Genomic DNA, 111,033 nt, shown 5'->3' with positions numbered 1-111,033 from the left:
ACGCCGTCGGGCGGCTCGACCCGGAAGCGCACGCCGCGCGGGATCACCGCGATTTCCTGCGGCTCGACTTCGAGCACGCCCAGCTCGGTCGCCAGGATCAGGCGGCCGTGCTGCGGCACGATCAGCAGTTCGCCGTCGGCGTCGTAGAAGAAGCGTCCGTCCATCGAGCGATTGGCCGCGTACACATGCACGCCGACGCCGTGCTGGGACAGCGGCGAGCCGTTGCCGGCCATGGTGTAGAGGCCGTCGACGAAGTCGACCGGCGTGTCCGGCATCGGCAGCGGGTCCCAACGCAGCTGGTCGGGCGAGACCGGGCCGTGTTCGAAATCGTTGTGCAACTGCGCCTGCGGATACGCAGCGAACGTGCCGTGCATGGCCGAGGGGCGGATCCGGTACAGCCAGCTGCGCCGGTTCTCGCCGCGCGGGGCGGTGAAAGCGGTGCCCGACAGCTGTTCGGCGTAGAGGCCGTAGGCGACCTGCTGCGGCGAGTTCTGGCCCTGCGGCAGCACGCCGGTGTAGACCTCGGTCGCGAACTCGTTGCCGAAGCCGCTCATGTAGCCGCGCGCGGCCACCCGTTGCGCATCGCGCTCGGGCATCGAAATCACGTTGTCGCTGTCGTTGGCGGCGGTGTTCATACGGGCTCGCTGGGCTATTGGGTGCGCGGCTGAAATCTTCGGGCGATCAGGCCAGATTACGCTGGGTCGCCCGCTCGATGATCAGCGCCAACTCGGTCGCGAGCTCCAATATCCGCGCCGTGTCCGCGCGCAGCACCGCAATCGCGTGCAGCTCTTCGCTGTAATGCTGACCGAGCAGCAGCAGCTCGTAGCCGCCGTTGTCTTTGGCACGCTGGATCAACTGCTGATCCAGCCAGACGAAATACTCGTCCGGCAGGAAATAGCGACCACCTTCGTGCAAGGGATAGTCCGGCAGCGGATCGGCGAAGAAATCGCTGATCCGCTCATGCACTTCGTCGATCTTGTCGCCGACCGCGGTGAAATCGTTGAGCTTGAATATGATCGCGGTCTGCATCAATTCTTCGGACGTGGGCTCGTACAGCCAGTCCAGGTCCGGATCGTCCGCCGCGTCATCGATGGCGGCGACGGTCGATTCCAGCTCCTCCGGCTCGAGCTCGCGGGACGTCAGCAGATCGACGAGTTCCTTCAGCATGGCGATTCCTTCGCGGCGCTCGCCTATTACAGCACGCCGCGGCGCATCTGGTCGCGCTCGATGCTCTCGAACAGGGCCTGGAAATTGCCTTCGCCGAAACCTTCGTTGCCCTTGCGCTGGATGATCTCGAAGAAGATCGGGCCGATCGCGTTCTGGGTGAAGATCTGCAGCAGCTTGCGCTGGTGGGTTTCCGGGTCGGCGTCGATCAGGATCTTGTTCCTGGCCAGGCGCGGCACGTCTTCGCCGTGGTTGGGCACTCGCTGGTCGATCACGTCGAAGTAGGTGTCCGGCGTGTCCAGGAACGCGACGCCCTGCGCGCGCATCGCTTCGACCGTCTCGTAGATGTTGTCGGTGAAGCAGGCGATGTGCTGGATGCCTTCGCCGTGGTAGGCGTCGAGGTATTCGTTGATCTGCGACTTGGGATCGCTGGACTCGTTGAGCGGAATGCGCACCACGCCGTCCGGCGCGGTCATCGCCTTGGACACCAGGCCGGTCTTGGCGCCCTTGATGTCGAAGTAGCGAATCTCGCGGAAGTTGAACAGACGCTCGTAGTAGTCCGACCACTTCTGCATGTTGCCGAAGTAGAGGTTGTGGGTGAGGTGGTCGATGAAGGTCAGGCCGAACCCGGCCGGGTTCTGCGGCGCGCCCTGCACCGGCAGGTAGTCCTCGTACATGCTGCCCTTGTCGCCGTAGCGGTCGACCAGGTACAGCATGCAGTCGCCGATGCCCTTGACCACCGGCGCGTCGACCGCGCGGGTGTCGGCCTTGTCGACGATCGCTTCGCCGCCGTTGCCGAGCACGGCCTCCAGCACGCTCGCGCCGGGCTGCTTGAAGCGGATCGCGAAGCCGCAGGCGCAGGGGCCGTGGGCCTTGGCGAAGTCGGCGGCGAAGCTGTCCGGGTCCTCGTTGACTAGGAAGTTCACCCCGCCCTGGCGGTAGACCGTGATCGGACGGTTCTTGTGGTGCAGCACGGCGCTGAAGCCGAGCTTGCGGAAATAGTCGTGCAGCATCTCGCCCTGGCCGGCCGGGGCGGCGAACTCGACGAACTCGAAGCCGTCGATGCCCAGGGGATTTTCGAACGTGGTGACCTGCATGCCGAGGTTGGGCTGCGCATTCATGGCATTGTTCTCAGGTAGCGGCCGGATCCGCGAGGGCCGGCCTGGTGCGAAGAGCGTTTATAGTTTCACATGAAACCATATGCAAGCAAGGTACAGCGCAGCATGAACAAGCCCCGCCCCCGCCATGCCGAACTCGACCTCGAGCATTTCCTGCCCTACCGACTTTCGGTGCTGTCCAACCGGGTCAGCAGCGCGATCGCCCGGGTCTACTCGGAACGCTTCGCCCTGAGCGTGACCGAGTGGCGGGTGATGGCCGTGCTGGGCCGCTATCCGGGGCTGTCGGCGAACGAAGTCGCCCAGCGCACGGCCATGGACAAGGTCGCGGTCAGCCGCGCCGTGGCCCGCCTGACCGAGGCCGGCCGCCTGGCCCGCGAAACCCACGACGACGACCGCCGGCGCTCGGTGCTGCAGCTGTCGCCGGACGGCTACAAGATCTACGACGAGGTCGCGCCGCTGGCGCTGGCCTTCGAGCGCAAGCTGCTCGGGGATATGGACGCGGCCGAGCGCGAGCTGCTGTTCCGGCTGCTGGATCGGCTGGACGAGCTGGAGATACGGGCCGAAGCCGAGCTGCCGGTCGCGAACTGAGCGCTCGCCGGCTTTGGGGTAGGAGCGGCGTAAGCCGCGACCGCGCGACTCCGGCCGCGATACGGTCGCGGCTTACGCCGCTCCTACCCCAAGCCAATCCCAAGCCCAATCACAAGCCCAGGACCCAGGACCCACGAACCTGGCGCCCGACCCGCACTCACTCCCCGCAGCGCCGGTACTCGAACGGGATACGCAGCGGCTTGCCGTCGCGCCCCGGCCCGGCGATCTCGGCGTGCAGGCGCTCGCCGACGCGTCGGTATTCGATGCTTTGCGGGAAATCGTGCGCGGGATTCTCGAAGCGGACCCGGTTGGCGCCGCCGTCGCTGCGTGCGAACGCGGTCGCCGGGCGGCCGCCAGGCTGGGCCAGGTACGTCGCCACGCCGTCCACCGGTTCGATACGCAGGAACTCGAAGCTGGTGACCTTGCCGGCGCGGACCGTGCGCGACACGCCGTAGAGACGGCCTTGCGCGGCCGGCAGCCAGGTTTCGTCGATGCGCTCGCCGCCGGCCTCGCTGCACCAGTGGCCGGCCATCCAGCCCAGGCCGGGGTCGGCCGCCTCGCTGGCCGGCGCCGGCGAACCGGCCAGCAGCAGCGCCGGGACCATCAGGTGTATGGCGATCTTCATGGGCACCCTTCTCTGTGATCGGCCGGCTGGTGGAAACACTTAAGCTCGGGCTCGATGGTGGCACGGACTGCGCCCGAACGCGCCGCGCGCAGTTCCGCCCAAAACGCGAACGGCGGCCGTAGCCGCCGTTCGTACTGCAGCCGATCAGCCGCTTACTTCACGCCGTGCATCAGCTTGTTGATGAAGGGTGCGAACAGCAGGAAGGCCACGCCCATGCCGAAGCCGGCGTAGGCGATGTGAGTGTAGGTGGCCGAGTACTGCGCCAGACCGCCCAGATCGCCGCCCGAGGCCACCGCCGCGACCAGGCCGGCGACGTAGTTGCCGATCGCCGAGCACAGGAACCAGGCGCCCATGGCCATGCCGGTGTCCTTGGGCGCGGCCAGCTTGGACACCATCGACAGGCCGATCGGCGACAGGCATAGCTCGCCCATGGTGTTGAACAGGTAAGCCAGCACCAGCATTTCCCAGGGAATGCGCCCGTTGCCGTCGGCCATGTAGGAGATGCCGGCGATCAGCACGGTGAAGCCCACCGCCACCAGCAGCAGCGCCAGCGCGAACTTGCGCGGCACCGACGGGTTCCAGTTGCGCTGGTCCAGACGCGGCCAGGCCCAGGCGAACAGCGGCGCCAGCGCGATGATGAACACCGAGTTCGCCGACTGGAACAAGGTGAAGTCGAACGGCGCGTCGACGTGGTCCTTGGCGAAGAAGTTGAGCGAGGTGCCGGCCTGCTCGAACATGCCCCAGAACAGGATCTTGGCCAGGAACAGCAGCAGCATGGCGATGTAGCGGTGCATCTGCACCTTGTCGCCGCTGCGCAGGCTGCCGCCGACGAAGTAGATGCTCAGGCCGACCATCATCGCCAGCAGGATGTAGCCGACGATCTGGGTCCGGCTGAGCATCAGGTAGATCACCGGCACCGAGGCGATGCAGCCCAGCAGCACCTTGAACACCCGTGCGCGATTGTGCTGCGGCGCCGGCGATTCGCCGATGTGGCCGAGCTGGCCGCGCAGCCAATGGAACATCATCAGGCCGAAGATCATGCCCACGCCGGCGGTGAAGAAACCCCAGCGGTAGCCGTAGTACTTGCCGATGATCGCGCCGCACACGATCGGCGCGAGCATGCCGCCGACGTTGATGCCCATGTAGAAGATGGTGAAGCCCGAATCGCGGCGCGCGTCGTCGGGCGCGTACAGGCGCCCGACCATGGCCGAGATGTTCGGCTTGAACAGGCCGTTGCCGACCACGATCACCGCCAGGCCCAGCAGGAACCAGGTCAGCTGCGGAATCATCAGCAGGAACAGGCCCACCGCCATGATCGTGCCGCCGAGCACGATCGACGGCCGGTAGCCGAGATAACGGTCGGCGACGAAGCCGCCGAACAGGCCGGTGGCGTAGATCAGCGCGGTGTAGGCGCCGTAGGTCAGGCTGGCCTGGGCGCGCGCCTCGCCTTCCGGCAGCAGGCTGAAGAACGTGGTGGCGACGTACACGGCCAGCAGCGCGCGCATGCCGTAGTAGGCGAAGCGCTCCCACATCTCGGCGCCGAACAGCATCCACAACGCGCGCGGATGGCCGATCAGTTCGCCGGGCGGCGGCGCGAGGAATTCCGGTGGGTTCCGGTTGACGGTATTCATTCGGTGTCTCGACTCCAGATGCAGCGACGCCACGGCCGGGGACTACCGGCCGTGGCGCGCATGGGCTTGCTCTCGGCGGCTGCGCTTACTTGACGCCGTGCATCAACCGGTTGATCAGCGGCGCGATCAGGAACAGCAGCACGCCCGCGCCGGCCAGGATGTAGAAGCCGGTGGTGTAGGCGGTCAGCGCCGAGGCCGTGGTCATGCCGGTCTCGCCGCTGGCCTGGCCGGCGAAGATGCCGGCGAGGTTGTTGCCGATGGAGATCGACAGGAACCAGGCGCCCATGGCGAAACCGGTCAGGCGCGCCGGCGCCAGCTTGGTCACCATCGACAGGCCGATCGGCGACAGGCACAGCTCGCCGATCGACTGGATCCAGTACACCGCGAACAGGGTCCAGAACGGGATCTTGCCGGTGTCCGGCGCGATCAGGTTGACCAGCGCGAACATCAGCAGCAGGAAGGCCAGACCGTTGAAGATCAGGCCCAGGCCGAACTTGCGCGGGATCGACGGATTGGCGCGGCCCATCCGCACCCAGATCCAGGCGATCACCGGCGCCAGGGTGATGATGGCCACCGAGTTCACGCTCTGGAACCACGACACCGGGAATTGCTTGTCGCCGGCCAGCGCCATGAACAGGCTCTCGAAGCCGATGCTGCGATCGACGATCTTCTCGGCCAGGAAGTTGAACGAGCTGCCGGCCTGCTCGAAGAAGCACCAGAAGAACACGTTGAAGGTCAGGATGATCAGCATCGCGATCACCTTGTCGCGCGGGACCTTGCCCTCGCGGATGCCTTCCACCACCAGCATGATGGCCGGCACGATCAGCAGCGCTATCAGAACGTATTGCAGCACCATCGCGTTGATGGTGAGCAGGAAGTAGAACACCGGAATCGCGATCAGCACGGCGCCGGCCAGAACCAGCAGGCTGCGGGTAACGCTGGTCTTGTCGGCCGGCGGCCGGCCGATGCCCTTGAGCTGGGCGCGGCCGAACCAGAACCACACCAGGCTGAACAGCATGCCGACGCCCGATGCGATGAACACCACCTTGTAGGCCGGCATGCCGTTGACGCCGAACACCTTCTGAGCCAGGTACTGGGTCAGCAACGGGGCCAGGAACGCGCCCAGGTTGATGCCCATGTAGAAGATGGTGAAGCCCGAATCGCGGCGCTCGTCGCCCTGCAGATAGAGCTTGCCGACCATGGTCGAGATGATCGGCTTGAACAGGCCGTTGCCGACGATGATCGTGGCCAGGCCGAGCTTGAACATCGCTTCGGTCGGCGAGGCCAGCAGGAACAGGCCGGTCGCCATGATCGTCGCGCCGAGCAGGATCGAGCGCTGGTAGCCGATCAGCTTGTCGGCGATGTAGCCGCCGAAGATCGCCGAGGCGTAGACCAGCGCCAGGTAGGCGCCGTAGAGCTCGTTGGCGGGCTTTTCGAAGCCGGCGTCGCCGCCGTGGAACTGCGCGACGATGTACAGCACCATCGCCCAGCGGATGCCGTAGAACGCGAAGCGCTCCCAGAATTCCGACATGAACAGCATCCACAGGGGCTTGGGATGCCCGAGGACCTGCTTGAATTCCGGAATGGGCACTTCGCCCGGCGTCGTTGCGGCTCCGCTCATGCGGTGTCCCCCGTGTGTCGAAACTGAATGAGATTGCCCTTGCCGGCGGCACGGGATCGGGGAGATTTACCGGCTGTCGCCGGTCCCGTCAAACCTTTGTGAAGGCGCGCGAGTATTGCTGCAGCGCAGCAACACACTCCTGGTGCCACGCGCAAATGCGTGAATAGGCCCCGGTTTTGCCCAATCCCTCCGCTGGGCTTGCCGGTCGGTGGCGGCAAGGGCGCTTGGAGTCGACCGGCGACTAGGGCAACGCCCGCTAACCGGCCTGCCTGAAGCCCGGTTCGGGGAATGCCTGCGAACCCGCCGTTGCGCCGAATGGCTCGTCGAAGCTGCCCACCGAAACTCCCCGGCGAATCAGGCCGGCGCCGCGGCCAGAGCCTCGCCCAGCAGGCGCTCGAACGCGGGATGGGCCGCGCCGAGGCAGCGCACGGCCTCGTCGCGTTCGCACCAGCGCACCTCGTCGTGTTCGTCGGTCTGGCGGTTGTGCGGCTCGCCCTGCCAGGCGGTGACCACGTACAGGTGCAGCCGCCACGGCGCCGGTTGCGCGCCTTCGATGGTCTCCAGGCGCCGCAGGCGGGTCGGGCGGATGCCCACTTCCTCGTCCAGCTCGCGGGTGAGCGCGTCCAGTTCGCTCTCGCCGGCCTCGACGTGGCCGCCGAACACGTCCCAGGCCCCGGCCAGCAGTTCGCGATCGGCGGTGCGCCGGCCCAGCAACACGCGGCCGCCGCGGACCAGGAACGCGCCGACGCACTCGTGCACCCGCGCGCTCACGGCGGGGTCGATGCGCCGCTGGGGCCGATGCTGGTACGCACTTCGAACAGCTCCGGGAAGAAGGTCAGTTCCAGGGCCTGCTTGAGGAAGCCCACGCCGCTGGAACCGCCGGTGCCGCGCTTGAAGCCGATGATGCGCAGCACCGTGCGCATGTGGCGGAAGCGCCACAGCTGGAACTGGGTCTCGACGTCGACCAGGTCCTCGCACAGCGCGTACTCGCGCCAGTACACGTCGGTGTTTTCGTAGATGCGCTCGAACACCGGCTGCAGCGCCGGATCGGCGACATGCGGCTGGCGCCAGTCGCGTTGCAGGTGCGAGGCCGGAATCGCATGGCCGAAGCGAGCGAGGTACATCAGGAATTCGTCGTACAGGCTGGGCGCGGACAGCGCGCGCTCGAGTTCGGCCTGGGCATTGGGGTCGTGCGCGAACACCCGCAGCATGCCCTCGTTCTTGTTGCCCAGCATGAACTCGATGGTGCGGTACTGCAGCGACTGGAAGCCCGACGACGGCCCCAGGGTGTCGCGGAAGCCCATGTATTCCGACGGCGTCAGCGTCTCCAGCACCGACCACTGCTCGGTCAGCTGACGCAGCACCTGCTTGCAGCGCGCGAGCACCTTCTGGCACTGCCAGACCTGATCGTTGCGCAGGTGTTCCAGCGCTGCGCTGAGCTCGTGGATGATCAGCTTCATCCACAGCTCCGAGACCTGGTGCTGGATGATGAACAGCAATTCGTCGTGATGCGGCGGGTCGGCACGGCCGTGCTGCGCCGACAGCAGCCGGTCCAGCTGCAGGTAGCCCGCATAGGTGATCCGTCCCTGCAGATCGGTGTGGATCCCGGTCTCCAGTTCGCGCTGGTTCTTTTCGACGGTCATCGCGGTTCTCGCTTGGGGGCGCAAAGCGTACCGCAGGGCACGCCATCCGGACGGTCAACCCCCATCACCGTATGGTATGCCGTCATGCGCTTGAAATGCCGATTTGTGACGATTGAGGCACAATCTTGCCTGCCCGCGTCAGGGGAGCACTCCTGGGGAATCTTTGGGCGGGCGGTATCCAACGGGGAAAAACATGGACAAGTTCTTAGGCCGCTGCGCGGCCGTGGCTTTGGCATTCCTGATTTCCGGCGGCGCCCAGGCGCAGGTCGTGATCAGTCAGGTCTACGGCGGAGGCGGCAATTCCGGCGCCACGCTGAAAAGCGACTTCATCGAATTGCGCAACAACGGCGCCACGCCGGTCGATCTGAGCGGATGGAGCGTGCAATACGCATCCTCCGCCGGCACCAGCTGGGCACGCACCGCGCTGACCGGCACGATTCCCGCCGGCGGCTACTACCTGATCAAGCAGGCCGACGGCGCCGGCGGCACCGTCGATCTGCCCACGCCCGACGCGACCGGCACGCTGGCGATGGCCGGCACCGCCGGCAAGGTCGCGCTGGTCAACAACAACATCTCGCTGAGCGGCGCCTGCCCGGTCGGCGGCGCCACCGTGATCGACTTCGTCGGTTACGGCACCGCCGCCACCTGCTCGGAAACCGCGCCGACCGCGACGCTGACCAATAGCACCGCGGCGCTGCGCAAGAACGACGGCGCCACCGACACCGGCAACAACAGCGCCGACTTCAGCACCGGTGCGCCGACGCCGCGCAACACCGGTACCGCGCCGCCGGAACCGCCGGAGCCGCCGGTCGCGCTGACCATCGCCCAGATCCAGGGCGACGGCCTGCTGTCGCCGCATGACGACAAGCTCGTGGTCACCGAGGGCATCGTCACCGCGCGCAAGTTCAACAACGGCTTCTTCCTGCAAAGCGCCAACGACGACGGCAACCCGGCCACCTCCGAAGCGGTGTTCGTGTTCACCGGCGCCGCGCCGCCGGCCAGCGCCGCCGTGGGCAACCGCGTGCGCGTGACCGCCAAGGTCGACGAGTTCACCCCGCCGTCCAACCCGAACCAGCTCAGCATCACCGAACTGGTCTCGCCGACGGTGGAGTTGCTGGAAACCGGTGTCGCCGTGCCCGCCGCGGTCGAACTGACCTCGGCCGAGCTCGGCGCCAACGCCACCCCCGGCACGCTCGAACGCCTGGAAGCGATGCGGGTGAGCGTGGCCCAGTCGGTCGCAGTCTCCGGCAGCGACGGCAGCATCGACGAGGACGACGCCAACTCCTTCAGCGACGGCGTGTTCTACGTGCGTCTGCCGGAAGTGGCGGTGCCGTTCCGCGAGCCCGGCATCGGCATCATGGACACGATCCCGATCCCGCCCGGCAAGAACCCGCCGCGCTTCGATACCAACCCCGAGCGCCTGATGGTGCGCAGCCGCGGCCAGATCGGCGCCCTGCCGCTGTCGGTCGACGGCCAGGCCGCCATCTCCGGCCTGGTGGGCGTGCTCGACTACTTCGCCGGCACCTGGGCGCTGCTGCCCGACACCGCGACCCCGCCGACTTCCGCCGGCGGCAAGCAGCCCGAAGCGGTGGCCGACGCCGGTTACGAAGACATCACCATCGGCGGCTTCAACCTGCTGCGCTTCTTCGACGAAATCGCCGAGAGCAACGGCGCGCCGACCCTGAAGCCCGAAGCGGTGGAGAAGCGCCTGGGCAAGACCTCGGCCGCGATCTGCCAGTACCTGAAGACGCCGGACATCCTCGGCGTGGTCGAAGTCGAGAACGTCAGCATCCTCGGCCGCCTCGCCGACCGCATCAACGCCAACTGCCCCAGCGCTCCGGGCTACGTGCCCTACCTGGTGTCGGGCAACGATCCGGGCGGCATCAACGTCGGCTTCCTGGTCGCCGCGCGCGACAACGGCGCCGGCCAGCCGCGCGTCGAGGTCGTCGAAGTGGTGCAGTACGGCAAGGACGCGACCTTCGCCAACCCCAACGGCAGCACCGCCCTGCTCAACGACCGCCCGCCGCTGCTGCTGCGCGCGATCGTGCACCAGGACAACGGCGCGTCCTACCCGATCACGGTGATCGCCAACCATCTGCGCTCGCTCAACGGCATCGACGATGTCGCCTCCGGCGGCAACGGCTGGTCCAGCGAGGGCGCGCGCGTGCGCGCCAAGCGCGGTGCGCAGGCGGCCTACCTGGCCGGCCTGATCGAGCAGCTGCAGCAGACCAACCCGAACGAGAAGATCGTGCTGGTCGGCGACTTCAACGCGTTCGAGTTCAACGACGGCTACACCGACGTCCTGGGCATCATCAAGGGCGAGGAAGCCGCCGAAGACCAGGTCCTGACCTACGTCGACAGCCCGCTGACATCGATCTTCGTCGACGGCTCGCAGCTGATCGCCGATCCGGCCCAGCGCTACTCGTACGTGTTCGAAGGCAACGCGCAGACCCTGGACCACGTGCTGGTCAACGAAGCGCTGGTGATGGACAACGTCGGCCTGTCGGTCGACCACGCCCGCATCAACGCCGACTTCGGCGTGTTCCGCTTCGGCGACGCCGGCCAGCCGCTGCGCGTGTCCGACCACGACCCGGTGCGCCTGGTCCTGAGCGTGCCCGGCTTCCGCAGCGCCGATCTGGCGGTGACCGCCGCCGCCAGCCCGGCCAGCGTCCGCGCCGGCCAGACCGCGACCTACACCGCCAGCGTGTTCAACGCCGGTCCGAACGCCGCCGACGCCGCCGCCGTGGCCTTCGTGTTCGACGCCCTGGTGGCGCCGGTCGCGACCGCACCGGCCGGCTGGACCTGCGCCGCGCCGGTGCAGGATGCGACCACCACCACCGTCACCTGCACCACCGCCAGCCTGGCTTCGCAGGCTTCGGCCTCGTTCTCGCTGAACGTGGTCGTCCCGGCCCTGCCCAGCGGCACCCCGCTGCGCGTGGCGGTGGCGGCGCAGTCGCAGACCCGGGATCCGGCCAACGGCGACAACCAGGCTTCGGCCGAGGTCGTCGTCACCACCCTGGCCGACCTGTCGGTGAAGATCGCCGGCGGCGCGCTGCCGGTGCGCAAGGGCGCGATCGCGACCTTCCTGGTCCCGGTGAGCAACGCCGGTCCGGACGCCGCGGCCCAGCCCAAGCTGATTCTGACCGGCAACGTCTCGGTCTCGGCCGCGGCGGTCGCCGCTCCGGCCGGCTGGACCTGCGCCCGCACCTCGGTGCCGACCGGTTTCCGCGCCGAGTGCAGCCGCAACGGCAGCATGAGCCGCGGCACCCAGTGGTTCGCGCTGGCGGTGGTCGTGCCGGAACGCCCGGCCGTGGGCAGCGCCCTGGAGTTCGGTGCCAACATCGGCGCCGACACCCCGGACCCGGTCCCCGGCAACAACAGCGACACGATCAGCGTGCAGATCCGCCGTTGACCCGCAATACCGGTTGGACCGAAAGGGCGCGGCGCAAGCCGCGCCCTTTTCGTTTGCGCGGATCGCCTCTTCGCTTTGGGGTAGGAGCGGCGTGAGCCGCGACTGCGGCAATACGACTACGACGACACCATCGCCAGCATGCGCGGTTCCGGGTCGCGGCTCACGCCGCTCCTACCCCGAAGCACCGCGGCTCCATACGCCTGCGTCCGCCGCCCGCCTAGCCCTTTCCGCACTTTTTTGCATGCCGCAGCGCGCAACGGCGCTTAACACGCCTTTGGGTATCATCTGGCACACCACGCAACGGCCGCCGCTAGGGCCGCTGCGGCAGCGCCAGGTCCGCAGCGAGCCGCACACCGCCGCCTCGGACCCAGCCAGTCTGAACGGTCTGCGCGCCGGCACTGGATCCGGGCGGGACGGTTCGGGCCTCCCCCATCCTTAAGTCAGGACTGCCCGCGATGACCGTCGCCGCGACGTTCGAAATCGAATACCTGCAATACCTCGGCATCGACGGCAAGCCCGTCGCCGAGCTGCCGCCCGCGTTCCGCGACGCCAGCAAGCTGCTGCCGCTGTTCAAGCAGATGCTGTTCGTGCGCGTGTTCGACACCAAGGCGATCGCCCTGCAACGCACCGGCAAGCTCGGCACCTACGCCGCCTGCCTGGGCCACGAGGCCACCCACGTCGGCATCGGCGCCTCGATGCTGCCCGACGACGTGTTCGCGCCGAGCTATCGCGAGTACGGCGCGCAGTTCATGCGCGGCGTGCTGCCGCGCGAGGTGCTGCTGTACTGGGGCGGCGACGAGCGCGGCAACGACTTCTCCGGCCCCAGGAAAGACTTCTCCTGGTGCGTGCCGATCTCGACTCAGTGCCTGCACGCCGCCGGCGCCGCGCTCGCGTTCAAGCTGCGCAAGGAAAACAACCTGGCCGTGGCCTGCTGCGGCGACGGCGGTTCGTCCAAGACCGACTTCTACGCCGCGCTGAATTCGGCCGGTGCCTACCAGCTGCCGCTAATCCTGTGCGTGATCAACAACGGCTGGGCGATCTCGGTGCCGCGTTCGGCCCAGACCGGCGCCAAGACCCTGGCCCAGAAGGGCATCGCCGGCGGCCTGCACTGCCTGCAGGTCGACGGCAACGACCTGATCGCGGTGATGGAAGGCATGCGCCGCGCCGCCGAGCGCGCGCGCAACGGCGAAGGCGGCAGCGTGATCGAGTTCATGACCTACCGCCTGCACGACCACACCACCGCCGACGACGCCCGCCGTTACCGCGGCGAAGCCGAAGTCAAAGAGGCCTGGACCCGCGACCCGGTGCCGCGCCTGCGCGCCTACCTGACCGCGCAAGGCCTGTGGAGCGAGGACGAAGAGAAGGCCTGGGCCGAGGAATGCGGCAGGAAGGTCGACGTCGAGATCAACGCCTATCTGGAAACCCCGGTGCAGCCGGTCGAGGCGATGTTCGACTACCTGTACGCCGATCCGCCGCCGGATCTGCTCGCGCAACGTGCGGCCGCGCTGGCCCTGGAGGGTCGCCGATGAACGTCGATACCAAAGTGAAGGTCGAGACCGCCGACGCCGTGGCCGCACCGGTCGCGATCACCCTGATCGAAGCCATCACCCAGGCCCTGGCCTACGAAATGCGCGCCGACGACACCGTGCTGGTGCTGGGCGAGGACGTGGGCGTCAACGGCGGCGTGTTCCGCGCCACCGCCGGCTTGCAGCAGCAGTTCGGTTCCGAGCGCGTGCTCGACACGCCGCTGGACGAAACCACCATCGCCGGCCTCACCGTCGGCCTGGCCGCGCAAGGCATGAAGCCGGTCGCCGAGTCGCAGTTCGACGGCTTCGTCTACCCGATGGTCGACCACATCATCTGCCATGCCGCGCGCTTCCGTTACCGCACCCGCGGCCGTCTGCATTGCCCGATGGTGCTGCGCGTGCCGTGGGGCGGCGGCATCCGCGCGCCGGAACACCACAGCGAAGCCAACGAATCCATCTTCACCAACGTGCCCGGCCTGCGCGTGGTCATGCCGTCCTCGCCGGCGCGCGCCTACGGCCTGTTGCTGGCCGCGATCCGCGACCCGGATCCGGTGATCTTCATGGAGCCCAAGCGCATCTACCGCCAGTACAAGGAAGTGGTCGCCGACGACGGCGAAGCGCTGCCGCTGGACGTGTGCTACGTGCTGCGCGACGGCAGCGACGTGACCCTGGTCAGCTGGGGCGCGCAGGTCAAGGAAGCGCTGGAAGCCGCCGACAAGCTCGCCGCCGAGGGCATCAGCGCCGAAGTCGTCGACGTCGCCACGCTGCGTCCGCTGGACTTCGCCACCATCGCCGAATCGGTGAGCAAGACCGGTCGCTGCGTGATCGTGCACGAGGCGCCCAAGACCGCCGGCTTCGGCGCCGAGATCGCCGCGCGCCTGGCCGAGGAGTCGATGTACGACCTGCTCGCGCCGGTCGAACGCGTCACCGGCTACGACACCCACATCCCGCTGTTCCGCCTGGAAATGAAGTACCTGCCCAGCGTGGAACGCATCGTCGCCGCGGCCAAGCGCGCGCTGGCGGCGGGCTGAGCCGCGGGCGATGCGCCGCGCCCGCGTCGTCGTCGGCCACCGCGTGCCGGATCGGTCGCCGATCCGGATCGAGCGCGGCCAGCGCGTGACCCTGGGCGACCGCGACCGCGACTGGCCGCAGTTCGTCTGGACCGTGCTGGCCGAAGGCCACGGCGGCTGGGTACCGGCGGCCTTGTTCGACAGCGAGCACGGCCCCGCCACCGCCCTCAGCGACTACGACACCCGCGAACTGGCCGCCGCCGCCGACGAAGTGCTGACCCTGCACTACGAGCTCGCGCAATGGTGGTGGGCCGAGAATGCGCGCGGCGAGCAGGGCTGGATCCCGGCGCGCGCCCTGGAGTACATCGACGAGCCCTCGCCATGACCGAATCCGAACCCGCAGCCACCCACGACGCGATCAACCTGGCCGACAAGCTCGCCCGCTTCAGCGAGCACTGGTCGCCGCGGGTGATCGCCGAGATGAACGACTACCAGTTCAAGCTGGTCAAGCTGCAGGGCGAATTCGTCTGGCACACGCACGAGCACACCGACGAGGTGTTCATGGTTGTGCATGGGCGCATGCAGATCGGCTTCCGCGATCGCGACGTGGATTTGGGCGAAGGCGAGATGTACGTGGTCCCGCGCGGCGTCGAGCACATCACCCGCGCCGAGCGCGAGTGCCATGCCCTGATCATCGAGCCGCGCGGCGTGGTCAACACCGGCCAGGCCGGCGGCGAGCTGACCGCGCAGAACGACGTGTGGGTCTGAACCTTATCTACCGCCGGCCCGGGCCGGCGGCGACCGCATAACCAACGAGACGATCGAACCATGACCGACACGAAAACCTTCCTGCTCCCCGACCTCGGCGAAGGCCTGCCCGACGCGACCATCGTCGAATGGGCGGTGAAGGTCGGCGATACGATCCGCCTCGACGACACCCTGGTGTCGATGGAAACCGCCAAGGCCGTGGTCGAGGTGCCTTCGCCGGTCTCGGGCAAGGTGCTCAAGCTGGCCGGCGCCGCCGGCGATATCGTCGTCACCGGTACCATGCTGGCCGAATTCGAACTCGATCCGAGCCAGCCGCAGCGCGCCGACGGCCAGGACACCGGCCATCACCACGGCGGCGGTCACGCCGCGCCGGCCGCGCCCGCGCCGCAGGCCGAGGCCGCTCCGGCCAAGGCCGCCGAGGGCGAACGCGCCGACAGCGGTACCGTAGTCGGGGCGATGCAGTCCTCCGACGCGGTGCGCAGCGAGCAGGCGGTCGCGGTCGGCGGGGTCAAGGCCATGCCGGCGGTACGCGCACTGGCGCGCAAGCTCGGCGTCGACCTGGCGCGTGTGCGCGCGACCGGCGCCGAGGGCGTGGTCACCAGCGACGACGTCAAGCGCGCCGCCGCCGACGGCAGCGCGGCCGCAGGTGCCGCACCGGCAGCGCGCGCCGCAGATCGCGCCGCGGCCGCCGCACCCGCACCGGTCGCAGCGCCCGCACGCAGCGCGCTGTCGGCCAGCGGCCGGCCGATGCGCACCCAGCCGCCGGGCGTCAGCGTCAGCGGTCAGCCGGAACAGCTCAAGGGCGTGCGCCGCAACATGGCGCGGGTGATGGCCGACGCCCACGCCAAGGTCGTGCCGACCACGCTCAGCGACGACGCCGACATCCACGCCTGGGCGCCGGGCAACGACATCACCGGCCGCCTGGTGCGCGCCATCGTGACCGCCTGCAAGACCGTGCCCGCCCTCAACGCCTGGTTCGACGGCGACAAGCTCACCCGCACCCTGCATCCGCACGTCGACATCGGCATCGCGGTGGACACCGACGACGGCCTGTTCGTGCCGGCGCTGCGCAACGCCGACGTGCTCGACGCCCGCGGCGTGCGCGAAGCGGTCAACCGCCTGCGCGCGCAGGTCGAGGACCGCAGCATTCCGGCCTCGGAACTCAGCGGCTACACGATCTCGCTGTCCAACTTCGGCATGTTCGCCGGCCGCTACGCGACCCCGGTGATCGTGCCGCCGACCGTGGCCATCGTCGCCGCAGGCAAGGGCCGTCACCAGATGACCCCGGTGATGGGCGGCTTCGAATCGCACAAGGTGATTCCGCTGTCGCTGACCTTCGACCACCGCGCCTGCACGGGCGGCGAAGCCGCGCGTTTCCTCAAGGCGATGCTGGACGATCTGGCGCGCCCGGCTTGATCGCATCGGCGCGAGCACCGGCCACGCACGCGCGCGAGCACGGCGCGTCGTGAGCCTGCTCGCGCTGACGCCGATGCTGCGCACGCCCGACCTGCCCGCATCGATCGCGTTCTACACCGACGTCCTGGGCTTCCAACGCCAGGGCGGCGCCGCCGCCGAGGGCTGGGCCGCGCTCGCGCGCGACGGCATCGAACTGATGCTCAGCGGCCTCAACGCGCACGAAGGCGATACCGCGCCCGCGTTCACCGGCTCGCTCTACCTGCGTACCGACGATGTCGACGGCTGGTGGCGCAGGCTCCAGGACACCGCGCGCGTGTGTTATCCGATCGAGGTCTTCGGCTACGGCATGCGCGAGTTCGCCGTCTACGACAACAACGGCTACCTGCTCCAGTTCGGGCAGCCGATCGCCGCCCACGACGAGGCCACTCCATGACCCACCGCAGCCGCCTGGCCGGTTTCATCATCGATTGCGAGACCGGCGACGTCGACCGCGCCGCCGGCTTCTGGAGCAATGCGCTCGGCCTGCCGCTGGGCGAGGCCTACGACGACGACGGCGCCAGCTACGTCGAGCTGCGCAACGCACCGGGCGAGTTGCAGGTGGAAGTGCAGAAGGTGAACCACGCCTCGCGCGTGCACCTGGACATCGAGTCCGACGACATCGATGCCGAGGCCGCGCGCCTGGAACGCCTCGGCGCGAAGAAGATCAAGTTCGTCAAACGTTGGTGGGTGATGGAAGCGCCGACCGGCCACCGCTTCTGCGTGGTGCGCATGAAGCACCCCGAACGCGGCGCCCCGCCCAAGGTCTGGGACTGATCGCATCGGCCGCACCCGCCCCGCCGGCGCGCGCCGGCAGCGAGCCTGGATCGCGCCGCTTCAACCACGGCACCTTCAAACCACAGCGTTTGCAAACCGCAGCGCGTTCAAGCCGCAGCGCTCTCCGCCGTGGTCGGACCGATCACGTTTTTCACCTGCGCCACGCGCGTGACCGGAAAACCGCCGAGTTCGCCATGGCGGCGGATGCTGGCCTCGTCGGGCGCGATGTAGACGCAGTAGATCTTGTCGTCGGTCACGAACGACTCCTGCCACTGCACTTTCGGCCCCAGGCCATCCAGCACCTCGCAGGATTTACGCGCGATCGCTTGCAGCTCGGCGCCGCTGAGCGCGCCGGCGCCGACCAGGTCGCGTTCGATGATGTATCTGGGCATGACACGCCCTCGGAGAAGCGCGTGCTCGACGTCCCTTGTCCGGCTACGCGGACTGCGATCGCGGCCCGGCTCCGCCTGCCGCCGCCTGCGCCTGTGCGCAAACGCAGTCTGCTCCTGCCCCCGCGGGCCGGCAAGCGCTATTCGCGCTGCGGGGTGTCGTCGGCGACCACGCGGTCGCGACCCAGGTTCTTGGCCCGGTACAGGGCCTGATCGGCGCGATCGAACACGCGCTCGGGCGTGTCGCGGCCGGGCTCGCCCGCGGCCAGGCCCACCGACACCGACAGCGCGAACGGCAGCGACGAGCGCGCCACCCGTTCGCGGATGCGCTCGGCGATTTCGAAGGACTGCGCCAGGCGCGTGTCCGGCAGCACGATCAGGAACTCCTCGCCGCCGTAGCGCACGGCGATGTCGCCTTGGCGCACCGAGGACGCGACCGCGTCGGCCACCGCGCGCAGGGCGCGATCGCCGAGCAGATGGCCGTAACGGTCGTTGACCAGCTTGAAGTGATCGACGTCGAGCAGCAGCAAGGCATAGGGCGCGCTTTCCAGGCGGCGTATCGCCTGCGGACTTTCGCGCAGCTGCGCCAGCGCCGCGCGATTGAGCAAGCCGGTCAGCGCGTCGTGGCTGGCGCTGTACTGCAGCTCGTCGTGGCGACGCTGCAGGTCGGCCTGCGCGTCCTCGAGCCGGCGCGCGAAGGCTTCGCGTTCGTTGAGCAGGCGCCGCTGCTCCAGCGCGTAACGGCGCAGTTCGAGCAGGTGCTGGGTCTGGCGCGCCAGCACTTCCAGGCCGTCGCGCTGGGCCGGACGCAATTCGCGCGGCTGGCTGTCGAGCACACAGATCGTACCCAGCGCGTGGCCGTCGGGGCTCATCAGCGGTACGCCGGCGTAGAAGCGCAGCGGACGGCCTTCGATGCTGACCACGCGGGTGCTGAAGCGCGGATCGTCGGCGACGTCGCGCACGACCAAGGTCTGGCCCGGGGTGCGGATCGCGTGATCGCAGATCGCCAACGCGCGCGGCGTCTGCGACTGGTCCAGTCCGACCCGCGCCTTGAACCACTGGCGGTCGCGATCGATCAACGAGATAGCCGCCGCCGGCGCGTCGCACAGCGTCGCCGCCAGGCGCACGAGATCGTCGTAAGCCTGTTCGGAAACGGTGTCTACCACCGCGTAGGCGTCGAGCGCGTCCTGGCGCTGAGCCTCGTCGGCGGGCGCCGGAACGGCGCGTAGGCGGGCAAGGGACATGGGGGGTACCGGGGAGACCCTTGCAGGCTACCGTCCCGGGAAACGCCGTCTTGTGACCGCCCTCACAGCTGCCGGGCCGGTAATACCCCGGTTAAGCCAGGAGTCGTTCAGGCAACTGAACCCGCGCCCGATCGAGTCAATCGGGGCGCCGACGCCCGGTCCAGCCAGACCTCCAGACCCTGGGCATTGAGTTCGATGTCGACCGCCAGCAACGCCCGTACCTGCCCGGCGTCCATCGCGCTGCCATGTGCGGCCGCGCGCGCGACGTACAGCTCGCCCAGCGAGGCGACCAGGCGCGCGTGGCGGTCGGCGTGGCCGTCGGCCGCGCGCGCCAGCGCAACCATCGCATCGATCTGCGCCAACAGATCGTCGGCGAGCCGGGCGACGTCGCCGACCGGGCCGTAGTGGGTGAGCCGCATGGTCTGCGGTTCGCGCGCGAGCAGCTTGCGGATCGAAGCCTGCAGCGCTTCGGGTTCGAACTGCACCGGCGTGCTGGTCGGAATCGCCAACGCACCGCGCGCGCTGTCGAACTCGCGATAGGACAGGCCGAAGGTATCGCCGGTGAACCAGCTGCGGCTGCGCTCGTCCCACAGGCACAGGTGATGGCGGGCGTGCCCGGGCGTGTCCACGCACAGCAGCGGGCGACCGGCCAGATCGATGACATGACCGTCGCCGGCCACGACGACACGCTCGGCCGCGACCGGCAGGATCTCGCCGTAGCTGCGCGCGATTTCCTCGGCGCCGTAGACCGCGGTGGCGCCGGCGACCAGACGCGAAGGATCGATCATGTGCGGCGCGCCACGCGGATGCACGGCCAGGCGCGCGTTCGGCAGCCGCCGCATCAGCGCACCGGCGCCGCCGGCATGGTCGAGATGGACGTGGGTCAGGATCAGCCAGTCGACGTCCTCGGGCGCCAGCCCCTGCGCCGCCAGCGCGGCGAGCAGCGCCGGCACCGAATGCTGGGTGCCGCAATCGACGAAGGCACCGCGGCCCTGCTCGACGATCAGATAGGCGGCATCGAAGGCCGGGCGATGGAAGCCGGTGTCGATGGTGACGATGCCGTCGGTCATGGGCGCGGGTCCGCTAGCGGTGGAGCGTCCAGTCTAGGCCGCCCACCCGCGATTGGCGACGACGCCGGCGCGTCGCACGCGCTCGCGCATGCACGGCCTCAGCCCTTTCCCGCCTGCGGGAGAGTGCCGAATACGCCTCAGCCTTCCTCGACCGCGAACTGCGCCAACGCCTCGATCACCTCGGCCAACTCCACGCCTTCGTGCAGGTGCCCGATCAAGTCCTCGCCCGCATGCACCGCCGCGGCTTCAGCGCCATGCAAGGCAGCGCCGCCTTCCTGCTTGAGACGTCCGATCAACTGGCCGGCGGTGCGCGCCGACTCGTGCCCGACGCTCTGCAGCAGTACGCGGTCGCCATCGACCAGCTTGAAGTAGAACTTGCCGTCGCTCTCGCGGTACTGCTTGAAGGTCGGCGCCGTGCTCTTGGCGGTCTTCTTGGCCGCGCCCGCGACCACCTGCGACAGATCGCGCAAGCCGACCGCCGCACGCAGGGTCTGCATGAACGGCACGCCGTGGGTCGCGCGCACGCGCTGCGCGCCGTCGCGCAGGATGGCCTCGATCTCGGCCGGCTTGGCGATCAGCGCCTCGTACTTCTCGCGCAGCGGCGCGACTTCGGCGTCGATGCGTTCGAACAGCGCCTGCTTGGCCTCGCCCCAGGCGATGCCGTCGGCGAACGCCGCGCGCATCCGCTCGGTCTCGGCGCCGCTGGCGAAGGCCTGGTACAGCTGGAACACGTTGGACGCGTCGGCGTCCTTGGGCTCGCCGGGCGCGCGCGAATCGGTGACGATGGAATAGATCAGCTTCTTCAGCGTCTCGCGCGGCGCGAACAGCGGAATGGTGTTGTCGTAGCTCTTGCTCATCTTGCGGCCGTCCAGACCCGGCAAGGTCGCCACGTGCTCCTCGATCGCCGCTTCCGGCAGCACGAAATGCTCGCCGTACAGATGATTGAAGCGCTGGGCGAAGTCGCGCGCCATCTCGATGTGCTGAACCTGGTCGCGGCCCACCGGTACCTTGTGCGCGTTGAACACCAGGATGTCGGCGGCCATCAGCACCGGGTACATGAACAAGCCGGCGTTGATCGCGGCGTCGTCGTCCTCGCCTTCGGCGCGGTTGCGGTCGACCGCGGCCTTGTAGGCGTGGGCGCGGTTGAGAATGCCCTTGCCGGCGACGCAGGTCAGGAACCAGGCCAGTTCGGGGATCTCGACGATCTCGCTCTGGCGATAGAACCAGACCTTGTCCGGCTCCAGCCCGCAGGCCAGCCAGGACGCGGCGATCTCCAGCGTCGAGCGCTGCACCCGTTCGGGTTCCTGCACCTTGATCAGCGCGTGCAGGTCGGCGAGGAAATAGAAGCTTTCCACGCCCGGCGTGCGACTGGCGGCCACCGCCGGCCGGATCGCGCCGACGTAGTTTCCGAGATGGGGGGTGCCGGACGTGGTGATGCCGGTCAGGACGCGGGTCGGGGTCATTGCGGGCCAGGATGGAGCATGGCCGCCCAGTTTACCCGCTGAATTCGGCCACTGCGGCCGGCCAGGCCGGGGCCGCGAACCTGAGCGGCCGCCAACGCGCCAGCCGCGTGTGCCGCCGCTTAACCCCACGCCCGGCGCCGGCGCGTTCGCAGCAGTGCCCACACCGGAGAACCCGCTATGTTCCGCTCCCTCGTCTTGCTGGTCGGCGCCCTGATCGCCACCGCCTGCGCGCCGCTGTCCGCGCGCCCCCTGGTCGACGTGTCCGTGATCGATCGCGACTCGGGCGACTGGCTGCCCGCCTACCCGCACCGCGGCCAGCAGTGGATCGCCGGCGCTCCCGGCCACCGCTACGCCGTGCGCCTGACCAACACCAGCGATCAGCGCGTGCTGGTGGTGCTGTCGATCGACGGCGTCAACGCCGTGACCGGCCAGGACGCGCATCCCTCGCAGGCCGGCTATGTGCTGGAGCCCTGGCAGAGCACCGAGATCAACGGCTGGCGCAAGTCGCTGGAGGACGTCGCCCAGTTCGTGTTCACCGACCTGCCCGACAGCTACGCCGCGCGCACCGGTCGGCCCGACAACGTCGGCGTGATCGGAGTAGCGGTGTTCCAGGAAGCGCGTCCGGTCTACCGCTACGACTACCCGGCGCCGATCGCACGCGGCGAGCGCGAACTCGAGCGCCGCCAGCGCGCCGGCAACGACGGCGCCGCCAAGTCTTCCGCACCGGCTGCGGCCGAAGCGGTCAGCGACGCGATGGCCACGCAATCGATCGGCACCGGTCACGGCATGCGCGAATGGTCGCCGGTATCGCAGACCGGTTTCGTGCGCGCCTCGCGCTCGCCGTCCCAGGTCAGCCAGTTGCGCTACGACGATTACGACACCCTGGTCGCGCGTGGCGTGCTGCCTCGCTATCCGCGTTATCCGGGCTACCGCAACGACGAACCGCGCGCGTTCCCGAGCGGCTTCGTCGCCGACCCGCCGCGCTGGTGAACGCAAACGAATGGGCCGGGTTCGCACCCGGCCCATTCATCGGTGGTCCTGCCGCCTGCGCGCCGTGATCGGCGCTACAGCCGGCTTAGTCGGTCGAGATCGTCAGTTCAAGGTCTTCTCGAAGTCGCGCACTTCCTTCTCGGCGCGATCGCGCTCCCAGCCGTAACGCTCCTGCAGCTTGCCGGCGAGGTATTTGGAATCGCCCTGCGCCACGTCGAATACGTCATCGGTGAGATCGCCCCACTTAGCCTGGGCCTGGCCCTTCAGCTGAGTCCACTTGCCCGCGATGATGTCTTTGTTCATGAGTCAGTCCTCGATCTCGTTTTGGGGGTGACGATGCCTGTTGTCGGCATCGTTTGCGCAGCATCGCAAGAACGACATTCGCGCAAGGTCGCGATTGCGTTATGCGTGCCTTGATGTCGGTGAACGCGATGAACGCTTCAGCCGCCCGAGCGCGGCCCCAGATGAATGCGCGCACGAAACGGCGCGAACAGAAAGAAAAAAAGAGAAAGGCCGGATCGCTCCGGCCTTTCCGATTCGCGAAAACCGCGGCGCGATTACTTGCCGTCGCGCACTTCCTCGGCCTTTTGCTCGACCTTTTCGCCGGCTTTCTGCACGTCCTTGCCGGCGCCGGCAACGGTGTTGCAGGCGGTCAGGATGCCCATCGAAAACAGGGCGAGCAGCAACAGGGCAGTCAGACGCTTCATTGAATTCTCCTTGGTCGGTAGAACCGGTCGGCAACCCGTTCGGACGCGTTGTCCAGCGGCGCGACCTTGATGAAATGAGACTTGAGACGGCGTGAAGCCGGTGTGGAATCGCTTGTTTTCCGCCCGCCGCGGTTCATCCGTTGGCCGGTCGCGTTCAGTCGCGCATCAGCGTCGATTTGCCGAACAAGCTCTCGACCAGGTCCACCGACAGCTTCGCGGTGCGGTTGCGCTTGTCCAGCACCGGGTTGAGCTCGACGATGTCCAGCGAGGCCAAGCGGCCGCTGTCGGCGATCATCTCCATCACCAGCTGGGCTTCGCGATAGTTCGGACCGCCCGGCACCGTGGTGCCCACGCCCGGAGCGATGCTGGGGTCGAGGAAATCCACGTCGAAACTGACATGCAGATGGGTGTTGTCGTCGATGCCTTCCAGCGCCTCCTCCATCACCCGCTTCATGCCGATCTCGTCGATGTAGCGCATGTCGTACACGTCCAGGCCGTGTTCCTTGATCAGCTGCTTCTCGCCCGGATCGACCGAGCGGATGCCGATCTGACGAATGTCCTCGGCGCGCATCGCCGGCGCCTCGCCGCCCAGCGTGGTCAGGGCCTCCGGACCGATGCCGCACAAACAGGCGACCGGCATGCCATGGACGTTGCCCGAGGGCGTGACCTGGCTGGTGTTGAAGTCGGCGTGCGCATCCAGCCACAGCACGCGCAGCTGCTTGCCGGTTTCGCGGCAGTGGCGCGCGACGGCGGTGATCGAACCCAGGCCCAGGCAGTGATCGCCGCCGAGCAGGATCGGCATGCGTCCGTCGCGCAGTTCCGCCGCGACCGCGTCCATTACCAGCCGGTTCCAGGCCACCACTTCGGGCAGATGGCGGTAGCCCTCGACCGGCTTCTGCCAGGGATTGCGCGGACCGTCCAGGTTGCCGCGGTCCACCACGTCGACGCCGCGCTTGACCAGGGCCTCGCCGAGACCGGCGATGCGCAGGGCTTCCGGCCCCAGCCGTGCGCCGCGGTGCCCGGCGCCGACATCGGTGGGCGCGCCGATCAAGGAAACCGGGGGATAGGTACGACTCATAGAGAATCCTCTGGCCGCGCTGGCTGACGGACGAGCGCGCGGCATCGATAGGTGAACGCGGACGATGCCCGCGGCACCGCGCGATCGCCGCAACAGGGCCGCTGCGGCCGCCGACGATGCCCGCATTCTAATCCTTCCGCGATATCCCGGCCTGTCATCGCGATCCAGGAGCTGGTCTGGCCATCGCCGGCGCCGGTCAGGGATATGCCGCAGCGGTCGTTTCTGGATCCAAACGGTGCCGGCCGGTCGGCGGCTGGCACCGGCATCCGGTACGCAGACTCCGGTTTCGGGCCGACTAGTCGCACAACGACGAAGGATCGACGATGGCTTGCACGCGATACGTGTTGCGTCCCGCCTTCTTGGCCTCGTATAGCGCCGAATCCGCCGCGGACATCAATGCCGCAACGTCGATCGGCGCGCTCGAATACGCGATCCCGACGCTGGTCGTGACAGCCAGGCGCTGGTCGTCGACCGCTATCGGGACCTGCATCGCCTTGATCAACTTTCGCGCGATGACCTCGGCCGCTTCCGGCAGCATCGCGTCCTCGATGACGACCGCGAACTCGTCGCCGCCCAGGCGCGCCACCAGATCGGTACTGCGCACGCTGCCGAGCAGCCGTCGCGCGAATACGCGCAGGATCTCATCCCCGGCGGCATGGCCATGGTTGTCGTTGACACGCTTGAAATGGTCGACGTCGAGGTACATCAATGCGACCGAAAATCCCTGACGCCTCATCTTCTTCAGCGTGAGCGAGAGGTACTCGTCGAACTGACGCCGATTCGCCACGTCCGTGAGCGTGTCGACCCGGGCCAGACGCTCCAGTTCCAGCCGGCTTTCCTCCAGCGCCCGCTCGGCGACGACACGCCGGGTCACATCGCGGCCGGCATAGATGATGTCCAGCTCACCGGCCCGGTCCGCGCTGGGGATCGGCCGGGTGACCGCCTCCACCCAGACGTAGTGCCCGTCCTTGTGACGCACGCGATAGATCGCGGTCTTGGCCTGGCCCGATGCGATGACCTCCGCCATGGCGCTCTTCTGGCGGTCGCGATCGTCCGGGTGGACGAGGTCCCAGCGCGAACCGAGCATTTCGTCGGGCGACCAGCCCAGAATGTCCTTGGCCGACGGCGATACGTAGAGCCGCTCGCCATCGGCGCGCATGCGCACGATCACATCGTGAGAATAGTCGGCGAGCATGCGATAGCGGTGCTCGCTCTCGCGGACGCGGGCGGTCAGCCGCTTGCGCTCGGCCATGGCCAAGGCGACGGGAATGGTCATCAGACAGCCGCCCGCGATATAGAGCTGCAGCAGCGCGATACGTCCCGTGGCGCCGATGTCCTGCACCAGCCAGAGCGGCCCCCGGCCCATAGTCGTGGCGACGCTGCCCACGATCGCGAGCAGGATCACGCCGGCGGCCACGCCCGCGAAACGGTGCCGGAACGCCCCCAGCAGCAGCGGCGGATAGGCCATGAACAGCACGGGGTAGCGGGAATTGAAGACGGCGACGCTGACTCCGGCCAGCAGCAGCATGCTGGCCAGAAAGGCCCAGCGCCGGCCGGGCGCACCGGCGAAATCCAGGCCTTCGCGAAGCACCACCAAGGTGGACGTCGCGACGATCACCATGCCCACGACATGCGCGGCGAACCAGCTGATGAAGTTCATCGCCAGCGAATTGCCGTGTACGGCCGAGGTGATCGACGCCCCCAGCAGGCCGGACACCGCGCAGGCTACGAGCGTGCTGGCGATGGCGATACCGCCCAGACTGATCCAGCGCTTCGGATCGCCGACGTCGGGCACCAGATGTCTGACGACGACGGCGACGATGAGCACTTCGATGAGATCGCTGATTCCCATCGACGCGGCATGCAGCACCGAATAGCCGGCGACGAGCTGCGCGACGATATCGGCGGCCAATCCCTGCAGTACGTAGCCCCGCCATATCGAAGTGGGCCTGGCCAACAGCCAGCCGGTGAAGATGCCGTTGCCTATCCAGATGGCGGCCAGCTCCCCAGGGCCGCGCGCCAGCGTGAGCGACAACCAAGCCGTGATCCCGACCAGTAGCGCCATGGCCGTTCGGTCGATCCAGGGCCGCTGCGGCGACGTCAAGAAACTGTTCACGCCGACCTCTCATCCGGAGAGCTGCCGATTACCCTAGCCTTGGGGCGCGTGATGGCAGGTGAAAGCCCGGGAGAGCCGCACGATCGCTGCTTTCGCCCTTGCTGCGAGATGGGGCGATCTCCTCCCAATGGAGGCCTTCGCCGTCGAATGGACGATGCATGGTCGCTGGGTTCTGCATCGCCGCAGCGATAAGGCGGCATCGGGCGCCATGAGACGCCTCAGCGCTCGGCCATAAAAAAACCCCGCAGGTCGCGAGGTTCTTATGCCCACAGACGCGGCGGGATATCCATGGGATCGCCTATGGTGCCGGCAGTCAGAATCGAACTGACGACCTACCGCTTACAAGGCGGTTGCTCTACCAACTGAGCTATGCCGGCGATCGCGCCATTCTATCCCGCGCGCGAGCCCGATGGCGGGCTTTGGGCGATCCGGGGTCGGGCGTCGCGGCGCGAATCAACGCATCTTGGCGCAGTCCAGGCTGCGGCGCTGGATCGCGATCGCGGCCTGGGCGGCATCGGGATCGAAGCCTTCGCCTGCGGCCACGTCCAGCCAGGTGCTGGCGCGCGCGTCGCCCAGCGGTTCGGCCTGGGCGGCGAAACCGGCGGCATTGAGGCTCTGCGCGCGTTTGCGCGCGGCGTCCTCGGTGCGGTAGCGGCCGAGCGCGATCGCATTGGCCTCGGCACCGTCGGCGACCACGAAGTAATCGTTGAAACCGGCCGCGGCGATGCGTTGCGCCAGCGCTTGCGCCTGTTCGCGCGAGGGCTGCGGCGGCAGCACCACGCGCCAGCCGCGCGCCGGCGCGGTGCGCTGTTCGCGCATCGCGATGCGCTGCGCCAGCGGCTGCAGGTAGCGGCGCGCGGACGACGCCATATCCGCGTTCTCGAATGGGCCGAAGCTATAGCAGCGCGTGGTTTTGGCGAGCGGCGCGGAGGTTTCGGCGGCGGGGGCCTCGGTCGCGGCGGCAACCGGCGGCGGTGCGGGTGCGGGCGGCGGTGTCGCTGTTGCGGCGCTTGGCGGCGGCGTGGTGGCGTCGCGCAAGGCCGCGGCCGATGCGTTCGGCGCCGCCGGTTCGGCAACCGACCGGGCCGGCGCATCGCGTTCGGCCAACAGTTGCAGGCGCGCCACGCCCAGTTGCGATGCGGCGGGCGCCGACGACGCCGGCGGCGTGCGCAGTCCCCACCACGCGGTCACGCCGAGGTTGAGCATCAACAACAGAACGAGCAGCGCGCGGACCAGCATGGCGCGATTCTAAGCCGGCCAGCTCACGCGCTCACGGTTCGCGCGCGGATCGGACGCGCACGTTGCGACGCGCGTCATATTCGCCGTGTGCATTGACGCATCGCGGTGACGTTCGTCATGTCGGCGTTGTCGCAACGGCGACATCGGCTGGCGCGCCGGCTCGACGCTCACCCGCCGCCTCTCGGCGACACGTCCGGACCGAAGTTCGCAAGCGCGGACGAAGTATCGGCATGGACGCAGCTGCGTCGACGCCGGCGTGTCGACTCGAACGGCCGGACGGGTTCGAGCGGCTCCGCCGGAACCGCAGCGCCGCGATCAGTTCGCCGGCGGCGCCGAGGGCGCCGGCGCGGCTTCCGCGCTGGCGACGGCAGGCAAGGCCTGGGCGATGGTCGCCGCCGGCAGCGCCGGCTTGGCGGCGATACGCGGCCGCGGCCCGGTTTCGCCGACCAGCCGCAAGGGCGCGACCCCCGACAGAACCGTCGCGGCCGCGGCGGGCGCCGGAGCGCGCTGCCACCACCACACGGCGACGCCCAGGTTCAGCACCAGCAACAGGACGATCAGGGCGCGCAGCAGCATGGGCCGTATCCGGGCGGGGTACGGCCCGATTCTAGGCAGGAAGCCCGGCCGGCAGCACCCGCGAGTTGCCTGGACGGCGCCGCGCGGGGATCAGGCGGTGGTGCCGGCCGCCGCCGCGCCGGCCGGATCGGTCGCGACCCGCTCCACCGCGGCCCAGATCGCCAGTCCGTCCAGCACCAGGGTCGGGGCCAGGGCGGCCTCGGCCAGCTGCGGATGCAGGGCGTCGGCGCCGCCGCCGTGCAGCAGCAGCCGCGGCGGCCCGCCCAGGCGCTGGCCGGCGGCGGCTAGGCTGCGTTCGATCAGGGCCAGCGCCGCGCCGTCGCAGCCCGAAGCCAGGGCGTCTTCGGTGTCGCTTGCGAAATCGACGTAGTCGCCGCCGGTTTCCGGCAGTTGCGAGGCGCGCGCGTGCAACGCCTCGCGCATCAGGGTCGGCGATGGCGCGATGCGGCCGCCGAGATGGCGGCCGTCGGCATCGATCAAGTCAACGGTCAGGGCGGTGCCGACGCCGCAGACCAGCGCCGCGCCTTCGCCGCGCGCGCGCGCGCCCAGCAGGGCCAGGAAGCGATCGACGCCGAGCTTGCGCGGGTCGGCATAGGCGATGCGGACCTCGCCCAGGCGCGGCTGGGTGCGTGCGATCGCGATCCGCGCGCAGCGCGCGGTCAGCGCCTCCAGCACCGCCAGGCGCAGGCTGGGCGAGGCCACGCTGGCCAGATAGGCGACATCGATGCGTTCGGGCAGCGCCTGCGCGAGCGCGACGGCGACATCCTCCTCGCGGTGCGACAGCGCCACGGCTGCTCCGGGGCGGCCGTCCGCGCGCAGCGGCGCGCATTTGAGGCGGGTGTTGCCGAGATCGAACAGCCAGGCGCTCATGCGTTCGCTCCGGGCGCGCGGCGCACGCTGACTTCGCCGGCATGGAAATTCTGCACCGTGCCGTCGTCCAGGCGCAGGCGCAGGGCACCGTCGTCGGCCAGGCCGATCGCGATGCCGTCCTGACGCTGGCCGTTACCGCCGAGCACCGCGACCGCCGCACCCGCGAGCGCGTCCAACGCGGCATAGCGCGGCAGGAACGGAGCCAGGCCCGCGCCATCGAATTCGTCCAGCGCCGGCAGCAGGCGCGCTAGGACCGCGGCCGCGATCGCATTGCGCGCGGGCGCGGCACCGTTGCAGAGCATGCTCAGATCGCACCAGGGTTGATCGATGGCCGCCGCGGCGGCCGCCGGCATGCGCACGTTGAGGCCCAAGCCGATCACTGCGCGCGCCGGGCCGGCGTGTTCGCCGCCGCCCTCGATCAGCAGCCCACCGAGTTTGCGCAGCCCTTGCGGGTCGACTACGACCAGGTCGTTCGGCCATTTCAGGCGCACGCCTTCGTAGCCCAGACCATGCAGGGCCTCGACCGCGGCGATGCCGGCGACCAGGCTCAGCCCTCCCAGCCGCGCCAGCCCGCCACCGAACTGACGCGACAACGACAGATACAGATGCGCGGCCAACGGCGAGGCCCATTCGCGCCCGCGACGGCCGCGGCCGCCGGTCTGGCGCTCGGCCAACAGCACCGCGGCGCCCTGCGCCGGCGTGGTCCGGCGCAGGAGTTCGCTGTTGGTGGAATCGATGCTCCAGGCGACTTCGATCTGGGCCAGACGCGCGCGTTCGCTCGCGGGCAGGGCCGCGGCGATCGCGTCGGCGTCGAGCAGATCCAGCGGCTGGCTCAGTGCGTAGCCGCGGCCGGGCTTGGCTTCGATCGCGACCCCGGCTTCGCGCAAGGCTTCGATCCGTTTCCACACCGCGGCGCGGGTCTGGCCGGACGCGCGCGCGAGCGCATCGCCCGAGGCCGGGCCGGCGATCAACCGTTGCAGCAACGCGCGCTCGTCCATCAGCTGCGGCGCAGACGATGCAGCAGCCGCGCACGCGCGAAGCGCGCCTCGGTGCCGGCGCGCAGGCGCGCGAGGTTGCCGCGATGGGTGTAGACGATCAGCAGCGCGACCGCGCACGCGAACCACAGACGCGGCTCGCCGGCGTCGCTCCACCAGGCCAGCAGCGGCAGGCACAACGCCGCCAGCACCGTCGCCAGGCCGACATAGCCGCTGAGCACGACGGTCGCGATCCATACGATCAGCAGCAGCGGAATTCCGTACGGCCACAGCACCAGCAGGCCGCCGACCGCGGTCGCCGCGCCCTTGCCGCCACGGAAGCCGTGCCATAACGGCCAGACATGGCCGATCACCGCCGCGAACGCCGCGGCGTAGCCGTGGGCGGTCACGCTCAGCGCACCGGCGACCGGCGCGTAGCGCAGCGCCAGCCAGGCCACCAGCGCGCCTTTGCCGATATCGATCGCGACCACGCCCAGCGCGAAGCGCCAACCCTGGGTGCGAAACGCATTGGTGCCGCCGGCATTGCCGCTGCCCTGCTGGCGGATGTCGACGCCGCGCAGGCGCCCCAGCAGCAGGCTGCCGGACAGGGACCCGATCAGGTAGGCGGCGGCGATCAGCGCGTAGGTCGACGGGGCGATCGAGGAGAGGGACGCGGGCAGCATGGGCGGATTATGAGGGAGCGCCGCGCCTGCGTAGCGTGTTTCGCCCAGGGCTAGAGCGGCGTAGGCCGCGGTCGCGCCCATGCGGTAGACGGTGCGAGCGTCGATCGTGCGGCGCGGCGCTATCCGCGGGTGGTTCAAGCACGCCCAGACGCAAGGCTCGCGTCGGCAGTGAGTTTCGCGGTCGCGGCTTACGCCGCTCCTACCCCTGTGCGGATGGGTCGGGGCGGCGCCGGCTGCACCGACACCAGCAGCGCGCCGCGCCCCGCATGCGCGCCGATCGCCGGGCCGGTTTCGACCAGGTGCGCCTCGGCCAGATCGACCCGGCGACGCAGGGTTTCGAGCAGGCGCGCGCCGTCGTCGCGCGCGTCGCAATGGCCGACGATGGCGCGCCAATGCTGCCCGCGCGGCAGGCGCCGGGCGATGTAGCCGGCGAATTTCTCCGGCGCGCTGCGTCGCGCCAGCAGTCCGCCGGCCACGCTCAGGCGGCCGTCGGCCTTCATCCGCGCGATCGGGGTCAGCCCGCTGTAGCGCACCACCGGCCCGGCCCAGGACGGGATGCGGCCGCCGCGCACCGCGTGCGAGATGTCGCGCGCCATCGCCCAGGTCAGGGTCAGCGGACGCAGGCGTTCGAGTTCGGCCAGGATCGTGGCCAGATCGGCGCCGGCCTCGGCCAGTTCCGCCGCGCGCCAGGCCAGCAGGCCCTGGCCGCCGGCCGCGTTGATGCTGTCGAACACGCGCACGCGCAGCGGATCGGCGCGCGCGGCCGCCTGTTCGCCGGACTGCAAGGTGCCCGAGACCGCGCGCGACAGGCCGACATAGACCACCTCGGGATGGTGGGCGAGCAGGAAATCGAACGGACGCCGGAAATCGCCGGGCGGCGGCTGGCTGGTCTTGGGCAGGTCGGCGGACGCGCCCATGCGGCGGTAGAACTCGGCCGTGGCCAGGCCGACCTTGTCGAGGTAGTCGCGGCCGTCGACGCTGACCCGCACCGGCACGACGTGGATCGCATGCCGTTCGAGCACGGCTTCGGGCAGGTCGGCGGCGCTGTCGGCGACCACCGCCACTCGCTGCGAGGACTCGGCGCTGCGTTGCTGCAGCAGCATGTCGTCGGCCTTCATGCCCTCGACCGCGCCGAAGCGCGCGCAGGCATCGAACAAACGCTGCGGCGCGCCGACGTGCGCATGCACGCGCATGCGCATGGCGCCGCCGGCGAGCACCAGCGAATCGGCGCCGATCGCATCGAGCGCGGCGCGCAGGGTTTCGCGCTCGATGCCCTCGCCCAGCAGCAGGCATTCGCTGCACCAGCGCCGCTCGGGATCGACGTCCTCGTGCGGCGCGTGGACGTCGTTCGCGCTCGGCGCCTCGTTGGCCGCGGCGACGGCGCCGTGCATGCGCAGCGCGCGCGGGCCGCCGTCGACGAACTCGGCGATGCCTTCGAGCAGGTCGACGAAGCCCTGGGCGCCGGCATCGACCACGCCGGCGCGCTGCAGCAGCGCCATCTGTTGCGGCGTGCGCGCCAGGGCGATACGCGCACTGGCCAGGGCGCTGGCGAAGCCCGGACGCGGGTCGCCCTGCCCGCTCGCGCCGCGCGCGGCCTCGTCCAGGGCGTCGGCGAAGGCGCCGATCACGCTCAGGATGGTGCCCTCGACCGGATGCGCGAGGGCCGCGCGGGCGCTGTCGGCGCCGTGCCGCACCGAGGCCGCCAGCGCAGCCGCGTCCAGCACCGGCTGGGCGCGCGCGTGCTCGGCCACGCCGTGCAGGAACTGGGCCAGGATCGCCCCGGAATTGCCGCGCGCGCCGTCGATGGCATCGTTGCCGATTCGCAGCAGCAGCTCGCCGATATGCCGGCTGCGTCGGCTCAGCGCTCCATTCAGCAGGCTGCCCAGGGTGTGCGCCAGATTGTTGCCGGTGTCGCCGTCGGCGACCGGAAACACATTGATCCTGTTCAAAGTGTCGCGCCCGGCGATGACCCGGCGGGCGCCCGCGATCAGGGCCCGGCGCAGGGCCGGCGCAGTCAGGGGCGGGCGCGGGTTCGTCATGGCCGGAGTCTGCCTCAACCGTTCGTCCGAACCTGCTGCGACGCAGCATCGGCCGGCCCCGCGGCATGCCCGGATTCGCGCTATAGTCCGGATCTGTCCGGCGGCTGTGCATGGCCGGGCTCACGAGGATTCCGCCATGCTACGGATCTGCTTCTGCCTGCTGATCGCCTTCGCCAGTGCGAGCGTCGCCGCGCGCGAGGTCAAGCTGAGCCCGAACGAAAGCTGCCCGGAAAGCGCCTCGCAGAAGAAGGACACGGTCCGCGCGAGCAATCGCGCAGTCGTCGCTCCGGCCCGCAGCAACGAAACCAAAGCCAAGCCCACAGTGCACAGCGACGCCAACAACGGCCGCCTGCAGTCGCCGCGCTGGCACAGCTTCCTGCCGGGCATGTTCCGCTAAGCCGGATCCGCGTGAGCGCGACGCGCTCACGCTTGCTGCGCTAATCGTTCCATCCAATACCCATTCAAGCCTTGCGCGCTTGTGCGCGAGCGAACGCTTGCGGTTAGCCTGTCGCTCCCTAGGCAACGTCTTCGCCCGCCTTGTTCGACTTCCTGCGCCGCCTGCGGCGGCCACCGCCCATCGCCGACGCACTCTGGCGCGACGCACGCGCGGCGGTGCCGTGGGCGGCCGCGCTCGATCCGGCGCGCGACGCGCGGCTGCGCGATCTGGTCGCGCGCTTCCTGCACGAAAAGACTATCAGCCCGATCGGCGAACTCGTCCTCGACGATCGCCAACGCTGCATGCTGGCGATGCTGTGCTGCCTGCCGCTGCTGGAGTTCGGCGCCGAGGGCCTGCGCGGCTGGTCGCAACTGATCGTCTACCCGGATGCGTTCCGGGTGAAGCGCAGCCACATCGACGCGGCCGGCGTGCTGCACGAATGGCAGGACGAACTGATCGGCGAAGCCTGGGACGCCGGTCCGGTGATCCTGTCCTGGGCCGACGTGCTCGCCGATTGCGAGGATCCGCGCGCGGGCTTCTGCGTCGCCGCGCACGAGATCGCACACAAGCTCGACGCGCTCGACGGCCTGCTCGACGGCACTCCGCCGCTGCCGCGGCCGTGGCAGCGCGAATGGGCGCGCGATTTCCAACGCGTGTACGACGGCTTCATCGACGAGGTCGACTCGGGCCGCGAGACCGCGATCGATCCCTACGCCGCCGAGGCGCCGGAGGAGTTCTTCGCGGTCGCGACCGAATACCACTTCAGCGATCCGGCCCTGCTGCGCGAGTCGATGCCGGAGATCGCGGCGCACCTGCAGCGCTTCTACGGGCCGTCGCCGTTCGCCCGATAAGAGGAGCCGAGGTGACAGCCCCTTGCCGCCCGCCGCTTACAGACCGGGCGGCAATTTGACTTCGAAACGCGCGCCGCCCAGTTCCTCCGACGGCACCACGTCCAGCGTGCCGCGATAACCGCGCACCAGGTCCTGCACGATCGCCAGGCCGATGCCGTGGCCGTGCACGCGCTCGTCGCCGCGCACGCCGCGCTGCAGGATCAGCGCGACCTTCTCGGGCGGAATGCCCGGGCCGTCGTCCTCGACCGCGAGCAGCAGGCCGGGGCGGCGACCCGGCGCGGTCTCGCCTGGCTTCACCGTCAGCAGCACGCGCGAGCGCGCCCACTTGAACGCGTTCTCGAGCAGGTTGCCCAGCAGTTCCTGCAGATCGCCCGGCTCGCCGTGGAACTGCACGCCCGAGGCGACTTCGAATTCGCACAGCACGCCCTTGCCGGCGTAGACCTTTTCCAGGCCGCGTACGATCTGTTCGGCATGCGGTTCGATCGCCACCGGCGCGGCGAACAGGGCGTGGCCGCCCGAGGCCGCGCGCGCGAGCTGGTAGGACACCAGGTCGTTCATGCGTCGCAATTGCAGATCGACGTCTTCGCGCAGCTCGCCGTCGGGCGCGTTGTCGTCCAGCCGCGCGCGCAGCACCGCCAGCGGCGTTTTCAGGCTATGCGCGAGATCGGCCAGGGTGTTGCGCTGGCGGTCGAGGTTCTCGCGTTCGCTCTCGATGAAGGCGTTGATGCTTTCGGTCAGCGGCTCCAGCTCGCGCGGGTGGCGCTCGCTCATGCGCGAGGCCAGGCCGCGCTGCACGCGCTTGAGCTCCTCGATCACGCGCTTCAGCGGGCGCAGGCTCCACTGCATGATCAGCGCCTGCAGCAGCAGCAGGATGAAACCGGCGCCGCCGAGGTAGCGCCACAGCGCGCCGCGGAACACCGCGACCTGGCCGCTGAGCGAAGTCGTGTTTTCGAGGATGTAGATCGTGTACGGGAATTCGGCGCGCGGATCGCCGCCAGCGGCCCAGGTCAGGCCGATGCCGTAGCGGTAGGCCTCGCCGACGTCGCCGTTGATCTCGGTGATCGGCAGCGGGCCCTCGAAGCGGCGCTCGCTGGGCTTGAGCATGGACGCGGCCGGCAGCAGCGGGCCCTGCGCCGAGGGCGAGTCCCAATGCCCGTTGGGCAGCACCAGTTCGGCGTACAGGCCGCTGCCGGGCTGGTCGAAGCGCGGGTCGATCGGTTCGTAGGGCTCGACGAATTCGCCGCTGCGGTCGAAATCGCCCTTGGCCGCATAGGCCAGAGCGTAGCCGTGCAGGCGTTCGCGCAGGTTGTTCTCGGCAGTGTCGAGGAAGGCGCGGTCCAGCGCGTAGCCGGCCAGGGCCAGGAACGCGAGCAGGCCCAGGCTGGCGGCGAGCAGCTGCCGGGCCTGCAGCGAACGCGGCTGGCCCCAGCTCACGGGCGCACGCCCACGAACGAAAACCGGGCGCGAATCGCGTTCGCGCCCGGTCTGTGATGTTCGTTTGAGGTTGAGTCCGCCCGCATGCCGGCCCGACGCCCTCGTCCGGCCGCAGCCGGACGAAGCCCGTCGTTACTCCCCGCTGCGCGGAATGGCGAAGCGGTAGCCGCGGCCGCGCACGGTCTCGATCGGCTTCATCGCGCCGTCCGGGTCCAGCTTCTTGCGCAGGCGACCGATGAAGACCTCGAGCACGTTGGAGTCGCGGTCGAAGTCCTGCTGGTAGATGTGCTCGGTGAGGTCGGCTTTGGAGACCAACTCGCCGGCATGCATCATCAGGTACTCCAGCACCTTGTACTCGTAGCTGGTCAGATCGACGTTGGTGCCGGCGACGCTGACCGTCTGCGCGGCCAGGTCCAGCATGACCGGTCCGCATTCCAGGGTCGGCTTGCTCCAGCCCGCGGCGCGGCGCACCAGCGCGTTGAGACGCGCCAGCAGTTCCTCGACATGGAACGGCTTGACCAGGTAATCGTCGGCGCCCTGCTTGAGGCCTTCGACCTTGTCCTGCCAGCTCGAACGCGCGGTGAGGATCAGCACCGGGAATTTCTTGCCTTCGTCGCGCAGCGCCTTGATCAGCTCCATGCCCGACATCTTGGGCAGGCCGAGGTCGATGATGCCGAGGTCGAACGGGACTTCGCGGCCCATGTACAGGCCTTCTTCGCCGTCCTGGGCGGCGTCCACCGCGAAGCCTTCCCGCTTCAGGCGCGCGGCCAGAGTCTCGCGCAGCGGTGCTTCGTCTTCGACCAACAGAATTCGCATGGGCACTCCCTTATCAGTCGACCGCGCCGGAGGGCGCGACCTCTACGCCAGAGGTTAGTCGTTGTCGTTGTCGTCGCCGCGTGTACGGCCGCCGTCGTCGCGCCGGTTGCGGGCCTGCTGCGGGTCGTCCATGTAGATGCGGACCCGGCCGCTGGGGTCGACGACCTTGACCCGATTGACGTCGCGGCCGTCGAACGGCACGCGCTCGGCGCTCAGGACCTGGCCGCCGCCGCTTTCGCGTTCGACGCGGCGTACAGCATCGGACAACGCGCGGTGGCCCTCGTGCCGGTCATGGCCGTCGTCGCGCTCGCGGCGCTCCTGGCCCTGACCCTGGCCCCGGCCGCCCCGCTCCTGGGCCCAGGCGTCGCCGGCCCCGACCGCGAGAGCGGCGAGCAGCAGCGATGCCATGAGGCGGGCGGGCAGGATGTTCATGGGGACTCGAAGGGCAACGTGACGGAACAATAGCGCACGGGCGCTGGATGAGGTGGCATTCTCGGAACGGAGCGGTGAATCCGGTCTGAACTTTTTCTTCACGTTCCAGCCGCCATTCAGACCGGTGCGCGCGGCGACCGGCGCGGCCCGCGGTCGAAACCGTTCGGTACTGAAATTGCGCGCCGGTGGCTACGGCCTGGCAGGCCCGCCCCGCCGCGTTATCAGGCTCGCGGTCGCGCCGGCGCGCTGCGCCGGGTCCGGCCTCAGTAGATCTCGCCCACGCAGCAGCGCAGCGAACCGCCGCCGGCCTCGATCGCGTCCAGCTCGACCGCCGCGACGGCGAAACCGGCCCGATCCAGCGCGGCGCGGCTGGCCGGGCTCAAGGCCGCGGCGGCCGCGGCGCTCATCCAGACCCGGTCCTGGGACAATGCGATCGCGTTGCCGGCGAAGGCGGCGTGCTCGGCCGGGCTCAGTTCGATCGCATGCGGGCCGTAGACCCGGGCGATGGCGGCGGCCGCGGCCGGGTCGGCGAAGCCGCCGGGGCAGATCAGGGCGGCGCGGCCCGCCAGCACCGCCAACACCACGTTGGTGTGGTATTCGCCGGGCGCCAGATCGAACAGCAGGGTCGCGCGCAGGCCCAGGGCCTCGTGCATCAGGCGCGCGCCGTCGGCGTCGCAGCGCTCGGACAGACCGCAGTAGCCCAGCCCGCGCGCGCGGTCGATCACCAGCGCGCCGGTGAGCTCGCAGGGGTGCGGCTGGGTCGACAGGTCGATCTCGGCATAGCCCAGCACTTCGCGGAAGAAGCCGCGGATGTCGGCGCGCTCGGCTTCGCGCTGGCGCACCGGGTGGCGCATGCGCCCGATCAGGGTCCGGCCGGGCGCGGTCGCATAGACGTTGTTCGGGAACAGCGCGTCGGGCGTGTCCGGGTCGCCGGCGAAGCAGATTGTCGGCAGCAACGCCGACAGCGCGCGCTGCAGCTCACGGTGCTGGGCGCTGGCGCGGCCCGGATCGAAGCCCTCGGCCGCGGCCATGTAGCGGTTGTCGCCGGCCGACTGCTCGGCGCGGGCGAAGCCGTCGGGCGCGACCAGGAACGCGGCACGCGCCGTAGCCGGGCCGAAATCGGCCGCGCAGGTCTGGGCGACGGCGAGGAAGGCGCCGGTGTCGCGGGTGATCATGCGGCGTCGGCCTGGGCCTCGGTCGGCGCCAGGGCGCGCTCGATCAGCGACCAGTCCGCGCCGGGCCGGTGCGAGCCCTCGCTGAGCACCTGGCGGAACGCGCGCCCGCCGCGCTCGCCGTGGAACAGGCCGAGCAGGTGGCGGGCGATGTGCTTGAGGTAGACCCCGCGCGCCAGCTGGTCTTCGATATAGGGCCGCAGGCCGCGCAGCAGCTCGGCGCGGCTGCGCAGCTCGCCACCGAACCAGGCCACGTCCAGGCGATGCAGCAGATAGGGGTCGTGATAGGCCGCGCGGCCGAGCATCGCGCCGTCGCTATGGGCCAGGTGCGCACCCGCGTCCTCGAAACTGGCGATGCCGCCATTGACGATCACCTGCAGCTCCGGATGGTCCTGCTTCAGGCGGTAGGCCCAGTCGTAGCGCAGCGGCGGCACCTCGCGGTTCTCCTTCGGCGACAGGCCCTTGAGCCAGGCGTTGCGGGCGTGGACCACGAACAGGCCGCAGCCGGCCGCGGCGACGCGCTCGATGAAGGCCAGGAACACCTCGTAGTGCTGGTCGTCGTCGACCCCGAGCCGGCACTTCACCGTCACCGGCACCTCGCAGGCCGCGACCATGGCCGCGACCGACTCGGCGACCAGCTCCGGCTCGCGCATCAGGCAGGCGCCGAAACGCCCGGCCTGGACCCGGTCGGAGGGACAGCCGCAGTTGAGGTTGATCTCGTCGAAGCCGTGCTCGGCGCCGATCCGCGCCGCCTGCGCCAACAGCGCCGGCTCGCTGCCGCCCAATTGCAGGGCCACCGGATGCTCGACCGGGTCCATCGCCAGCAACCTGTCGCGGTCGCCGTGGATCACCGCGTTGGCGTGGACCATCTCGGTGTACAGCCGCGCATGCGGCGCCAGCGCGCGGTGGAAGACCCGGCACTGGGTGTCGGTCCAGTCCATCATCGGGGCGACGGAGAGGCGCAGTTGCGCGGGCGGGATGGCGGGCGGGGCGGTCATTGGGGGCATTGTAAGGGGTGGGCTATCAAAGCCCGAATCGAGCTGCCCTATTTGCCGGGTGAGGCTTCATTCGGAATGCACCTGGCCCCTTAATTCGGCCCCACTGATTCACCAAGTCACGACGAACGAACTCACATCGACATTGCGGGACCGCCCTGAGAAGGCGGGTTCTGACTTCTGGTCAGCGCTTCTTGTCGCTGCCGCTGCTGTTCCTCAGCTTGAGTCTGCCGCATGACTTCCACTTGCTGGTAACGCTGCTCCGCGGGCTGGGAGAGCGCCTCCGCAATCGGCATATGGGCACGATTTTGGAAAGGATCCGCAGACACGTTGCCGCCCATGCGCTGGACGAGCAACAACTCGCCTGCGGCGTATCGCTCGGTCTTCTGGTTCAATCCGATCCATATGTCGTCGCCAGGCCGGAATTCTTTCTCTACCGCCATCGCCAGCGCACTGGCGCTCAACCGTTCGCTTTGCTCGTCCCAAGGCTTGTCGACTTGCCGATCGAGGTCACGTACGCCGGCACGCACCTTCTCCAGTAGGGCGTTTTCTGGATGATCAGGATCTTCGGGGCTGCGACGCTGTGATGGCGCGGAAGGCGCAACCGGCACGTATTGATGGTCTTGTGTCGGACTGACGCTTCTGTCTTGCGTGTGATCGAAGTGGTGTAGCGCCGCCGGCGTCTGGCTGCTGTCGTAGTACGGCTGCGGCGTCTTATTGATTCCGAGATTGATGCCTTCCTTCTCCAGCAGCTCTTCGCTGATGCGGGCGCTAGCCATGTTGATCGTCATCTGCGGCATCACGCCATTGACCTGGTTGGCGTAACGCCTTTCAACACCAGCAACCATTTCAACAGCGAAGGCTCCGTAATAGTTTGGATAGTCGGAGGTCCCTTTTTCGCCGATACCGAGCGAACGTTGCCAAGACTGTGCGTGTGCATGATCCGGCTTGTTGAAATAGTGCTGCCCCATAGCGGTGATATTGCCGGGAGACATTGATAGCGTGCCGTCCTGATTGAAAGCCAGCCCGGGAAGGGGACGAGCCTTGAGGTTGGTTACGGCGGGGTCTTGTTCGATGAAGTCCTTCACCCGGTCGCTCAGGGTTCTCAGCATCAAATCCAGCTCCTGGGCGAGCGGCTGAATCTGCTTCTGCCGGCTCAACAGCGCGTTCCAACCCCCGATCTCCGCCTTGGCTTCGTCCACTCGGCCAGCCTGGATGTAGTTGCTGACCGGCACCGTGTAGTCGTGAATCGCTTGAGCGCTCTTTGCGATGGCGACCGAGTCCGTGTAGAACGTCCTGAATGCCTGTTGCTTGTCGCGGTGATTGAAGCCGTGCTGAATTTCGTGACCAAGCACGAAGGTCATATCGTCGGCATCGAAATGCCCCTGCGGGTTTGTAGTCGTCTTGGTTTGCAGATCGCGCGGAGGCAACCGCATCGTCTTGTCGTCGCCGTTGTAGGTGCCACCAGCTGCGAAACCTGGGGCGATCAGGTCGAAATGCTCCAGATGGGTGCGTCGATACCGATCCCCTCCATCGATGGTTGTTGCAGCCTTCTTGATCTGCTCTGCAAGAACAGGCGACTGATTGATCGTTGACTGAAGATTGTCGACCATGCCTTGGGTGACGGGGTGCGGACTATTCGCTGCATCGAGATAGGTCTTATGTCCGAACTCGATGGACATCTGCTGCATCTTTACCGTGGCCATCAAATCAGGGCTTGCCATGGTGCCTGCAGGCTGGAAACTCGACCCTGGCAAGGTGACTATTCCGCTCTGGAGGTCATAAGTACCTGCCAGGTTTGGAGCTGGATTCGCGGCCAACTGCAAGGCAAATCCTCTCAACTGGCCGGCCTGCGCCTGCTGATTCAGCTCCTGCAGTTGCTGAGCATTACCGGTGATCGCAGCTCGAAGCTGCGCCGCTTGGTCAGGCGTAATGCCGGGTTGATTGGCGAACTGCGCCAGGGCAGCTTCCAGCTGCTGATTCGGATTTGCCATCCATTGTTCCTTACGCGGCCGGCCTCACACCTAGGCTGCATACGTAATCTTGCTCGATAGGGGCTCCCGTCGACGTCATCCTGATGCCCACTTCAAGGAAGGACCCATCGTCTCTGCCATACATCCACCCCGTTCTGAATCCATTGGAAACAATCAATGGCACGCTCGATTCAAAGCGGGGTACTGAGCGAAGAAGAAAAGTAATCGGGAGAGGGCACGCAGGCGACGAGCTGCTATCGGTAAAATCAATTCCTGCGCCGTTCTTCGGATCGAATACAACCGTGTACTTGTAGCCTCCACTGAGGTCGCCAAAAGCCTCGGAGTTTCCTCGGTCAGTCGGCTCCAACTTCACCTGCATGACCTCTTGGACACGTTCGACGGTGATTTCGGAGCCGGACTTGATCTCGTTGATCAACTTGAGGAATCGATTAGCCATTTCCTCGGCGGTGGGTGCCGAATTGGCAACCGGAGCAGACTCATGCGGTGCCATATTGACGGGCTCCTTGGCGATCGTTTCGACGGGGCCGTGCGCGCAGGCGCAAAGAGACAGGCCGCAGGAGACGGCGAGCGCGATGATCGAAAGAAGAGGCGGTCTCATGAACTGTCCTTGCCTGGCTAGACGCAACGTAGGGCATCAATATGAAAGGCTCGTTAGCTGCAGAGCCCTGAGCGAAGTGAGCGGCGTTAACCTGTCTGCATCAGGCGCCGTTATCGCTACAACAAATTGTATTTAAAGATAATTTAATCGCCCCCCGATCCAATCCTCATCGGCGCCACCGGCAGCCGAATGCTTTCGGCGGGCAGCGGTAGCGCGTGGGCTCCGGTCACGGACCGAGCACGGGCGGGCATTGCGGTCGTCCATTGTCGGGGCAAGCGCACCCTGCCCAATCGAGCGACCAGCCGCGCTGTTCCAAGCCCCCCGCCATCGCGCGGGCCGTCGCGTCAGCCTGAACGGGGCCGGGTCCACAGCCGCGTCACCGCCGGCGGCGGACACTGCCCGGTGCAGGGGCCGCGACCCAGGAGGCCGCTATGAAACCGCAGACCCTCGCCTATACGCTGAGCTTCGCCGCCGCGCTCGCGGCGATATCGGCCACGGCCCAGGAAACCCCGAAGATGCGGCCGATGATGACCTCGGCCGAGAAGATCGCCACGATCGACAGCGACCACGACGGCATCGTCACCGCCGCCGAGCACGCCGCCGGCGCGCGCGCGATGTTCGAACGCATGGACGCCAATCACGACGGCAAGGTTACCGCCGCCGAAATGGATGCCGCGCACCAGGCCATGATGAGCGGCGACGGCGCCAAGAAGGCCAATGCCGACGATCCGCCGCCGAACGAGCGGCCGATGGACAACAAGAAAAAGGACTGATTGCGGCGCTATGCCCCGCGCCCGCGCCTACTCCGGCGGGTGCCAGATCATGTAGACGTCGGCGCGGGCGTAATGCGAGCCCGGCCGCGGCGCAGGGTAATGCCGGAAGCCGACGCTTTCGTAGAGCTTGAGCGCGGGCGCGAGCCGGGTGCTCGATTCCAGGAACAATTCGCGACCCCGCAGGGCGCGGAACTTGTCCAGCACGCCCCGCATCAGCAGGCGGCCGATGCCGCCGCCGCGCTGCGCGCCGTCGACCGCCATCTTGGTCAGTTCGTAGACGCCGTCGCCCTCGTACTTGAGCGCGACCGTGCCGACCGCGCGGCCGTCGCGGTCGATCGCGAACAGGATCTGGCCGCCGCCGGCGAGCAGATGGGTTTCCGGATCGCCCAGCACTTCGCGGTCGATCGGCTCTACCGCGAACCAGCGCTCCAGCCATTCCAGGTTGAGGCGGGCGAAATCGTCGCGCCACTGCGGCGCGAAATCGACGATACGGATATCGGAGGCGCGAGAGGCGTCGGTCATGCGGCCATGATACGGCCCTGCGCCAATGCGGCGACCGGACAGCGGCGGAGATCGGATCGCTTATGCAGCGGCCCGGCACCGCGCGCGACCACCGCGCAATCAGTCCTTGCCCTTGCCCTTGGCGTGCCCCTTGCCCTGCCCCTTGGCCTTCGCCTTGCCGGCCTCGTGGGCCTGCGGTGGCAGCGGGCGCTTGCTCTTGACCGTCGGCCGGTTCGGGAAATCACGACGCAGCTCGGCGTCGATCGCGATCGGGCGGCCCCAGCGGTCGTAGGTCGGCACGAAACCACGCTTGAGGCGATGGAATTCCGGCGAACCGGGCTTCAGCCCCAGCCGCTGCGCGACCGCGCCCCAGCCCTCGCCATGGCTGCGCTCCCACTCGTCGACCACGTAGCGGCAGGGACGACCGAGCACCTGCGCGATCGCGCAAGCGTAGTAGACGTCGCCCGGCGCCCAGCGCCGCGTCGCCAGCAGTTCGGACACCAGCTCGCGCGGCGCGCCGTAATTGCGCACCATCTCGTCCACGAAGGGTTCGCGGTAGCGGTTGCCGTAACGGTTCACGTCGCTCAGCCAGGTATCGACCCAGGCGTCGCCGCTGCGCGGATCCCAGCCGAAGGCGAAATCCTGGGCCCAGCTCTGGCCAATGCCGAGCACCGCCGCGATCGACGCCACCAGGGCGAGCAGGCGCACCCGCACCGGGGAGCGCGGCGAACTATTCGACGGCGGCGCGATGCTGCGGTCCATGCTCAGCGCGAAATCACGAATTTGCCGAAGGCCACGCCCAGGTCCCAGCCCTCGCCCTTGCCGGCCAGGGCCAACGAGACTTCGCCCTTGGTCATGACCTGGGCCTTGCTGGACTTGACCGCGCCGGCGTGGGCCTCGGCGGTGGCATACGTGCCCAGGATCTCGGAGATGTTATGGACGCCGGAGAATTCGCCGACCCCGTTCTCGATCCGCGACTTGCCCACGGTGAGGCCGCCGCCCTTGGCGCTGATCTTGACCGCCATGCTCTGGCCGTTGCTGCACTGGACGGTGCCGCTGCCGGAGGAGGTCTTGTAGAACACAGACCAGCCCGACATGTTGAAGTGGAGCTTGCAGTCGACGTTGCCCGCGGCCTGCGCCGCCGGGGCCCAGGTGGAGGCGAGGCCGGCGACGGCCAGACTGGCGCACAGCAGCAGCGATTTCATGACGGGACGACTCCTTGCGGGCAGGGCCGCAGGCTAGCACCGAACGCGGCGCGCGGCAGCAGAAACGGCGACGGCACCGCGGGGAGCGGTGCCGCCGCCGGTGGCGGTCAATCGTCGTAGCGACGGCGATCGTAGCGGTAGTCGCTACGGCCGTCGTAGTAACGGTTGTCGTAGCGATTGTCGTAACGGCGGCCGTAGCGGTCGTCGTAACGCGGGTCGTAGTACTCGGTCCGGCACTTACCGTACCTGTTGCAGGTCACGCGCTGGCGGCTGTGCTGGTTGCGATAGCCGTAGGCGTTGCCGTACGGGGGCTGCGAGTAGTAGTTGCGGCGCGGCACGTTACGGTAATAGGTCGGACGACCGTAGCGGTCGCGGACCACGATCAGGCGATCGTCGTAGCCGTAGTTGCCGTAGCGGTAGTACGGGGTGTTGCCGCGGATGATCACGTCGGCCACATCGACGATCACGCGAGCCAGGTCATCGTTGCTCTGCGCCACCGCCGGAGCCGGCGTCATCGCGACCACGCCGAAGCCGGCGGCCACTACCACCGGGGCGAGCCATCGGGACAGTGCGGTCATGTCGTTCTCCTCAACGCCTGCACCATTGCAGGCATGGGCAGACGATGCGACCGCGACGGTGAACGACTTCCTAATTTTCCGGGCCCGGCCCGGAATCGCTCAGCCGGCGTTGGGAATAATGCCGGCCGCTGTTCAGGTGGAGGCGGCGCGGGCCAGTTCGCGCACCGCCTGGGGCAGCGCGGCGGCGCCGTCGACGCGACGCAGGCGCGGCGCATCGGCGGCGATCTCGGCCTCGTTCTCGTGCGCCCAGGTCACGTGGTAGGGCATATGGATGCCCCAGCCGCCGAGCTCCAGCACCGGCGCGATGTCCGAACGCAGCGAGTTGCCGATCATCACGAACTGATCCGGCGCCAGACCGAATTCGTCGAACAGGCGCGCGTAGGTCGAGACGTCCTTCTCGCTGACGATCTCGATGCGGCGGAACAGTTCGGCCAGGCCGCATTGGCGCACTTTGGATTCCTGGTGGAACAGGTCGCCCTTGGTGATCAGCACGACGTCGTACTCGGCTGCGATCGCGCGCACCGCCTCGGGAATGCCGGGCAGCAGTTCGACCGGATGCCGCAGCAGGTCCTTGCCCAGGCCGACGATGCGATGCAGGTGGGCTGCGCTGATGCGCTCGCCGGTGATCTCGACCGCGGCCTCGATCATCGACAGCACCATGCCCTTCACGCCGTAGCCGAACAGCGCGATGTTGCGCTTCTCGACTTCGTACAGGTGCGCCTGCACGCCGGCGTCGTGCAGGTCGACGTAGGCGCCGACGATGCGCTCGAAGTCGAGCTGGGCCTGGTCGAAGTAGTCCTGGCTGCGCCAGAGCGTGTCGTCGGCGTCGAAGCCGACCAGCCGGATGCCGGCCGCGTGCGTGGAATTCATCCGCGCATTATGCCGCGCTGCGGGTCCGCCCAAAACAGCGGATAGAAGCGGCCCGTAAAAACAGGAAGGGCGGCCCTAGCCGCCCTTCCTTCCGCAGGGAGTCCACACCCCTTGGTTTCGAACCCGATCAGCCGCCGTGCTTGGCCGGCTTGCCGCTCTGCGCCTTGGCCACGTAGGCCTTGTATTCGGCGGCGGTCAGCGAACCGTCGGCATTGGAGTCGGCCTTGTCGAAGACCTGGCCCAGCGCGGGCACCGAGGACGCCTCGGTCTTGCTCAGATTGCCGTCCTTGTCGGCGTCGACGTCGCTCCAGCTCTTCTTCTGCGGCGCGGCGGCGGTCGCGGTCGCCGCTGCCGGTTCGCTGGCCTGGGCGGCGTCGCCGGCGGTGGTAGCCGCAGTAGCCGCCGCGTCGGCGCTCTGTTCGGTCGGCGGAGCCTGTTCGGCCTGCTGCGCGAACGCGAGCGGAGCCGACAGAGTGGCGACGAGGGCGAAGGCACCGATCAGCGACTTGCGGGACAGGTTGTTCATGCGTTCTCTCCTGGATAGATGTGTTGCGCGGATGTCAGAAAGCTTGGGGGCCACCGCACGACTGCACCTTGCCGGTGCGCATCTGAACCGATCTCAGGCACGAAGCGTTAAAGCTACGTTCGCTTAACCACACTTGCCGCGAATGACGTTAGGACCGTCCGCCGAAACGCGTCAAAACGTGACGCAGGACGGCCTTGCGCAGGCTTGCGCTATGCGGCGATTGGCTGAACACAACACAACCTTTACGAAAATCGTAGGTCGATGGCGTTTTGGCGCGCATTTCTCGACGCACTGACATCCGCCACGAACGACTGCGCCGAGATGTCGCGCTGAATGCATGGATTGCGCGGCGTACTCAGCGGTCGCCGGCCTCGAAACGCAGGTCGTGCGCGAGTCCGGGCGCGAAGGTGGTCAGACAGCGCGCGGCTTCGTCGCCCAGCGCCGCGCGATCGGCCTTGGACAGCCGCGCGAACGGCACGATCGTGATGGCCGCCGTGTCCTTACCGCGCTCCATGCTCCAGGTACCGCGCACGAAGCCGTCGATCAGGATCGTCGCGCGCACGATGCCGTTGCGGGTGAAGATCGTCGGCTTATGGCGCTCTTCGAAGATGCGGCTGCGCTCGGCATGGGCGAGCAGGACGTTGTCGAAGTCCGCGAGCAGGCGCGGCGGCACCGCTTGCCCGGCATCGGGCAGGTCGAGGTCGATGGGATCGAACAGCTCGTTACCGTGGACGTCGCGGTAGGCGCGCAGCCGCGGACGCAGGCGCGCCACGATCGCGCGCACGCCCTGCAGGCCCGACCAGGCCGCGATGTCCTTTACCGAGGCCGGCCCGAACGCGGCGAGATAGCGCAGCACCATGGCGTCGGCGGCATCGTCCGTGGACAAGGGCTGGCCGAGCCAGTCCGCGGCCGGCGCGAAGGTCGCCGCCTGGTGCGAATCCCATACCCCGGCCGGCGGCACGTGGATCAGCGGCTCGACGCTGCGCACCCAACGCGCCATCGCCGCGGCATCGCGATCCGGCCACCGCTCCCGCAGCAGCGGCCCGAGCGCGGTCGCGCTGAGCGGCTTGCGTGCGAGCAGCGCGCGCCCGGCCGCATTCAAGGCGTCCAGGTCCATGTCGTGTACCGCACGTCCCTGATCGCTCTGCAGGGACAGGCGCCGCAAGACGGGCTGCAGGGTCGCGCGCCAGGCCAGGTAGTCGCGCGCGCTCACCAGATGCAGGGTGCCGCGCATCATGGTCGCGCGCACCACCTGCCGCGTTTGCATGAGTTCGGTCAGATCCTCGGGGCGGAAAGCCGTCAGCCGTGTCCAGAGGCCCAGGTACGGTGGATTCGGCGCCTGTCCCTGCAGGCCGCCGAGGCGCTCCACCATCGCCAAGGCCGATTCCGACGAAGGCTGCAGCAGGGCCTGTCGATGCAGCAGGGCGCGATTGAGCGCGCGCGGATCGAGCGTGTCGCTACCGGAGCCGCGTGCGGCGGCGGATTTCCTTGCGGGCATGGTCGTCGCTGTGGTTTTACGTATGACGAACGATAGCCCGAACGACGGCAAACGTGGCTTCACCGCTGCGATGCGATCGGCCCTGCGGGCGAAAGCCGGATGGTCGCCCTCGCGCGATGACGAGCAAGCACCCTGCGGGCGCCGCGACCGACGCTTAGGCTTCGTCTTCTCCGCTTACGGCGACTTGCGGCTCGCCGTCTTCGTCGACCGCGACGGCGACGACGATGGGCCGGCAGCAAACCTGGCAGTCCTCGATGTAGTTCTGATCGCCGGCCGAGAGATCCATCATCAGGCTGATCGTCTCCCCGCAATACGGGCAGGTCACGTCGACAAAAGGTTGCATGGCCATGGCTATCGTCCCTCGCCGCTAGACGCAATGGGTCTGCAGCGCTTCGCCCGCAGCGTTTGCCGCCACGTTCACGGCTTGGCCTTGGGCAAGGTCTGGTCGGCCGCGGGCACCAGCAGCGTTTCGACCGGCTCGCCGGGGTTATGGCTGCGGATGCGGAACTCGCCCGCGTCGAGCTTTAGGATGTCGGTCGGATACGACTGCCCTTCCTCGATCAGGGTCAGCTTGCCGGCGTCGAACTTCCATTGCCCGTACAGCGGCGTGCCGCTGTCCGAATCCACGACCAGCGTGCCATCCGCCAGGAAGGCGTACGTGGTGCCGGCCTCGACCGCGGAGGAATCCTTGACCTGCCAGACCTTGCCGACGAAGGCCTCCGGAGCGATCGTCGCGCTGGGCGCCGGCGCGGCGGCGACCGGCGTCGGGGTGTCGGTGGACATCGCCGGCTGGGTCGAGGTGTCGGCGGTGGTCTGGGTCTCGGCCGGCGTCGGCGCTTCGGGTGCCGGTGCCGGCTTGCAGGCCGCAAGCGTCAGTGCGGCGACGGCGGCGAGTGCGTAGGCGGAATACTGCGTGCGCATGCGGGGCTCCGTGTAATGCGGTATCGAATCGAACAGACATTAACACCGCACCGTTAAGGCGAAGCGCAGGCGCGACGCCCGTCACATGGCGGTAACCCGGCCGCGCCCAAGCTCGTGGCGACGGCCGGGCGGGAACGCGCGAGGAGCGCGTTCGCTCCGGTCGCCACCCGCACGGTGCGCGGCGTGGCGATGCGCACCTGACTCCGCGTCAGGAGGAAGCATGAAGATCCGACACGTGTTCAGCACGCCAGATCTGAACAGCGCCCAGGCCGCGATGAACGCCGCACTGGAAGCCGGTGTGAACGACGACGACATTCTGTTGATCGCGCGCTCGGACATCGAGCTGGCGTCGATCCCCAACGAACGCAGGGAAGCCGACACCGACCTGATGCCCGCCGCGCTGCGCGGGGCCGGCATCGGCGGCGCCGCGGGTCTGGCGGCAGGCCTGGCGGTGGTCGCGGCGACGCCGATCGCGCTGACCCTGGCCGGCGCGGCCGCGGCGGCCATGGCCGGCGCGATGGTCGGCTGCTGGGCCTCGGCCTTGGTGGGCTCGTCGCTGCCGGATCCGATCCGGCGCAAGTTCCATGATGAGATCGAAGCCGGACGCATCCTGGTCGTGGTCGACGGCAGCAAGGAACTGCTGACCGCGGCCGAACCGCGCATCGTCGCCCAGAGCGGCGCGATTCCACTGCCCTTCGAAGCGCACAAGGCCGCGGTGGCCTGAAGCCGACTCACCGGCCTGGGCCGCAGCGCTCAGCGCTTCTTCGCACCGCGCTTGGGCTGGGCCGCCAGGGCGAGGCGGTAGTTTTCGTGCAGGGCCTGGACTTTGGCGATGTAGGCCTGGGTCTCGCGATACGGTGGCACGCCGCCGTAGCGGGCGACCACGCCGATGCCGGCGTTGTAGGCGGCAGCGACCAGGGTCAGGTCGCCCTTGTAGCGCCGGATCAGTTGCTTGAGATGCCGCGCGCCGGCGTTGATCGAATCCTCGGCCGAGAACGGATCAACCACACCGTACTCCTTGGCCGTGGCCGGCATCAGCTGCATCACGCCCTGCGCCCCCTTGGGCGAAACCGCCGCGGCGTTGAAGCCGCTTTCGGCGTGGGCGATCGCGCGCAGCCAGGCATCGTCGACGCCGGTGGCCTTGGCCGCGGAGCGGAACTGCGCGGCGTACTTGTCCAGTTGCGGCTTGCCGACCCGGCCCAGACCGACATGCGCGGGCTCGCCCGGCGGCGTTTCCACCATGAACGACAGGACCTTGACCGAACCGGGCAGATTGCGCGTGCTGTAGACGGTCTTGCCGTCCTGCTGGCGTTCGTAGAGCGTGCCGCTGATCACGCCCATCGAGCCCCACAGGTTGGGCACCTTGGCGACGTTGTCGTCGAACTCGCGCACCTCGCAACGCGAGCCCGGCTCCGGCGCAGTCGCCAGGCTGACCGTGCCGTCGCGTCCGACGCAGCGATAGACCTTGCGCGCGTGCGCGCTGCCGGCCACGCCCAGGGCGAGCGCGGCCCCCAGCGCCAACACCGCCGGCAGGGGCGCGCGCGTCTTAATGCGCGGCCGCCTCGGTGGATTGGATCGCGACCACGCGCACGTCGACGGCCTTGCACTCGTTGTCCTTGCAGATGCCGTTGATCCAGGCCTCGCCGTTGCCGAACATCACGCCCTTACCGCTGACGGCGAGCTCGGCGTATTTCTGCTCGGACACGACTTTGGCGATCGCCGGGGTCACGATCTTGTCGTAGGCGGCGACGAACGCAGCGGCGTCCTTGATCTTGGTCGGCTTGCCATCGGCGGTCGCGCTGAACGGGTAGTCGACCATCCTGGCGACCGCGGCCGCATCGCGCGCGGCGACCGCTTTCTGGAACGCGCGGATCGCCGGTTCGTAGATGGCCGGATCGCCGAGTACTTCTTCGATCGACTGGTTGACCTGGGCGCTGCCTTCGTCGCTGGCGGGCGCGGCCGGCACGGACTCGATTGCGGCCGGAGCCGGCGTAGCGGCGGTCCCCGGCTCAGGCGCGGGCGCCTCGGGGCTCGCCGGCGCGGTCGCCGGCGCGGGCGTGGCGGCCACAGGCGCAGCGGTGTCGGTCGGCGCCGGCTTGCAGGCGGCCAGCAGTACGACGGCAGCGGTCAGGATCAACGCTCTCATTCGGGTCCATCTCCTTGGGGGCGGCCGCCCGGCGGCGGCACGAGGCGTGCGGATAGTAGCGCCGCGGCCGTGATTTCCGGCCTAACGGACGCACAACCGGTGTCGGCGGTCGCGATACGGCGGGTCCGCGCTGGATTCGCGGCGTCCGACTGGGGCACTCTGGCCCTCACCTTCCCGCCGGGTGATGCCTTGGAACCGTCCTCGTCGTCTTCGTCCGATCGCCGCGGCGCGCCGCCCGCCGACGCCGCTCCCGCCCCGCTGCGCGCGGTCAGCCGCTGGCAATTGCTGGGCCTGTCGATCAACGACGTCGTCGGCAGCGGTATCTATCTGTTGCCGGCGACCGCGGCCGCGCTGCTGGGTCCGGCCAGTCTGTGGGCGGTGCTGCTGGCGGGCGCGGCGGTCAGCCTGCTGGTGCTGTGCTACGCCCAGGCCGCGAGCTACTTCGACCAGCCCGGCGGCGGCTATCTGTACGCACGCGAAGCATTCGGCGCCTTCATCGGCTTCGAGGTCGGCTGGATGCTGCTGCTCACCCGCATCGCCACCGCGGCGGCGCTGAGCAACGGCCTGGCCGAGGCGGTCGCGCATTTCTGGCCGGGCGCCGCTGCGGGCCCGGGGCGCATCGCGGTGGTGGTCGGCTCGCTGGCGCTGCTGGTCGTCATCAACATGGTCGGTGTGCGTACCGCCGCGCGCGCCGCGGTGCTGCTGGCCATCGCCAAGCTGCTGCCGCTGTTCCTGTTCGTGGCGATCGGCGCCGTGCATTTCGATGCCGGCCTGGCCGACGCCGCCGGCGCGCTGCCCGGCGATGCGATTCCCTTGCGCAACCTCGGCCAGGCGGCCTTGCTGCTGCTGTTCGCCTACGCCGGGTTCGAAAACCTGCCCGCCGCCGCGGGCGAATACCGTAACCCGCGCCGCGACATTCCCTTCGCGCTGCTGACCATGATCGCCTCGGTCACCGCGATCTATTTCGCGGTGCAATGGGTCGCGCTGGGCACCCTGCCGGGGCTGGCCGAATCCAAGGCCCCACTGGCCGACGCGGCCGCGCGCTTCGGCGGCTGGTGGCTAGCCCTGGCCCTGACCGTCGGCGCCAGCGTTTCGATCCTGGGCACCAACAACAACACGGTGATGATGGCCCCGCGCTACCTGCTCGCGCTGGCTGCCGATGGTTACGGCCCGCGCGCGCTGGCCGCGATCCATCCGCGCTTCCGCACCCCGGTGGTCGCCATCCTCGCCATCGGCCTGGTATCGCTGGCCTTGGCGCTGTCGGGCTCGTTCGTGCAACTGGCGCTGCTGTCGGTGGTGTCGCGGCTGTGCACCTACCTCGGCACCGCCGTGTCCGTGCTGGTGTTGCGCCGCCGCCATGGGGATCGCGCCGAAGCGCTGCAGCTGCCGGGTGGGCCATTGATTCCGATTCTGGCGACCTTGCTGTCGCTGGGTTTGCTGGCCAGTGCGAGCGCGCAGAACCTGATCGCCGCCGCCATCGCGCTGGCGGTGGGCGCAGTGGTTTATCTGCTGCGGCGAAAGCCGGAAGCCGGATCGCGGAACGCCTGAGGGTCCCCCGCTTCCAGCGAAAGCAGAAGACGGACACAACCGCATCTCGCCAGGAAGAACCCCGGCCGGAGCCGGGGTTCTTCGCCAAAGCGGTCGTTCAGCGCGCGCCGCCGCAGCTGGCGTTGGCGCACACGTTGCGTTGCTCCAATGCCCGATCCACGCCGCTCTTGTTGGCGCGGTTACGCGCGGAGTCGCGTTCGGCCTGGCGCTGCGCCACGGTCTTGCACACGCGCTCCACCCGATTGCTGCCCATGGCTTTGACGCGCTCGCAGACCATTCGCTCCTCGCCGCTGCGTTGCGGCGCCGCTTCGATCCAGGCCAGGGTTTCGCTGGCCTGACTGCGCTCGGCGGCGCTGAGGTCCTCGTAGCTGCGACCTTCCAGCAACTTGAACAGCGCGTCCTGGCGCGCCGACACTTCGCGGCGGGCGTCGGCCGGAAGGCCGCCGTAGCGGCCGGCACCGGTATCGAGATCGCTGCGGATCCGCTGCTGTTGCGCGACCACCGCAACCGGGTCGAACGTGGCCGCATCCTGAGCGGCGGCGATGGGCGCGACGGACAAGGCCGCGATCAGAATCAAACTCAAACGAATTGCGCGCATGGTTTCCTTTGCCTGCTGAGAGGCCGGACGACCGGTCGCGCCCGTCTCGTGTGTATGCGGGCGCGCGCGTCCACGGTCGCCCACGCCGGCGCGCGTGAGCGGCCGGCGCGATCGATGCTAAGGGAGCTAGCGAGTGCGCCGACGCGTCAACGCGATGCCGCCAAATTCGGACAAGTCGCTCAGGTGGCGTTGTCCATGGCGGCTTCCGTCATTGCGGCACGGACTGCGGCAAGGCCATCAGCTGCAGCTGCAGGTCGTAGAGAATCTCATCGTCGTCGGGCAGCCAGGCGTCGCTCTCCTGGCCGCGGTAGTGACGATGGAAGGCGCGGCGGGCAGCGGCGGGATCGCTCAGGTCGTAGCCGATCGTGCGCAGGGCGGCCCAGCGGTCGAAGCCGGGCGGCACGGCGGCGCGTTGCGCACGCGGCCACAGGCCGTAGCCGGCCTCGGCCAGGCGCTGCCAGGGAAACAGCGCGCTCGGGTCGTGCTTGCGCGTAGGTGCGATATCGCCGTGGCCGATCACCAACTGCGGCGGAATCGACAGCCGCCGGGTGATGTCCTGCAGCAGTTGCAGCAGGGTCTGGATCTGCGCTTCGGCGAACGGCGCCGCACCGTCGTTGTCGAGCTCGATACCGATCGAGGCCGAGTTGAGGTCCTCGATGCCGGCCCAGGTCGCCGCGCCGGCATGCCAGGCGCGGTCCTGTTCCGACACCAATTGGTACAGGCGGCCGTCGGCGCCGATCAGGTAATGCGCACTGACCCGGCGCTCGGGATCGCGCGCGCTGAGGACGCGCAAGGCGCCCTCGGCGCTGTCCATCTCGGTGTGGTGCAGCACGATCAGCTGCGCCCGGCGCGGGCCGTAGTTGGGCGAACCGCGCCATTCGGCGAGCGGGTTGCGCATGGGCGCGCTTGCGCAGGCGCACAGGCCGGCGAGCAGCAGCCCCACGCACACCGAGCGCAGCCAGCGCGCCGCGTTCACAGCAGCTGCGCCGCCGACGTTTTCACAGACGACCTTTCCAGGATCGGATAACGACTGCACTGTCGCGCCTCTGATTGCATCGCCGGCGGATCGTCGCACGATAGCCGCATGCAGGCGAGCCGGGGCCTGCGAATCCACGACTATGGCGGCCTCCGGCGCCCACCTGTCGCGGCCTTCGGCCAGGACGCGCACAGGCCACGGTTCCGGAGGCCGCCACCTCGATGGCGGCGGCGCCTTGGCGGATCGGGGCAGTGCGATTATTCGGCGGACGCGTTCGGCTCCGGCAGCGCCGCGGGCGCCGGCCGGCGGATCTGCCGGCGCAGGCCGATGCCGTACACCAGGTAGTAGCCGACCAGGGTCGCGGCGATCGCCATCGTCAGCGGGCTGGTCTGGGTCATCGGCATACCACCGGAGAACGCGCCGCCGGCCCAGCGCCAGGCCAGGCGCCCGATCAGCAGCAGCGACAGCGCGCCGCCGATCCAGGGGTTGGGCGTGTAGTACGCCGCCTTCAGGCAGGGCTCGACATGGGTATGGCGCAGCGCGAACACGCCGATGGCGGCGCCGATCAGGCTGCCCGCGAGCACGCCCGGCCACACATGCGGCAGCATGACCGCGCCGAAGATCAGCGCCAGCATCGCCACGCTCAGGATCGTCAGGCGCACCAGCGCGCGCGTCGGCCGATAGGCCTGGCGGCCGAACTGGCTGCGGATGCGGCGGTAGTACAACCATCCGATGCCCGCGGTGGCGAGGATCGGAGTCATGGCAGGCAGTGTCATTTGCATGGCGGCGCTCCTGGATTCAGGCGCACTTTGCGCCGGCGCCGCCGCCGCGGATAGGTGCCGGAGGTAACTTTCTGCGTGCGCCGCTAGCCGGCCTTGATCTTGTGGCCGCCGAACTCGTTGCGCATCGCCGCCAGCAGCTTGTCGGCGAACGAATCGCTCTCGCGCGAGCGCAGCCGCTCCAGCAGCGAGGCAGTGATCACCGGCGCGGCCACGTCCAGGTCGATGGCCTCGGCGACGGTCCAGCGGCCCTCCCCGGAGTCCTCGACATAGGGCGCGATCCCCTCCAGGGCCGGGTTCTTGCCCAGCGCGTCGGCGCCCAGGTCCAGCAGCCAGGACCGCACCACGCTGCCGTGCCGCCAGATCTGCGCGATCTGGTGCAGGTCCAGATCGAAGCCGGGTTTGCGCTGCATGATCGCGAAGCCCTCGGCATAGGCCTGCATCAGGCCGTACTCGATGCCGTTATGGACCATTTTGGTGAAATGCCCGGCGCCGCTGGGACCGACCCGGCCCCAACCGCGGTCCGCCGCCGGGGCCAGGGTTGCGAAGATCGGCCGCAACCGCTCCACCGCGGCCTCGTCGCCGCCGATCATCAGGCTGTAGCCCTCGGCCAGGCCCCAGATGCCGCCGCTGGTGCCGGAATCGACGTAATGCAGGCCTTGCTGGGCCAGCAGGGTCGCGCGCCGCATCGTGTCCTTGTAGTTCGAGTTGCCGCCGTCGATCACGCTGTCGCCCGGCGCCAGCAAGGGCAGCAACTGGGCAAGGGTGTCGTCGACGATCTGTCCGGCCGGCACCATCAGCCATACCGCGCGCGGCGCCGGCAGCGCCGCGACCAGTTCCGCCAGCGACGCCGCCGCCGCGATGCCGCGCGTCGCCGCCTGCTCGCGCGCCGCGGCTCCGGGGTCGTAGCCCGTCACACGATGCCCGCCGCGCACCAGGCGCTCGGCCATGTTCGCGCCCATCCGGCCCAGCCCGACCATACCCAGTTCCATCGCTCGCTCCTGTTGGCGTATACCCGCAGTGTTGGCGCCCGGGCGCGCGCTTGCAACGCCGGATCGCGCAACGCAGCGGTGCGCGGCCGCTGCTGACAGGAATTGACACCGTCCTGGGCGATCATGCGCCCAGGCCCACCGAGGATGTCCCGATGACCCTGCAAGGCAGCTGCCATTGCGGCAAGACCCGCTTCGAATTGAGCTCCGCTCCCACCGAGCTGACCAGCTGCACCTGCTCGCTGTGCAGCAAGCGCGGCGCGCTGTGGGCCTACTACACGCCCGACCAGTTCCGCCTGTTGACGCCGCTGGACGACGTGGCGACCTATCGCTGGCGCAGCCGCATCATCGCCAACCACTTCTGCGACCAGTGCGGCTGCAGCACCTACACCGAAAGCCCGAGCTGGGTCGACTTCAAGCCCGACTTCGATCACCCGAAGATCGGCGTGAACGCGCGCCTGCTCGAGGGCTTCGACCTGGACGCGGTGCCGGTGACGGTGCTCGACGGCAAGAACCTGTGGTGAGCATGGCGGCGCGGCCTGGATGCCGTGCCCGCCCACCGGCACCGTCGTCGTCCCGGCGCTGAAACCCGCGATCGACGGCGCAGCTCCGGGACGACGCCTCCTACACGCCCCGCAACTATGATGAAGGCGCGCGAGCCGGCACGGGCTCGGCGCCCTACTTCCGGCGAGGTGCACATGCCCTGGACCCGCGCACAACTCGACGCCGAACTCGCCGCGCTGGAGGCGCGCCTGTCCGAGATCGAACGCGAGGCCGATCGTCACGACGTGCTGTCGCGGTTCGCCCTGTCGGCCAATCCCATCCTCGAAGCGGCCGCCGCCGACGATTACGCGCATGCGCTGGACCGGGTCCAGGCGATGCTGGCCGCGCGCGGGTTGGTGCTGGAGGACGACGGGGTCGCCGGCTAGGCGGCGCTGGCGTCGAACAGCTCGGTGCCGTAGGCGGTCAGGCGCTCCAGTAGGCCGGCCTGATTCGCGCACTCGAAAATGCGCACCCGCCGCTCGACGAAAGCCTGCGAGGCTTCCTGCATCAGGAAAGGCAGATCCTGGTCGTCGCCGACGATGTAGATCGAAGGCTTGCCCAGGATCAGCGCCCAGCCGGCCTCGTAGATCACGCTGGACACGATCTTCTTCGGATAGAACAGGATGAAGTAGCGGCTCTCGCGCAAGGCGGCCATATCCTTGCGCAGCGCCAGTTCTTCCGGATCGAAGTCCTCCATCGTCGCCATATTCATGCCGGCGTAGAACACCGAGTCGAATCCGCAGCGTTGCTTCAGGACCTCGATCATCGCCAGCACGGTGTTGCGATTCTCGGTGTACTCGGCGTCGCCGTTGTGGCCGGCCATCGCCGCGGCCACGAACACGTCGTATTTGTAGCGGTTGAGCGCGATCTCGATGCGCTCCTTGACCCACGGGTAGACATCGCTGTCGCGGTCGGCCGGCTTGACGATGGAGGTGTGCGAGCCGCGCACCACCTTGATCCGCGACGAGGTCAGGCCGATGCCCGCGCTCAGCGAATCCACCCAGCGGTCGTGGACGGCCTCCACCGCCCAGGTCGGAATCGTGGTCCTGCGCAAGGTGCTCACGCGCTCGTCCAGGGCGATGTGGTTCTCGAAGGTGTTGTTGATCTTGAGCACCAGCCTGCCGTGCGGCTGCAGCGCACGCGCGTCGAAGGACAGGGCGCTCAGCAGCCGCGGCACCCGCAGCGAACCCAGTTGCGGCGTCGCCATCAGCACCAGGCCGGCGATGCGGTTGAGCGCGTCGTGCTCCGCGGTCTCGACCAGACGATGGATCGCGGCCTTGCACAGCAGGCCGCCCATGCTGTGGCCGATCAGGACGATGCGCTTGTAGTTCTTGAGCTGGTCGCGGATCAGGTCGGCGAACACGCGCGCCTCGTCCTCCAGTTCTATCGACTTGCCCCCGCCCAAGCGCCCGGCCGCGGTGCGGTACTGGTACATGCCGATGTCGACCTGGGGCAGGTCGTCGTACAGGAACGCCGGGAAGCGGCCCCAGGTCGCGCCCGGTCCGTAGCGGCTGCCGCCCAGGCCGTGCACGAACACCAGCAGGCTGTCGTTGACGCTGGCCGGCGTGCGCTGGTGCACGACCAGCGCTTCGTCCAGCAAGCGCGGATAGTCCGAAGGGTCGGCGTATGCGTCCTGCGCCTCGCGTTTCATCGTCGTCCTCTCCATGAACGGTGCGATCCCCGGTCTTGAAGTCCAACGGCGCAGGCGCCGGCGATGGGCCAGGGCGCAGCCTGCCGCGTCCTGGCCCCGCGCCAGTTATGCGGCCAGGGCCGCGATCGCCTCAACCTCGAACAGCATCCCGTCCAGGGCCAGGCGCGGCACCGGGATCAGCGTGCATGCCGGCTTGGCGCCGGCGCCGAACGCGGCCTCGAGCTCGGCGCCGAACACGTGCAGCCGCTCCTCGCTGTGGTCGACGATCAGCACGGTGAGCTTGGCGACATCGACGGTGGCCGCGCTGGCCGACGCCAGGGCGATCTTCAGATTCTCCAGCGCCTGCCGTACTTGGTCGCGGAAGTCGGGCGACAGGCGGCCGTCCTGGGTTTCGCCGCCCTGCCCCGCGACCAGCAGCCAGCGCGCCGCGCCGCTGACGCTGGCCAGATGGGAATAGCCGTTGGGAGCGGGGTCGTACAAGGCGGCCGGATTGGAGAGGGTCAGTACCGGGGTCTGTCGGAAGCTGGTCATGGTCGTCCTGATGCGGGGAGGTGTGCTGTGCGACATGGAGACCGCGGCGGTGCGATCAAGCGCGCGCCGCGCGGCCGCCCTGGTCGGCGGATACGGAAACGACGATCCGATGTGCGCCGGCGTGACGTCGCCGGACCTCGCATTCATCGCCGCGCCGCCCGCAAAGCTCACAGCCGCGGCCGCGCCGCGTTGGTAACGACAGGCGGACCCGTGCGCGCGTCCGCCGTCCCTACCACGTGCGCACGGAGAAGCGACATGAGCCCTGCAACACACAAGTTCGCCCATGCACTGCTGGGTGCGACGTTCTGGCTGGCCCTGCTGGGTTGGAGCGGCCAGGCCCTGGCGGCCTGTCCGGGCGCCAGCCCCTGCGAAACCATCAACGTCTATCGGATCCAGTCGTGGCCGACGATCCAGTTCGACGCCGCCGGCCGCCCCCTGATCTCGATCCAGGAAGCCAACGGCGCCGACGAAAAGGCCTTCAAGGTCGCCGTCAGCGGGCAGACCGCCTCGACGGCGCTGGCGATCCGCTACAACGTCACCCGCATCGAGGATCCGCCGAACGACTACTGCGAGTGCAACCTAGAGAACAACGCCAAGGGCTGTCCCTCCAGCCTGCCGCCGCTGCAACTGCATCAGTGCTCGCGCGTCTGCCGTCGCGGCAATCTGGCCTGCACCGGCACCGGCTTCAACGTCAAGCAGGACAGCGGCGGCAAGTGGTATTCCTTCCCCGCGGCGACCCAGTGCGGCGGCGTGCGTGTGAACTGGAAGAAGCACAGCTTCGGCGCGGTCAAAGCCACCTCCTGCGATTGGCTGGAGAACTCGCGCGTGATCAAGACGGTCGGTTGCATCGCCACCGCGCTGGCCACCGCCCCGGCCCCGAGCCTGGACGCTCTGTTCAACAACAACGCGATCTGCCCCGCCATCGCCGAAGCGACGCTGGTGTACATCCCCTGAGCTGGGCTGCGACCGGCCCCGCGCGCTCGCCGGTCCGGCGGGCGCGCTCTTTTGGCCGGCACCGAAGACCGGCCGGCGCCTACAGTCCCAGATCGCTCAGGCCCGGATGATCGAGCGGGCGGCGGCCCGCGGCGTCCCAATGGAACTTGCGCTCGCCGGCGTCGATCGCCAGGTCGTTGATCGACGCGTGGCGCTGGCGCATCAGACCGCGTTCGTCGAATACCCAATTCTCGTTGCCGTAGGCGCGAAACCAGCGGCCGTCGTGGTCGCTCCATTCGTAGGCGAAGCGCACCGCGATGCGGTTTCCGCCGTAAGCCCAGAGTTCCTTGATGAGCCGATAGTCGAGTTCCTTCGCCCATTTCCGGGTCAGGAAATCGACGATCGCGTCGCGACCGCGAAAGAACTCGGCGCGATTGCGCCATTGGCTGTCTTCGCTGTAAGCCAGGGCGATGCGCTCGGGATCGCGACCGTTCCAGGCGTCCTCGGCGGCGCGTACCTTGGCCAGCGCGGTTTCCAGAGTGAAGGGCGGAAGCGGCGGGCGCGATTCGGTGGGGTTCATGGCTGTCTCCTGGATGGCGGCGCTCCGGAATTCCGGAGCGCCGCGAGGCTGGTTCAGTGCTTGGCGAGGAATTCGCGGATCAGCTTGGCGATCTGTGGGCTCTGGGTTTCCAGGGCGAAATGACCGGCATCGAGCAGATGCACTTCGGCCTTGGGGTTGTCGCGACGGTAGGGTTCGGCGCCCGCGACCAGGAAGATCTGGTCGTTCTTGCCCCAGATCACCAGGGTCGGCGGCTGGTACTTGCGAAAGTAGGCCTGCCATTGCGGGTACTTGGGCAGGTTGTTGCGGTAGTCGTAGATCATCGCCAACTGGATGTCGGTGTTGCCGGGCCGGTCCAGATAGGCCTGGTCGAGCGCGTAGGCATCCGGGCTGACCAGGGTCGGATCAGGCTCGCCGTGGAGGTATTGCCAGCGCGTGCCGTCCGGGGTCAGCGCGGCCTTACGGATGTGCTCGCGGTTCTCGGCGCTGTTGTCGTTCCAGTAGGCCTTGATCGGATCCCAGAACTTGCCGATGCCTTCCTCGTACGCGTTGCCGTTCTGCACTATCAGCGCACTGACGCGCTCGGGATGCTGGGAGGCCAGGCGGAAGCCCACCGGCGCGCCGTAATCCATGAGGTAGAGCGCGTAGCGCGGCAGCTCCAGCTGTTGGGTGAACTTGTCCATCAGCACGGCGTAGTGGTCGAAGCTGTAGTCGAACTGCGCGGGTGCGGGCATGGCGCTGCGGCCGAAACCCGGGTAGTCGGGGGCGATGACGCGGTAGCGGTCGGCCAGGCGTGGGATCAGGTCGCGGTACATCTGGCTGGAGGTCGGGAAGCCGTGCAGCAGCAGCAATACCGGCGCGTCGCGCGGGCCGGCTTCGCGATAGAAGATCTCCACGCCATCGACGCTCGTGGTGCGGTAATGGATGGCAGCCGTGTCGTGGCGCGATGCGCTGGCGGATGGTGCCGGGTCTTTGGCCAGCGCCAGCGGAGCCGCGAAAGCGGTCGCCGCGGCCAGCAGCAGCGATGCGCTGGCGCGCAGGAGACGCGAGGAGGGTCGTGCGGATAGGACGGACATGGGGTGGCTCCGGGGTGGATGGGCGTTCTTGTACCGAACGATCGGTACAATAGATCTCGAACCCGAACCAGTCAACGACGCCGATGCGGACACAGCGTTGCATCGATGGATGCGTTGACCGCGCCCCTGCCCCGGGCCATATTGGACCGATCGTTCCAGTCGACCTGCCGCCATGCCCGCCCCTCTCCTGCCCCGTGATGCCGTGGTCGACCGCCTGTTGGGCGCGTTCCGCCGCTACGGCTACGACGCCGCGTCCTTGGGCCAGCTGTCCCAGGCCACCGGCCTGGGACGCTCCAGCCTGTATCACTACTTTCCAGGCGGTAAGGAGGAGATGGCGCGCGCCGTGTTCGATCGCGTGGACGCCTGGGTGCACGACGAGATCCTCGCGCCGATGCAGGGCGCCGGCACCCCGGAGCGCAGGCTGGCCAAGGTGATCGCAGCCTTGGACAGCTTCTACGCCGGCGGCACCGAAGCCTGCCTGTTCGGCAACCTGGTCGTCGGCGATGCGCAGGCGCTGTTCCAGGATCGTCTCAGCGTTTCGCTGCGCGGCCTGATCGACGGATTCGCGCGGCTTGCGCGAGAGAAGGACGGCGTGTCCGCACGCGAGGCGCAGCGACGCGCCGAAGATGCGGTGGTGCGCATCCAGGGCGCATTGATCGTTTCGCGCGGCATCGACAATCCCGATCCGTTCCGCCGCGTGCTCAACACCCTGCCGCAACAGCTGTTGGGCTGATCGCACAGGCGGCACCGCTCCTCCAGGCAGGCCAAAGGATGGCCCGTCCCGCGTGTCGCATCCGCGCAAGAGAATGGACGAGTCGTCGCCGACCGTTCGTCGCTCGCCTGGCCGATCCTTCGCCTCCGAATCGTTCGTCTCTTGGGAGTGGCGCCCGCCCCTGGCGGCGCAGGACGGATTCGTAGGACGACAAGGAGGTTGGCCATGCCGAACAGCGCGGACATGCTGTGGTTCAAGACCCGTTTCGCAGCGCGCGTCGTGCCTGCGCTGGCCGGCACCCCGCTCACCCTGGACCTGATCACCGCGCTGGCCTGCCAGGAAACAGGCGAGGTCTGGCCGGTGCTGCGACGCAAGTCGATGAGCGAGGAGCGCATCCTGGCCCTGTGCGTGGGCGACACGCTCGATTCCAACGCCGGCCGCAGCGCCTTCCCCAAGACCAAGACCGAACTGGTGGCGGCCTCGCGCGGCGACGAGATGTTCGCGATCGCGCGCAAGGCTCTGGTCGACATGGCGGTGCACATCGAGGCCTACCAGGGCGCGGCGTCGCGGCCGAACAAGTTCTGCCACGGCTTCGGCATGTTCCAGCGCGACCTGCAGTTCTTCCTCGACGATCCCGACTACTTTCTCGAACGCCGCCACGAGCGGTTCGAGCAGACCTTGGCGATGTGCGTGGCCGAACTCAAGCGCGGGCTGCGCAAGCTGCGGCTACAGGATCGCGCATTGCTGACGACGATGGAGCTGGCCTCGGTCGCGATCGTCTACAACACCGGTGGCTTCCGCCCCGAGCGCGGCCTGCGTCAGGGCCATTTCGACGGCACCCGCTTCTACGGCCAGGCGATCTTCGATTTCATCCGCCAGGCCCAGACCGTGCCGACGCCCGACGCGCCGGCGCCGCTGCCCACGCCGCTGCCCGGCGAAGCGCCGGTGCCGCCGCCCAGGCCGATCGCCGCGACCGGCCCGTTCTTCCGCGTCGACACCCGCGTTTCGACCCTGCGCCTGCGCCGCGAGCCGCGCATCAGCCGCCCGCCTACCGCCAACGTTCAGGCCGAACTGCCCGACGGGCATCCGGTGCGCGCGGTCACCGGACGCGCCGTCAACGGTTTCATGGAAGTCGAGACCAGTCTGTTCGGCGCGTTGCTGCGCGGGTTCTGCTCGACCGATTTCCTGGTCCGCGACAGCAGCATCGTCGACATCCCGATCGTCGAGCCCGTGCGCGATCCGCCGCGCGCCGGCGTGGTCGCGGTGTTCATGCCGCGCCGGCCGGGCCGGGTGACCCGGCGCCGCGACGCGGCCGGCGCGCATTCGCTCAACGAAGACGGCCAGCCCGAACGCTCCGGTTCCACCGCACTGGAGCTGCGCGAGGACCTGGGCGCGATCATCGACTGGCTCGCGGTCGACAAGGCCTCGCACAAGCGCTACCAGCCGCACTCGGGGCTGACCTTCTGCAATATCTACGCCCACGATTACTGCCACCTAGCCGGCGTCTACCTGCCGCGGGTGTGGTGGAGCACGCCGGCGATCGAGAAGCTGCGCCGCGGCCAGACCGTCGAGCCGTTGATCGCCGACACCATTTTCGAGATGCGCGCCAACGACCTGTTCCGCTGGCTGCGCGACTTCGGCCCCGAGTTCGGCTGGCGCCAGGTGAGTTCGCCCACGCGCCTGCAGGAAGAAGCCAACCAGGGCGCGGTCGCCCTGATCGTGGCGCGGCGCAAGATCGAGGGAAAATCCGGCCACATTCTGCCGGTGGTGCCCGAGACCGAAACCGAGCATGCGCACCGCACCGCCTCCGGCGAGGTCGACCGGCCGCTGCAGAGCCAGGCCGGCGCCAGCAACTTCCGTTACGGCACCGGCACCGCCAACTGGTGGAAGGACGAGCGCTTCGCCGAAAGCGCATTCTGGGTCCACGCCTGACGCCTCAGGCGACGCAGCGCGGTCAGGGGGCCGCGCTGCGTAACTGGGCGCGTCAGGCAGAAGCGGGCCGGGCCAAGCCGGCGCCGTGACTCAGACGCACGTGCGCATCCGCCGCGCGATCTCGCTGATCGCGGCGATGACCAGGGTCAGCGCGATCGTCGACAGCAGCTGCATGCGCGGCCCCTCGGTGAGCAGGGCCAGCGCGATCACGCCGCCCAGCAGCGCCAGACCCAGCCAGGTCAGGTAGGGAAAGGCGTTCATCCGAAACGGCAGCGGCGTGCCCTCGCGGTCGGCGCGACGGCGCAGGATCAACTGCGACAGCAGCGACATGCCCCATACCAGCAGGCAGGTCGAACCGACCACGTTCAGCAGCGCCGGCAGCACGCGCTCCGGATACCACAGCTCCAGCAGCGCAGCGAAGAAGCCGAACGCGACGCTGGCCAGCACCGCGGCCACCGGCACCTGGCGACGATCGACGCCGGCCAGGAAGCGCGGCGCCTCGCGGCGTTCGGCCAGCGAATAGATCATGCGCGAAGCGCCGTAGAGGTTGGCGTTGAGCGCCGACAGCAGCGCGATCACCGCGACCAGGGTGATCGCAGCCGCCGCGCCCGGAATATTGGCGACCTGCAGCACCGCGGCGAACGGCGACTTCAGCGACTCGCTGGTCCACGGCACCACCGCGATGATGACGCTGACCGAGCCGATGTAGAACACCAGGATGCGCCAGGCCACGGTGCGGATCGCGCGGGTGATGCTGCGCACCGGATCCTGGGTCTCGGCCGCGGCGACCGCGACGATCTCGGTGCCGCCGAAGGCGAAGATCACCACCAGCAGCGCCGCGCCCACGCCGGCCCAGCCCTTGGGCGCGAAGCCGCCGTGATCGACGAAGTTGGACAGGCCCGGCGAGCTCACGTTCGGCAACCAGCCCAGCAACAGGGCCGCACCGACCGCGATGAAGGCGAGGATCGCGACGACCTTGAGGATCGCGAACCAGAACTCGAAGGCGCCGAAATTCTTGACGCCCAGCAGGTTGATCGCGGTGAACACGGCCATGAACAGCAACGACATCATCGCCACCGGCAAACCCGGCCAGACCGTCGCCAGCAGACCGGCCGCGCCCACCGACTCGGCCGCGATCACGATCACCAGCTGCGCCCACCACAACCAGCCCAGGGTCGCGCCGGCGGTGGCGCCCATGGCGTCGGCGGCGTAGACCGAGAACGCGCCGCTGGCTGGCTTGGCCGCGGCCATCTCGCCCAAGGCGCGCATCACGATGATCACCAGCACGCCGGCGATCAGGTAGGACAGCAGCACCGCCGGACCGGCCGCCTGGATGCCCACGCCCGAGCCCAGGAACAACCCGGCGCCGATCGCGCTGCCCAGGCCCATCATCACCAGCTGACGCGGTTTCATCGCGTAGCCGAGCTGGGTTTCGTCGGGGCGGGCGGTCTCGGTCTGGGAGTTCATTCGGCCATCGGCAAGAGTGCGGCGGAGGCCGAACGATACAGCAGGCGGGGTCGGGGCGCGGGTGCCGGTCCGCGCCCCGAGGCCGAGGGCGCTAGGGCTGTCCGCGCTCACCCTCGGCACCACCGGAGCCAGCCGGTCCGCGGCTTACTTCGCCGCCTGCACCTGCTCCGCCCAGCTCTTCACGTCGCTGGTGCCGTCCAGGAACGGCAGCGCCGTCGTGGCCAGGCGCGGCGAGGCGAAGATGTCGTAGTGGGTCAGGTCGGGCAGGATCGCCAGACGGTTCCTGGACAGGGTCTCGCGGCCCCAGCCGGCGTCCTGCAGGCCGCCGCCGAGCAGCTGGTAGAACTTGATCACGTGCTCGGGGCGATACATGTCGCCGTCGCCGTAGACCAGCATCACCGGCATCTGCAGTTGCTTGACCTCGGCCGACCAGTCGTAGTGACCGCGCATGAAATCGCCGAGGGTGTCTAGCAGGCGCGGGAACTCGCCGACGTTCGGCGCTACCGCCGCGTAGTTCAGGTACATCGGCGTGTCCTTCATCATCGGCGCGGCGGCGGCGGTCAGGCCGTTCTGCTGGGCGCGGATGCCGGGGTAGTAGCCGTCGTCGGAATAGGCGCCCGACACCAGCACCAGCCGGCGCACGCTCGCCGGCCGCTGGATCGCCATGCGCAGCGCCACGCAGCTGCCCAGCGAGTAACCCATTACGTCGACCTGCGGGTGGCCAAGCTTGCCGACCAGCGCGGCCATGTCGCCGCCGCCGGACTGGCAGCTGAAGGGCCGCTGGCCCAGCGGGGTGCGGCCATGACCGTGCAGATCGACCGCGATCACCTGCCGGTGCTCGCTCAGTTTCGGCATCAGCGGGGCGAACATTTCGATCGAGCCCAGGCCGCCGTGCAGCAACAGCAGGGGCTCGCCCTTGCCGCGGATCTCGTAGTAGTAGTCGACACCATCGATGCTCTGGCGGCCCTTGATGACCTCCGCGCTGATGTTGACGACGGGTCGCGCTTCGGCCGCCGGTGCGGCGACGGGCAGCAGGACGGCGACAGCGGTATAGGCCCACAGGGCCAGCGTTGCGAACTTCATGATCGGTCTCCGATGAGGTCCGGCGTCGGATTGACGCCAAAATCCTGGTCTCACTGGAGCGACGAACCAGGCAGGCACGAATCGACATGCGGCCGGAAATTTTTTTTTTGAGACCCCGCGCCGGCGTACTCAGTCTTCCTCGACTAGGCCCGTCGCCAGCGCCCGCTCGCGGTTCTGGAAGATCGCCATGGCGGTGCGCATGCGCAGGAAGCCGAGTTTGCGGTAGAAGCCCTCCTTGCCCGGGTTGGCGTAGAGGATGATCTTGCGATGGCCGGCCGAGAGCGTGGTCAGGCGCTCGATGATCGCCTTGCCCAGACCGCTGCCCTGGTACTGCGGGTGCACCGCGACATCGCACAGATAGGAGCAGTCCAGGCCATCGGCCAAAGCGCGGCCGGCGCCGACCAGTCGGCCGCCGTCGTAGGCGAAGCACACATATCGGCTGTTGCCGAACACCACTTCCAGATCGCGTGCGGGCTTCTCGCCCAACGGGGCGATCCGGTACAGCTCGGACAGTTCGTCCCAGTCGATTCGGTCGCGGTCCAAGTGCCATTCCAGCGTCGTCGTCACGTGGGCAGTCCGTTGTTCTTCGAGTTCGGGCCCGACGCGCGGGCGGCGTCGGGATCGGCGATATCGTACTTCGCGGATCGGCCGGGATGCTGCAGAGGTGGCGGCCGGGATTTTGCCGGAGCGCATCGGCCGCTTTCGGCTTCGTCGAAACCTTGCTCCACCGCAGCGGCGATGCACGAAATGCAGGCACGATCGCGTTCGCCCACCGCAACACGATGCGGATCTCTAGTGGTTTTCACTCAGGACGCGACCGATTTCGCAAGCATCGCGTGACGTCGGCGTGACGTTGTGCAGGTGCACAACGAATCCACAATCGGCTTCACAGTTCTGCTTGCGCAGTAATGGCAACCTGTAAACGAGTCCGGCACTGGACTCCTCTCGAACACGTCAGGACGACGACATCGCAACGGGCGCGGCAGGCAGGCCGCAACCGTTTCGTCGATGTGCACAAGGAGCGGTGCGATGAACGATGCGCGTGCAGTTTCGTTGCCCCTGTCCGTGGCCCAGCTCGGTCTCTGGTTCGGCCAGAAGCTCGCCGGGCCGGGCGCCAACTTCAATCTCGCCGAAGCCATCGATATCCGCGGCTGGATCGACCCTGGGCTGTTCCTGCGCGCCTTGCGCCAGGTGTCGTCGGAAGCCGAGGCCCTGCGCCTGCGCCTGATCGATGTCGACGGCGTTCCGCGTCAATGCATCGTCGGCACCCGCATCGACGATTTCCCCTACTTCGACTTCAGCGACGACAGCGATCCGGCCGCCGCGGCCGAACGCTGGATGGCCGCCGAACTGTCGGCCCAGGCCGAGCTGGACGACAGCCCGATGTGGGCTTGCGCCTTGTTCAAGCTCAGCCACGAACACCACGTCTGGTACCACCGTGCCCATCACATCGTCCTGGACGGCTACGCAGGCGGCCTGATCGCGCGACGCGTAGCCGAGATCTACTCGGCCTACGCGCTCAACCGTCAGCCCGAGGCCAGCGGCTTCCATTCGCTGGCCTCGCTGCTCGAAGCCGAAGACGCCTACCGCGCCTCGGACCGCTGCCGCCGCGACCGCGAGTACTGGCATGAGCAACTCGCCGAACTGCCCGAACCGGTGACGCTGTCGCGACGCCGCTCGCGCGGCGACGGCGGGCTCCGGCGCAGCAGCGGCTTTCTGTCCGGCGACAGCACGCGCCGGCTGCGCGCATTGGGTAAGGAACGCTCGGCGAGCCTGCCGCAGGTGCTGATCGCGCTGGTCGCCGCCTACTACTTCCGCGCCACCGGCGCCGCCGACCTGGTCCTGGGCATGCCGGTCAGCGGCCGGGTCAACCATCAATTGCGGCATACGCCGGGCATGCTCGCCAACGCGGTGCTGCTGCGCCTGCGGATGACGCCGACCCAGACCGTGAGCGAGCTGATCGCCCAGGTCGCACGCGTGGTCGCCCAGGCGCTGCGCCATCAGCGTTACCGCTACGAAGACCTGCGTCGCGAACTCGGCCTGGTCGGCCAGGGCCAGCGCGTGGCCTGGCTTGGGGTGAACATCGAGCCCTTCGATTACGCGCTCGACTTCGGCGGCGCGAGCGGCGTGCCGCGCAATCTGTCCAACGGCTCGGCCGAGGACCTGACCGTGTTCGTCTACGACCGCGGCGACGACGGCGGCCTGCGTTTCGACTTCGACGCCAACCCGGCGCTATACGACGCGGCCGAGCTGGACGAGCACCGCCGGCGCATGCAGCGCCTGATCGACGCCGCGCTCGCCGATCCCGACGCGACGCTGGGCAGCATCGATGTGCTCGGCGAGGAAGAACGCGAACGCCTGCTGCGGCGCTGGAACGACACCATCGCGCCGGTGCCCGCGCAGACCCTGCCGGCGCTGTTCGCCGAACAGGCCTGGCGCAGTCCCGAGGCCACCGCGGTGCGCTACGGCGAGCGCCGCCTGAGCTATCGCGACCTGCATGTGCGCTGCCTGCACGAGGCCAACCGCCTGATCGAACGCGGGGTCGCCCCGGGCCAGATCGTGGCGATGGCGCTGCCGCGCGACGAGAACCTGCTGGTGGCGATGCTGGCGATCGGCTTCGCCGGCGCGGCGTATCTGCCGCTGGATCCCGATACGCCCGACGAACGCCTGGCGAGCATGCTGGCCGACGCCCAGCCGGCGCTGTTGCTGACCTCGCCGCGGCTCGCGCCACGGCTCGCGCGCCTGGGCACGCCGCTGGCGACACTGGCGCCGGCCGACGTCGTCGCCGCGCTGGCGACCCCGCGCGCTTTCGACCTGTCCACGCCCGAGGCCACCGCGTACATCCTCTACACCTCCGGTTCCACCGGCCGGCCCAAGGGCGTCGAGGTCAGCCATCGCAACCTGGGCAACCTGCTCGAAGCGATGCGCCGCCAGCTCGCACCGATCGCCAGCGACCGCTTCCTCGCGGTCACCACGGTGGTCTTCGACGTTGCCGCGCTGGAACTGTTCCTGCCTTTGATAGTCGGCGCGCAGACGGTAATCGCCGGCGGCGACATCGTGCGCGACCCGCCGCGCCTGGCGGCCTTGATCCGCGAACACGGCATCGGCTACATGCAGGCGACGCCGTCGCTATGGCGCATGCTGCTGTCCAGCGGCGACACCGACCTGTCCGGCGTGCACGCACTGGCCGCCGGCGAGGCCCTGTCCGGCGAACTGGCGCAGCGGCTGGCGCGGCTCGCGGACAAGGTCAGCAATCTCTACGGACCGACCGAGACCACCGTCTACTCCACCGCGATCGAGTTGTCGGACGCCGACCTGGCCGCGCCGCCGATCGGGCGGCCGATTCTCAACACCCGCCTGTACGTGCTCGACGCCGGCGGCAGTGCGGTTCCGACCGGCTGCCCGGGCGAGCTGTACATCGCCGGCGCCGGCGTCGCCAAGGGCTATCTGCATCGGCCGGAGTTGACTGCCGAGCGCTTCCTGCCCGACCCCTTCGATCGCGACGGCGGCCGCATGTACCGCACCGGCGACGTGGTGCGCTGGCGCGAGGACGGCGTGCTCGAATACCTGGGCCGCAGCGATCAGCAGATCAAGATCCGCGGCATCCGGGTCGAGCCGGGCGAAATCGAGAGCCGGCTGCTCGAACACGCCGATATCGCGGACGCGGCGGTGATAGCCGAGCCCGCCGGCAGCGAAGGCGGCGTGCGTCTGAACGCGTATATGGTGCCCGTCGCCGGCGCCACGCTGCAGGTCGATGCGCTGCGCCGCCATCTCGCCGAGCGCCTGCCCGACTACATGATTCCCAGCGCCCTGGTGCCGGTGCCCGCGCTCCCGCTGACGCCCACGGGCAAGCTCGACCGCAAGGCCCTGCCCACGCCCGAACGCGGCGAGCGCAGCGGCTTCATCGCACCGCGCACGCCGGTGGAGCGCAAGCTCGCGGCGATCTGGGCGGAACTGCTGGGCCTGCCGCGCATCGGCATCCACGACAGTTTCTTCGAGCTCGGCGGCGATTCGCTGATCGCCGCGCAACTGATCGCGCGCCTGCCCGATCGCTTCGGCAAGCGCTTGCCGGTGGCCAGCCTGTTCGAAGCCTCGACCATCGCCGGCTTGGCCGCGCTGCTGGAGCGCACCGACCACGAGCACGGCGATCCGCTGGGCGCGGTGCTGTCCTTGCGCAAGCCGACCTCCTCCACCGCGGCGCCGCCGCGTCCCTTGTTCTGCATCCATCCCATCGCCGGGCTCAGCCTGGGTTACTCCGGCCTGCTCCGTCACCTCGATCCTTCGATGCCGGTGTACGGACTGCAGTCGCGCGGGCTGCGCGGCATGGAACCGTTGCCGGCCAGCATCGACGAAATCGCCGCCGACTATCTCGCCCAGATCCGCCGCATCCAACCCGAGGGCCCGTATCGCCTGCTCGGCCGTTCGCTGGGCGGGCTGATCGGCCATGCCATCGCTGCGCAGTTGAACGAGCAGGGCGAACGAGTGGAGCTGCTGGCGATGATCGACAGCTATCTGTTCTCGGCACCGACCCAGACGCACGACCCGGCCGACGAAGTACGCGCGGCGCTGGGCTTCCTCGGCATCGCCGCGGATCGCGGCCCGGCGCCGCGCAGCCTGGACGAACTGGCCCCGGCCCTGCTCGCCCACAACGCGCGTTCGATGCCGCTGCTGCGCGAGATCGCGCGCGACCACCCGCGCTTCGTCGAGCATGCATTCGCGGTGATGCGCAACAACCTCACGCTCGCGCGCCGGCACGCGCCGCGCAAGCTCGATCTGGACCTGGTGTATTTCCACGCCACACAGCGCCTGGGCGACCCGTCGGGGCTGATCGAGCACGACCCGGAGACCTGGCGGTCCTATGTCGGCGGCCGCTTCGAACTGCATGCGCTGGACTGCCATCACGAGAGCGTGCTCGACCACGCGCCCGCCGCGCGCATCGGCCAGGTGCTGCGCCAACGCCTGGACCTGTTGCAACGGCCGGCCGTGGACGCGCTCGACGACGACAGGCAGGCATGGTCGGTGGTCCATGCCTGAGCCGACCATGTCCGCCGCGCGGCCCGTCGTCATCTTCACTATCGGCACGCTCGGCGACGTGCTGCCCTGCGTCGCGCTGGGCCAGGGCCTGCGGCGCGCGGGCTATCCCGTGCGCATCGCCACCAGCGCCAACTTCGCCGCGCTGGTGGGCGACGCCGGCCTGGAGCATTACCCGCTGAGCGCGGATTTCCAGGCCATGCTCGACGCCGACCGCAGCATCGCCGATCGCGGCCTCAATCTGTACGCAATGGCGCGCACCTTCCGTGAGCGCTATGCGCACTGGGCCCGGGACTGGGCCGCGGAAGGCCTGGCCGCTAGCGACGGCGCGGGCTTGCTGATCGGCGTCAGCAACGCCATCCAGCTGGCCAAGGCCCTGTCCGAAGCACGCGGCCTGCCGTTCGCGATCGCGCGCCTGCAGCCTCTGACGCCGTCGCGGATCCTGCCGCCGATGGTGATGGCCGGATCTCGCGAGCGCCTGCCGGGCGCGCTCAGCCTGGGCCTGTACAAGCTGATCCATCTGCTGGTGTGGTACGTGATGAAGCCGGCGATCAACGACTTGGTGCGGCCGCAACTGGGTCTGCCGCGCTATCCCTGGCACGGCCCGCATCTGGGCCGCAATGCCCAGCAGGAAAAGACCCTCAACGGCTACAGCGCGGCCCTGCTGCCGCGTCCTGCGGACTGGCCGGAGAGTTCGCAGATCACCGGTTACTGGTTCGCCGAACAGAGCTCGTGGCAGCCCAGCGAGGACTTGCGCCGCTTCCTCGCCGGCGGCGACAAGCCGGTCTATGTCGGCTTCGGCAGCATGGTCAACGCCGACGCGGTCGCTTTCACCCGCACCGTGCTCGACGCGGTCGAACGCAGCGGCCTGCGTGCCGTACTCGCCACCGGCTGGGGCGGCCTGGACGGCGCCGACGGCGCGCGCGACGCACGCACTTACTTCCTGCGCCACGCGCCGCACGATGCCCTGTTCCCCCACATGTGCGCGGCCGTGCACCACGGCGGCGCCGGCACCACCGCCGCCGCGGTGCGCGCCGGCATCCCCTCGGTGGTGGTGCCGTTCTATGGCGATCAGCCGTTCTGGGCGCGTTGCCTGCAACGCCGCGGCGTCGCGCCGCCGGCGCTGCAACGCAAGACCCTGGATGCCGCGCAACTGGCCGAGGCCATCCGCGCCACGCAGCAAGCGCCGATGCTGCGGGCGGCGGCAGAACTGGGCCGCACGGTGCGCGCCGAAGACGGCATCGGCGCGGCGCTGGCGCAGTTGCGCGCCTGGGGCCTGCTCGATCCGATCGCGCCCGAAGCGCCGCGGCTGCGGAGCGTCGCATGAGCACCGTCCCCGCACGTCCGCTGACCCTGTTCGAACGCGCCCTGTACGGCGACGGCAGCCTGCCGGGCAACGTCATCGCTACCGCCTGCGTCGAAGGCCGCATCGATCAGACCGCGCTGCAGCGCGCACTGACCCAACTGCAGGCGCGTCACCCGCTGCTGCGCTGCCTGATCGTCGAACGCGACGGCCGGCCGTGGTTCGAAATGCAGCACAGCCCCCTGCCGATCGCCCTGCGTATCCTAGGCCGGAACGGCGACGACGGCTGGATGACGACCTCGGCGCGCGAGCTGCAACGGCGCTTCGATGGCCGCAGCGAACCGCTGGCACGGCTGATCTGGCTGCGCGGCGAGAACCAGAGCGAGCTGGTCCTGGTCTGCCATCACGCGATCTGCGACGGGCGCTCGCTGATGACCTTGCTAGGCGAGCTGCTGCGCTGGTCCGACGGCTCCGAACACGCGGTCGAACCCCGTCACCTGCTGGCGAGCTTCATCGATCTACTGCCCGACTCGGTGCGCAACGACCGCGGCTTGCAACGCAGCATCCGCTGGCGCGCGGCCGCGTTGTCCCTGGCGCTGCGGCTGCTGGTCAGGTCCAGGCCGGCGCAGCGCTACGGCGAGGTCTATCGCGAACTCTGGACTCTGGACGAGGCCGCCAGCCGACGGCTGTCCGAGCACTGCCGCCACGAGCGCGTCAGCACCTACGTCGCGATCAGCCTGGCCTTCATCGCTGCGTTCCGCGCGGTCTGCGGCCCGCGCTGGATCCAGCGCTACACCGCGCCGGTGGACATGCGCAGCCTGCTGCCCGCACTCGCCGACGACGACTTGTTCGGGATCGCGCCGACGATCGCGCTGCAGCCGGGCAAGGCGCGCGCGGGCGAATGCTCGCCGACCGAGTTCTGGGAGCAGGCACGGGCGCTGCAGGCAGACCTTCAGGCCAAGGTCGAAGTCCTGGCGCCCAAGGTCTACCGCAACTTCCTCGGCCTGGAACGCCTGCACGGCGTATTCGAACGCATGGTCTCCTACGGCCGTTCGCGGCGCGCCGGGCGCGAACTGACGCTCAGCAACCTGGGCCGGCTGTCGCTGGCGCAGGACTATCACGGCTACCGCCTGCGTGCGGTGCGCGGCGTCTCCGGCCTGGTCGGCGCGACGCCGGCGCATCTGGTGGTGATGTCGCGCTACGCCGGCCGCTACGACTTCGTGCTCGCCTCCGACGAAGACTCGTTGCCGCGCGCGCAGGCGCAGCGGATCCGCGAACACGCGATGGCGCTGCTGGAATCGATGACCGCGCCGCAGACGCAAACCGCCCAGCACGCGCCCTCGTCCGCACCGGTACGCGCCTCATGACTCGCTACGGCCTGATCTTCGTCCTGTACCAGCCGGGCCCGGAGTTCGTCGACAACTTGCGCCGCGCGCGCGCGATCTGCGCCGATCTGGTCGCGATCGACAACTCGCCCGAACCGGATGCGTCCCTGCACCGGGCCCTGCACGACGAACACATCGACGTACTGGTCAACCGCAACCGCGGCGGCCTGGCCGGTGCCTACAACCGCGGCGCCGAAGTGCTGCTGGCGCGCGGCTGCGAAGTGATCTTCCTGCTCGACCAGGACTCCAAGATCGAGGCCTCGTTCTTCGAACAGATGATGCAGGCCTGCGCCACGCTGGGCACCGACAGCTTCGTGCTCGGGCCGCGCGTGTACGAGATCAACCTGCGCAAATGCATGCCGACCTTCCCGCCGGGCCGGCGCTTCCCGCGGCCGGTGCGCATGACCGAGCGCAGCCAGGGTTTGTTCCCGACCCTGTTCGTGATTTCCTCCGGTTCGGCGATCTCGGCCGCCGCCTATCGCAAGCTCGGCGCATTCCGCGAGGACTATTTCATCGAGTACATCGATATCGAGTACGGCCTGCGCGCCTCCAGCCAGGGCGTGCCGGTACTGATGAACGCAGACGTGGTGATGAACCAGACCACCGGCCAGATCCGCCGCCACGGCAAGCTCTACACCACCCATCACGTCGCCTGGCGACGCTACTACGGCGCGCGCAACGCGGTGCATTGTCTGCGCCTGTACAAGGCCCATTGGGGCCTGCACTGGCTCAGCGGCGCGCTGGCCCTGCACCAGGGCCTGTGCGTGGCGCTGTTCGAGCCGGACAAGCTGCGCAAGCTGACCGCCATCGCCTGCGGCTACTTCGACGGCCGACGCGGCAAGCTGGGCACGTTCGAACGCCTGCATCCGCGTATCCACGCCTACTGCTCCGGCGCCGCACGTGGGGCGCCAGCCGCCGCAACCGCGAGCTCGAGGTCGGCGCCGGGAGACGCCTCGTGAGCCGCAAGCTGTCCACGATCGAACATCTGATCGACGGCAGCCTGGTCTATGCGGTCCGGCTCGAAGGCGGCATCGACGAAACTCGCCTGCGCGAGGCGCTGGCGCGCGTGCAGCGCAAGCATCCCGCCTTGCGCGCCACGGTGCAGGCGCAACGCGGCGGCCTGCACTATGTCGAAGACAGTGCCGGGCCCATCCCGCTGCGCGTGCTCGACCGGAACGGCGACGACGACTGCCGACGCGAATCCGTGGATGAAGCCGAGACCCCGTTCGCGCACGGCCAGCCGCAGCTGCGCCTGGTCTGGCTGCGCGGCGCGGACGCCAGCGATCTGCTGTTCGTCGCCTCGCACCGCATCTGCGACGGCATGAGCCTGCTGATCCTGGTTCGGGAAACGCTGCGGGCCCTGTACGACGACGCGCCGCTGCGGCCCTACGCGGCGCTCAGCGCCGCCGATATCGTCGGCGACTACCGCCCCGAACACCCGCGGCGGCGGCGCTGGACCGCGCGCCTGATCGGGCTGCTGCTGCAGGTGCTGCCGCCGCTGCCTGCCCCGCGTAATCGCGAACATCACCTGGAATGGAATGCCGGGCCGGCCCTGTCGGCTGCGTTGCGGCAGCGTTGCAAGCATGAGGGCGTGTCGGTGCATGCGGCGCTGGTGGTCGCGCTGGACAGCGCCCTGCTGACCGCGCTGGGCCGCGAGCGGCTGCCGGCCTGGATCGAAAGTCCGATGGACGGCCGCCGCGGCCGTCTGCCGGCGCTGGCCGACGACATGCTGTTCTACGGTGGCGGCGGCCTCAAGTTCCGCACCGGCGAAGCCGGCGCTGCCGATTTCTGGGAGTGCGCCCGCACGGTGCATCGCTCGATGCAGGGCCAGATCGAACGCGAGACCCACGACATCCCGGGCCGCTACCACTTCTGCGAACTGATCCGCCCCCCGGCGCCGGCGCAACTGCATGCGCTGATCCGGTTCGGCAACGCGCTCGGGCTCAACGGCAGCTGGAACCGCTTCACCCTGTCCAACCTGGGCAATCTCGACCTGCTCGGCGACGACGCTCCGTTCCGCCTGCGCGATCTGCGCGTCTTTGTGCACTCGCGTTCGGTCCGTGCGCTGGGCTTGATCGTCTATGCCCTGCATGGCCAGATCCGCTTCTACTGCATGGGCGACGAACGCTGCATCACTCAGGAGCGCGCCCATGCCCTGCGCGACGCGCTGACGGCGATGCTGGACGCCCAGGTCGGTCGGTCCCAGCCGGTGCTGTCGGCCGAAGCCGGCGCGGCCGGCGTGGCGCTGGCCGGCTAGACGCGCCGATCAAGATTGGATCGACATCGGATCGACGCAACCACGCTGCGGCACCGGCCGTATCGGGCTAACCTGTCGTTCCGACCGGTTGCAGGAATCCGCGATGGCGCTCGTTCTGTACCAGCATCCCCTGGCTTCGTTCTGCCACAAGGTGTTGATCGCCCTGTACGAGAACGGCACCCCCTTCGAGCCGCGCCTGATCGAATGCGCCGCCGCCGACGAGCACGCACGTTTCCTCGACCTGTGGCCGGTCGGCAAGATGCCGGTGCTGCGCGACGAAGCGCGCGATGCGACCGTGCCGGAAACCAGCATCATCATCGAATACCTGGACCGCCATTACCCGGGCCCGTTACCGCTGCTGCCGGCCGACCCGGCCGCCAATCTCGACGCGCGCCTGTGGGATCGCTTCTTCGATCTCTACGTCAGCGTGCCGATGCAGAAGATCGTGCTGGACCGCCTGCGCGGCGAAGGCGAACACGACCCGCGCGGCGTAGCCGACGCCCATGCCAGCCTGGGCATCGCCTACGGCATGCTCGAGCACCGCATGAGCGGCCGCCTCTGGGCCGCCGGCGACAGCTTCGGCTTGGCCGATTGCTCGGCCGCACCGGCCTTGTTCTACGCCGGCATCGTGACTCCGTTCGGCGAGGGCTTCCCGAACCTGTCGGCTTATTTCGAACGCCTGCTGCAACGGCCCTCGTACGCGCGCGTGCTGGCCGAGGCGCGGCCCTACTTCAAGCTGTTCCCCTACTACGAGCGCATGCCGGCGCGCTTTCTGGCCGAGGACTGACGTGCTTGCTGCCGGCGCGTGGCTGCGCCATGACCTGCGAGGTCATGGCCGGCATGCCCGCCCCCGCTTATCATCGGCAGCGGACGCCTAGCCCCCGGGGCCGCACGAGCACGATGACGGATTTCGCAGTCTCCCGTTTGTTCGACAGCGGCACCGTCGCCGTGCGCAACGTGCTGTGCGCCGGTCATTGCCGTCACCGCAGCGCCGAGGAATGCGCGTCCTCGACCCATCTGGTGTTCCCCTACCGCGGCCTCTATCTGCGCCACGTCGGCCAGGACCAATCGGTCGCCGACGCCAACCATGCCCTGCTGTTCAACGCAGGCGAGGCCTATCAGGTCAGCCACCCTGTGCTCGGCGGCGACTCCAGTCTGGTGCTGGCGATATCGGCGCCGCTGCTGCGCGAATTGGCTCCGGCCGAGTTGCTGCACAAGCGCGACGAGCTCGGCTTCAACCGCCAGTCGCTGCGCATCGACGCGCGCGCGCAAGCCTTGGTCGCCTTGCTGCGGCATAGCCTGCAGATCGGCCATATCGAGGCGCTGGAAGCCGAAAGCCTGGCCCTGACCCTGGTCTGCCGCAGCCTCGGGCCGCGGACCGCGCACGCCACCGCCGCGACCCATTCGCGCCGGCGCCTGGTGGACCGGGTCAAAGTGCTGCTGGCCGAGGATCTGACCCGGCGCTGGAGCCTGGAGGAGATCGCGGCCGAGATCGGCGGTTCGGCGGTCTACCTGACCCAGGCTTTCCAGCAGGTCGAGGGTCTGCCGCTCTATCGCTATCACCTGCAACTGCGCCTGGCGCGCGCCCTGGACCTGATTCCGCACAGCCAGGACATGTCGGCGTTGGCCCTGGACCTGGGTTTCTCCAGCCACAGCCACTTCAGCGCCGCATTCAAGCAGGCCTATGGCCGCACGCCCACGGCGTTCCGGCGCTCGGCCTACGCCAAGAGCGCGTGAGCGCGCTTCACAAGCGGTTCGTTCACGAGCGGGTCGTCCGCGAGCGGCCCGCAAGTCGCTAAAGATTCCGACAGCGGCCGCGCCGCCGCGATGGTCTCCTGGTCTCGCCCGGCCAACGGGCCTACCTCGGAGAAAATCATGAACGACAACACCTGCGCCGCTTGCGACTGTGAGCTGGACGAACAGGCCATCGCGATCAGCCTCGGCGGCCACACCGTCGAAGTCTGCTGCGAAGAATGCGCGCAGAAGCTGCGCGAAGCGGACGTGCGGCCATGAACGGCGAGACCTACTTCGCCGCGCGCCGCTCGGTCGACACGCCCTCGGGCCGGATCAGCTACGTCGAACGGGGCCAGGGCCCGGTCGCACTGTTCGTGCACGGCGTGTTGCTCAACGGCTATCTGTGGCGCCATCAGCTCGCGGAACTGAGCGACAGCCGACGTTGCATCGCGGTCGACCTGCTCGCGCACGGCTACACCGAGGCCGGCGACGGCCAGGACGTGTCGGTCACCGCCAATGCGCACATGCTGGCGCAGTTCCTCGATGCGCTGGGCATCGACCGCGTCGACCTGGTCGGCAACGACAGCGGCGGCGGCGTCTGCCAGATCTTCGCCGCGCACTACCCGCAGCGCATCCGCAGCCTGGCGCTGAGCAACTGCGACGCCCACGACAACTGGCCGCCGGAGGCCTTCAAGCCCTTCGTCGCCATGGTGGCCGCGGGCGGCCTGGGCGATACGCTGCAGGCCATGCTGGCCGACAAGGCGGTGTTCCGTAGCGCGTTGGCACCGGCCTACGAGCGACCCGAACAGATCGCGGACGCGACCATCGACACCTACCTGCGACCGCTGCTGGATCCGGCCCGACGCCTCGGCGAACTGGAACGCTTCGTCAATGCCTTCGATTGCCGCCACACCCTGGCGATCGAGGACGGACTGCGCCGCCTGCAGGCGCCGACCCTGATCGCCTGGGGCACCGACGATATCTACTTCCCGCTGGCCTGGTCGTTCTGGCTGCAGCAGACCATTCCTGGCACCGTGCGACGGGTCGAGTTCGACGGCGCGCGCATTTTCTTCCCCGAAGAACGCTGGCAGGACTTCAATCGCGAACTGCGCACGCATTGGCAGACGCACTCCGTCGAACCCGCAAACGCACAGGCGGCCATCGCATGAGCCACGCTCAGATCCGCGCCGCGGCATCGGCAGGCAAGACCGTCGCCGTCTACGGCGCCTACGGCCATACCGCAGGCTTCGTGATCGACGAACTGCTCCGGCGCGGCCTGGTGCCGCGCCTGTGCGGGCGCGATGCCGCCAAGCTGGCGGAGCTGGCCGACGCCTATCCGCATTTGCAGCGATGCCAGGCGTCCATCGAAGACCCGCAAGCGCTGGATCGGATGCTGCAAGGCGCCGTCGCGGTGCTCAACTGCGCCGGCCCCTTCCTCGACACCGCCGCGCCGGTGCTGGAAGCGGCGTTGCGCGCGGGGCTGCCCTATCTCGACCTGTGCGCAGAGCAAGGCGCGGTACTCGATCTGGCGGCGGACTACGATGAGCAGGCACGCGCCGCCGGCATCGTCGCGATTCCGGCCATGGCCTTCTTCGGCGGCCTGGCCGACCTGTTGACCACTGCCGCGCTGGGCGGTGCATCGGATGCGGATGCGGTCGAGATCGCGGTGGCATTGGACCGCTGGCATCCGACCCTGGGCACGCGCGTGACCGGTCAACGCAACCAGCGTCCACGGCTGGTGATCGCCGACGGCCGGCTCGCTCCACTGGCGCAACCGCCAGCGGCACGCGAATGGACGTTTCCGCCGCCGTTCGGCGCGCAAGCGACCCTGGCCCTGCCGTTCTCGGAAATCGCCACCTTGTCGCGGCATCTGCGCTGCGCTCAAGTCGACTCGTACATGAACCTGACCGCTGTGCAGGACGTGCGCGATCCCGGCACGCCGACGCCGGCCGCGGTCGATGAAAGCGGGCGTTCGGCGCAACGCTACGTCGTCGACGTGCAGGTACGCCGGCATGGCCGCTCGTATCGGGCGACCGCGCAGGGCCAGGATATCTACGCGGTCAGCGCGCCGCTGATCGTGGAGGCGCTGGTGCGCATACTCGACAGCCGTGCGAAAGCCGTCGGCGTGGTCGCCCCCGGCCAGGCCTTCGACGCCGCGGACTTCCTGACCTCGTTGACTGCTCTGGAATGGACGCTGGATCAGAACCCGTGATCGGAGCCACCGGCGGGCCGCGCCGCTGCCCGCCGGTCGCGACTCAATAGAACGCGATGCCCGGACGCAGCACCAAATGGAACACCAGGGTCAGGGCGATCAGCGCCAGCAGCGGAATCGCGATCGAGCGCAGCGGGGCCGCATCGCCTGCGCGCGTGGGGATCGCGAACCAGGCCGCGGCCTGCATCCACGCCACGCCGATCACGTATTCGGCCACCGGCACGATCGCGACCTGATCCAGGCTGCCCGGCACCCGCATCGACAGGATCAGCGGCAGCGCCAGCAATCCCGGCAGGGTCGCGGCGCGGAACACGAAACCGTTGCGCCGGCCCGGCGCGGCGATCTGCTCCGCGTGCGTGGCCAGGGCCAGCAGCGGTCGCAGCAACCGGACCGCGATCCACACGATCAAGGCCATCGCCAGCAAGGCCGCGACGGTCTTGCTCGCCGCGCTCCATTGCAGGTACTCCATCGCCATGCCCACGTCGTTGCCCGGGAAGATCGCCCCGACCACGAATTGCGGCAGCGCCTGGAAGCAGCCGTGGAAAACCATCCAGAACGCGAACAGGCGCCACAGTGTCGAGCGCGGCGGGCAGCGGCGCAGCCAATACGCGCAGATCGCGGCGACGATCAGTGTCGCCACCGCGCCGGTGCCCTGGAACAGTTTGGCCAAAGGGTTGTCGCCGTCCCAATGGTGGTTGTTGTGGAACAGGGTCGGGCGCAGCCCCGGCGTGAACGCTTTGGGCAGCACCAGGAACAGCTCCTGGATGAAGAAGATCAGGCTGAAGCACAGCGCGTAGAGCAGCATCGAAGCCAGGATCAGCTTCCAGTCCCAGACCGGATACAGCGCCGGCGTGGTCGCGCGGTCGCGGCGGCGCAGCAGCCCGGCCAGACCGAGCAGCACGGGACCGCCCAGCGCGAACGAAGGGGCGAAGACGGAAAGAAAACCGGTGGCAGTCATGCGGTCGTGCGGAAGTGGGGACTGCGCGAGTGTAGGCCCAGTCGTGGCCGCGCCGCGATCCTGCGCACGGACTAGCGACGGAATTCGTAGAGCACGTCTTCGCGCATGCGTTCGAGCAGATCCACGCTCAGCGCCTGCCTTGGCACGGCTTCGCGGTCCAGCAGCGCGATGTCCGCGCTTAGCGCGCCGTCGTAATCGTGCAGCAGGAGCCCGATGCGGGCATTGCTCCCATAAGCCAGCGCCTCGTCGAGGAAGGCCACCCACACCGCCAGCGCCTCACGCGCCGCGACCGCGTCCACCTCGTCGACGGCGCCGCGCTTGGCCTGCTGCTGGGCCTGCGCGCGCTCGATCTTGGCCTCGCTCCAGCCCTTGCGGCGCAGCCGCTGCGCCGCTTCGGCCGGATCGGGCTCGCGACGCGAGCGCTCCGGCGCCCGCCCGCCCAACGGCGTACCGCAGTCGCAATGGCCCAGGGTGGTCAGAAAGTAACGAAAGCCGGGACAGATCTGGCGCTCGATGCTCGCGTTCGTCATCGGCTGCAACTGCCGGCCGTGGCGGCGCGCGATCGCGTCCAGCGCAGCGATATCGGCGGCGATCGGCAGGGTGGCAGTGATGAAGCGGCACATGCGGCGAGTTTATCCGACCAAGGAGGACGGCCTGAGCTACCTCCATGGCATCCATTCCCCGGACCTCGCCGGCGCAGAAGCTGGCGCACGGCGTGCGCAAGGGCTTGCCGCAGGCCGGGCACGGCGGGCCGAGCATGGCGACTCGGCGATGCCGCAGCGCATCGACATGGGTCCGGCGGAGACCGGTCCGGCGCCATGACAGGCGCCGGACCCGCCGGCGAGGGGCCTGCAGGCGCAACTTCAGAATTCTTCACTCGCCGATCAGGCACTTCAGACGCAATGCGGCTGTGATCCAGGCTCCTTCCAACGAGAGTCCGCCCATGCCCCTACCCCGCCTCCTGCTGTTGCTCGCCCTGGCCAGCCCGGCCGCGTTCGCCGCACCCAGCGACGGCGCCCCCGGCGACGGCTGGCCCGCGGCGCGCGCCGCCGACACCGCCTTCGAGCCGGCGCGGCTGAAGACGCTGGACGTCCGCCTCGGCGACGGCAGCCTCAAGCAGCTGACCAGCGTGATGGTGGTGCAGCGCGGTCAGCCGGTGTACGAGCGCTACTTCAACGGCGCCGACGCCGGCACCCTGCACGACGTGCGCTCGGCGACCAAGAGCGTGACGGCGCTGCTGGTCGGAGCGGCCATCGACCGCGGCCTGCTGCCCGGCGTGCAAGACCGCGTCTACGACCGCTTCCCGCAGTTCACCGCCCGCCACGAGGTCGACCCGCGCCTGCGCGCCACCACCCTGGCCGACCTCCTGACCATGAGCTCGCAATGGGAGTGCAACGACGAGAACCCGTTCTCCAGCGGCAACGAGGAACGCATGTACGTCACCGAACGCTGGCTCGACTTCGCCCTGGCCCTGCCGGTCAAGGGCTACGCGCCGTGGATGAGCAAGCCCGCCGACAGTCCGCACGGTCGCGCATTCGCGTATTGCACGGCCGGTTCCTTCGTCGCCGGCGCCGTGGTCGAACGCGCCGCCGGCAAGCCCCTGGCGGAGTTCGCCGCGGAAGCCCTGGAGCGGCCGCTGGGCATCGCCCGCAGCCAATGGAACCGCTCGCCCGAGGGTATCGGCATGGGCGGTGGCGGCACCCGCTATCGCACCCGTGATCTGGCCAAGTTCGGCCAGTTGGTGGTCGACCACGGCCGCTGGCAGGGCCGCCAGGTGATCTCGGCCGACTACATCGCGGCGATGACCAGCGAACAGGCGAAAGCCGACGACGACGCCGAATACGGTTACCAGTGGTGGCGCCTGCACTTCGATGTCGGCGGCCGCGACGTCGCCGCCTGGGCCATGTCCGGCAACGGCGGCAACTACGTGATGGTGGTGCCGGAGCGGCAACTGGTGGCGGTGATCACCAGCACCGCCTACAACCAGCGCAACGGCCATACCCAGTCGCGCGAGATCTTCCGCGAGCTGCTGGCAGCGCTGCGCTGAGGCTCAGGGCACGTCGGCCGGCTTCCACGCGGCCGACGTCACCTGCGCGCGCTGCCTGGCGATGTCGGCGTCGATGCGCGCCAACACGCGGGCGTAGCCGGGGTCGCCGCGCAAGGCGGCGAACAAGGGCGAGGCCTGCAGATAGGCGCGGTCGCGATAACCGGCAGCGACCGCCGCGTCCAGCGCGGCCGCCGCGGCGACCGGTTGGTGTCGCGCCAGTTCCAGCATCGCCAGTTCCAGATGCACGCCCGGCCACGGCGCGGGCTGCGTCGGCAACGGGCGCAGCTCGGCGATGCGCCGGGCGATCCAGGCCGGCGCCGGTGCGGGTTCGGCGTAGAGCCCGTTGACGGTGAGTCCCAGCGAACTCTGCGGCCGCAGCCGCAGCGCTTGCGCGAACGCGGCCCGTGCCGCCGCGCGGTCGCCGCGTTGCAGGGCCAGTTCGCCTTGCAACATATATAGGTCCGGATGCGGTGTGCCGCGCGTCAGCGCCTCGGCCAGGGCGCCGGCGGCCTCGTCGTAGCGGCGCTCGCCGAACAGGCTGCGCGGCCAGGCGATGTTGGAGAACACGTTGTCGGGAAACAGACGGAAGTTGGCCTGATGGCGGCGGCGCGCGGCTTCGACGAAGCCGAGCAGTTCCAGTTCGCGCGCGACCTGCACATCGCGGAAACGCACCCGCGCCGGATCGCCGCGCAGCTGCATGTTGCCGCGCAGGGCGTCGGCGACCCTGCCCTGCTCCTGGTACAGATACGCCAGCGAGGAGCGGGTGTTGTCGGCGTCCGGGTCCAGCTTCAGCGCGCGCTCGTAGCCGGCCACGGCCGCACCGATGTCGCCCAGGCAGTCGTGCGCGTAGCCCAGCGCGGACCAGGCCTTGGCGTTGCCGCCGTCGCGGCGCAGCAGCTGCCTGGCCAGGGCCAGGCCGCGCTCGGCGTCGTCGCGGCCGCCGTTATAGAGACAGGTACGCGCACTGGACAGACGGCTCAGGCCGAGCAACGCCGAGACGTCGTCGGGATCGGCGGCCAAGGCCTGCCGGTACAGCGCGATCGCGCGCTCGTTGTCGTCGGCCTGGCCGATGCCGGCGTAATAGTCCGCGCGCGCCAGCAAGGGCGACTTCGGCGGCGGCGGCCCGTGCCGCCACCACAGTGTGGCGGTCGCAGCCGCCACGACCAGCACCGCAGCCACCGCCCATGGCCAGCGCCGCGCATTCGAGGGCGACGACGCCTCGGCCGTTGCAGGCTCCGCGTCCGCCAGCGTCTGCGGCAGCGCACACAATTGATAGCCCTGCCCGCGCACCGAACGGATATAGCGCGGCGCACGGCTGTCGTCGCCCAGCGCCTGCCGCAGCAACTTGATGCGCTGGGTGATGGTCTCCTCGCTGACCACCGCCGGCGCCCACACTTCGCCCGCCAGCTGATCGAAGCCCAGCACCCGGTCGCCGTGCGAGAGCAGGCAGGCGAACAGACGGAAGCTCAGCCCCGATACGTCCAATGCCGCGCCCTCGCGTTCGACGCGTTGGCGCTGCAGGTCGACGGTGAGGTCCAGCAGTTGGAGTCGGGACACGGGCTGCGGCGACGAAGCGGAGGGACGCCGCGGGCGCGCGGCACCGGCGATGCTACACGGGTGCGCGCTGCCGTTGGCGCCGACGCGGACGATCCCGGCCGCGATCGCGCAGCACTAGCCCTCGCGGCGTACGCGAAACACCACGCTGATGCGCGGCCCCTGAGCGCGCCTGGTCTTGGGAATGCCGTGCTCGTGGCTGAGCTGGGACGCGTGGCTCATGCTCAGCAGGCTGCCCGGAGCCAGGTCCACGGCCAGGGTGTCGCGCGCGCCGCGCTGGGCCCTGATCAGCATGCGGCGCGGCGCGCCCAGCGAAACCAGGGTGATCGGCCGGCCGGGCACGAGGGTATGCAGCTTGTCGTGGTGCATGGCCACGCTGTCGCGGCCGTCGCGGTACAGGTTCATGCCGATGCGGTTGTACGGCGCCGGCACCTGGGCGCGCACCCGTTGCAGCATGTCCGCCAACGGCAGGTCATCGGGCAGCTCCTGGGTGTCGTAGTGCGCCAGCAGACGCGGCACGTCGACGATGCGGTCGTACATCGGCCGCTGCAGATGCGTCCACGCCGCCCGCGCATGCAGGATTTCGAACCACGCCTCCGCGGTCGCGGCGTCGACGAAGCCGGGCCAATAGCGCACGCCGCCTTCGGCATCGTCCACCAGAGTCCGGCAGTCGGTCGCGAACAGGTCGTCGGCGTGGGCGCACAGCGCTTTCATGCGGCGTCCTTCAATGGAAATCGCGCGAGGAGGCCTGCAGATCGCCGAGCAGATGACTGAGATCCTGCAGTTCGCGCGCGATCAGGTGCTGCACGCCGTCGACCTGCTCCCAGCGCCCGCGCACCGCTAGCAGGCGCGCCCCCAGCAGGGCCTTGCGCGAACGCAACGCCACGTCCTGCCACACCACCACATTGACCATGCCGTGTTCGTCTTCGAGGGTGACGAAGATGGTGCCGCCGGCCGTGGCCGGACGCTGGCGCTGGGTGACGATGCCGGCCGCGTGCACGCCGCGGCCATGCCGCTGTTCGCGTAACTGGCGCGAGTCCATCACCCGGTGCGGTTGCAAACGCTTGCGCAGCAGCGCCATCGGATGCGTGCGCAGGGTCAGGCCGACGGCGCGGTAATCGGACAGCACGTCCTCGCCCTGGGTCGGTGCGGGCAGCTCGATGACATCCTCGTCCGGGCTGTCCGGCAGCAAGGGGCGCTGGCGCTCGATACCGGCCACCGCCCAGCGCGCGGCGTGGCGATGCCCGGCCAGGCTCTGCAAGGCGCCGGCCTCGGCCAGGGCGTGGCGCGCCTTCTCGTCCAGCCCGGCGCGCAGGCACAGATCGCGCACGTCGGCGAACGGCGCCTGCGCGCGCGCGGCGACGAGCGCGCGCGCCATCGTTTCCGACAGGCCGCTTACCTGGCGCAGACCCAGGCGCAGCGCCGCCTGTCTGCCGTCGTCTACGCCGACGCGATATCCGCCGCCTTCCAGGGTGTTGTCCCAGTCGCTGCAGGTCGCATCCACCGGGCGCACTTCCACGCCGGCACGCTCGCCGCGGCCGCGTCGGGTGTCCTGCACGATCTCGCTGGGCGAATAGAAGCCCATCGGCTGGGCGTTGAGCAGTGCGCAGGCGAAGGCCGCCGGCTCGTGGCGTTTCATCCAGCAGCTGACGTAGACCAGTTTGGCGAACGAGGCGGCGTGGCTCTGCGGAAAACCGTAGGAGCCGAAGCCCTTGATCTGTTCGAAGATCTGATCGATGAACGCCGAGGAGTAACCCTTGCCCTCCATCAGGGCGCGGATGCGCTCGCGATGCGGTTCCATGTCCCCGCCCCGGCCCCAGGCCGCCATCGAGCGGCGCAGGCGATCGGCCTGCTCCGGCGTGTAGCCGGCATGGATCACCAGCTCCATCACCTGCTCCTGGAACAGCGGGATGCCCAGGGTCTTGCCGAGGATGTCCTCGATGCCTGCCGAGGGGTAGACCACCGGCTCCTTGCCCTGCCTGCGCCGCAGATAGGGATGCACCATGCCGCCCTGGATGGGACCGGGCCGGACGATGGCCACTTCCACCACCAGGTCGTAGAAGTTCTTCGGCTTCAGCCGCGGCAGCATGCTCATCTGCGCGCGCGATTCGATCTGGAACACGCCGATCGTGTCCGCGGCCTGGATCAGTTCGTAGGTCGGCCCGTCGCCCGGCGGCAGGCGCGCGATGTCCAGGCGATAGCCGCGGTGGCGTTCGATCAGGTCCACCGCCTTTCGGATGCAGGTCAGCATGCCCAGCGCCAGGCAGTCGACCTTCAGCAACTTCATGGTTTCCAGATCGTCCTTGTCCCACTGGATGATGGTGCGGTCGTCCATGGCCGCGTTCTCCACCGGCACCACCGTGCTCAGCGGCGCATCGCTGATGACGAAGCCGCCGACGTGCTGCGACAGGTGGCGCGGATGGCCGCGCAGCTGCGCGGTCACCGCCAGGACGCGCCGGATCAGCGGGTTGTCCGGGTCGAAACCGGCCTCGCGCAGGCGCTGCTCCATCGGCGTCTCGCCGTTGCCCCAGCCGTAGCACTCGGCCAGCAGCGCGATCTGGTCCGGCGGCAGCCCGAAGGCCTTGGCCACGTCGCGCACCGCACTCTTGCCGCGGTAGCGGATCACCGTGGCGGCCAGCGCCGCGCGCTCGCGGCCGTACTTTGCGTACACGTACTGCAGCACTTCCTCGCGCCGTTCATGCTCGAAGTCGACGTCGATGTCGGGCGGCTCGCCGCGCTCCCTGGACAGAAAACGCGCCATCAGCAGCCGGCTCTCGGCCGGATCGACCGCGGTGATGCCCAGCGCGTAGCACACGGCCGAGTTGGCCGACGAGCCGCGGCCCTGGCAGAGGATATTCAGCGATCTGGCGTGGCGGACGATGTCCTCCACGGTCAGGAAGAAAGCCTCGTATTTTAGCTCGGCGATCAGTTCCAGCTCGGTGTCGATCTGCGCGGCGATATGCGCCGGCGTACCCTCCGGCCAGCGATCGCGCATGCCGGTTTCGGTCAAGGCGCGCAGCCAACTGCTGGGCGTATGCCCTTGCGGCACCAGTTCGGCCGGATAGTTGTAACGCACCTCATCCATGCGGAAGCCGCACCGGCGCGCCAGCTGCACAGCGGCGGCCAGCAGTTCGGGCGGATAGATGTTGCCCAGCGCGCGGCGCGTGCGCAGGTGGCGTTCGCCGTTGCGGAACAGCTGCGCGCCGCAATCGGCCAGCGGCGTGTTGTGGCGGATCGCGGTCATGGTGTCCTGCAATACGCGCTGGCGGCGCAGGTCCATATGCACGTCGCCGGCCGCCACCGGGGTCAGCTCCAAGTGCGCCGCCATCTCCAGCAACAATTGCAGGCGCGCGGCATCGTCTTCTTCGCGGCGCAGCTCCACCGCCAGGAAAGCGCGCTCGCCGAGCAAGGCGCGCAGCCAGCGTCCCTGCGCCGCGTCCGGCACGCCGGCCGGCAGCCACAATGCGAACACGCCGGCCTCGCCATCGCCCAGCACCTGTTCCAGGTCCTGCCGGGTCAGGTGGTATGCGCCCTTCGGCGCCGCACGGCGCGCGATGGTGATCAGCCGGCACAGCTGGGTGTAGCCCGCTTGGGTTTCCACCAGCAGCACCAGCTTGAGTCCGCAGTGCAGAGAGAACTCGCTGCCCACGATGAGGTTCAATCCGGTCGCGCGCGAGGCCTCCAGCGCACGCACGATGCCGGCCAGCGAGCACTCGTCGGTGATCGCCAGCGCTTCGTAACCGCAGTGCGCGGCACGCGCGAACAAATCCTCGGCGCTGGACGCGCCGCGCAGGAAGGAGAAGTCCGACAGGCAGTGCAACTCGGCATAGGCGGGCAGATCGCCGTCGCCGTCGGCATCGTCGTTGGCCGCATGCAGGCGCAAGCGGTGCGCGACCTCCCAGGCACGCGGCGGACGCCCGCCCGGCGTGTCGCGATAGACGCCGTTCACGGCATCGTCCCAGCTCATGCGAACCACCCGTGCAGCATCCAGCCCTCGCGCTCGCCGGGCGGCGCGTACGCCCAGGCGCGCTGGCCGCGACCGGTCTCCACCAGGTAATAATCGCGGCGCGCGTCGGCACCGTCCCACCAACCGCTTTCCAGCCGCTCCGGGCCGGACACGATGCGCAGCTGCGGATCGCGCAGCGGCATCGGCTGCGGCAATAGCCACAGCGGCCGCGGCGGCCGCGCGGGCGCGCTGCCGATGCGGGTCTCGTCGCCGTCCACGCGTCGCCAGGCGCGTTCCGGGCGCGGATCGCCGGAGGGCGTCACGCGGTACACCGCCTCGTCGCCCAGGCGCGCGCGCAAACGTTCGCGCAATTGCGGCCAAGGCTGGGTCTGCTGCGCGCGCGCGTCGAACAGATCGCGCGAGGCCGGGACGAACGGCGGCAGTTCGCGCGCCAGCAGGCGCAGCGCCACCACCGGCTGCGCGATCTGCACCCGCTCCAGGCGATTGCGGGTGAGCTCGAACAGCATCGCCGGCTCGCGCTCGGATGCCAGCAGGCCGACGTCGACATCGGTGTGCGCGCCCTCGTGCTCCAGGCGCAGCACGAAGCGCTGCACGCCGCCGTCGCGGATCGACAGATAGGTGCACAGATCGCCGATCAAACGCCGCAGCGGGAACAGCAGCGCCATGTGGCTTTCCACTTCGTAACCCAGCTCCACCCGCGCATCGAAGTGGTCCGGCGGAGCGTAGTAAGCCAGCGGATCGTCGGCCTGCCCGTACAGACGGTCCAGATGCTCCAGCAACGGCAGGCCGAAACGGCGGCGCAGGCTGTCGCGCGGCAGATTGCGCAAAGCGCGTAGATCGCGCACGCCCATGCGCTGCAGGCGCTCGCCATCGCCATCGGGCAGACGTGCGCGCCGCACCGGCACGCGATCCAGGTAGTCCGCCATCGCGCCCGGGTGCGGCAAGGCCAGGCCATCGCTGAGACCGGCCAGCACATGCGCCGCACGCGGCGTCGGGGCCAGCGCGATGCGGTGGCTGAAGCCGAGCGCGGACAGCTCTTCGCGCAACCGCGCTTCGATGCGCGGCCACGGCCCCAGCAAGCGAAAACTCGCGCGCACTTCCAGCACGATGCAACCCGGCCATTGCGCGCTGACCAGGGAGCTGTGGCGGTAAGCCCATGCGGCCAGGAAGCGCTGCCAGCGCGCCTCGGCCTGCGGCTCGTATTCCACCATCGAGAATTCCGGCAGCAAGGCGTGCGCTGCGGTCAGGCGCATGCCTGCGCGCAAGCCGGCCTCGGCGGCGCCGGCGTTCACCGCATGCAGGCTGCGCAACTGCGCCGGCCCGGCGACCAGGGCCAGCGGCGGGTCGGGATCAGGCAAACGCCGGAGGACGGCGTCCAGCGCCAGCTGCGGCAGCAGTATGCAAGCCCACAACATGCGCGCGCCTCACGCCGTGCCCGGTGCGTAGGTCTGCGCGGGCGCGGGACCGCCGCGGCATTTGCGCACGTGCCAGGCGTCCCTGCCCTGCGCATCGCGCGCGTACTCCACCCGCAAGGCGGCAGGCGACGGGTTGGCCGCGTGCTTGCGGTCGCGCAGGGCGAAGCCCAGGCAATCGCCGCTGTCGGCGGCTACCTGCAAGCGGCGCAAGGCCGGCGCATCGGCATGCAAGGGCCAACCGATCACCGCCGCACAGGCGCCGCTGCGCAGGCATTGTTCGAACGCCCAGAGGGCATCGCGCGGCGAGGCGTCGACGATGTGCAGCGCCGCCAATTCCACCCCGGCCGCCTGCCACGCCGGCGCATACGGCAGATAGGGCGGCGCGATCAGCGCCACCGTGCCACCGGCCTGGGTCATGCGCACCAGGGTGGGCATCAGCAAGGACAACTCGCCCACGCCGTCGGCCGGCAGCAATAGTTCGGTCAGTGCGCGGCGCGGCCAGCCGCGTTGCGGCAACAGCGCGTCCAAGGCCGCATGGCCGGAGGGCTCACCCTCGGCGGCGATGTTCGCGCTGCGTCCGGCATGCCACAGCGTCTGCGCGGCCAGCAGGGTTTCGATGGCGACCACGGCGCCCATCTCAGCCCAGCCGCACCAGGCCGCAGTAGACGCCTTCGATGGCGAAGTCCTGCCCCGCTTCCACCACGATCGGCGCATGCGCGGGATTGCGCGGCAGCAGGCGGATCTGCCGATGCGTGCGCTGCAGGCGCTTGATGGTCAACTCGCCGTCGATGCGTGCGACCACCGTCTGTCCGTCGCGCGCGTCGCTGCTGCGGTGCACGCCGACCAGGTCGCCATCCAGGATGCCGTCGTCGATCATCGAATCGCCCTGCACCTTCAGCAGGTAATCCGGCGCCGGCGAGAACAGGCGGCGGTCCAGCCACAGCTGTTGGTCCAGGCCGATGTCCGCACCGATCGGCGCGCCCGCCGCGACCCGGCCCAGCACCGCCAGGGGCAGCACGTCGGCGCCGCCGCCCGGCAGGCGCAGCCCGCGTTTCTGGCCCGGAGCCAGAGCCAGCAGGCCGTCGGCGACCAGCGCCTGCACGTGCTTCTGAGCGGCATTGCGCGAGGCGAACCCGAAGGCGGCGGCGATCTCGGCCAGGCTGGGCGCGCGCCCGGACGCCAGTTCCCGGCGCAAAAAAGCCAGCACGGCGGCGCGTTGCGGCGGCAGGGAGTCGATAGGATCCATAGGTGTACATTTGTACACCCATTGGTCGCAGGAGGCGAGACCCGGGACGCCCGCCCGTCGGGCGCAAGCGCCTGAGCACTCGTCCGGACGCCCCGCCGCGCCTCGCCCTCGCCCTGCCGCAAGGGTCCCCAGGGGCGGTTTACGGCCGCCCTTGGCCCATGAAACACTCGCGCCGCCGCCCAGCGCGGCCGTCGCCGGGGAGGCGACGCAGGGGTGCAATCACACAGGGGAACCACATGCTCGTACGTCTCGTGGCGTCGCTCGCCGCGCTTTGCCTTTCGTTCAACGCTCTGGCCGCCAAGCCGGTGCCGCTGCCCATGCCGATCGCCCAGGACCTGCCGGTCGAACTGGTGCTGAGCCAGCAGGAAGTCGCCATCGACGTGCCCAACACCGCCTCGGCGATGGGCGCCCAGTTCGGCCTGATCGGTGCGCTGATCGGCAGCGCCGTGCAGAACTCGCAAACCAAGACCGCCGAAAAGCGCGTCGCCGACCTGCGCAACCTGCTGCTGGACTATCGCTTCAACGAGCGCATGGAACAGGCGCTGCGCGCCAAGCTGGCCGGCGAAGGCTTCTCGCCCAACCCGCAGGTGGCGGTGATGGCCACGCCGTGGGATGCCGCCAACGCCAAGGACAGCGCCAAGCTGCCGCAGGACGTGCTAGTGCTGACCCCGCGCTACTCGATGAGCACTAACCTGGGCGGCCTGACCGTGCGCCTGCAGGCCAGCTACATGCATCGCGAGCGCAAGAGCAACGGCAAGGTCAAGGAAACCGTGCGTTTCAGCCGCCCCTACACCTTCCAATACAACGTCACCGACTACCCCAGTGAAGACGGCGCCATCGACCGTCGCTGGCTGGCGATGGGCCCGGCCGGCGTGAGCGCGCTGATCGACAACGGCATCGCCCAGGTCACCGACATGCTGGCCTACGACTTCTCCGCCGCCGGCCGCGCCGAATCGGCGACCAAGGTGAAGAACGACAAGATCCCGTTCGCCGGCAACATCTACCGCGGCCGTTCGCTGCGCGCCACGCCCGACCAGGTCTGGGTGCGCAGCGGCAATAGCTGGATGCAGAGCGTCAACGGCTACACCACCCTCAACGCCGGCAAGATGACCGCCGCCGCCGCGCCGGCCCCGCAGCCCGTCGTCGAGGCCGCACCGGCCGTTGCCCCCGTGGCCATGCCCGCAGCACCGGCCGCCAACGACGCCGCGCCCGTCGCGACCGGTGCCGACGCAGGCGCAGGCGCAGGCGGCCGATGAGCCGCGCGTTACTCACGCTGGCAATGGCGGTTGCGGCGACGCTCGCCCTGAGCGCGTGCAGCCAGAAAGTGCATCAGGTCGTGGTGCGTTCGGACCGCCTGCCGGCCACCGCGCCGTCGAAGAAACTGCCGCGCCTGAGCTGCGCCTACCAGCTGGTGGACGTCGTCGACGCCCGCGCCGCCGGCAATCGCGCCGGCGGCCTGGGCAATCACCAGTTGCTGCTGGACGACGCCCCCGCCCTGGTCCGCAACCAGCTGCAGAAAGTCGGCATGACCAGCGCGGACGCGGCGGCCAACAGCGACGCCCGCCGCGTGGCCGTGCAGATCAAGCAGCTATACCTGGCCCAGAACCAGGTCACCAAGGTCCCGGTGGCCGTGTACAGCGTGCGGGTCGGCGACGGCGCCCCGTTCGTGATCCGCGCCCAGGCCGCGACCATGAACTGGAACGGCTCGGAGAAAGAGGCCTACCAGGCCTTGGCCGACGTTCTGGGCGATGCCAGCGCCCAACTGGTCAACACGCTCAACAAGGACTGCGGCGCGAACAAAGCCAGCTGATCGCCGCGTCATCGTTTACGGTAGCCAGGGTGGACACCTCCACCCTGGCGCACCGCCGTCAGACCGCATACACATGGAGCGATACCCGTGGCCCGAATGCTACTGCTGCTTGCGATCTGCCTGTTGAGCGGCTGCTCCCTGGGCGAGGGCACCGTCGCCGCCGACGTCGTCAGGCTGTACCCCGGCTGCCAACTGGACAAGCTCAACGAGACGCATCCGCTGGCTGCCGACAGCGAACAGATCCTGGCCAAGTTCACCTACACCTGCAAAAACGAATCGCACCTGCGCTACGGCAACCTCGTCTACCGCAAGGGCATGGATACCGGCGTCACCATCTATTGCTGCGCGCGCGAGGCCACGCCCGAGGAGATCTGAGCGCCGCGGTCGACCGCGAAACTCGGGAGTACGAGCGGGTATCCACGGATCGTCTTGTACTGCCTGCGACTTCGCAGTCCCAGCCATCGCGCCGCACTGCGTCATCCCAGATGTGTCGTGTAGCGCTCTGACAACGGTTCGGACTGCCCCGCGGGTCCATACACAATTCGTTGCCGACCCCGATGCTAGGTTCGGCGCTCCTCACTTCGGAGCGCAGCATGGAAACCCAGCGCATTCACCGTGGTCGCCTGATCGATCACATCCAACTGGTGGTGAAGGACCTCAAGGCCAGCCAGGGCTTTTACGAGGCCGTATTCAAGGTGCTCGACGTGCCCATCGGCGGCACCGGCGACGATTTCTTCTGGGCCGACGAACTGTTCGTCTCCACCGCCGACAGCGAGGCGGCGCAGGGCGAGCTGACGGGACGCCACCATCTGGCCTTCCAGGCCAAGGACCGCGCGACCGTGGACGCCTTCCACAAGCAAGCGCTCGCCAACGGCGGTCAGGACAACGGCGCGCCCGGCGAGCGTCCTTACCATCCGGGCTACTACGCCGCGTTCGTGATCGATCCGGACGGCAACAATATCGAGGCGGTCCATCACGGCGAAGGCGAGCGCAGCGCCGCTTCGGTGACGGTCGACTTCAAGGCCTAGCAGAACGAGACGTGCCGCGTCGCGGCCGGCCGGGAGCCGGCCGCGCTCAGCTCTTGTAGTTGAACGTCCGGTTGATGCCCAGCGCGGCGAGCGTGCCGATCGCGCCCGACAGCAGATAGGCGCCCAGCCAGGCCAGGCCGAACTGCGAGCACAGGCCCAGGGCGACCAGCGGCGCGAACGCGGCGCCGATCAGCCAGGCCAGATCGGAAGTCAGCGCGGCGCCGGTGTAGCGGTAGCGCCGGCCGAAGTTGGCCGTAACCGCGCCCGCCGCCTGGCCGTAGGACAGGCCGAGCAGGGCGAAGCCGATCAGGATGAAGGCGTCCTGGCCCATCGAACCCGCGCCCATCAAGGTGGGGGCGAAACCGCTGAACATCGCGATCACGATGGCCAAGCCGCCCAGGGTGCGGGCACGGCCGACGCGGTCGGCGATCAGGCCGGACACGACGATGCCGCCGGCGGCGATGAAGCCGCCCAGGATCTGCACCATCAGGAAGCCGACGATGGACTGCTCCGAATACAGCTTGATCCACGACAAGGGAAAGATCGTCACGATGTGGAACAGCGCATAGCTGGCGAGCGCGGCGAACGCGCCGACCACCACGTGCTGGCCCTTGGCGCTGAACAGCTCGCGGATCGGCGTGGGCTCCAGCTCCAGCTCGCCCATCTTGTCCTGGTATTCCTCGGCCACGACCAGGCGCAGCCGTGCGAACAGCGCCACCACGTTGATCGCGAACGCGACGAAGAAGGGGTAACGCCAGCCCCAGCTCAGCAGATCCTGCTCGCCCAGGTTCGCGTACAGGAACGCGAACACGCCCGAGGCGACGATGAAGCCGACCGGCGCGCCCAATTGTCCGAGCATCGCGTACCAGCCGCGGCGTTCCTTCGGCGTGTTGAGCGCCAGCAGCGACGGCAGGCCGTCCCACGACCCGCCCAAGGCGATGCCCTGCAGCACGCGGAAGAACGCCAGCAACGCGATCGACAACCCACCCAGGGTGCCGTAACCCGGCAGGAAAGCGATGCCCGCCGTGGCGGTGCCGAGCAGAAACAAAGCCACGGTCAATTTGACGCCCCGGCTCCAGCGCGTCTGGATCGACATGAACAGCACCGTGCCCAGCGGACGCGCCAGGAACGCCAACGCAAAGATCGCGAAGGACCACAGCGTGCCCTGCAGCCGATCCAGGAACGGGAAGAACACCGACGGAAACACCAGCGCCGAGGCGATGCCGTAGACGAAGAAGTCGAAGTATTCGGACGCGCGCCCCACCACTACGCCGACGGCGATTTCGCCGGGAGCGACATCGGCATGCGCCTTGGCGCCGTGGTCGTGCGAGGAAGCGGTGGGGCCGGGAACGGTAGCCATCTGGGGGTGCGCGTCGACTTCAGGCAGGGATAGTTCGAGCCTAGGCTGACAGAGGCGGAGGCCCGAAGCGATAGGACAAAACGTCCAATACTCGTGAATGGGCGCGCGGACTACATTGATGCGCATCAAATAAGACTCCGCCCCAACCCCCTCATGCCCATCGCACGCAGACTCCTGCAAGCCGCAGCGCTGCTGGCCGCCGCCAGCCTGCTTTCCGGCTGCAACCTGGTGGTGTTCAACCCCGCTGGGGACATCGCGGCCCGCCAGGGCCAGCTGATCATCGCGGCGACGGTGCTGATGCTGATCGTGATCGTGCCGGTGATCGCGCTGACCTTCTGGTTCGCCTGGAAGTACCGCGCCTCCAACCGCAGCGCCACCTACACGCCGGACTGGGACCATTCCACCCAGCTGGAGCTGGTGATCTGGGGCGTACCCCTGCTGATCATCATCGCGCTGGGCGCGATCACCTGGATCAGCACCCACCTGCTCGACCCCTACCGTCCGCTCGACCGTATTGCGGCGGGACGCCCGGTACCCGCGCAGCTCGAACCGCTGGATATCCAGGTGGTGGCGCTGGACTGGAAGTGGCTGTTCCTCTATCCGAAGGAAGGCGTGGCCTCGGTCAACGAAGTCGCGGTCCCGGTCGATCGGCCGGTCCGCTTCCACATCACCGCGTCCTCGGTGATGAACACCTTCTACGTGCCGCACCTGGCCGGAATGATCTACGGCATGCCGGGCATGGAAACCCAGCTCAACGCCGTGATCAACGCGCCGGGCGAGTACGAAGGCTTCTCCGCCAACTACAGCGGCGCGGGCTTCTCGCACATGCGCTTCAAGTTCCACGGCATGTCCAATACCGACTACGACACCTGGATCGCCGGGCTGCGCGGCAGCAAGCAGTCGCTGACGCGTTCGGCCTACCTCGAACTGGAGAAGCCGAGCGAACGCGAGCCGGTGCAGCACTACACCAACGTCGACAGCACGCTCTACAGCGCCATCCTCAACCGCTGCGTCGATGCCGAGCGCCTGTGCATGGACCAGATGATGGCGCTGGACGCGGGCGGCGGCCTCGGCCTGGAAGGCCTGAACGCGCTGGCGATGCCGCGTCGCGGCGACCCGCGCCTGGGCGCGTACGTCTCTGCGGACGTGTGCACCGTCGACCAGCCGCCCCTGTCGCCCCTGGCGGCCGGCATGAAGGCGCCCTGAGGCGCCCGCTCCTACGAGCCCGCTCCGACGAGCCCGCTCCGACGAGCCTGCCCCGACGAGCCCGTTCTACGAGCTGCACGACGCCCCGTATCGTTACTGGAAGTTTTCCGATGTCCCTCGAAAGCGGCACCATACCGACCTCTCCGATCTTCGGACGCATGACCTGGGACGCCGTGCCCATGCTGCACGAGCCGATCGTCGCCGCGACCTTCATCGGCACGGTTCTGATCGGCCTGGCCTTGTTCGCGGCGATCACCAAGTACCGGCTGTGGGGCTACCTGTGGAAGGAGTGGTTCACCAGCATCGATCACAAGAAGATCGGCATCATGTACATGGTGCTAGGCCTGGTGATGCTGCTGCGCGGCTTCGCCGATGCATTGATGATGCGCCTGCAGCAGGCGATGGCTTTCGGCGACAACCTCGGCTACCTACCCCCTCACCACTACGACCAGATCTTCACCGCGCACGGCGTGATCATGATCTTCTTCGTGGCCATGCCCCTGGTCACGGGCCTGATGAACTACCTGGTGCCGCTGCAGATCGGCGCGCGCGACGTCGCCTTCCCGTTTCTGAATAACTTCAGCTTCTGGATGACCGTCAGCGGCGCCGTGCTGGTGATGATGTCGCTGTTCTTCGGCGAGTTCGCCGCCACCGGCTGGCTGGCCTACCCGCCGCTGTCCGGGGTCGCCTTCAGCCCAGGGGTCGGCGTCGACTACTACATATGGGCGCTGCAGATAGCCGGCGTCGGCACCCTTCTGTCGGGCGTGAACCTGCTGGTGACCATCATCAAGATGCGCGCACCCGGCATGGGTCTGATGAAGATGCCGGTGTTCACCTGGACCTCGCTGTGCACCAACGTGCTGATCGTGGTGTCGTTCCCGGTGCTGACCGCCGTGCTCGCGCTGCTCGGCCTGGACCGCTACGCCGGCACCAACTTCTTCACCAGCGACCTCGGCGGTAACGCCATGATGTTCGTGAACCTGATCTGGATCTGGGGCCACCCGGAGGTCTACATCCTGATCCTGCCGCTGTTCGGCGTGTTCTCGGAAATCGTGTCCACCTATTCCGGCAAGCGCCTGTTCGGCTACTCCTCGATGGTCTACGCGACGGTCTGCATCACCGTGCTCTCGTACCTGGTGTGGCTGCACCACTTCTTCACCATGGGCTCCGGCGCCAGCGTCAACTCGTTCTTCGGCATCACCACGATGATCATCTCGATCCCGACGGGCGCGAAGATCTTCAACTGGCTGTTCACCATGTACCGCGGCCGCATCCGCTTCGAAGTGCCGATGCTATGGACCATGGGCTTCATGGTGACCTTCGTGGTCGGCGGCATGACCGGCGTGCTGCTCGCGGTGCCGCCGGCGGATTTCGTGCTGCACAACAGCCTGTTCCTGGTCGCGCACTTCCACAACGTGATCATCGGCGGCGTGGTGTTCGGCCTGTTCGCGGCGATGACCCATTGGTTCCCCAAGGCTTTCGGTTTCAAGCTCGACGACTTCTGGGGCAAGGTCTCGTTCTGGTTCTGGCTGGCCGGCTACTGGTTCGCGTTCACCCCGCTGTACGTGCTGGGTCTGATGGGCGTGACCCGCCGCATGAGCCACTTCGACGACCCCTCGCTGCAGATCTGGTTCCAGATCGCCGCGTTCGGCGCGGTCCTGGTCGCCATCGGCATCGCCGCGTTCCTGATCTGCATCTACGTCAGCTTCCGCAAGCGCGAGCAGCTGCGCGACCTCACCGGCGACCCCTGGAATGCCCGCACCCTGGAGTGGTCGACATCCTCGCCGCCGCCGGAGTACAACTTCGCGTTCACCCCGGTGGTGCACGACAACGACGCCTGGTGGGACATGAAGCAGCGCGGCTTCCAGCGCCCGACCTCCGGCTTCCTCGCCGTGCACATGCCCAGGAACACGCCCGCGGGCGTGGTGCTGGCGGCCCTGAGCACCGCCTGCGGTTTCGCCCTGATCTGGCACGTGTGGTGGCTGGCCGCCGCATCGCTGCTGGGGATCGTGGCCTACGCGATCTACAACAGCTTCGATTACGACCGCGACTACCACATCCCCGCCGAAACGGTCGCCGCGACCGAACAGGCGCGCAGCGCCCAGCTGAAGGCTTCCCATGTCTGAGTCCATCGCCCTGACCCGCGAAGATGGTTCGCCCGTGTTCCTCGACACGACCGGGCACCACCATCCTCAGAACGGAACGCTGTTCGGCTTCTGGCTGTACCTGCTCAGCGACCTGATGATCTTCGCCTGCCTGTTCGCCACCTACGGCGTGCTGGGGCGCAGCTACGCCGCCGGCCCTTCCGGCGCCGATCTGTTCGAGCTGCCGCTGGTCGCGCTCAACACCGCGATCCTGCTGCTGTCGTCGATCACGTATGGCTTCGCGATGATCGCGATGCAGAAGCGCAACAAGACCGGCATGATCCGCTGGCTGGTGCTGACCGGCCTGCTCGGCCTGGGCTTCCTGTCCGTCGAAATCTACGAGTTCGCCCACCTGATCCACCTGGGCGCCGGCCCGCAGCGCAGCGCCTTCCTGTCGTCGTTCTTCGCCCTGGTCGGCACCCACGGTCTGCACGTGCTGTTCGGCGTGATCTGGCTGACGGTGCTGTGCGTGCAGGTGCAGCGCCACGGCCTGACCCGCGCCAACAGCCGCCGCATCGCCTGCCTGTCGATGTTCTGGCATTTCCTCGACGTCGTCTGGATCGGCGTCTTCACCTTCGTTTACCTGATGGGAGTGCTGCCATGAGCCAGCACGAGACGCACGATCGCCACGACGACCAGCTCGAAGACGGCATCCCGCACGTTTCGGCGCGCGACTATCTCACCGGCTTCGTGCTGTCGGTGGTGCTGACCGCGATCCCGTTCGGCCTGATGATGGGCAAGGTGATCCCGAGCCCGGGCCTGGTCGCCGTCGTGCTGCTGGCGTTCGCCGCCGTGCAGGTGGTGGTGCACATGGTCTACTTCCTGCACATGAACACCCGCTCGGAAGGCGGCTGGAACGTGCTGGCGCTGATCTTCACCGTGGTGTTGGTGGTGATCGTGCTGTCGGGTTCGCTGTGGGTGATGCACCACATGAACTCGAACATGATGCCGGGCCTGCACGACATGCAGGAAATGATCAAGAACGCGCCGTGAGCGATCGGCGGCACGCAGCGGTCGAGCAGGCACGCGGCCGTCGTCCGCTGCAGCTGGCCGTGTTCGCTTCCGCGCTGCTCGTCGCCTGCGCGGGCTTCCTGGCGCTGGGCGTGTGGCAAGTCCAGCGCATGGCCTGGAAGCACGATCTGATCGCGCGCGTCGAAGCGCGTCTCACGGCCCCGCCCGCTGCCCCACCTGCACGCAAACAGTGGGCCGCGGTCACCGGGGAACGCGACGGCTACCGCCGGGTGCGCCTGTCCGGGCGCTTCCTGCCCGCGCTGGAAGCGCGTAGCCAGGCCGTCACCGAGCTGGGCGCGGGCGCCTGGGTGCTGGTCCCGCTGCGCACCGACGGCGGCGACTACGTGCTGGTGAACCGCGGCTTCGTGCCCGCGCAGGAGCAAGCCGCAGCGCCGCCCGCCGGCCAGGTGCAGGTCGAGGGCCTGCTGCGCATGAGCGAACCCAGGGGCGGCTTCCTGCGCAGCAACGATCCGGCCCACGAGCGCTGGTACTCGCGCGACGTCGCCGCGATCGCGCGTGCGCGCAAGCTGCCCGGCGACGCGGTCGCGCCCTACTTCGTCGATGCCGTGCGCGGCCCGGCCGACCCCGCTTGGCCGCGCGGCGGCCTGACCGTGGTCAAGTTCCGCGACCACCACCTGTCCTATGCGCTGACCTGGTTCGGCCTGGCCGCGCTGAGCCTGGTCGCGGGCTACCTTCTGTTCGCTTCGGAGCGTCGTTTGCGGCAAGATCGTGCGCAGCGAGGAGGCTCCCCCGGTCATGCAAGCCCGATCCAGAGTCCTTGAGGCCGCCGCGGACACCGCGCTTCGCAGCCTCGGCGTGAACGGCGCCCAGGACCGCACCGGCCTGCGCAACATGCAGCAGTTGATCCAGTTGCGCTGGATCGCGGTAGTCGGCCAGGTCGTCACCATCTTCGTCGTCCATTACGGCATCGGCATCGCCCTGCCGCTGGGCACGATGTGCGCAGTGCTGGCGGCGCTGGCCGCGTTCAATCTCGGCAGCCAGCAGTGGTGGAAGCGGCGTGCGCACGTTTCCAACCTCGCCCTGCTGGTCGGCCTGCTGGTCGACGTGGTCTCGCTGAGCATCCAGCTCTACCTCAGCGGCGGCATTACCAATCCCTTCGTCTTTCTCTACCTGTTGCAGGTGGCGCTGGGTACCGTCCTGCTGCGCTCCCCGGCCAACTGGATCCTCGCCGCCGCGGCCGGAGTGTGCTTCACCGCCCTGGCGGTGTTGCCGACGCCGCTGCACATCGCGGCCGATCCCGGCAACGGCCTGGCCGACCACTACGTGCAGGGCCTGCTGATCTGCTTCCTGCTGGTGGCGGCGCTGCTGGTGGTGTTCATCACCCGCATCGGCCGCATCCTGCGCGAGCGCGACGCGCGCCTCGCGGAACTGCGCCAGCGCGCCGCCGAGGAAGAGCACATCGTGCGCATGGGCCTGCTCGCATCCGGCGCCGCGCACGAACTCGGAACACCGCTGTCGACGCTGTCGGTCATCCTCGGCGACTGGCAGCACCTGCCCAGCATCGCCTCGGAAACCGAACTGCACCACGACGTGGCCGAAATGCTGGCGCAGGTCGCGCGCTGCAAGTCCATCGTCACCAACATCCTGCTGTCCGCCGGCGAAACCCGCGGCGAGTCGCCGGTCGAAACCACCCTGCACGAACTGCTCGACGACCTCGCCGACGAATGGCGTGCGGCGCGCACGCCGGCCGCGTTCGAATACCAACGGCGCTGCGAGGACGACCCCAGCATCGTCTCCGACGAGGGCCTGCGGCAGATGGTGTTCAACGTGCTCGACAACGCGTTGGAGGCCTCGCCCGCCTGGGTGGCGCTGGACGCGGATTGCCGCGACGGCGAACTCGTCATCCAGGTCAGCGACGCAGGCCCAGGCTTCTCCGCCGACATCCTCGAACGCCTGGGCACGCCCTACAACAGCAGCAAGGGTCGTCCCGGCGGCGGCCTGGGCCTGTTCCTTTCGGTCAATGTCGCCCGTACCCTGGGCGGCAGGCTCACGGCACGCAACCGGCCGCAGGGCGGCGCGGTGGTCACCGTGACGCTCCCGCTGTCGGCCATTGCCCTCGAGGAGCACGGCGATGACGAATGAACGCAGGCTGCTGATCGTCGAAGACGACACCACCTTCGCCCGCACCCTGGTGCGCTCGTTCGAACGGCGCGGTTATCTGGTGCGCCACCTGCCCGGCGAAGCGGGGCTGCCGGGCCTGCTGGAGGAATTCCCGCCCACCCACGCCGTGGTCGATCTCAAGCTGGCCGCCAACGCCTCCGGCCTGTCCTGCGTCAAGCACCTGCATGCGTTCGATCCCGACATGCTGATCGTGGTGCTGACCGGCTACGCCAGCATCGCCACCGCGGTCGAGGCGATCAAACTGGGCGCGCGTCACTACCTGGCCAAGCCTTCCAACACCGACGACATCGAGGCCGCGTTCCAACGCGCCACCGGCGATGCCGAGGTCGAGCTCACCGGCCGCACGACCTCGATCAAGACCCTGGAGTGGGAACACATCCACGAGGTCCTCGCCGAAAGCGACTTCAACATCTCCGAAGCTGCACGCCGGCTCGGACTGCATCGGCGCACCCTGGCGCGCAAGCTGGAGAAGCGGCGCATCAAGTAGGCGCGGCGTAGCGGCCAGCCCGGACAAGAACCCGAACGACGCGCGGTTCGACCTGTATCGACGCCTCTTGGCGCGCGAGCTGGACGAGCGGCGGCTCAGGCGATCGCGCTGTACGGCACGCCTGCGGCCTCATCGTTCGACTCCTGGGATTGAACGTGCGGCCGGAGCGGCTGGTGCCGGCCACAGCACGGCCCTAAGGTCTGTGTCGGCGGTATCGATGCCGCAAGCCCTCAGGAACGCCATGACCGTCGCGACCGTCCACGCCAGCACCCAGTCCGCGCCCTACGCGGTGACCTTTCTCGACGACGCCGGCCACCGCTGGCAGGCCGATGAGCCGGCCGACCTGGGCGGCGGCGACACCGCGCCCACGCCCGAGCGCCTGCTGCTGTCCAGCCTGGGCGCCTGCACCGCCATCACCGTGCGCATGTACGCCACGCGCAAGCAGTGGCCGCTAACCGGGGTCGAGGTCGCCCTGCGCTTCAACCCCGACGGCAAGCCGGCCGCGGGCACCGACATCGAACGCAAGATCACCTTGCAAGGCGAGCTGTCGGACGAACAACGCGAACGCCTGCTGCAGATCGCCAATGCCTGCCCGATCCACAAGGTGCTGACCGGCGAGGTGCGGATCGCAACGGCTTTGCGGATGCGCTGAGGGGTCAACACGGCGTATTTGTCTCGCGGATCAGCGCGACGCCGTGCCATAGCTGAATGCGACCGTGACTCGGCTGCGCGAGATATCGGGCCTCAGCGATGGGCTGACATGCCTTGACGGAAAGCCTGATGCGCCCGAGGCAGGCTTAACAGTGCGCCATTCCTCACAGCGCCCCCTGATCCGCCAGAGGGCCAATCCGTCGGACAGGGCGGTCCCGGGCGATCCTCCCAATCAACACCGGGCGACTAGCGAGTCGTCTATGCGTCAAAAGATGAGAAGAAAAGATCTTTTTCGCATCGAAAATTCATCAAAAAATGAGCATCTGTAACAAAAGTGCGCTTGACGCCCTTGATTAAAGTTGCTCCAGCGGGAGCAGGGATCGGCTGACGCGGCCGGCCCCCTCCTCGACGTGGGTACGGCCACCTGTTCCCTGCCAGTTGTCGCTGGCGCTTCGCGGTTCGAAGCAGCGTGGCGATTTCCGTCCGAAGGTCGGCTAGCGACCAAAGCGATGCTCGACGGCTCGATCGTCAAGCATGACGCCCAACAGGAAAGCCCATGCTTACCCCAACTTCAAGCAACCACATCGGCGCGCCAACAGAGCGCTCAAGCGACCTCTATCGCGTTTATTTCGAGGTCGGAGACCCCGGCGTCGCGAGGGAAGTCATAGTCGGTTTCCTGACGGCTCGCAGTCAAGATGACCCACGTTCTCCATTCTCTGATGCCTTGTTGAGAAAGTACCGCCAAGGATACGAAGTCGGCGTCAGCATGAAGCTGATTCCACAGCTGGTGAGAGAACTGGCCGCTCATAATGTGGCCGTCTATCAGGTTGCTTGTATCAATAGACTCTAGCGACCTTGCCGCATCGGGCGGGCGCGGGCGAGCCTCCACCCCGAGAAGGCCGGCCCGTTCGACGGAGCGGCATAGGATCAAGGCGATCTCGTCTTCCTATACATGCACCCAATCGACATCCAGCGCCTGTAGGAACGTGCGGTCGCCGACGCCCCATGGCGGTCGGCCCAGTCGCCTCCGATGGCCAGATTCAACAGGATGTGCGCCGGTCCGGCCGGCTGCCGTCGTTGTCGTGAATCCAGCGGGCTGCCCAGGTGGCCGGGTTCGATGTAGTGCAGTTTCAGGGTCGCATTGGCGCCCACCAGCAGACCCACCGGTAGGCTGTCCATCCAGATCGCTTGCTGCAACGGCTTACCGTTGTAGTCGTAGTCGCCCAGCCATTGACCCGACTCGTCGTAGTGTGCGTGCTGGCGCTGGTAACAGGATGGGTCGCCTTCACGCGCTCACCCAAAGCGTTGTACTGATAGCTTCTCATCACCGTGCCGCCCTGCCGCACCTGGGTGAGCCGATCCAGGTCGGTGTAGTCGTACTCCTTGGCACCGCCGTCAATGGAGACGGTGTTGCCGGCGCCATCGTAGGTCCGCGCCTGACCACCCACCGAAGTCAGGCGATGGCTGGTGCTGGGGTAGGTCAAGTTGGTCGTGGTGACTCCGTGCAACAGGCTGGTGCGGTGGCCGGTGGCGTCGTAGGTGTAGGTTTCGATGGCCGTTGCGGTGGGACCGTCGCGCAGTACGGTCAGACGGCCGAGGTTGTCGTAGTCGTAGCGCGCGAGGAACGCGCTCTGCAGGCCATCCTTGAGTTCGGTCAGCTGGCCGGCCGCGTCGTAACCGCAGTGCAGCGACAGGCCGCCGCTGGCGTTGTCCTGGATCGTCTGGGCGCGGTAGTCCAGGTCGTGGCTGCGCGACAGGGTGCGGCCGTTGCCGTAGACCCAGCCGACCGCTGGGCCGAACGAGGTGCAGCCGGCTGCATCTTTGGTTTCGACTTGGCCGAAGCGGTCGTAGCAGTAGCGCAGCGCGACGCCGAAGTTCTTGTTGGTTCCAGTTAAACGCACACCGAGCAAGTGGACCGCGCAAGCACTCAGGCAAAGAACACGCTGCGGCTAATACAAAAAATCCCGCGTAATGCGCGGGCTTCCGTTTTTCATCCGACGCCATTCGCTGCTCGGGTGATATCGCCTTGCAGCCTCAATCTATCACTTGCCCTTCGGCTTGACTGGTACAGCGGACACATGACACGCAACCACGTTGTTGGCCAAGCGAATGGCTGCCGCTTCAGTGTCGGCATCCTTCTCGTCATAGCCGATGCTGACGCGGTTATTGCCGGCGTTTTCAAAGTCGGAGACGAGGACGAAACTATCGAATCGATCGTGGCCGATCTGGATGCGCCTGGGCGGTGAGGTCGCGGGAACATCCTTGAGCACTGTGCCGGGGAGCATGCCGAATTTCCCGACGCCAATTTTCAGTTTCATCCCACCTTCCACGGTGATCTCGCCCCCCGATGGATAGTGGGGACCCGGCGGCCCGCTACGAAGTAGCGCGTCCCAGACGCCTTTGTACCTGACACAGACGCCGAAGAAGGGACTTAGCGGAAACAGCTCGCCGTCAATCGAAAGCAGATCCGGATTATTGGCCGGCAGAGCTTTGGAGGGCGAAGCTTTGGAGGACGAATTAATTTCAACGGATTGGCTTTCTCCTGAAGAGGAACCGCATCCCGCAAGCATACAAACGACCAACAAAGTGCACGACAAGGTTATCTGTTGCATCCGCAAGCCTCCCGATTGCCCTTTTTCAGCCGGAACTATTTGTAGCCAACGACATCAATCACCTTTAACGTATTTTTGTCGACCAGATATTTTGCGCCACCCCCAGTCAAATTTACGCCCTTTATCCTCTTCCTAACAAAAACCACAACGAATACAGCTTCGCCCTCACTTACGCCGACTGCATAGTTCTTCACATCTGTTACGTAATCAGCATATTTCCATTTATCCCCTTTTGACCTTAACCCCTTGAGATGCCCATCAAAATCCGACATTGCTACCTGAGCGGCTTTAAATATACCGGGCGAACCCGCACCCTCCCCAGCCACGACTTGTAGAGAAGCGAACAATAAAAATGCAGACAAAAAGTAACCGGCAATATTTTTCATAGTCCAAACACCCTGTTGCGGGCGCGAAGAGCGACGGCCCTGAAAGGAAACTTCAGCTCCTCAGCTAGCTGAGGTTTTTCTCCAGTACCCCTTTGATCCTCGCGTAGCGCAGCTCATTGCGTTTCACGCTGACTGCCCGGGGCAAGCTTCCGCTGAAGCTCCCAGCATTCACGGTTGTTACGCCCGCCCAACTCGAAGCAACGAGACAGGGCCGCTGAGAGCCGCCCATCCTGGTCCGAAATGGGTGACGGCTGTAGTTGCGCGAACTCCAGCAACAAAGTCACATTGACGGTCAAATTACCTGTTTGGGCGGCCTCAGCGAGAAGTAGCGGCCCAACGCGCGCGCCGTTCTTGTCCAACAAATAGTCGAATCGTGAGGACGACGGCCGCCGATGCTCCAATTCCCAGACGACTATTCGGACCTGAATGTCTGGCGGCAGCGTCTGGAACTGGGCCCGGGCCTGCTCCAGGCTCATGCCCTCCAAATTCCGCAGCTCCTTTGGCTTCCCACCCGAACATGCAGACACAGAGATGACGGCGAGGCACAAAGAGAGGATCGCGGCTTTCATTTTTTGCATTCGCAGCCTAAGCCATTAGCGTTGAGATCCGCATTTACACGTCTGCCAAATTCGTCTGGCTCCAGCTCCATGGGGTGATTGGCATACCCCATTATCGACCCAAGGACATGATCTGCATAGTAAATAAATCCACCGCAGCTCGTGTACTACGTGAGCATGGTTTATCTCATGAATGTGATTGCCCTCATTTAACGCCACAACACCCGTTTAGTTGCAGCCATTGATCTGAACTGGCGGTGCAGCAAAGAATAGCAATGACGCCGCGTAAGAAAAAACAACCCCGCCCAAAGCTCGCTTAAAGGTAACTCGCCCAACACCGCCAAGGAGCCAAAGCGAGATCAATACAGCCACTAGCACATCAAACGCATAGAACACAGAAGAGCTCAACTCGCCCGGACGGAATTTCGATAGCAATGCGAATATCCCGACGTGCAGAAACACAAAGATCACACGCGATGAAGAAATAAATTCTGGTTTCATTTTTTTGCCCCCCAACCACGTTTAACAATTTTCAGTCCATTTTTCTTTCCAGACTGAGCGCCCATGAACGACTCCATACTTCTCGATGCACCACCAACCGTGAATGCATGTGACAAGCCAGAAAAACGATCAGAAGAGAATCTCGCGGCAGAAGTGGAACTGGATGCACAATCCATAAATTGCCAAGTCCCGGTTTCGTTTGCACTACGCGTCAGCGCTATCTCTTCTTCTATCGTTGTATCTATCAAATAGAGCGTTACCTTCGGACCATCCTTTAGTTGAAATGCTACAAATTTCTCAATATTTGCTAGCTCGCCTTCAATCAGGGCGGAGCTACCGCCTTCGGTAAAACTTCCATTTGGATCATATAACGAAGGCTGCCCATGTGCCCCGCCATGTGAGGTCCAGTACCCCACATGGCCGATCGCATTATGATTAATGACAAAAACCGTCAGCAACCCCAACGGATCAATTGAAGCAATCGGACGGCTTGCTACGTAAGGATATGTTGCCGGGCCGTCGATGCCCCCTAAGGGATCGCTCTGCACATACCGCCCACTCCCCGCATCGTAATCCCGGAAGTAGTTGTAGTTCAGCCCCGTCGCCGCATCAAAGCGCTGCCCCGGGAAGCGCATATCGAACACGAAGTTCGTGCTGTCCAGATCGGGATCCTGATTCGGCGGGCTGTTGCCAAAGGCCTCGCCCTGTAGCGCCCAGGTCCAGATGGCGACATCGCGGCTGCGGTCGATGACGGCGCGGGGGGTGCCCAGGTGGTCGGGCTCGATGTAGTGCAGTTTCTGGTTGGCGCCGGCGCCGGCCAACAGGCCGACGGGAAGGTCGTCGAGCCAGATGGCCTGTTGCAGGACGGCGCCGTTGTGGTCGTAGTCGCCCAGCCAGCGGCCGGATTCGTCGTAGACGGTGTAGGTGTTGACCGCCGGCGTGCCGCCGCTGCCGTCGGGGTTGCCGGTCGTGCCCGGGATGGTCGATACCACACGCTCGCCCAGAGCGTTGTAGGTATAGCTGCGCACGATGGCGCCGCCCTGCTGGACGCTGCTCATGCGGTCGTCTTCGGCGTAATTGAACTGCTTCGCCGAGCCGCCGATGTTGGTGGTGTTACCGACGCCGTCGTAGGTGCGTGCGATGCCGCCGGCCGCGTTCAGGCGTTGGCTGCTGCCGGGATAGGTGAACGCGGTGGTGATGCCGCCGTGCAGCAGGCTGGTGCGGTTGCCGGTGGCGTCCTAGGTGTAGGTCTCGATCGGAATGCCACTGTCGTCGCGCAGGATCGTCAGGCAGCCGAGGTTGTCGTAGTCGTAGCGCGACAGAAACGCGCTCTGCAGGCCGCCCTTGAGTTCGGTCCGCTGGCCGGCGGCGTCGTAGCCGTAATGCAGCGACAGGCCGCCGCTGGCGTTGTCCTGGATGGTCTGGGCGCGATAGTCCAAGTCATGACTGCGCGAGAGGGCGCGGCCGTGGCCGTAGGTCCGGCCAGGGCCGGATCGAACGGCACACGGCCGACTTGGTTGCGCAGTACAAAAGTAATCTGACTTCTATTGGCTCGCACTTCATAAATTCACCTAAACAAATCCAACCCAAGCAAATAAGCTACTTCTTTAGGATTGCTTCTGCTGCACCTGACCATGAGATCACAATAATCGCCAACCGTCCTTATCACCAGTTGCTCAGATTCAAATTCATCTTGAACCGACCGATCCGCAACGTCATGGATATCATTGTCGATTTTATCGATCTCATTCTCTTTGAAATCCGAAACGAACGAAGCAACCAGCTCAATACCAAATCTATCTCCCAGACTCACGCTTCCAGGTATTGCAAAAATGCTCCGTACTCTTTCCAGAGCCCTCTCTCGAACCATGCTCTCATTAATCACCGACGCCATGTCAACACCCTCCAGGTGGTCGGGCTCGATGTAGAAATTTCCGCTGTACTAAGCACTCATGCCCGTCGTCTGACTGTCGCGCGCGCCAACTAGAAAACAACCCTATGTGCGCCCGCACGCCTCCCCTCTTTCAAGACGAATTCACCATTTCGAACATAACCCAACTTATCAGTGTCACCCCCCTGGAGTTCCCACATCGAAATGAGCTTAGCTGGAGACCGATCTCATCTTTATTCTGCCAGTTGAGCGATCCAGCGCCCCCCCTAATAAGCTCGGTGCTCACTTCCACCCAGGGACGCCTCGCCTAGCAACTCTTGTCCATACCTCCTGCAAAGCTCATCGCTCTCGCTCTTTGCTAAGGAATGACAACGCTTGATTGCCGCCTCAACCCTAGCCGGATCCAGTTTCTCACGCGAAGTCGGCGGCAATCGAGACAGTGATTTTAGAATTGACACCTGCACCATATAGCCTTTGGCCTCGTTCGCAGCATTGAGCAACGGGCTCGCCACGGCCTCAGGACTTTCATGCAGAATGAATTCAAATCGCGAGGCAACAGGCCGCTTTTGGGAAAGATCCCATACGTACACATCCACTTTCTCCTGCGCAGGCAGCTCGCGGAATCGAGCAAACGCCTCTTGCTCTGGCATGTCGCTAAGTTGCCCCTCTATTCGACACGCCTTGTCAGAGCAACAACTCGTCAGAAGCAGCGCACATACGAGCAAAAAGAATTTTTTCATAGCACGCACTCCCCGCAGTTAAGCCCATTCTTTAGGAGATCATTCTGAATTCCATCTCCAATCCGGAAAGCCTCTCGCTCTAGCCCAATCCCATCGTATCCCTTGCCGTTAGTAGCCCAGTCTGTGAGATAAATCGAATAGAAATCGTGCACACCAAGTCTGCGGTATTGCATTGTATGCACAATCTCATGCCCCAGCAGGCCGACACCATATGTAGCCTGAGCCGCGGGGTCTATGCCATTTGGCACATCCTTAACAACATACACATCATACCGATACGTCTGCGCGTGCACGTGACTATCAGGCGTGAGATTCCAAACTAAGGCGCCGACATTCGGTTTAGCAGACAAGCCAGTAGTTACATCAATTCGGCTTAGGACTTCGGTTGGGAAGTAGTTCGCCAAGAAATTGAACTCACACTGCGTCAATGAACGGAGACCGTTAGGGTCCGCCCTAGAGATCGGTGAGCCATCTGCATACGCGTAAGAAGCCATGCCACCGCCCAAGCCAATCGGATCCGATTGCACATACCGCCCGCTGGCCGCATCGTAATCCCGGAAGTAGTTGTAGTTCAGCCCGGTCGCCGCGTCATACCGCTGCCCCGGGAACCGCATATCGAACACGAAGTCCGTGCTGTCCAGATCCGGGTCTTGATTCGGCGGGCTATTGCCGAAGGCCTCGCCCTGTAGGGCCCAGGTCCGGATGGCGACGTCGCGGGTGCGGTCGATGACGGCGCGCGGGGTGCCCAGGTGGTCGGGTTCGATGTAGTGCAGTTTCTGGTTGGCGCCGGCGCCGGCGAGCAGGCCGACCGGAAGGTCATCCAGCCAGATCGCTTGCTGCAGGACGGCGCCGTTGTGGTCATAGTCGCCCAGCCATTGGCCGGATTCGTCGTAGATCGTTTGGRTGTCCGTTCCGCCGGTGAACACTTGAGTAGCGCGCACGCGCTCGCCGAAGCCGTTGTACTGATAAACCGCCTGGGTTAGCCCGCCGACGTCGATCTGGGNTGTCCGTTCCGCCGGTGAACACTTGAGTAGCGCGCACGCGCTCGCCGAAGCCGTTGTACTGATAAACCGCCTGGGTTAGCCCGCCGACGTCGATCTGGGTTAGACGGTTGAGACGGCCGTAGATGAAGGTCTTGCCATTCATGCCCGTGGTATTGCCCGCAGCATCGTAGCTGCGCGCGGCACTCCCCATAGCGCTGAGCTGATGGCTGCTGGACGGGTAGGTGTAACTGGTAGTTACGCCGCCGTGCAGCAGGCTGGTGCGGTTGCCGGTGGCGTCGTAGGCGTAGGTCTCGATCGGCACCGCGCTGGGGCCGTCGCGCAGGATGGTCAGGCGGCCCAGGTTGTCGTAGTCGTAACGGGCCAGGAARGCGCTCTGCAGTCCGTCCTTCAACTCGGTCAGCTGGCCGGCGGCGTCATAGCCGTAGTGCAGCGACAGGCCGCCGCTGGCGTTGTCCTGGATCGTCTGGGCACGGTAGTCCAGGTCGAGGCTGCGCGACA

At 68.0% G+C, this 111,033-nt stretch carries 116 protein-coding genes and 1 tRNA gene (1 of these 117 only partly in view); 45 read left to right on the top strand and 72 right to left on the bottom strand.

Annotation, left to right across the window (positions count from 1 at the left end):
- The 3 genes from hmgA to hppD form a co-directional block, all read right to left on the bottom strand.
- Positions 1–596, bottom strand: the 5' portion of a protein-coding gene (gene hmgA / locus ASD78_RS04215) for a homogentisate 1,2-dioxygenase (RefSeq protein ID WP_056099800.1). 730 nt of this gene lie to the left of the window's left edge; 596 of the gene's 1,326 nt are visible here — the first part of the coding sequence; the start codon lies at positions 594–596; its stop codon lies off the left edge, out of view.
- 85 nt (positions 597–681) lie between these two features.
- Positions 682–1,167, bottom strand: a complete 486-nt coding sequence (locus tag ASD78_RS04210) for a hypothetical protein (protein ID WP_056098608.1) — start codon at positions 1,165–1,167, stop codon at positions 682–684.
- 26 nt (positions 1,168–1,193) lie between these two features.
- Entirely contained in the window at positions 1,194–2,285 is a 1,092-nt protein-coding gene (gene hppD / locus ASD78_RS04205) for a 4-hydroxyphenylpyruvate dioxygenase (protein ID WP_056098606.1), read from the bottom strand.
- A gap of 102 nt (positions 2,286–2,387) precedes the next feature.
- Here hppD and ASD78_RS04200 point away from each other — a divergent pair, with 102 nt between their 5' ends.
- A complete protein-coding gene (locus tag ASD78_RS04200) occupies positions 2,388–2,870 on the top strand; it encodes a MarR family transcriptional regulator (protein ID WP_055908987.1) in 483 nt (160 codons plus the stop codon).
- Between the two features lie 157 nt (positions 2,871–3,027).
- Here ASD78_RS04200 and ASD78_RS04195 read toward each other — a convergent pair whose 3' ends face one another.
- The 5 genes from ASD78_RS04195 to ASD78_RS04175 form a co-directional block, all read right to left on the bottom strand.
- Positions 3,028–3,495 carry a DUF6265 family protein gene (locus tag ASD78_RS04195; RefSeq protein WP_056098604.1) on the bottom strand — a complete coding sequence of 156 codons (468 nt, stop codon included), beginning with the start codon at positions 3,493–3,495 and terminating at the stop codon, positions 3,028–3,030.
- A 152-nt stretch (positions 3,496–3,647) separates the two neighbouring features.
- Positions 3,648–5,126, bottom strand: a complete 1,479-nt coding sequence (locus ASD78_RS04190) for a peptide MFS transporter (RefSeq protein ID WP_056098602.1) — start codon at positions 5,124–5,126, stop codon at positions 3,648–3,650.
- A gap of 85 nt (positions 5,127–5,211) precedes the next feature.
- A complete protein-coding gene (locus ASD78_RS04185) occupies positions 5,212–6,747 on the bottom strand; it encodes an oligopeptide:H+ symporter (RefSeq protein ID WP_055909005.1) in 1,536 nt (511 codons plus the stop codon).
- Positions 6,748–7,101: 354 nt separating this feature from the next.
- Positions 7,102–7,518 (bottom strand): NUDIX domain-containing protein, encoded by a 417-nt coding sequence (locus ASD78_RS04180; protein WP_056098600.1) that lies wholly within the window; start codon positions 7,516–7,518, stop codon positions 7,102–7,104.
- Positions 7,515–8,390 carry a tryptophan 2,3-dioxygenase family protein gene (locus ASD78_RS04175; protein WP_055909012.1) on the bottom strand — a complete coding sequence of 292 codons (876 nt, stop codon included), beginning with the start codon at positions 8,388–8,390 and terminating at the stop codon, positions 7,515–7,517. The genes ASD78_RS04180 and ASD78_RS04175 overlap by 4 nt, the downstream gene beginning before the upstream one ends.
- 193 nt (positions 8,391–8,583) lie before the next feature.
- On the opposite strand from ASD78_RS04175, the gene ASD78_RS04170 reads away from it, so the two are divergent.
- From ASD78_RS04170 to ASD78_RS04135, 8 genes are all read left to right on the top strand, one after another.
- Entirely contained in the window at positions 8,584–11,802 is a 3,219-nt protein-coding gene (locus tag ASD78_RS04170) for a lamin tail domain-containing protein (RefSeq protein ID WP_056098598.1), read from the top strand.
- 455 nt (positions 11,803–12,257) lie between these two features.
- Positions 12,258–13,331 (top strand): pyruvate dehydrogenase (acetyl-transferring) E1 component subunit alpha, encoded by a 1,074-nt coding sequence (gene pdhA, locus ASD78_RS04165; RefSeq protein WP_056098595.1) that lies wholly within the window; start codon positions 12,258–12,260, stop codon positions 13,329–13,331.
- Complete coding sequence (locus tag ASD78_RS04160; protein WP_055909021.1) at positions 13,328–14,359, top strand: alpha-ketoacid dehydrogenase subunit beta; 1,032 nt, start codon at positions 13,328–13,330, stop codon at positions 14,357–14,359. Before pdhA ends, ASD78_RS04160 begins: the two co-directional genes overlap by 4 nt.
- A gap of 10 nt (positions 14,360–14,369) precedes the next feature.
- Positions 14,370–14,723 carry an SH3 domain-containing protein gene (locus ASD78_RS04155; protein ID WP_056098593.1) on the top strand — a complete coding sequence of 118 codons (354 nt, stop codon included), beginning with the start codon at positions 14,370–14,372 and terminating at the stop codon, positions 14,721–14,723.
- Positions 14,720–15,106 (top strand): cupin domain-containing protein, encoded by a 387-nt coding sequence (locus ASD78_RS04150; RefSeq protein ID WP_056098591.1) that lies wholly within the window; start codon positions 14,720–14,722, stop codon positions 15,104–15,106. The genes ASD78_RS04155 and ASD78_RS04150 overlap by 4 nt, the downstream gene beginning before the upstream one ends.
- A 60-nt stretch (positions 15,107–15,166) precedes the next feature.
- Complete coding sequence (locus ASD78_RS04145) at positions 15,167–16,522, top strand: dihydrolipoamide acetyltransferase family protein (protein ID WP_056098589.1); 1,356 nt, start codon at positions 15,167–15,169, stop codon at positions 16,520–16,522.
- A gap of 49 nt (positions 16,523–16,571) precedes the next feature.
- On the top strand, positions 16,572–16,955 hold the full coding sequence (locus ASD78_RS04140) for a VOC family protein (RefSeq protein ID WP_056098587.1): 384 nt from the start codon (positions 16,572–16,574) through the stop codon (positions 16,953–16,955).
- Positions 16,952–17,335, top strand: coding sequence for a VOC family protein (locus ASD78_RS04135; RefSeq protein WP_056098585.1), 384 nt, complete (start codon positions 16,952–16,954; stop codon positions 17,333–17,335). The genes ASD78_RS04140 and ASD78_RS04135 overlap by 4 nt, the downstream gene beginning before the upstream one ends.
- A 107-nt stretch (positions 17,336–17,442) precedes the next feature.
- Here the strand turns inward: ASD78_RS04135 and ASD78_RS04130 are convergent, their stop codons facing one another.
- From ASD78_RS04130 to ASD78_RS04115, 4 genes are all read right to left on the bottom strand, one after another.
- A complete protein-coding gene (locus ASD78_RS04130; protein ID WP_055909042.1) occupies positions 17,443–17,727 on the bottom strand; it encodes a DUF4242 domain-containing protein in 285 nt (94 codons plus the stop codon).
- Between the two features lie 137 nt (positions 17,728–17,864).
- The gene (locus ASD78_RS04125; RefSeq protein WP_056098584.1) at positions 17,865–18,968 is read right to left on the bottom strand and encodes a sensor domain-containing diguanylate cyclase; all 1,104 of its coding nucleotides are present in this window, start codon (positions 18,966–18,968) and stop codon (positions 17,865–17,867) included.
- Between the two features lie 107 nt (positions 18,969–19,075).
- Positions 19,076–20,038 carry an MBL fold metallo-hydrolase gene (locus ASD78_RS04120; RefSeq protein WP_056098582.1) on the bottom strand — a complete coding sequence of 321 codons (963 nt, stop codon included), beginning with the start codon at positions 20,036–20,038 and terminating at the stop codon, positions 19,076–19,078.
- A 137-nt stretch (positions 20,039–20,175) separates the two neighbouring features.
- Entirely contained in the window at positions 20,176–21,501 is a 1,326-nt protein-coding gene (locus tag ASD78_RS04115) for a tryptophan--tRNA ligase (protein WP_055909052.1), read from the bottom strand.
- A gap of 177 nt (positions 21,502–21,678) precedes the next feature.
- Here ASD78_RS04115 and ASD78_RS04110 point away from each other — a divergent pair, with 177 nt between their 5' ends.
- The gene (locus tag ASD78_RS04110; protein ID WP_056098580.1) at positions 21,679–22,491 is read left to right on the top strand and encodes a hypothetical protein; all 813 of its coding nucleotides are present in this window, start codon (positions 21,679–21,681) and stop codon (positions 22,489–22,491) included.
- A gap of 102 nt (positions 22,492–22,593) precedes the next feature.
- On the opposite strand, the gene ASD78_RS04105 is transcribed toward ASD78_RS04110, so the two are convergent.
- The 11 genes from ASD78_RS04105 to ASD78_RS04055 form a co-directional block, all read right to left on the bottom strand.
- Complete coding sequence (locus tag ASD78_RS04105; RefSeq protein ID WP_055909073.1) at positions 22,594–22,794, bottom strand: CsbD family protein; 201 nt, start codon at positions 22,792–22,794, stop codon at positions 22,594–22,596.
- Positions 22,795–23,048: 254 nt separating this feature from the next.
- Positions 23,049–23,198, bottom strand: coding sequence for an entericidin A/B family lipoprotein (locus tag ASD78_RS04100; protein WP_055909076.1), 150 nt, complete (start codon positions 23,196–23,198; stop codon positions 23,049–23,051).
- A 154-nt stretch (positions 23,199–23,352) separates the two neighbouring features.
- Positions 23,353–24,276 (bottom strand): arginase, encoded by a 924-nt coding sequence (gene rocF, locus ASD78_RS04095; RefSeq protein WP_055909077.1) that lies wholly within the window; start codon positions 24,274–24,276, stop codon positions 23,353–23,355.
- Positions 24,277–24,571: 295 nt separating this feature from the next.
- The gene (locus ASD78_RS04090; protein ID WP_156087577.1) at positions 24,572–26,392 is read right to left on the bottom strand and encodes a sensor domain-containing diguanylate cyclase; all 1,821 of its coding nucleotides are present in this window, start codon (positions 26,390–26,392) and stop codon (positions 24,572–24,574) included.
- Between the two features lie 301 nt (positions 26,393–26,693).
- Positions 26,694–26,769 (bottom strand) — tRNA-Thr (locus ASD78_RS04085).
- Between the two features lie 76 nt (positions 26,770–26,845).
- Positions 26,846–27,631 (bottom strand): SPOR domain-containing protein, encoded by a 786-nt coding sequence (locus tag ASD78_RS04080; protein ID WP_056098577.1) that lies wholly within the window; start codon positions 27,629–27,631, stop codon positions 26,846–26,848.
- Between the two features lie 315 nt (positions 27,632–27,946).
- Positions 27,947–28,207 carry a hypothetical protein gene (locus ASD78_RS04075; RefSeq protein ID WP_055909102.1) on the bottom strand — a complete coding sequence of 87 codons (261 nt, stop codon included), beginning with the start codon at positions 28,205–28,207 and terminating at the stop codon, positions 27,947–27,949.
- Positions 28,208–28,297: 90 nt separating this feature from the next.
- Positions 28,298–29,077 (bottom strand): type III pantothenate kinase, encoded by a 780-nt coding sequence (locus ASD78_RS04070; RefSeq protein WP_056098575.1) that lies wholly within the window; start codon positions 29,075–29,077, stop codon positions 28,298–28,300.
- The gene (birA, locus tag ASD78_RS04065; RefSeq protein ID WP_056098574.1) at positions 29,074–30,075 is read right to left on the bottom strand and encodes a bifunctional biotin--[acetyl-CoA-carboxylase] ligase/biotin operon repressor BirA; all 1,002 of its coding nucleotides are present in this window, start codon (positions 30,073–30,075) and stop codon (positions 29,074–29,076) included. Before birA ends, ASD78_RS04070 begins: the two co-directional genes overlap by 4 nt.
- Positions 30,075–30,734 carry a glycerol-3-phosphate 1-O-acyltransferase PlsY gene (gene plsY, locus ASD78_RS04060; RefSeq protein WP_055909110.1) on the bottom strand — a complete coding sequence of 220 codons (660 nt, stop codon included), beginning with the start codon at positions 30,732–30,734 and terminating at the stop codon, positions 30,075–30,077. Before plsY ends, birA begins: the two co-directional genes overlap by 1 nt.
- Before the next feature lie 188 nt (positions 30,735–30,922).
- Entirely contained in the window at positions 30,923–32,773 is a 1,851-nt protein-coding gene (locus ASD78_RS04055) for a DegV family protein (protein ID WP_056098572.1), read from the bottom strand.
- A gap of 136 nt (positions 32,774–32,909) precedes the next feature.
- Between ASD78_RS04055 and ASD78_RS04050 the strand changes: the two genes are divergently transcribed.
- Both ASD78_RS04050 and ASD78_RS04045 read left to right on the top strand, forming a co-directional pair.
- On the top strand, positions 32,910–33,170 hold the full coding sequence (locus tag ASD78_RS04050) for a hypothetical protein (protein ID WP_055909116.1): 261 nt from the start codon (positions 32,910–32,912) through the stop codon (positions 33,168–33,170).
- 179 nt (positions 33,171–33,349) lie between these two features.
- The gene (locus ASD78_RS04045; protein ID WP_235566461.1) at positions 33,350–34,060 is read left to right on the top strand and encodes a M90 family metallopeptidase; all 711 of its coding nucleotides are present in this window, start codon (positions 33,350–33,352) and stop codon (positions 34,058–34,060) included.
- Positions 34,061–34,096: 36 nt separating this feature from the next.
- Here the strand turns inward: ASD78_RS04045 and ASD78_RS04040 are convergent, their stop codons facing one another.
- The 7 genes from ASD78_RS04040 to ASD78_RS04010 form a co-directional block, all read right to left on the bottom strand.
- Positions 34,097–35,494, bottom strand: coding sequence for an ATP-binding protein (locus ASD78_RS04040; RefSeq protein ID WP_055909120.1), 1,398 nt, complete (start codon positions 35,492–35,494; stop codon positions 34,097–34,099).
- Positions 35,495–35,626: 132 nt separating this feature from the next.
- On the bottom strand, positions 35,627–36,310 hold the full coding sequence (locus ASD78_RS04035; RefSeq protein WP_055909122.1) for a response regulator transcription factor: 684 nt from the start codon (positions 36,308–36,310) through the stop codon (positions 35,627–35,629).
- A gap of 54 nt (positions 36,311–36,364) precedes the next feature.
- Positions 36,365–36,742: a hypothetical protein gene (locus tag ASD78_RS21410; RefSeq protein ID WP_055909125.1), complete on the bottom strand. Its 378-nt coding sequence runs from the start codon at positions 36,740–36,742 to the stop codon at positions 36,365–36,367.
- A gap of 263 nt (positions 36,743–37,005) precedes the next feature.
- Positions 37,006–37,917, bottom strand: a complete 912-nt coding sequence (locus ASD78_RS04025) for an arginine deiminase-related protein (RefSeq protein ID WP_056098570.1) — start codon at positions 37,915–37,917, stop codon at positions 37,006–37,008.
- On the bottom strand, positions 37,914–38,912 hold the full coding sequence (gene dusA / locus ASD78_RS04020) for a tRNA dihydrouridine(20/20a) synthase DusA (RefSeq protein ID WP_055909131.1): 999 nt from the start codon (positions 38,910–38,912) through the stop codon (positions 37,914–37,916). Before dusA ends, ASD78_RS04025 begins: the two co-directional genes overlap by 4 nt.
- Positions 38,913–39,043: 131 nt before the next feature.
- Positions 39,044–40,843 carry an XVIPCD domain-containing protein gene (locus ASD78_RS04015; protein WP_056099794.1) on the bottom strand — a complete coding sequence of 600 codons (1,800 nt, stop codon included), beginning with the start codon at positions 40,841–40,843 and terminating at the stop codon, positions 39,044–39,046.
- A 70-nt stretch (positions 40,844–40,913) separates the two neighbouring features.
- Positions 40,914–41,501, bottom strand: coding sequence for a hypothetical protein (locus ASD78_RS04010; protein ID WP_156087575.1), 588 nt, complete (start codon positions 41,499–41,501; stop codon positions 40,914–40,916).
- A gap of 431 nt (positions 41,502–41,932) precedes the next feature.
- Here ASD78_RS04010 and ASD78_RS04005 point away from each other — a divergent pair, with 431 nt between their 5' ends.
- Complete coding sequence (locus tag ASD78_RS04005; protein WP_056098567.1) at positions 41,933–42,274, top strand: hypothetical protein; 342 nt, start codon at positions 41,933–41,935, stop codon at positions 42,272–42,274.
- Positions 42,275–42,301: 27 nt separating this feature from the next.
- On the opposite strand, the gene ASD78_RS04000 is transcribed toward ASD78_RS04005, so the two are convergent.
- The 9 genes from ASD78_RS04000 to ASD78_RS03960 form a co-directional block, all read right to left on the bottom strand.
- The gene (locus tag ASD78_RS04000; protein WP_056098565.1) at positions 42,302–42,796 is read right to left on the bottom strand and encodes a GNAT family N-acetyltransferase; all 495 of its coding nucleotides are present in this window, start codon (positions 42,794–42,796) and stop codon (positions 42,302–42,304) included.
- A 99-nt stretch (positions 42,797–42,895) separates the two neighbouring features.
- Positions 42,896–43,537 carry a hypothetical protein gene (locus tag ASD78_RS03995; RefSeq protein WP_056098563.1) on the bottom strand — a complete coding sequence of 214 codons (642 nt, stop codon included), beginning with the start codon at positions 43,535–43,537 and terminating at the stop codon, positions 42,896–42,898.
- Between the two features lie 2 nt (positions 43,538–43,539).
- Positions 43,540–43,980, bottom strand: coding sequence for a hypothetical protein (locus ASD78_RS03990; protein ID WP_056098560.1), 441 nt, complete (start codon positions 43,978–43,980; stop codon positions 43,540–43,542).
- Between the two features lie 107 nt (positions 43,981–44,087).
- The gene (locus ASD78_RS03985) at positions 44,088–44,558 is read right to left on the bottom strand and encodes a hypothetical protein (RefSeq protein WP_055909149.1); all 471 of its coding nucleotides are present in this window, start codon (positions 44,556–44,558) and stop codon (positions 44,088–44,090) included.
- Between the two features lie 132 nt (positions 44,559–44,690).
- The gene (locus tag ASD78_RS03980) at positions 44,691–45,428 is read right to left on the bottom strand and encodes an HAD family hydrolase (RefSeq protein ID WP_056098558.1); all 738 of its coding nucleotides are present in this window, start codon (positions 45,426–45,428) and stop codon (positions 44,691–44,693) included.
- Positions 45,429–45,555: 127 nt separating this feature from the next.
- Complete coding sequence (locus ASD78_RS03975) at positions 45,556–45,954, bottom strand: hypothetical protein (protein WP_056098556.1); 399 nt, start codon at positions 45,952–45,954, stop codon at positions 45,556–45,558.
- Positions 45,955–46,309: 355 nt separating this feature from the next.
- Entirely contained in the window at positions 46,310–47,452 is a 1,143-nt protein-coding gene (locus ASD78_RS03970) for a winged helix DNA-binding domain-containing protein (RefSeq protein ID WP_056098554.1), read from the bottom strand.
- A 154-nt stretch (positions 47,453–47,606) separates the two neighbouring features.
- A complete protein-coding gene (locus ASD78_RS03965; RefSeq protein ID WP_055909155.1) occupies positions 47,607–47,801 on the bottom strand; it encodes a CPXCG motif-containing cysteine-rich protein in 195 nt (64 codons plus the stop codon).
- A 68-nt stretch (positions 47,802–47,869) separates the two neighbouring features.
- Positions 47,870–48,373 (bottom strand): hypothetical protein, encoded by a 504-nt coding sequence (locus ASD78_RS03960; RefSeq protein ID WP_056098552.1) that lies wholly within the window; start codon positions 48,371–48,373, stop codon positions 47,870–47,872.
- A 220-nt stretch (positions 48,374–48,593) separates the two neighbouring features.
- On the opposite strand from ASD78_RS03960, the gene ASD78_RS03955 reads away from it, so the two are divergent.
- Positions 48,594–49,097, top strand: a complete 504-nt coding sequence (locus ASD78_RS03955; protein ID WP_055909163.1) for a hypothetical protein — start codon at positions 48,594–48,596, stop codon at positions 49,095–49,097.
- A 29-nt stretch (positions 49,098–49,126) separates the two neighbouring features.
- On the opposite strand, the gene ASD78_RS03950 is transcribed toward ASD78_RS03955, so the two are convergent.
- Both ASD78_RS03950 and ASD78_RS21405 read right to left on the bottom strand, forming a co-directional pair.
- The gene (locus ASD78_RS03950; protein WP_235566439.1) at positions 49,127–49,897 is read right to left on the bottom strand and encodes a lytic transglycosylase domain-containing protein; all 771 of its coding nucleotides are present in this window, start codon (positions 49,895–49,897) and stop codon (positions 49,127–49,129) included.
- 22 nt (positions 49,898–49,919) lie between these two features.
- The gene (locus tag ASD78_RS21405) at positions 49,920–50,519 is read right to left on the bottom strand and encodes a hypothetical protein (RefSeq protein ID WP_156087574.1); all 600 of its coding nucleotides are present in this window, start codon (positions 50,517–50,519) and stop codon (positions 49,920–49,922) included.
- Positions 50,520–50,777: 258 nt separating this feature from the next.
- Between ASD78_RS21405 and ASD78_RS21400 the strand changes: the two genes are divergently transcribed.
- Positions 50,778–52,067, top strand: a complete 1,290-nt coding sequence (locus ASD78_RS21400) for an APC family permease (RefSeq protein ID WP_056099791.1) — start codon at positions 50,778–50,780, stop codon at positions 52,065–52,067.
- A 97-nt stretch (positions 52,068–52,164) separates the two neighbouring features.
- On the opposite strand, the gene ASD78_RS03935 is transcribed toward ASD78_RS21400, so the two are convergent.
- The 4 genes from ASD78_RS03935 to gnd all read right to left on the bottom strand — a co-directional run bounded on the left by ASD78_RS03935 (position 52,165) and on the right by gnd (position 55,412).
- The gene (locus ASD78_RS03935) at positions 52,165–52,650 is read right to left on the bottom strand and encodes a hypothetical protein (RefSeq protein WP_056098548.1); all 486 of its coding nucleotides are present in this window, start codon (positions 52,648–52,650) and stop codon (positions 52,165–52,167) included.
- A gap of 223 nt (positions 52,651–52,873) precedes the next feature.
- The gene (locus tag ASD78_RS03930) at positions 52,874–53,563 is read right to left on the bottom strand and encodes an N-acetylmuramoyl-L-alanine amidase (RefSeq protein ID WP_082575479.1); all 690 of its coding nucleotides are present in this window, start codon (positions 53,561–53,563) and stop codon (positions 52,874–52,876) included.
- A gap of 335 nt (positions 53,564–53,898) precedes the next feature.
- Positions 53,899–54,423: a hypothetical protein gene (locus ASD78_RS03925; protein WP_055909183.1), complete on the bottom strand. Its 525-nt coding sequence runs from the start codon at positions 54,421–54,423 to the stop codon at positions 53,899–53,901.
- Positions 54,424–54,506: 83 nt separating this feature from the next.
- Positions 54,507–55,412, bottom strand: a complete 906-nt coding sequence (gene gnd / locus ASD78_RS03920) for a phosphogluconate dehydrogenase (NAD(+)-dependent, decarboxylating) (RefSeq protein WP_056098544.1) — start codon at positions 55,410–55,412, stop codon at positions 54,507–54,509.
- A gap of 152 nt (positions 55,413–55,564) precedes the next feature.
- On the opposite strand from gnd, the gene ASD78_RS03915 reads away from it, so the two are divergent.
- Complete coding sequence (locus tag ASD78_RS03915) at positions 55,565–55,933, top strand: GFA family protein (RefSeq protein ID WP_055909190.1); 369 nt, start codon at positions 55,565–55,567, stop codon at positions 55,931–55,933.
- 174 nt (positions 55,934–56,107) lie between these two features.
- Positions 56,108–56,338, top strand: coding sequence for a hypothetical protein (locus ASD78_RS03910; RefSeq protein ID WP_056098542.1), 231 nt, complete (start codon positions 56,108–56,110; stop codon positions 56,336–56,338).
- Here ASD78_RS03910 and ASD78_RS03905 read toward each other — a convergent pair.
- Positions 56,335–57,603: an alpha/beta fold hydrolase gene (locus ASD78_RS03905; protein ID WP_056098539.1), complete on the bottom strand. Its 1,269-nt coding sequence runs from the start codon at positions 57,601–57,603 to the stop codon at positions 56,335–56,337. The two genes, ASD78_RS03910 and ASD78_RS03905, sit on opposite strands and share 4 nt — an antisense overlap.
- Before the next feature lie 105 nt (positions 57,604–57,708).
- The gene (locus ASD78_RS03900) at positions 57,709–58,134 is read right to left on the bottom strand and encodes a RidA family protein (RefSeq protein WP_055909208.1); all 426 of its coding nucleotides are present in this window, start codon (positions 58,132–58,134) and stop codon (positions 57,709–57,711) included.
- On the opposite strand from ASD78_RS03900, the gene ASD78_RS20500 reads away from it, so the two are divergent.
- Positions 58,133–58,330: a hypothetical protein gene (locus tag ASD78_RS20500; RefSeq protein ID WP_156087572.1), complete on the top strand. Its 198-nt coding sequence runs from the start codon at positions 58,133–58,135 to the stop codon at positions 58,328–58,330. The genes ASD78_RS03900 and ASD78_RS20500 overlap by 2 nt on opposite strands.
- Positions 58,331–58,389: 59 nt before the next feature.
- On the top strand, positions 58,390–59,088 hold the full coding sequence (locus ASD78_RS03895) for a hypothetical protein (RefSeq protein WP_056098536.1): 699 nt from the start codon (positions 58,390–58,392) through the stop codon (positions 59,086–59,088).
- Between the two features lie 79 nt (positions 59,089–59,167).
- On the opposite strand, the gene ASD78_RS03890 is transcribed toward ASD78_RS03895, so the two are convergent.
- Together ASD78_RS03890 and ASD78_RS03885 are read right to left on the bottom strand one after the other, a co-directional pair.
- On the bottom strand, positions 59,168–59,647 hold the full coding sequence (locus tag ASD78_RS03890) for a nuclear transport factor 2 family protein (protein ID WP_056098534.1): 480 nt from the start codon (positions 59,645–59,647) through the stop codon (positions 59,168–59,170).
- A gap of 53 nt (positions 59,648–59,700) precedes the next feature.
- Positions 59,701–60,702, bottom strand: coding sequence for an alpha/beta hydrolase (locus tag ASD78_RS03885; protein WP_056098533.1), 1,002 nt, complete (start codon positions 60,700–60,702; stop codon positions 59,701–59,703).
- A gap of 172 nt (positions 60,703–60,874) precedes the next feature.
- Here ASD78_RS03885 and ASD78_RS03880 point away from each other — a divergent pair, with 172 nt between their 5' ends.
- The gene (locus ASD78_RS03880; RefSeq protein WP_055909220.1) at positions 60,875–61,435 is read left to right on the top strand and encodes a TetR/AcrR family transcriptional regulator; all 561 of its coding nucleotides are present in this window, start codon (positions 60,875–60,877) and stop codon (positions 61,433–61,435) included.
- A gap of 204 nt (positions 61,436–61,639) precedes the next feature.
- The gene (locus tag ASD78_RS03875) at positions 61,640–63,346 is read left to right on the top strand and encodes a hypothetical protein (RefSeq protein ID WP_056098530.1); all 1,707 of its coding nucleotides are present in this window, start codon (positions 61,640–61,642) and stop codon (positions 63,344–63,346) included.
- Between the two features lie 90 nt (positions 63,347–63,436).
- Here ASD78_RS03875 and ASD78_RS03870 read toward each other — a convergent pair whose 3' ends face one another.
- The 4 genes from ASD78_RS03870 to ASD78_RS21395 all read right to left on the bottom strand — a co-directional run bounded on the left by ASD78_RS03870 (position 63,437) and on the right by ASD78_RS21395 (position 66,669).
- Positions 63,437–64,813 carry an amino acid permease gene (locus tag ASD78_RS03870; RefSeq protein ID WP_056098528.1) on the bottom strand — a complete coding sequence of 459 codons (1,377 nt, stop codon included), beginning with the start codon at positions 64,811–64,813 and terminating at the stop codon, positions 63,437–63,439.
- 144 nt (positions 64,814–64,957) lie between these two features.
- Complete coding sequence (locus tag ASD78_RS03865) at positions 64,958–65,896, bottom strand: alpha/beta hydrolase (protein ID WP_056098526.1); 939 nt, start codon at positions 65,894–65,896, stop codon at positions 64,958–64,960.
- 129 nt (positions 65,897–66,025) lie between these two features.
- Entirely contained in the window at positions 66,026–66,463 is a 438-nt protein-coding gene (locus ASD78_RS03860) for a GNAT family N-acetyltransferase (protein ID WP_056098524.1), read from the bottom strand.
- On the bottom strand, positions 66,460–66,669 hold the full coding sequence (locus ASD78_RS21395) for a hypothetical protein (RefSeq protein WP_235566438.1): 210 nt from the start codon (positions 66,667–66,669) through the stop codon (positions 66,460–66,462). The genes ASD78_RS03860 and ASD78_RS21395 overlap by 4 nt, the downstream gene beginning before the upstream one ends.
- A 256-nt stretch (positions 66,670–66,925) precedes the next feature.
- Here ASD78_RS21395 and ASD78_RS03855 point away from each other — a divergent pair, with 256 nt between their 5' ends.
- The 10 genes from ASD78_RS03855 to ASD78_RS03815 all read left to right on the top strand — a co-directional run bounded on the left by ASD78_RS03855 (position 66,926) and on the right by ASD78_RS03815 (position 79,818).
- Positions 66,926–70,930: a non-ribosomal peptide synthetase gene (locus ASD78_RS03855; protein ID WP_056098522.1), complete on the top strand. Its 4,005-nt coding sequence runs from the start codon at positions 66,926–66,928 to the stop codon at positions 70,928–70,930.
- A 7-nt stretch (positions 70,931–70,937) separates the two neighbouring features.
- Complete coding sequence (locus ASD78_RS03850; protein ID WP_235565906.1) at positions 70,938–72,254, top strand: glycosyltransferase; 1,317 nt, start codon at positions 70,938–70,940, stop codon at positions 72,252–72,254.
- Positions 72,251–73,597, top strand: a complete 1,347-nt coding sequence (locus ASD78_RS03845) for a condensation domain-containing protein (protein WP_055909243.1) — start codon at positions 72,251–72,253, stop codon at positions 73,595–73,597. Before ASD78_RS03850 ends, ASD78_RS03845 begins: the two co-directional genes overlap by 4 nt.
- Positions 73,594–74,574, top strand: coding sequence for a glycosyltransferase (locus ASD78_RS03840; RefSeq protein ID WP_056098520.1), 981 nt, complete (start codon positions 73,594–73,596; stop codon positions 74,572–74,574). Before ASD78_RS03845 ends, ASD78_RS03840 begins: the two co-directional genes overlap by 4 nt.
- Positions 74,571–75,872, top strand: coding sequence for a condensation domain-containing protein (locus tag ASD78_RS03835; protein WP_056098517.1), 1,302 nt, complete (start codon positions 74,571–74,573; stop codon positions 75,870–75,872). Before ASD78_RS03840 ends, ASD78_RS03835 begins: the two co-directional genes overlap by 4 nt.
- Positions 75,873–75,975: 103 nt before the next feature.
- Positions 75,976–76,659: a glutathione S-transferase family protein gene (locus ASD78_RS03830; protein WP_056098516.1), complete on the top strand. Its 684-nt coding sequence runs from the start codon at positions 75,976–75,978 to the stop codon at positions 76,657–76,659.
- A gap of 113 nt (positions 76,660–76,772) precedes the next feature.
- The gene (locus tag ASD78_RS03825) at positions 76,773–77,609 is read left to right on the top strand and encodes an AraC family transcriptional regulator (protein ID WP_055909256.1); all 837 of its coding nucleotides are present in this window, start codon (positions 76,773–76,775) and stop codon (positions 77,607–77,609) included.
- Positions 77,610–77,747: 138 nt separating this feature from the next.
- Positions 77,748–77,885, top strand: a complete 138-nt coding sequence (locus ASD78_RS21145) for a hypothetical protein (RefSeq protein WP_200944124.1) — start codon at positions 77,748–77,750, stop codon at positions 77,883–77,885.
- A complete protein-coding gene (locus tag ASD78_RS03820; RefSeq protein WP_056098514.1) occupies positions 77,882–78,775 on the top strand; it encodes an alpha/beta hydrolase in 894 nt (297 codons plus the stop codon). Before ASD78_RS21145 ends, ASD78_RS03820 begins: the two co-directional genes overlap by 4 nt.
- Positions 78,772–79,818 carry a saccharopine dehydrogenase NADP-binding domain-containing protein gene (locus ASD78_RS03815; protein WP_056098512.1) on the top strand — a complete coding sequence of 349 codons (1,047 nt, stop codon included), beginning with the start codon at positions 78,772–78,774 and terminating at the stop codon, positions 79,816–79,818. Before ASD78_RS03820 ends, ASD78_RS03815 begins: the two co-directional genes overlap by 4 nt.
- A 43-nt stretch (positions 79,819–79,861) precedes the next feature.
- On the opposite strand, the gene ASD78_RS03810 is transcribed toward ASD78_RS03815, so the two are convergent.
- The gene (locus tag ASD78_RS03810) at positions 79,862–80,776 is read right to left on the bottom strand and encodes a hypothetical protein (RefSeq protein WP_056098509.1); all 915 of its coding nucleotides are present in this window, start codon (positions 80,774–80,776) and stop codon (positions 79,862–79,864) included.
- Between the two features lie 71 nt (positions 80,777–80,847).
- Entirely contained in the window at positions 80,848–81,399 is a 552-nt protein-coding gene (locus tag ASD78_RS03805; protein ID WP_056098507.1) for a hypothetical protein, read from the bottom strand.
- A 320-nt stretch (positions 81,400–81,719) separates the two neighbouring features.
- On the opposite strand from ASD78_RS03805, the gene ASD78_RS03800 reads away from it, so the two are divergent.
- Complete coding sequence (locus tag ASD78_RS03800; RefSeq protein WP_056098505.1) at positions 81,720–82,823, top strand: serine hydrolase; 1,104 nt, start codon at positions 81,720–81,722, stop codon at positions 82,821–82,823.
- A 3-nt stretch (positions 82,824–82,826) separates the two neighbouring features.
- Here ASD78_RS03800 and ASD78_RS03795 read toward each other — a convergent pair whose 3' ends face one another.
- The 6 genes from ASD78_RS03795 to lexA all read right to left on the bottom strand — a co-directional run bounded on the left by ASD78_RS03795 (position 82,827) and on the right by lexA (position 90,996).
- Complete coding sequence (locus ASD78_RS03795) at positions 82,827–84,380, bottom strand: winged helix-turn-helix transcriptional regulator (protein WP_056098503.1); 1,554 nt, start codon at positions 84,378–84,380, stop codon at positions 82,827–82,829.
- Positions 84,381–84,494: 114 nt separating this feature from the next.
- Positions 84,495–85,091 carry an alpha-ketoglutarate-dependent dioxygenase AlkB gene (locus tag ASD78_RS03790; RefSeq protein ID WP_056098500.1) on the bottom strand — a complete coding sequence of 199 codons (597 nt, stop codon included), beginning with the start codon at positions 85,089–85,091 and terminating at the stop codon, positions 84,495–84,497.
- A gap of 10 nt (positions 85,092–85,101) precedes the next feature.
- Positions 85,102–88,344: an error-prone DNA polymerase gene (locus ASD78_RS03785; protein WP_056098497.1), complete on the bottom strand. Its 3,243-nt coding sequence runs from the start codon at positions 88,342–88,344 to the stop codon at positions 85,102–85,104.
- Positions 88,341–89,759, bottom strand: coding sequence for a DNA polymerase Y family protein (locus tag ASD78_RS03780; RefSeq protein WP_056098494.1), 1,419 nt, complete (start codon positions 89,757–89,759; stop codon positions 88,341–88,343). The genes ASD78_RS03785 and ASD78_RS03780 overlap by 4 nt, the downstream gene beginning before the upstream one ends.
- Positions 89,760–89,768: 9 nt before the next feature.
- Entirely contained in the window at positions 89,769–90,395 is a 627-nt protein-coding gene (gene imuA / locus ASD78_RS03775; RefSeq protein WP_056098492.1) for a translesion DNA synthesis-associated protein ImuA, read from the bottom strand.
- Position 90,396: 1 nt separating this feature from the next.
- Complete coding sequence (gene lexA, locus ASD78_RS03770) at positions 90,397–90,996, bottom strand: transcriptional repressor LexA (protein ID WP_055909417.1); 600 nt, start codon at positions 90,994–90,996, stop codon at positions 90,397–90,399.
- Positions 90,997–91,241: 245 nt separating this feature from the next.
- On the opposite strand from lexA, the gene ASD78_RS03765 reads away from it, so the two are divergent.
- The 4 genes from ASD78_RS03765 to ASD78_RS03750 all read left to right on the top strand — a co-directional run bounded on the left by ASD78_RS03765 (position 91,242) and on the right by ASD78_RS03750 (position 93,843).
- Entirely contained in the window at positions 91,242–92,261 is a 1,020-nt protein-coding gene (locus tag ASD78_RS03765; protein ID WP_056098490.1) for a hypothetical protein, read from the top strand.
- Positions 92,258–92,815, top strand: a complete 558-nt coding sequence (locus ASD78_RS03760; RefSeq protein ID WP_156087570.1) for a hypothetical protein — start codon at positions 92,258–92,260, stop codon at positions 92,813–92,815. The genes ASD78_RS03765 and ASD78_RS03760 overlap by 4 nt, the downstream gene beginning before the upstream one ends.
- A 96-nt stretch (positions 92,816–92,911) precedes the next feature.
- Complete coding sequence (locus ASD78_RS03755) at positions 92,912–93,190, top strand: hypothetical protein (RefSeq protein ID WP_056098486.1); 279 nt, start codon at positions 92,912–92,914, stop codon at positions 93,188–93,190.
- 218 nt (positions 93,191–93,408) lie between these two features.
- Entirely contained in the window at positions 93,409–93,843 is a 435-nt protein-coding gene (locus ASD78_RS03750) for a VOC family protein (RefSeq protein ID WP_056098484.1), read from the top strand.
- Positions 93,844–93,889: 46 nt separating this feature from the next.
- Here ASD78_RS03750 and ASD78_RS03745 read toward each other — a convergent pair whose 3' ends face one another.
- Positions 93,890–95,203 (bottom strand): MFS transporter, encoded by a 1,314-nt coding sequence (locus ASD78_RS03745; RefSeq protein WP_056098481.1) that lies wholly within the window; start codon positions 95,201–95,203, stop codon positions 93,890–93,892.
- A 153-nt stretch (positions 95,204–95,356) separates the two neighbouring features.
- Between ASD78_RS03745 and cyoA the strand changes: the two genes are divergently transcribed.
- From cyoA to ASD78_RS20495, 9 genes are all read left to right on the top strand, one after another.
- Positions 95,357–96,409: a ubiquinol oxidase subunit II gene (cyoA, locus tag ASD78_RS03740; protein ID WP_056098479.1), complete on the top strand. Its 1,053-nt coding sequence runs from the start codon at positions 95,357–95,359 to the stop codon at positions 96,407–96,409.
- 146 nt (positions 96,410–96,555) lie between these two features.
- Positions 96,556–98,535, top strand: coding sequence for a cytochrome o ubiquinol oxidase subunit I (gene cyoB, locus ASD78_RS03735; protein ID WP_200944133.1), 1,980 nt, complete (start codon positions 96,556–96,558; stop codon positions 98,533–98,535).
- On the top strand, positions 98,528–99,157 hold the full coding sequence (gene cyoC, locus ASD78_RS03730) for a cytochrome o ubiquinol oxidase subunit III (protein ID WP_055909320.1): 630 nt from the start codon (positions 98,528–98,530) through the stop codon (positions 99,155–99,157). The genes cyoB and cyoC overlap by 8 nt, the downstream gene beginning before the upstream one ends.
- Entirely contained in the window at positions 99,154–99,546 is a 393-nt protein-coding gene (gene cyoD / locus ASD78_RS03725; protein ID WP_055909322.1) for a cytochrome o ubiquinol oxidase subunit IV, read from the top strand. The genes cyoC and cyoD overlap by 4 nt, the downstream gene beginning before the upstream one ends.
- Positions 99,543–100,346 (top strand): SURF1 family protein, encoded by an 804-nt coding sequence (locus ASD78_RS03720; protein WP_056098476.1) that lies wholly within the window; start codon positions 99,543–99,545, stop codon positions 100,344–100,346. The genes cyoD and ASD78_RS03720 overlap by 4 nt, the downstream gene beginning before the upstream one ends.
- Positions 100,321–101,667: an ATP-binding protein gene (locus ASD78_RS03715; RefSeq protein ID WP_082575417.1), complete on the top strand. Its 1,347-nt coding sequence runs from the start codon at positions 100,321–100,323 to the stop codon at positions 101,665–101,667. The genes ASD78_RS03720 and ASD78_RS03715 overlap by 26 nt, the downstream gene beginning before the upstream one ends.
- Positions 101,657–102,193 carry a response regulator transcription factor gene (locus ASD78_RS03710; protein ID WP_056098471.1) on the top strand — a complete coding sequence of 179 codons (537 nt, stop codon included), beginning with the start codon at positions 101,657–101,659 and terminating at the stop codon, positions 102,191–102,193. The genes ASD78_RS03715 and ASD78_RS03710 overlap by 11 nt, the downstream gene beginning before the upstream one ends.
- Before the next feature lie 241 nt (positions 102,194–102,434).
- Positions 102,435–102,845 carry an OsmC family protein gene (locus tag ASD78_RS03705; protein WP_056098468.1) on the top strand — a complete coding sequence of 137 codons (411 nt, stop codon included), beginning with the start codon at positions 102,435–102,437 and terminating at the stop codon, positions 102,843–102,845.
- Positions 102,846–103,400: 555 nt separating this feature from the next.
- Complete coding sequence (locus tag ASD78_RS20495; protein ID WP_156087569.1) at positions 103,401–103,694, top strand: hypothetical protein; 294 nt, start codon at positions 103,401–103,403, stop codon at positions 103,692–103,694.
- Between the two features lie 280 nt (positions 103,695–103,974).
- On the opposite strand, the gene ASD78_RS03695 is transcribed toward ASD78_RS20495, so the two are convergent.
- The 10 genes from ASD78_RS03695 to ASD78_RS21390 all read right to left on the bottom strand — a co-directional run bounded on the left by ASD78_RS03695 (position 103,975) and on the right by ASD78_RS21390 (position 110,145).
- Positions 103,975–104,745, bottom strand: a complete 771-nt coding sequence (locus tag ASD78_RS03695; protein ID WP_162250125.1) for a hypothetical protein — start codon at positions 104,743–104,745, stop codon at positions 103,975–103,977.
- 141 nt (positions 104,746–104,886) lie between these two features.
- Positions 104,887–105,456 carry a hypothetical protein gene (locus tag ASD78_RS20490; RefSeq protein ID WP_156087567.1) on the bottom strand — a complete coding sequence of 190 codons (570 nt, stop codon included), beginning with the start codon at positions 105,454–105,456 and terminating at the stop codon, positions 104,887–104,889.
- Positions 105,457–105,491: 35 nt separating this feature from the next.
- Positions 105,492–105,842 carry a hypothetical protein gene (locus tag ASD78_RS20485; RefSeq protein ID WP_156087566.1) on the bottom strand — a complete coding sequence of 117 codons (351 nt, stop codon included), beginning with the start codon at positions 105,840–105,842 and terminating at the stop codon, positions 105,492–105,494.
- A 113-nt stretch (positions 105,843–105,955) separates the two neighbouring features.
- A complete protein-coding gene (locus tag ASD78_RS03685; protein WP_156087565.1) occupies positions 105,956–106,411 on the bottom strand; it encodes a hypothetical protein in 456 nt (151 codons plus the stop codon).
- A 216-nt stretch (positions 106,412–106,627) separates the two neighbouring features.
- Complete coding sequence (locus ASD78_RS20480) at positions 106,628–106,900, bottom strand: hypothetical protein (RefSeq protein WP_156087564.1); 273 nt, start codon at positions 106,898–106,900, stop codon at positions 106,628–106,630.
- A complete protein-coding gene (locus ASD78_RS03680; protein ID WP_056098459.1) occupies positions 106,897–107,958 on the bottom strand; it encodes an RHS repeat-associated core domain-containing protein in 1,062 nt (353 codons plus the stop codon). The genes ASD78_RS20480 and ASD78_RS03680 overlap by 4 nt, the downstream gene beginning before the upstream one ends.
- A 180-nt stretch (positions 107,959–108,138) precedes the next feature.
- Complete coding sequence (locus ASD78_RS03675; protein WP_056098456.1) at positions 108,139–108,339, bottom strand: hypothetical protein; 201 nt, start codon at positions 108,337–108,339, stop codon at positions 108,139–108,141.
- A 128-nt stretch (positions 108,340–108,467) separates the two neighbouring features.
- Entirely contained in the window at positions 108,468–108,794 is a 327-nt protein-coding gene (locus tag ASD78_RS19810) for a hypothetical protein (protein ID WP_082575415.1), read from the bottom strand.
- Positions 108,795–109,057: 263 nt separating this feature from the next.
- Positions 109,058–109,531, bottom strand: coding sequence for a hypothetical protein (locus ASD78_RS20475; protein WP_156087563.1), 474 nt, complete (start codon positions 109,529–109,531; stop codon positions 109,058–109,060).
- Positions 109,528–110,145: an RHS repeat-associated core domain-containing protein gene (locus ASD78_RS21390; RefSeq protein WP_235566460.1), complete on the bottom strand. Its 618-nt coding sequence runs from the start codon at positions 110,143–110,145 to the stop codon at positions 109,528–109,530. Before ASD78_RS21390 ends, ASD78_RS20475 begins: the two co-directional genes overlap by 4 nt.
- Between the last annotated feature and the right edge of the window lie 888 nt (positions 110,146–111,033).

The organism is Lysobacter sp. Root667 (assembly GCF_001427715.1).
Taxonomy (GTDB): Bacteria; Pseudomonadota; Gammaproteobacteria; order Xanthomonadales; family Xanthomonadaceae; genus Lysobacter.
The sequence above is the reverse complement of the archived record's forward strand: the minus strand, read 5'-3'. Positions and strand labels throughout refer to the sequence as shown.

Coding starts and splice junctions, on each gene's coding strand:
- ASD78_RS04210 (WP_056098608.1), bottom strand. CDS start 1,167: ATGCTGAAGGAACTCGTCGATCTGCTGACGTCCCGCGAGCTCGAGCCG.
- hppD (WP_056098606.1), bottom strand. CDS start 2,285: ATGAATGCGCAGCCCAACCTCGGCATGCAGGTCACCACGTTCGAAAAT.
- ASD78_RS04200 (WP_055908987.1), top strand. CDS start 2,388: ATGAACAAGCCCCGCCCCCGCCATGCCGAACTCGACCTCGAGCATTTC.
- ASD78_RS04195 (WP_056098604.1), bottom strand. CDS start 3,495: ATGAAGATCGCCATACACCTGATGGTCCCGGCGCTGCTGCTGGCCGGT.
- ASD78_RS04190 (WP_056098602.1), bottom strand. CDS start 5,126: ATGAATACCGTCAACCGGAACCCACCGGAATTCCTCGCGCCGCCGCCC.
- ASD78_RS04185 (WP_055909005.1), bottom strand. CDS start 6,747: ATGAGCGGAGCCGCAACGACGCCGGGCGAAGTGCCCATTCCGGAATTC.
- ASD78_RS04175 (WP_055909012.1), bottom strand. CDS start 8,390: ATGACCGTCGAAAAGAACCAGCGCGAACTGGAGACCGGGATCCACACC.
- ASD78_RS04170 (WP_056098598.1), top strand. CDS start 8,584: ATGGACAAGTTCTTAGGCCGCTGCGCGGCCGTGGCTTTGGCATTCCTG.
- pdhA (WP_056098595.1), top strand. CDS start 12,258: ATGACCGTCGCCGCGACGTTCGAAATCGAATACCTGCAATACCTCGGC.
- ASD78_RS04160 (WP_055909021.1), top strand. CDS start 13,328: ATGAACGTCGATACCAAAGTGAAGGTCGAGACCGCCGACGCCGTGGCC.
- ASD78_RS04155 (WP_056098593.1), top strand. CDS start 14,370: ATGCGCCGCGCCCGCGTCGTCGTCGGCCACCGCGTGCCGGATCGGTCG.
- ASD78_RS04150 (WP_056098591.1), top strand. CDS start 14,720: ATGACCGAATCCGAACCCGCAGCCACCCACGACGCGATCAACCTGGCC.
- ASD78_RS04145 (WP_056098589.1), top strand. CDS start 15,167: ATGACCGACACGAAAACCTTCCTGCTCCCCGACCTCGGCGAAGGCCTG.
- ASD78_RS04135 (WP_056098585.1), top strand. CDS start 16,952: ATGACCCACCGCAGCCGCCTGGCCGGTTTCATCATCGATTGCGAGACC.
- ASD78_RS04130 (WP_055909042.1), bottom strand. CDS start 17,727: ATGCCCAGATACATCATCGAACGCGACCTGGTCGGCGCCGGCGCGCTC.
- ASD78_RS04125 (WP_056098584.1), bottom strand. CDS start 18,968: ATGTCCCTTGCCCGCCTACGCGCCGTTCCGGCGCCCGCCGACGAGGCT.
- ASD78_RS04120 (WP_056098582.1), bottom strand. CDS start 20,038: ATGACCGACGGCATCGTCACCATCGACACCGGCTTCCATCGCCCGGCC.
- ASD78_RS04115 (WP_055909052.1), bottom strand. CDS start 21,501: ATGACCCCGACCCGCGTCCTGACCGGCATCACCACGTCCGGCACCCCC.
- ASD78_RS04110 (WP_056098580.1), top strand. CDS start 21,679: ATGTTCCGCTCCCTCGTCTTGCTGGTCGGCGCCCTGATCGCCACCGCC.
- ASD78_RS04105 (WP_055909073.1), bottom strand. CDS start 22,794: ATGAACAAAGACATCATCGCGGGCAAGTGGACTCAGCTGAAGGGCCAG.
- ASD78_RS04100 (WP_055909076.1), bottom strand. CDS start 23,198: ATGAAGCGTCTGACTGCCCTGTTGCTGCTCGCCCTGTTTTCGATGGGC.
- rocF (WP_055909077.1), bottom strand. CDS start 24,276: ATGAGTCGTACCTATCCCCCGGTTTCCTTGATCGGCGCGCCCACCGAT.
- ASD78_RS04080 (WP_056098577.1), bottom strand. CDS start 27,631: ATGCTGGTCCGCGCGCTGCTCGTTCTGTTGTTGATGCTCAACCTCGGC.
- ASD78_RS04075 (WP_055909102.1), bottom strand. CDS start 28,207: ATGCTGCTGCGCGCCCTGATCGTCCTGTTGCTGGTGCTGAACCTGGGC.
- ASD78_RS04070 (WP_056098575.1), bottom strand. CDS start 29,077: ATGAGCGCCTGGCTGTTCGATCTCGGCAACACCCGCCTCAAATGCGCG.
- birA (WP_056098574.1), bottom strand. CDS start 30,075: ATGGACGAGCGCGCGTTGCTGCAACGGTTGATCGCCGGCCCGGCCTCG.
- plsY (WP_055909110.1), bottom strand. CDS start 30,734: ATGCTGCCCGCGTCCCTCTCCTCGATCGCCCCGTCGACCTACGCGCTG.
- ASD78_RS04055 (WP_056098572.1), bottom strand. CDS start 32,773: ATGACGAACCCGCGCCCGCCCCTGACTGCGCCGGCCCTGCGCCGGGCC.
- ASD78_RS04050 (WP_055909116.1), top strand. CDS start 32,910: ATGCTACGGATCTGCTTCTGCCTGCTGATCGCCTTCGCCAGTGCGAGC.
- ASD78_RS04035 (WP_055909122.1), bottom strand. CDS start 36,310: ATGCGAATTCTGTTGGTCGAAGACGAAGCACCGCTGCGCGAGACTCTG.
- ASD78_RS21410 (WP_055909125.1), bottom strand. CDS start 36,742: ATGAACATCCTGCCCGCCCGCCTCATGGCATCGCTGCTGCTCGCCGCT.
- ASD78_RS04025 (WP_056098570.1), bottom strand. CDS start 37,917: ATGATCACCCGCGACACCGGCGCCTTCCTCGCCGTCGCCCAGACCTGC.
- dusA (WP_055909131.1), bottom strand. CDS start 38,912: ATGACCGCCCCGCCCGCCATCCCGCCCGCGCAACTGCGCCTCTCCGTC.
- ASD78_RS04010 (WP_156087575.1), bottom strand. CDS start 41,501: ATGAGACCGCCTCTTCTTTCGATCATCGCGCTCGCCGTCTCCTGCGGC.
- ASD78_RS04005 (WP_056098567.1), top strand. CDS start 41,933: ATGAAACCGCAGACCCTCGCCTATACGCTGAGCTTCGCCGCCGCGCTC.
- ASD78_RS04000 (WP_056098565.1), bottom strand. CDS start 42,796: ATGACCGACGCCTCTCGCGCCTCCGATATCCGTATCGTCGATTTCGCG.
- ASD78_RS03995 (WP_056098563.1), bottom strand. CDS start 43,537: ATGGACCGCAGCATCGCGCCGCCGTCGAATAGTTCGCCGCGCTCCCCG.
- ASD78_RS03990 (WP_056098560.1), bottom strand. CDS start 43,980: ATGAAATCGCTGCTGCTGTGCGCCAGTCTGGCCGTCGCCGGCCTCGCC.
- ASD78_RS03985 (WP_055909149.1), bottom strand. CDS start 44,558: ATGACCGCACTGTCCCGATGGCTCGCCCCGGTGGTAGTGGCCGCCGGC.
- ASD78_RS03980 (WP_056098558.1), bottom strand. CDS start 45,428: ATGAATTCCACGCACGCGGCCGGCATCCGGCTGGTCGGCTTCGACGCC.
- ASD78_RS03975 (WP_056098556.1), bottom strand. CDS start 45,954: ATGAACAACCTGTCCCGCAAGTCGCTGATCGGTGCCTTCGCCCTCGTC.
- ASD78_RS03970 (WP_056098554.1), bottom strand. CDS start 47,452: ATGCCCGCAAGGAAATCCGCCGCCGCACGCGGCTCCGGTAGCGACACG.
- ASD78_RS03965 (WP_055909155.1), bottom strand. CDS start 47,801: ATGGCCATGCAACCTTTTGTCGACGTGACCTGCCCGTATTGCGGGGAG.
- ASD78_RS03960 (WP_056098552.1), bottom strand. CDS start 48,373: ATGCGCACGCAGTATTCCGCCTACGCACTCGCCGCCGTCGCCGCACTG.
- ASD78_RS03955 (WP_055909163.1), top strand. CDS start 48,594: ATGAAGATCCGACACGTGTTCAGCACGCCAGATCTGAACAGCGCCCAG.
- ASD78_RS21405 (WP_156087574.1), bottom strand. CDS start 50,519: ATGAGAGCGTTGATCCTGACCGCTGCCGTCGTACTGCTGGCCGCCTGC.
- ASD78_RS03930 (WP_082575479.1), bottom strand. CDS start 53,563: ATGCGCAACCCGCTCGCCGAATGGCGCGGTTCGCCCAACTACGGCCCG.
- ASD78_RS03925 (WP_055909183.1), bottom strand. CDS start 54,423: ATGCAAATGACACTGCCTGCCATGACTCCGATCCTCGCCACCGCGGGC.
- gnd (WP_056098544.1), bottom strand. CDS start 55,412: ATGGAACTGGGTATGGTCGGGCTGGGCCGGATGGGCGCGAACATGGCC.
- ASD78_RS03915 (WP_055909190.1), top strand. CDS start 55,565: ATGACCCTGCAAGGCAGCTGCCATTGCGGCAAGACCCGCTTCGAATTG.
- ASD78_RS03910 (WP_056098542.1), top strand. CDS start 56,108: ATGCCCTGGACCCGCGCACAACTCGACGCCGAACTCGCCGCGCTGGAG.
- ASD78_RS03905 (WP_056098539.1), bottom strand. CDS start 57,603: ATGAAACGCGAGGCGCAGGACGCATACGCCGACCCTTCGGACTATCCG.
- ASD78_RS20500 (WP_156087572.1), top strand. CDS start 58,133: ATGGTCGTCCTGATGCGGGGAGGTGTGCTGTGCGACATGGAGACCGCG.
- ASD78_RS03900 (WP_055909208.1), bottom strand. CDS start 58,134: ATGACCAGCTTCCGACAGACCCCGGTACTGACCCTCTCCAATCCGGCC.
- ASD78_RS03895 (WP_056098536.1), top strand. CDS start 58,390: ATGAGCCCTGCAACACACAAGTTCGCCCATGCACTGCTGGGTGCGACG.
- ASD78_RS03890 (WP_056098534.1), bottom strand. CDS start 59,647: ATGAACCCCACCGAATCGCGCCCGCCGCTTCCGCCCTTCACTCTGGAA.
- ASD78_RS03885 (WP_056098533.1), bottom strand. CDS start 60,702: ATGTCCGTCCTATCCGCACGACCCTCCTCGCGTCTCCTGCGCGCCAGC.
- ASD78_RS03880 (WP_055909220.1), top strand. CDS start 60,875: ATGCCCGCCCCTCTCCTGCCCCGTGATGCCGTGGTCGACCGCCTGTTG.
- ASD78_RS03875 (WP_056098530.1), top strand. CDS start 61,640: ATGCCGAACAGCGCGGACATGCTGTGGTTCAAGACCCGTTTCGCAGCG.
- ASD78_RS03870 (WP_056098528.1), bottom strand. CDS start 64,813: ATGAACTCCCAGACCGAGACCGCCCGCCCCGACGAAACCCAGCTCGGC.
- ASD78_RS03865 (WP_056098526.1), bottom strand. CDS start 65,896: ATGAAGTTCGCAACGCTGGCCCTGTGGGCCTATACCGCTGTCGCCGTC.
- ASD78_RS03855 (WP_056098522.1), top strand. CDS start 66,926: ATGAACGATGCGCGTGCAGTTTCGTTGCCCCTGTCCGTGGCCCAGCTC.
- ASD78_RS03850 (WP_235565906.1), top strand. CDS start 70,938: ATGTCCGCCGCGCGGCCCGTCGTCATCTTCACTATCGGCACGCTCGGC.
- ASD78_RS03845 (WP_055909243.1), top strand. CDS start 72,251: ATGAGCACCGTCCCCGCACGTCCGCTGACCCTGTTCGAACGCGCCCTG.
- ASD78_RS03840 (WP_056098520.1), top strand. CDS start 73,594: ATGACTCGCTACGGCCTGATCTTCGTCCTGTACCAGCCGGGCCCGGAG.
- ASD78_RS03830 (WP_056098516.1), top strand. CDS start 75,976: ATGGCGCTCGTTCTGTACCAGCATCCCCTGGCTTCGTTCTGCCACAAG.
- ASD78_RS03825 (WP_055909256.1), top strand. CDS start 76,773: ATGACGGATTTCGCAGTCTCCCGTTTGTTCGACAGCGGCACCGTCGCC.
- ASD78_RS21145 (WP_200944124.1), top strand. CDS start 77,748: ATGAACGACAACACCTGCGCCGCTTGCGACTGTGAGCTGGACGAACAG.
- ASD78_RS03820 (WP_056098514.1), top strand. CDS start 77,882: ATGAACGGCGAGACCTACTTCGCCGCGCGCCGCTCGGTCGACACGCCC.
- ASD78_RS03815 (WP_056098512.1), top strand. CDS start 78,772: ATGAGCCACGCTCAGATCCGCGCCGCGGCATCGGCAGGCAAGACCGTC.
- ASD78_RS03810 (WP_056098509.1), bottom strand. CDS start 80,776: ATGACTGCCACCGGTTTTCTTTCCGTCTTCGCCCCTTCGTTCGCGCTG.
- ASD78_RS03805 (WP_056098507.1), bottom strand. CDS start 81,399: ATGTGCCGCTTCATCACTGCCACCCTGCCGATCGCCGCCGATATCGCT.
- ASD78_RS03800 (WP_056098505.1), top strand. CDS start 81,720: ATGCCCCTACCCCGCCTCCTGCTGTTGCTCGCCCTGGCCAGCCCGGCC.
- ASD78_RS03790 (WP_056098500.1), bottom strand. CDS start 85,091: ATGAAAGCGCTGTGCGCCCACGCCGACGACCTGTTCGCGACCGACTGC.
- ASD78_RS03785 (WP_056098497.1), bottom strand. CDS start 88,344: ATGAGCTGGGACGATGCCGTGAACGGCGTCTATCGCGACACGCCGGGC.
- ASD78_RS03780 (WP_056098494.1), bottom strand. CDS start 89,759: ATGTTGTGGGCTTGCATACTGCTGCCGCAGCTGGCGCTGGACGCCGTC.
- imuA (WP_056098492.1), bottom strand. CDS start 90,395: ATGGGCGCCGTGGTCGCCATCGAAACCCTGCTGGCCGCGCAGACGCTG.
- ASD78_RS03765 (WP_056098490.1), top strand. CDS start 91,242: ATGCTCGTACGTCTCGTGGCGTCGCTCGCCGCGCTTTGCCTTTCGTTC.
- ASD78_RS03760 (WP_156087570.1), top strand. CDS start 92,258: ATGAGCCGCGCGTTACTCACGCTGGCAATGGCGGTTGCGGCGACGCTC.
- ASD78_RS03755 (WP_056098486.1), top strand. CDS start 92,912: ATGCTACTGCTGCTTGCGATCTGCCTGTTGAGCGGCTGCTCCCTGGGC.
- ASD78_RS03750 (WP_056098484.1), top strand. CDS start 93,409: ATGGAAACCCAGCGCATTCACCGTGGTCGCCTGATCGATCACATCCAA.
- ASD78_RS03745 (WP_056098481.1), bottom strand. CDS start 95,203: ATGGCTACCGTTCCCGGCCCCACCGCTTCCTCGCACGACCACGGCGCC.
- cyoA (WP_056098479.1), top strand. CDS start 95,357: ATGCCCATCGCACGCAGACTCCTGCAAGCCGCAGCGCTGCTGGCCGCC.
- cyoC (WP_055909320.1), top strand. CDS start 98,528: ATGTCTGAGTCCATCGCCCTGACCCGCGAAGATGGTTCGCCCGTGTTC.
- cyoD (WP_055909322.1), top strand. CDS start 99,154: ATGAGCCAGCACGAGACGCACGATCGCCACGACGACCAGCTCGAAGAC.
- ASD78_RS03715 (WP_082575417.1), top strand. CDS start 100,321: ATGCAAGCCCGATCCAGAGTCCTTGAGGCCGCCGCGGACACCGCGCTT.
- ASD78_RS03710 (WP_056098471.1), top strand. CDS start 101,657: ATGACGAATGAACGCAGGCTGCTGATCGTCGAAGACGACACCACCTTC.
- ASD78_RS03705 (WP_056098468.1), top strand. CDS start 102,435: ATGACCGTCGCGACCGTCCACGCCAGCACCCAGTCCGCGCCCTACGCG.
- ASD78_RS20495 (WP_156087569.1), top strand. CDS start 103,401: ATGCTTACCCCAACTTCAAGCAACCACATCGGCGCGCCAACAGAGCGC.
- ASD78_RS20490 (WP_156087567.1), bottom strand. CDS start 105,456: ATGCAACAGATAACCTTGTCGTGCACTTTGTTGGTCGTTTGTATGCTT.
- ASD78_RS20485 (WP_156087566.1), bottom strand. CDS start 105,842: ATGAAAAATATTGCCGGTTACTTTTTGTCTGCATTTTTATTGTTCGCT.
- ASD78_RS03685 (WP_156087565.1), bottom strand. CDS start 106,411: ATGAAAGCCGCGATCCTCTCTTTGTGCCTCGCCGTCATCTCTGTGTCT.
- ASD78_RS20480 (WP_156087564.1), bottom strand. CDS start 106,900: ATGAAACCAGAATTTATTTCTTCATCGCGTGTGATCTTTGTGTTTCTG.
- ASD78_RS03680 (WP_056098459.1), bottom strand. CDS start 107,958: ATGAGCAGCGTCCAGCAGGGCGGCGCCATCGTGCGCAGCTATACCTAC.
- ASD78_RS19810 (WP_082575415.1), bottom strand. CDS start 108,794: ATGGCGTCGGTGATTAATGAGAGCATGGTTCGAGAGAGGGCTCTGGAA.
- ASD78_RS20475 (WP_156087563.1), bottom strand. CDS start 109,531: ATGAAAAAATTCTTTTTGCTCGTATGTGCGCTGCTTCTGACGAGTTGT.
- ASD78_RS21390 (WP_235566460.1), bottom strand. CDS start 110,145: ATGCGGTTCCCGGGGCAGCGGTATGACGCGGCGACCGGGCTGAACTAC.